We start from the raw sequence: 115343 nt of genomic DNA, 5'->3' as shown, positions 1-115343 counted from the left end.
TTGTTCAAAAAAAGAGTGTAAGGTTTCTTTGGACTGCTGGTTCTTAATGTAGTGAAAGGCATCAGTAAGTTCTGAATGAATAAATTCTAGTAATTCCTTATTTTTTCCTTTCCATTCACCTAATGGTGCTACTGCACCAGTTAACAGTGAGGTGCGGATTATATTAGAGTATCTCTTTTTCTCTACATCTGACAAAACCTTGGCATCCAAAAGATCATCAATAAAAGGATAAGTAAGACCGTAGGCATAACCTAATCGGATAGCGGTATCAAGTTTTTTTGAGCGATCATCTACTGAGAGGTTTGATTCCATTTCTTCCATTTCATTGATGACAACTCCTGCGATGATTTTAAGTAACTTCCTTCTTGCATGTGTACCATCCATTCCCTCTGGTAAATTCCTTGATACAATTTTCAACTTATCGATTAACCAAATAATGGTCAACTCTATGCCCTCTTTTTGGCCCCACCTGTACAACCCAGTTATACTAAAAAGAGTTAAATCATCATTTTTATCATTAGATGTCGTTTGAATCAATTGATCTTTTAAACTGGTAACGACGTTTTGGATCCTTGCTTGTGTATCTGTGGACGTAAGGTCTTTTCCCAAGTCCCTCATAAAAATATAGGAAATACTTCGATCTAAGTATTGATCTAATTTTCCTGTGTAATTTAGCCATTTTATATAACTTTCATAATCTTGTGTATGAGTCTTTTTCTTCGCCTTCGTCCCAAAAGGAAATAGCGAACGATAAATATGATGCATCTTCCAGGAATTAATGTCTTTTATGAGGGTTGTTAAATAACTCTCTTCCTTGACATCTTTATATAGCACTTGAAAATACTGAGCGGCCTTCTTCTCTACTAGCTGATACCTAATTTCGGCATTCTTTTCCATATTTTAAATACCTCAACTTTTGTTCATTACCAAATATATATGCTATAAATGGGATCCATATCGTTGTTGTTTAAATTAAATTAATATATCTTCTTTGCATCCTTTGGTAAATCTTTCACATGTTTTAAATAGGCAGTCATGTTCCAATCATCCTCACTTGAATATGTAAATGATAAGTTTTCAGCAACTTCTTTTGCAAGTCTTCTAAATAAATCACTAGTGACAAATATTGAATCCCAGAAATTATCATAATGATGATCCGAATAGGTTCTTTCGTACTGCTGCCAATAAGAATTAGGAAGATGTTGTTTAAAATACTTCCCCATCTTTCCTACTGACACTTGGAAATTAGTATCACATCCTATCCACCATGATACCATTTCATCCAAATGCGGCCTAATAACATGTTCAAACATTTGTTTCGCGTATGGTAATTCGTCACGCCAGATTCCTTTTGCTACATTTTGCAAACACCACCAAAAATTATTACAACTGCTTAAGTAAGCTGATTCAGTAGGTTTTTTAACGTGATAGTCAATATCTGTTGGTGCAGAAATTGATGGTAAAATATGATCTTTATCCAATAACGGAACGGTAAGTTTGTCACTACCGTATTCACCAAGCATATTCACTTTCGTTTCAATGTGTAGATCAATTCGATTTCCATCTTTGAAAAGCATTAAATAACCATAGGATGGATAAACATCTACTTGATGACCCCATGATTGATTATTTTTATCCGGTTCTTGTAGCATGATTAATTCACCAAAAATACGTATCCAGCCCTCATCCTTTATAAAGGATTCAGTATCCGTTACCACATATACAATGTCGTAATCTTGAAAAATGTCTTTCGGAACATTTTTGTTTGTTCTGGAACCATTCATATAAACCGCACGAATCCGTTCATCATTCCTAGCAATCCTTAAAATTAAATCCATCATTTCCTGTTCAGTTCTCATAAGTATACTCCTAACGATAAATTTGACTATTACTAACTTCTACTTCTACACTAAATCTACCTGCTTCATACAAATAAAAATGGTCAATCCCCTAAGGAGATTGACCATTATTTTTTTATTGAACTGTTCAGCTCCATCAACAAAAACCAGTAATTTATAACGTTTTGTTTAAATCTGGTCCGCTGGAACCACAGGAACCGTCCCCATGGCTCCGTGCCTCTATTTATCTAGCTTTAGTTTGGCGAGGGCGTCTGCTAAGGCTGTGTTGATTGGTTCTTCTTTTTGTTGTTTTTTCATGTAATTGGATACTTCTCTTTTTGATAGTTTTCCTGCTTGATTCTTTTTGCGACGTTCGTTGAAGGCGGATAGTTTTTCTCGGTGACCACATTTACAAACGAATAATTGTCCTTCCCCTTCTCCACGCAATTCCAACTTTTTATGACAGTTCGGGCATCTAGCGTTTGTCAGTTTGGCGATGTTTTTACGGTGGCCACATTCACGATCCTGACAGACAAGCATTTTTCCTTTTTTTCCATTAACTTCAAGCATCAACTTTCCACATTCTCGACATTTTGCACCTGTAATATTGTCATGCTTGAACTTTGAGTCGCTTGATTTGATATCTGAAACTACTTCTTTTGTGTATTGCTTAATATCCGAGATGAACGCATTCTTTTTCAAACGACCTCTAGCAATTTGTTCAAGCTTTTGCTCCCACTCCGCTGATAACACCGGAGATTTCAAGTCGTCTGGAACTAGCTCTAATAACTGTTTACCCTTATTGGTGATGTGGATATCTTGCCCTCTTTTTTCAATTAAAAAGGTATTAAATAACTTATCAATAATATCCGCACGTGTTGCCACCGTACCTAGTCCACCTGTTTTGCCGATTGTTTCAATTAAATCCTTGCTTTCCCCCGCCATATATTTTGCTGGATTTTCCATAGCAGAAAGTAAGCTACCTTCATTGAATGGCTTTGGTGGCTGAGTTTCTTTTTCAATCTCCTTCAACGCAAGAACATTAAGGGATTTGCCTGGTTGAACGGATGCTGGAATTTGACCATCCTCCTCATTCTCATCAATTGAAGTGATGACCTCTTTCCACCCTAATGATGTGACCGTGATCCCTTTTGCAACGAAAAGTTCCTTCCCTATACGTGCTTGAACGTTTTTTTGTTCATAGGTATATGGTGGAAGAAAAACAGCTAAAAACCGCTTGACGATCAAGTCATAAAGCTTTTCTTCTTTCGCAGAAAACGCTTGTAGATTTGGACGCTCCTCAGTTGGGATAATGGCATGGTGATCTGTCACCTTGCTATTGTCTACAAACGATTTGTTTGTCTTAATTCCATTTTTTAAGATCTTTGAACCAAGCTTAGTATAAAGTTGCACCATGCAGCCTTCAATACGATCCTTTAATGTATCAATAATATCTGTTGAAAGATATTTTGAATCAGTACGTGGATATGTGACCAGCTTATGTTGTTCATATAGCTTTTGGAGAACATTTAAGGTCTCCTTTGCTGAAAAACCGAACCGTTTATTTGCATCACGTTGTAGCTCGGTTAGATCATAAAGCTGCGGCGCATAGCTTTTCTTCTGTGAAATTTGAACATCGATAATTTTCGCATCCTGCCCCTGAAGAGAACGAACAATTGATGACGAAATTTCCTTTTTAAAAATTCGCTGTTCCTTCGTTTTTTCATGTTGCCACTTTAGTGTTAAGCCGTCAGTTGTTGCTATTACTTCATAATAAGGGATTGGTTTAAAATTCTTAATTTCTTCCTCACGTTTTGCGATAATCGCTAAGGTCGGAGTCTGGACTCTTCCACATGAAAGCTGCGCATTAAATTTTGTAGTTAATGCTCTTGTTGCATTAATTCCAACCAACCAATCGGCTTCAGCACGTGCAACAGCGGATGAATATAGATTCTCATATTCTTTCCCGTTTTTTAAAGTAGCAAATCCTTGTTTAATTGCTTTATCCGTAACAGATGAAATCCATAATCGTTTAATTGGCTTTCGGGTGTTTGATTTTTCAATAATCCACCTCGCAACAAGTTCTCCTTCACGACCTGCATCTGTTGCGATAATAATTTCATTAACATCTTTACGATGCATTTGCGTTTTTACGACACTATATTGTTTGCCAGTTTGTTTAATGATAACCAGGCTTATTGGATTGGGAATGATCGGTAGATCCTCTAGTTTCCATGTTTTAAAGTGGTCTCCATATTTTTCAGGGTCTGCTAATGTGACAAGATGGCCAAGGGCCCATGTTACGATATATTTATCCCCTTCAAAAAAGCCGTTGCCCTTCTTATGACAGTTCAATACTCGGGCAATGTCTCTTCCAACAGAAGGTTTTTCTGCAAGTACAAGTGATTTCATTTTAATTCCTCCAATTCACCCTATCTATTATACACGATTCAGTTAGTAAGACATAAAAAAAACCCGGTTAATTGCCGAGTTTACTGTTCATATACGGGTAAAACAATTTTAAATTCAGTCATATTTGAATTGGAGGTACATCCAATCGTGCCACCATGTTTTTCAATAATTTTTTTACATACGAAAAGGCCTATCCCTGTTCCAAATTCCTTTGTTGTATAAAATGGTTCAAAAATGGTAGCCAAAGATTCCTTTGGAATAGCAGGTCCATTATTTATAATCGAGAGAACAATCTGGTTATTGATATGATGTCCATTAATCCAGATGTTGCGGTCGTAATCCCTTTGTTTTAACGCATCAATGGAGTTCATTAAAATATTTAGCAAGACCTGTCTGATTTCATCCTTATTAACTGTAATATGGATGCATGATTCAATATCAGTATGAACTTTTACCTCACTATCTAAAATACTTGCATAAATAAACTCTGTAATTTCGGTAAATAAATCGAGTAATGATACTTCATTATCATTGCTTTCAATTAATTCTTTTTTGGAAACGTGCAAAAACTGCGAAATTTTATAGTTTAATTGATTTAATTCATGACTTATAATATCTAAATATTTGATGTCTGGATTTTCATTCCCTATTAATTTTACAAAGCCAATTACTGCTGTAAGTGGATTCCGGAACTCATGTACAAAGGTCGATGCCATTTGACCTAAAATCGTAAGGCGCTCCTGATGGCTCTGGTCTATGTATTGTATCTTTTCCTGAAGCATCTTTTCTTTCATTTCTGTATATTTGGAAACAGCATGATAGGAAAATAAGTCAAATATCCGATTGACCTCTTCAAAAATAGGGTCCAATTGATCATGATCAATGTTTGATCTATATATGTATTTTAAGATTTCAGTTCTTCCAAGGTTTACATTATAGACAAATTCCCCAATATTAATATTCGCCTCTACCCGCTCTTCAGCTAATTTATAGGCAAATGACTTAAGCTTTTCTTCATCAATTGGATTAAGTAATGAGTTTTTGATCATTTCAAACATAGTTAATCCATTTAATATCAATTTGTCCTTATGAAAATCATTCTCAGACATCACTGTCTTATCTTTCCATGATTTTAAAAAGATTGATAAATTGCTTTCGAGGAAATATACGAGTTCACCAATTACTGGATTCAATTATGTCAAGTCCTTTCAATCTATCTTTTAAAGGTACAAAACCAAAGTTATTTATTATATTCTACAAATTTCACAAATATCCTTTTTGAATTTTTAAAAAATTAAAATAGTAGACAAGTTTTATAGTGGTCCAAGCATACATTATAAAGAGATAAACTTTTAGGAGGGTTGATTGATGAATTTTATCGTGATTAAAAGGAGTTGGATTGTTACAGCTTTTGTTGCTGCTGTGGTCATAATTGGAGGATGGATATGGCTGAAGCCTGAAATCATTCCTACGATCGCTCCACAGGCTGCAAAAAACGATGTTGTGATACATATCACAACTGGAGAACTGAAATCTAAAATGGATGATGGCAAAGAAATTGAGTCCTATTTCTGGAATCCAGGAACGGTCTATGTTCCACAGGGTAAGGATGTAACCTTCAATATTTACGGGGTAAATGGCAATGAGCACTCTTTCTATATCGAAGGTACAGACCTTAAAGGAACTGTAAAAAAAGGCGAAGAAATCGCGCTCAAAGCGAACTTTAAAGATGAAGGCATGTACCGCATTATTTGTTTAAATCACTCTGACAAAAATAGTAACGGTCCAATGATCGGTTATATTGTGGTGGATTAATAGAAATTCGCCCACTGATCTTCAACAAGGACAAGCAAAGTGCGAACAGAAGGTTCCTTTTACCTTCCGAAGCGATCGGGAAGTGCAGTAAAGAAAAACAGGAGAGTTGCCTCTCCTGTTTTTAAATTTTACGAACAGTTATTGCATTTGTTGTCTTTGTCAAAATGCAATCCTCGATATCGGCTTGTCCAAGCAGACCTAGCGTAATCGCCGCTTCAATCTTCTGTTGATCAGGCTGTTTAATTACCTGGATACAATCGTTCAGTTTTAAATCTTCTAATCTTTTAACCATTTTTTCATCATGATAGCTTTCAGACAAACGTATTTGCCGTTGTATCTTGTAATCTCCTACAACTGACTCTCCTTTTTCATGCTTTCCTACGGTTTCATCAAAATAAACATTTAGGACCTTTTTCATCTCTTTTAATTCTTTTTCAATTTTCTTCGCTTTTTCACTTAATGTAAAATATCTTGTAATGAGTTCTTCTGGAATTTGTGTAAAAGGCTTTGATTCTTGCATACTCTTCACCCCATTTACCTTGATACTTCATCATATGATAAGGGAAGGTATATCATTCTATTAAAGAAAAAATCCAGCTAAATTAGCTGGATTCATAGTTTTAAAATAATTTTTCGCTTAAAAATGGGAGCAAAGTCTTGCGAACGGCTTTGCTCCCTTTCATTTTAGATACTCTTATATAACAGCTTTTTCAATAAAGGAAACAGCACATCTGGTAATTGGTCGATGTTAGGGACTAAAATGCTGTACTTTCCGTAAATGTTTTGAATCGTTGTTATCTGACCTTCATCAATCTCTCCATTTGATAAGAAAACATTAATAACCTCGATACCGTGTTTCCGTGCTTTTAGCACAGCTTCATGTGTATCGATAATTCCATTTTGCTCATAATCAAATGCTGCAGGCTCACCGTCAGAAAAAACAAGTAAGAATTTCTGTTTTTCACTACGCTGTAAAAGCTTCTTTGTTTGTAATCGAATGGAAAATCCGTCACGATTGTCTTCCTCTGGTTCTAGTTGCATGATTTCCGCACCATAGCTGCGCTTCAAACTAGAATCAAAATCAATCACTGTTTGCATGTAATTCGGTTGTTTCGTACTATCTGCATCATTGGTATCCTCCCAGAAACCTGTTACATCATGAGGAACCTGAACTGATTTTAAAGCTTCATGAAACAGTGTAATCCCAAGCTTCGTTTGATCCATTTTATCGTACATCGAAGCAGAGCAATCGACTAATAACGAGAATGCTGCATCTATTTGATGGGATGGCTGTTCTTTTTTATAAAATAGTCTTGGATTGTCGTCCGTAAAAATACGAATAAGCTTTTTATTTAATCGGCCAAAATGTAAATCCCCTCTTGGAAGATTTTTTTTATGTTCCAATGTTTTTAAAATCATTTGTTTAAGCTTTTTCTGGTACGGAGCAATGATCGATTTATTTTTTTCGTACTGAATAATCTCATCATCTACTGGTTTTCGTGCTTTTTTGAAGACTGGATAGGCAAATCGATTTTCTTTCCCAAATTCAGATTCTGAGGAACCCTCCTTCTCGGAATGGACCAATTCCATTGCTTCAAGTTTGGAGTAATCAATATTTTTGCTTCGACGAGACGAGCCTTGGGCAATCCCTAACGCTTGGTCACCCTCTTCACCTTCTCTTGCCCCTTCACCCATCAGATTCGTTCTAGACCCTTGTTCCAGATCAAATTGTAAAAAGCTTTTTGTTGGTGTGCTTGTTTCGCGATGCCAAGTTTCGAACTTCTCCTCATGGATATCCTCATCACCTTTTTTAACATCATCGAGCACATCATTGTTTTTTAGCTTATCCTTGCGTTTTAAATCATCAATTGTAAGTCCGTCCTCAAGAATGTCATAATCAAGTTCTGGTAAATGAAAATAAGTGTTTAACATATCTTCATCAAGAACATCCTCTAACACATCGATCATTTCTTTACAACTTTTTATGATATCTTTTGTGGATTTGGCATCAAAGACTTTCGCAACTTGGCTTCGTAGAAATGGCATGACAAGGTCAATTTTATCTTGAATGGACGGAATCTCCTCAAGTGGAGATTCAGCTGTTAATAGTAAAAATAGCGCATTAAACAGCGCATCCGTCGGAACACCCTTGACCATATTCACATGAAGCTGATCCTCATAATACTTTCAATAAATTCTTCGTCTTTCAGTAAAAGACTTCCTTGTTCCGGGCCGTTCTTTAATACAAAGCTCTTCTAATCGAAAATCTTCAAAAAGCATGAACAGCTGTTTTGCGAAGCTTGGAAGTTCACTTTTTTTACAATATTTAAGATACTGATTCGTTTCCTTAAAATCCGTGTAGTTCATGCTTCCAATACTTCGGATAAACACATCACTTAATAAACCATTACGTTTGTCGTTAGTTGGGCGGTTGTCCCAAAAATGACTAATGATGATTTTTTGTTGAATTGGATCGAGGTATGATTTATAACCTAACTCGACTTCAAGTTCAGGATTTTTCGAGATTGTTTTGGCAAGGTCGGATAATTCCATGAACAAAAAGGAGTCCACCTTTTTATCATTAAATTGAATAAATCTCATTGGTAAAACCTCACTCAAACAGAGTTTCTGCTATATTTTTAACCGCTGCTTTCTCTCGATCATCTTCTAGTTTTTCAATAATACCACGTTCGATGGCACGCAATGGTGGCATATACATCGCTAAATCACAAGTGTCAATCAATGCACGAATGGATGCAGCCTCTTCAGACAGCATTCCTCCACGAACCTGGGTGATTAAATCAGAAGATAAGGAAACAAATCGATTGATTAATTGTTCATCCTGTAAGGCAGTTTGTGTTTGAAGTACTTCCTTTAGCGTTTCTCCTTGAATATAAGGAACATCAATGACCACAAAGCGGTTTTTCAACGCTTCATTCAATGGAACCGTTCCAACATAGCCCTCATTAATTGCAGCAATGACACCAAAGCCATTTTCGGCGCGAACGACTTCAGCCGTAAACGGATTGGTAATCATTTTTCGATAATCAAGCACCCCGTTTAAAATCGGCAAGGTTTCTGGCTTTGCCATATTGATTTCATCGATGTAAAGAAGATATCCTTTTTTCATCGCATTGATAACAGGCCCTGCAACAAATTCAATTTTCATTTTTCCATCGTGCTCTTGAATCGTTTTATAGCCAAGTAACGCTTCTGCATCTAGGTCAACAGAGCAGTTGATGCTATACATTGGTTGCTGAAACAAATGAGAAATTGTTTCGGCCAGTTTTGTTTTTCCGGAACCAGTAGGTCCTTTTAAAAGCACATTTTTGCCAATGCTTAAGGCAATGATGGCGTCACGTATAATATTGATATCTGATGGAGTATACCCCCCTTTACCAATTAAAAGCTCAGCCCCGGAAGCAAGGTTCTTTCTATTTGAAATTTCAGTCTGTATATTTGTCGGTAATGTCAAATCCTCTAGTTGAATTGTCATGAAGTATCAAATCCTCTCATACATATCTTTATACCCTGATGTATTTTATCGAAGTTTAGACGTAAGGGCAATGAATTCACCTTGAAATTCAAGTATTTGTGACATTTTTGCTTAAGGTATGGTATTATAATGATAAATACTCGTAAAATACAAATAGACCGCAGATGTTGGGAGCATCTACGGTCTAGCAATAGAATGGTCCCACTAAGAGGATCAGCCTAAAATGAAATAGACCTCACCCGATTTTTAGCGGAAAAAGGGAGGTCTATTTTTTATTGTTGTCAAAAGATAAAATCGCAACAACAAGAGACGCAAACGAAAGCATAATCACAAGGCTCTCATAAATCGTCATATAGGCATCACCCCCTTTCACTTGGGAGCTTAGCCGACCACCCTTATGGACAACCTATTGCCATTTTATTATAGCACATTTTACCATACGAACACACGTTTCATTTAAAATTGGTTCTTTATACTCACTAGTGCACCTTCAAGGTTTGCTTTGATTGCATCTTCTTTCTTATTCAAATGCTCTCCAATGTAAGAAAGAAGTTCATTATCAAAGGCTAGGCCACTTGCAAATTGACGCTTTATAAAACGCTCAGCTTCTTCAAATGATGAAAATTTTACGTCAAGTGTTTTCTTCTCATGATGAACAACCCACTGGTCCTCTTTTTTGAAGATAAAAGATTTTTCTCCTTTTCGATTTACAAGAAGAGTCCCATTCTCGTTCCCTTTGACATTAAGTTCGTTTTCCGGGGCATCATGGCGAATTGCATACAATGGAAATGTATTTTTTACAAAAAGCTCAAATGCCGTGTCACCAAGTGAACAACCAGATGCCTTTGGATGTCCCCCTCCACCATATCGCTTGGCAAATTCTGATACATCGACATCATCGTGGATTGTACGAAGTCCAATCTTTTTCGTTCCAACATTTAAAATAGCAATCAAATCTAAATGTGGATTTAGTTTGCCTAATGCATTACCAAGTTCAGAAATATATTGCTCAGCATGAACCACTCCTACACAATACTCCTCAATAAACGTCTGAACGATTTGTCTATTTTTCGAATGGATATAGCGCTCAATTTTCTTATCTTCAGTATCTAATAGGAACTCTTCACCCTCTGTTAACTGAAAGGAATCTTGATTGTTTTGAAGTCTTTCAAGCATTTTTCCCTCGAATTCTTCAATTCCAATGATAAAAAATAAATCATTAAGTCGCTTTGCTTCAACCCGATTTTCAGATTCCCATTCCCATGTGTCATAGAGTCTTACAAGCTCAATAAATTCTTCTAATCCTTTATGTTTGTTAATGAGATTTTTTTCAAGAAGAAATTCATAGTACAGGGAAGTAGCACAGGTTTTCTTTCCAGACTCATATTCAGCCTGAACAAAACCCCAGTCATACTTATTAAAATGCATTGCCGTTTTGTGATGATCCACCATCTGTATGTAGTGCCCTGCTTTATGACGTTTTTCCAATGCCTTTTCATTTTTTTCATTGACAGCAAGATCAGTTATGTATACTTTTGCCTGATTGTGTTCAGGATTTTCAATATATTTTTCCACACGTTCGTTTAAGTTTCGGTATGAGCAATAGGAGACATCAACCTCATCACCAAATGCAAGCTTGGCAACAAGTCCACATCCTACTCCATCTAAATCACTATCTGAAAATAACTTTATCAAGTTGGATTCCCCCTTCACTCTTAGTTTCGATTACAAAGGTTATTTTCATACCTATTTACTACTTTACACTAAAAAAGAGAAAAGAACGAGTCTTGTATGTTGGTAAGAATAAATTTTCTCTTCAATCATGTCATTTTTGTGATATAATCCATTAATCAATATGGAAGGTAGAAGAACATGTAATGAACCAAACATTTAGTCTAACAGAAAAAAATAAATTATTTTTGCATATCCTCTTTCCAATTCTTATTACACAGGTAGGTCTAAATCTTATCAATTTTGTGGATACGATGATGTCAGGACGCGCTGGGGCAAATGACCTTGCCGGTGTAGCAATTGGATCAAGTCTTTGGGTGCCAGTATATACTGGATTGTCTGGAATTTTAGTAGCCATCACCCCTATAATAGCGCAATATGTCGGTGCCAAACAAAGGGATAAAGTGCCCTATTCAGTGATGCAGGGTGTTTATATCTCAATCGTTATTGCACTAGTTGTTGCCGTTGTTGGCTCTTTTGTGTTAGATCCGATTTTAGACATCATGAAGCTTGAATCCGAGGTTCGTGAAATCGCAAAAGAATATATAATCGGGCTTTCATTCGGGATCGTTCCACTTTTTGTGTATTCTGTGTTGAGATCCTTTATTGATGCACTAGGTCACACGCGTGTAACGATGATTATCACTCTTTCTTCATTACCAATTAACGTGCTGTTTAATTATTTGTTGATTTTTGGAAAATTTGGTTTTCCTGAGTTAGGCGGTGCTGGTGCTGGATATGCAACTGCGATCACGTACTGGATGATTGTCATCATAGCCGTTTGGATTATTTTAACTCGACCGCCATTTGTCGAATATCGTGTATTTCGCAAACTTTATGCTGTTTCACTTCCAAGCTGGGCTGAAATATTGAAGCTTGGTTTGCCAATTGGGTTTGCGATCTTTTTCGAAACGAGTATTTTCTCAGCTGTAACGTTGCTTATGAGCGAATTTAATACGATCACGATTGGGGCACACCAGGTTGCTATCAATTTTTCGAGTTTGCTTTACATGATTCCGTTAAGTATTTCAATGGCTTTAACCATTGTTGTTGGTTTTGAGGTCGGTGCAAACAGATTTAAGGATGCAAAACAATATAGCATTTTAGGCATTTGTATTGCTGTATTGATGGCAATCGTCTGTGCAATGATTATTTTTGTTTTTCAAGTGCCGATTGCAAAACTGTACTCAACAAATGAAGCTGTTATTACGTTAACAACCCAATTTTTAATTTATGCAATCTTCTTCCAGCTTTCTGATGCGATTGCGGCTCCGATACAAGGAGCACTTCGTGGGTACAAAGATGTGAACACAACCTTTGTGATGACACTCATCTCCTATTGGGTAATTGGATTGCCTGTTGGGTATGTATTGGCTAAGTATACTAGCCTTGGTGCGTTCGGATATTGGATCGGCTTGATTGTCGGACTTGCCGCTGGTGCAATTACTTTATCTGGACGTTTACTGATTGTTCAAAAGAAAGTAGCTCGAATCGATTTAAGTGAGGAATAAAGCGAAAACCAGCCTTTTGGGAAGGCTGGTTTTTTGATTTAGCTATTCGTCTATAGTCATGGGCAACTATTCCATCAACTCGTTCAAAAATTCGATCTCATCTTTATGAGAAAAATGACTTTCATGAGGTGTTTCGAGTACGAAGGGAATATCGCCAAATACTGAGCTCGACAAATATTCCTTGATTTGCTTTACCTTTATTTCCCCATACGGAATATTAGCATGACGGTCCTTCATCGACCTCGTTGGGTATACGGAATTATTTAAATGTACAGCTTTAAGATGTTCAAAATAACCTAGCTCAGTCCCTTTAGTCTCGACTTCACGCCAATTATCTCCATCCCAAACACCGCTTGCGTAAAGATGACACGTATCTAAGCAAAAACCGATTCTTTCCGGAAAATCAGTCAGTTGTCTAACTTGTACAAGCTCCTCAATCATTGTCCCAGTTGGTCCACTTTTTCCAGCATTATTTTCTAATAAGATAAGAGTTTCCCCATCCCATCTCGATAACACTTCATTAAGAGTTTCGATCATCCGTTGATATCCTTCAAGTGGATTCGCTGCATTTTTTAATACTCCAAAATGAACAACAACGCCAATCGAACCGCATTCATTGGCAATCTCTAAATCATTTAATAAAGAATCGATAACAATCCCTATTTGATCCTTATCAGCTACTAAATTTGTAGGATATGGTGTGTGAGCAATTGTACGTAAATCATGGGCTTTACAATAACTAGCGCATTCGTTTGCATCATGACGATCAAATTCTTTTACAGTCAGACTTCGAGGGTTTTTCGGAAAGTATTGAAACGCCTTCGCACCAATTTTCGTGGCATGTCGAGCGGCACCTAAATACCCATCGCGGATACTAATATGACTCCCAAATCTCATGGTTTTGTCTCCTTTTACATATACCATTTAGTTTTTCAATCTAGTAAGGAAATATGCAAAGAATGGGCATACTAGCTGTCGAGGTGATTATTTTGGAAAACTTTCCATCAAAAGAAGAGACGGTCGTTGATAAATCAATCGAGGAATTAGAAGAAGAAATGGGATTATATATTGTTTCACCTGAAAAAATTAGTTCAATTTTGGGAGAAGAACAATAAAAAAGAGCGAAATTCCATTCGCTCTTTTGGTTGGTCGTCACTTTAAAATGAATGAAAATATGATAATAGACTTGCTGTTCTCCAAATAATTACCAATGAACATAAACTAATAACCGTTGCACTAATGATTTTGGCTACTCTTTTGTGAGTTCCTTTAAAAATCGAATGTGCGAAGGAAAATGCAAAGATCAAAAATAAGATCACTGATATTTCCATATACATGTTCATCTCCATAAAAATACCCCTTTCAATACTCGATATACTGAGATATTTTGACGAGCCACGCTTGTATATGCACAGATTATAAAGGAAACCCAGTTATTGTACAACTGCTTTTTGAACTATTTGTAAATTTTTTCTTTTTTTATTTACAAATTCTTAACATTTCCCATTTCTTCGAGATACACATGCTGAATGTGAAGTTTATCTTCAATTGGTAAGCTAGAATCAAAAATTCGTTTACTTGCCATGAAAAATTTTTCATACGGCGTTTTTCGTAGCCTTGGATGAGTCAATTCATCGTACAAGTCCCTCTGAATGGTGGCCCGAAGGATAACCTCGCTACTAAGATCTTTTTGCCACAACCTTCTATTCATCCAAAGTGATTGATATGCCTTTAAAAGTCGATCATAATCAACGGGAACATTCTCCATGATTTAAAGAGCTCCTTTAATGTCTAATAGCACAAAGCTCCTAGTCCTACTCATCAAATTTATAGGTCCAATATACTTCAGTACGAAGCCAATCCAATACTTCATTTTCTTTGTTATCGATTTTCTGAAGTAAATTGCCCATAAGCCCCTCTGTTTGGGAACGATGCGCTTTTAATGTTGCAATTTTCTTGTCTAATACTTCACTTACATCGAATTCGACATCATGTTCACCAATCTTTTCAACACGATCGTGGGTGATCGCTTTGCAATATGCCTTTGGTCTGTTTTCTTTCGGAATTCGCTTCACGGCCCGAATGGTAGCTTCACCTGTCGCGTCATGGTCAGGATGAACACCGTGTCCAGGATAGAATGTAATAACAAGTGAAGGGTTTACTTCCTTGATAATTTCTTCAATGGAATCTGCGATTTTTTCAGGATCTAAGAATTCCAATGTTTTATCACGATAGCCTAGCATGCGGAGATCTGTAATGCCACACGCCTTACAAGCTTCTTTAAGCTCTTTTTTACGTATCTCCGGTAATGTCTCTCTCGTTGCAAAAAACGGATTTCCAAGATTTCTACCCATCTCACCTAATGTTAAGCAAGCATATGTTACGGGAACCCCTTTTTGGGTGTTTAAGCTTATAAAACCTGATACTCCAAAAGCTTCATCATCTGGATGAGGTAGTACGATTAAAATATGTCGTTCCATTTTACTACTCCTTTATTCAAAATATGCCTTTTAAAAGTTACCCTAGAATGGGGTAGTACTGATTTGAAGAGCGACCGCTAGCTTTCCTTCTTCATCATGTCCAGCAAGTAATAATCGATCCTTCTCGTCTAATTCCCAATCAGTGAGGCCTTCTGCATAAATCCAGCCTAGGTCCATCTTAAGACCTACACGGTACGGGTCATTTCCGACGATTTTTCCTTCTGTATACGTAACAAGGGCATTTCGAATAAATGCACCTGCTGATGTTTTTCGAGCACCTGAATGAACAGCATATGCACCGTTTGTGGTTTCAAGGTGAATATAAACGTTTTGATTGGCAAAACGGTTTATTAATTCCTGTACGTCTTCTTTCTTTATCGGTTTCAAATGTGAATCCTCCAAACTCTAAATAAATAAATTAATCCTATTTAAATATTACCTTTTATATCAATAAAATTCCAATAATGCGATTTTAAAAATGAAATAAGTTGCAATTCACAGTATATCTGGTATGATTTTCTTTTTATTGGTTATATTACCTATATGGAGAAGGTGGTGATTAAAATTGGCAAGAGAAAACCTTGAACTTGTTAATAATATGGAATTTGGCATAACATCAAAATTCATTCCGAACTTATGCGAAGCAAAAACGTTAAGAGTTGTTGAAATAAATCAATCATCTGTACGAATAGAGCTCGAATCGAAGCAAAAAGGTGTTTTTCCGATCTCTCATTTTCAATACTTAATCCGTCATGGGGCATTGGTATTATCAAAGAACGAAGACGAAGAAACAGCATAATAGAAAACAACCATCCAGACAGATGGTTGTTTTTCTACTTTAGATTATTCACCTAAATTTTCTTCTTTTAATACAGATTCAATTCCTTCTAAGGCAGCATCTGCATCATTTCCTTCAGCTTGTACCACAATATGAGAGCCTTTTGGTACACCTAAAGACATTACACCCATAATGGATTTAAGATTAACTGATTTTCCGTTAAAGGTAAGTGTAATTTCTGATTGAAATTGACTTGCTTTATGTACGAGTTTTGTAGCCGGTCTAGCGTGCAAGCCAGCATCACTTGTAATAGTAAACGTTTTTTCTGCCATATTTTTTAACCCTCTTTCTAATATATATTCTCCTATAGAATAGCCATTAATCGCCTTGATAATCAAGTATATTTTTTAGATTTGGCAATTTGCACAAAAAAAAGTTTTACGAGATGACACATCTTTCTTAACAATTACCGAACCACAACGAACACATGGCTCCCCTTCGCGATTATGGACTTTAAATTTTTTTTCGAAACCGCCGGTTAGTTGATCTCCGTTAAAAAGAGGCAAATCAATGTATCCACCGTAGCGAATTCCCTCCTGTAGAACAGATTGTATCGATGAATGAAGCTTAAGAAGCTGGGAATTTTCAAGTGTATCTAGATTTCTGGTCGGCAATAGTTCAGCAGCAAAACAAATTTCATCAGAATATCGATTTCCAATTCCAGCGATAAATTGTTGATCAACCAGTGTTGATTTTAGTTTTCCCTTTTTATTTGCGGTTAATTGTTGAAAATCCTGGACTGTAAAACTTGGCGCAAGTGGCTCCTGACCTAGGTCTGCAAATTCTTCTTCTACTTCCTTTGACGTTAAAAGATGTAAGTAGCCTAATCGTAAACCAATAAATGTAAGCCTGTGTGAAGCAAAACTCAGTATTACTTGCTTTGTTCTTGAAATGGTGTCGTCATCTGATTCAATGTACATTAAGCCACCCAACATTAGGTGGAGTAGCAGTGTTTTACCGCTAGCAAGATTAAAGACAAGATGTTTTCCCCTACGTTGAATTTGGGTGATCTTATTGCCGATTAGTTCGTTTTTGAAATCAGCAACCGAGCTGTTAATCGATTTTTCACGATTTACCTCGACGTCTTTAATTGTATGTCCTGCTATTTTTAGTTGGAGGAGGTTTTTATACGTTTCCATTTCCGGTAACTCTGGCATTAAGGCACCACCTTTTCAATTAGCTTAAGCTATTTCAAAGGTTTCATGTATGAATATTTTTCTACTGTATTCAAAATTATCGAGGTGATTTTTCTCAATCTTCTTCTATCTCAATTTCTGTGTAGGTTTCTTGTTGAGGATTCTCAGATTCAGAGGATGATTCTTCATGGCTTTGGTCATTGAATTCTTCTTCGCTTTTAGGATTTTGCATTTCCTCTTTTGCAGCTTTTATTTTTTCAAAATCTTTTTTTATTTGTTCGTTTATTTTTTGTGGTGCACTTCCGTAAGTTGCCCCAATATTTAGGGAACCACTCAAACTATTAATGCCGAGTTGTGCAAAATTATTATTCTGTTCGTATTTATCTACATATAGCTTGTCTATATAGACGGTTTGAAAGGGACTTTCTGTTGAGTCATCTACATCCTTTTGATTTTCGGAACATCCATTATTTTGTTGTTGATGTTCCTCTACTTGTTTCACAAGTATCTTTTGCTCTTCGTACACCATTTCAAAATTTTGTTCCAACAAAAGGAGTCTAGATTCTAGGGAATCAAGTAGCAAGCTGTCTCTTTGAGCTATTTCTGTTTTTTGACCTTCACTTTGTGTTGGTGTTTCATTGTCTCGTTTCACTAAAACGGCCATTTGGCTCTCTAACTGCTGAATTTTTGTTTGTAATTTTTTTTCTCGTTGTTGATAAACAGCCATCTTTTCTAAAATCACTTTTTCTATTAAAGGCATTAAATCAAGGACTGTGTCCCTTTTTTTGTCATTTGATGAAAGAGGTTTTTCCTTGAAGTTATATCTGGAAAGCCGCAGCTCCTTCTCAAAATCCAAAAGCTTTTTAAGTTGAACCTCCAGTGCATTCATTCGTAAGTTCAATCTATTCAGTTCGTTATTTTCTGAGTCTTTCGTACCTCTTTGATTAAATATCCCTTTAATTTGCATTTATTATTCCTCACTCTTATTTCATATTATTCAATCGGTACGTACTCTTCATTCTTAAATTGTCTTTTGTAGGTAATAACGAGCAATCCATTTTTAAAAGATGCCCGAATCTGATCAGGGAATGTAGCTTCAGGAAGTTGAATCGTTCGCTCAAAGGGACCGCTATATCTTTCTTGCTGCAACGGCTCTCCAGGATACACGATATTGCTGTTTCCCTTTAATAAAAGGGTTGTCCCAGATACAGATAAGCTAATTTGATCTTTTTGATACCCAGGCAATTCGGCAATGAGTAATACATCACTATCCGTCATGTAAATATCAGTGGATGGAAAATTTTTATTTCGTACAGGGGATTCAAAAGGAGAGGTCGCTCCCTCACTACCTTGAGTCTTCATAAAATCTTCAAAGGAGGATTGGTCAAATATGTCTTTCCAAAAATCAGGGGTTTGATATTTTTGGGCCAAATCCATCCATTGCATTATTTTATTCATATCCATGATGGATCCTCCTTGTTCTCTATTTAAAATCAAAATTTTATCCTCTCTAGTTAATCCTATTACTTCTTTTTCAATTCCATTCGTAAACTGACTAACATAATTTCTGTTTTGTTGCCATACTTATTACTAACTTAGGAGAAAGGGTCATGTCCGTATGCCGTTTTTGCCAATCAATATAAATATTAAAGATATTAAACTGAATAATGTGGATCATTTAGGGTCTGTTTCCTTTAGTTCAACATTAAAACAAAATCGAAATGTCTCAGGAAAGAAAAATCAGGGGTTTGGTCAACAACATGCAGATAGCAGTCTGAAAATCTTCAGTACGAGTGGCGTAATTGACAATGAGCCCAATGATTCTAATGCTCAAAAAATATATCAAAGGAAAATGTAAAGATTAACAAAAAGGAGGTTTCTATGGCTGGACCAGTTCCTTACATCAATATTAATATTCATATTATTAAAGTAAATTCATTTGAAAATGCTTCAGCAATCAATGTGGGGCAAAACCTTTTAGCTGAATGGCATAACTCGGATAAGAAAAATCAAGGTTTTGGTCAAAACATGGGGGATGAAAGTGATTTTTTAGGCACAAGAAGTCTTGTCGATGACCGAGATCATCTCGATTCAAATTCTTCTTTTGAAAGCGCCACTCTGCCAAAACTGTAAGGACGTGATAGGATGCTATTTTCTCCAGTGAATCTAAATATTGTAGGGATTAAGATAAATTCTGTCGATAATGGGGCTGTCGTAAATCTTGGTCCTAGCCAACATGTCGATCAATTTGTATCTTACAAACGAAACCAAGGATTGGGCGAAATTAACGGAGACTTACCCCAAACTTTAATGTCTGTTTCATCGGTATGGGATATGGATACACTTGACAGTTTGGCTAATAAATCAAGTGTTGTTTAATAGTTCTACTTGAACAACTACAATACTTAAAAAAGGAGTGGTTTTATGGTTTTATTCACACCAATGGTTCTAAATGTGCTTGGTTTTAAAATTAATACGATCGATAATGGGTCTGTTGCCAATATGGGATCCATTCAGCTCGTTGATCAATTTGTAACTTATAAGCGAAATCAAGCATTTGGGGAACAAAATGGAGACTTTTCACTGACGAATGTACCAGTGGCTGCTGTTTTCGACCCGGATGCCAGTGACAGCAATGCCGTTAAAAATAGTGTCGTTTGATTATAAAAAGAATCTAGTAAAAAAGCCACGAAGGTAGTTCCTCCGTGGCTTAGTATTTAGTGTAATTTTTCTATTTCATTTTGAAGCTGTTTTGTCCGTTTGGCATTTCCTTCGGCGAAATTGGCGAGTCTTTCTTTAAGTTCATTATCGTCCGAAATTCGCTCAGAGGTAATTAAATAGCGTCTCATCAATTCAGTTTCTGCATTGTAGGCAGTTTCCAAAATCTCCTTTAAAGCTACGTCAGTGAGCGCATCCTCACGGTCATGATCTCGATCATAATCATTCTCATGATTCATGATAAATCACCTCATTACAAGTATTTGCGTTTTTGAGAAGAATAAGGCTGTAAATATTAGTTAAAAGCGCCTGCTCAACATAGAAGCTTTATTCAAAAACGCCAATAATCGGTTGTCCATTTTTAACGTTTGTTAGTACCCCGGTATCATCTTTAGCGATTTGTCCAGATACGATCACATAGTCAACGCCTTTTGATAAAGAAGCTGGTTTTTCAGCTGTTGCTGTATCCATGATTTCATGATAATCAAAAACCGTAATATCAGCCGTGGCACCTTCATGAAGTCTTCCTCGTGTTGCCATCGCTGGAGCAATGTCCTCCAGCTGTCTTGCTGAATGAATCGTTATTTTTTTCATGCCTTCCATAAGTGGTACAACATCAAGGTCACGAATATATCGACCAATAAATCTTGAAAAAGTTCCCGCTCCTCTTGGATGGTTGAACTCATTATCCATTATCGCATCACTGCCAATCATACTATGATCCACCTGAAGGGCTTGAATGAGCTCTTTTTCTTCCATCGCATAGACAATTACTATTCCACCTTTTTTACGATAAATCGGAAATGTTTCAGCCGTAAGTCGTTCGGTTGTTCCAGCAACCTGAATATCAGAATAAGTAATACCAAAACGTGACTGCCAGTCTCCAGCCATACGTTCAAACGAAATATTTGTCGCCCAAGAATCGTATGGGTAAACATCGTATGTGACCTGATACCCTTCTGATCGAGCTTCTTCAATTAGCGCAAGGGCCTTTTCCATCGCACCTGTTCCACCTGTACTATGAAGATGCATGAAATGGACAGGGGCATCCAACTCCCTGGCATAGCCAAGAACTTCTTTTACAGAATCAATACTTGTATGTTCTCCTGTTAGACTTGAATGTCTACCGTGAAAATGAGTAACAAGCCCATATTCCTTTGCAACTTTCATGATCGCTTTGATTTCTTCCGGAGAAGTTCCAGGATAATACTCAGGACTAAACGCAACGGCAAGCGCCCCCTTTTTTATTTCCTCACGGGCACGTTTTACCATATAGTCAATTTGTTCCTGTGTCGGCGTACCGTGATTGCCTAGACCAGCTTCATAACGCAACCTGACCGCATACAACGCACCGCCATAATTTACAGATGTGGGATATTGGCTGTATTGATTAAAAAAACCATCAAAATCAACGGTACATCCATGCATCGATAAGTTCGTAGTAACCCCGTCACCAATTTTATATTTCGCACCCATCTGACTTGGATTGAACGATAGCATATCAATAAAACCAGGGCTCACGATTTTTTGATACGCATCGATTTCAGTCTCCCCTTGAATTGTTGCTTTTGTGACCGTCGCTATTTTGTCATCCTTAATACCAACATGGTAGCCAATTTTAAGAGTCTCTTTATCTGGATCAAGGACAATTCCATTTTTTATGACGATATCATATGCTTCAGATTGTTGCTCATCAGCAGAATCTGAATGCTTGTATTCGTAAACTTTAATCGCAAGCTTGTCCTTTTTTGACTTAAACCCAATAAGTTGTTCACCGTCGAATAAAAACTTATCGCCATTTACTTTTTTTAACTGTGCCGTTTGATTCGTTGTTAGATCATGAACATATGCCGAAACCTTTCCCTGATCCTTAATGGTATAAACAATTTGTTCAAGTTCAGGATTGGCATCGACCCAATCGAGTGTCGCTTTTTTCGATGGTAGCTCCACGGTAAGTAAATCCATATGAGAATTTAATTCTGGCGTATTAAAAATGATATCCGCATTTTGTTTTTCGGAATTCGTTTTTGCGTACAACATCCCTTCCATGTAGCCATTTTTGAATTTAATATTGCTGATTTTTGTTGTATCCTCAAACGGAATTTCAGAAACAGTTTCTTTTGTAGCAATGTTAATGATTTCCATAAAATTACTACCATCTTCCTTTTTCCCATACAAATACATCAGGTGGGAATCAGGATTTACTTCAACTCCTTGGTAGGTTTTGTCGGCCATGTTTGGCAGCTGATAATCCTCCCATGGTTTCACATTTTCAATGAAGGATTGATTGCGGTCTCCGATATAAAGTTTTTTTTCACCCTTTTCTTCAAGAATGGCGAGTACTTGATTCCCATAAAACGTAATCCCATCTATCTTGAACCCGTTTACAATCAATTGACTCTTTACCGCTTCATCGGTATCGGTATAAGACTCGGAAGGAGAAATAAGTTTTGAACCGAAAAAGACGACAAACAGGACGATTGCAAGCATAACGCCATATTTAACAATACGATTTCCCATTATTCATCACCTTAATAAAAGAGGAAAAAATCCCGAAACTCGAAATCTTTTCCCCTACGTTTATTCTTTCAATGCTGCCTCTAAAGCAACCTCGATCATATCATTAAATGTTGTTTGTCGTTCTTCGGCTGTTGTTTCTTCTCCAGTTAATATATGATCGCTAACCGTTAATACGGATAATGCATTTCGACCAAATTTCGCTGCTAAAGTGTATAGTGCAGTTGTTTCCATTTCAATAGCAAGAATGCCATATTGTGCCCATTTTTCTAATTCTGCATTTTCATTGTAAAACACGTCACTTGTGAAGACATTTCCTACTTTTAACTTTAGTCCTTTTTCAGAACCTACATCATACGCTTTTTTTAATAAATCAAATGAAGCTGTTGGCGCATAGTCCACGCTTCCAAAGTTGATGCGGTTCATCTGAGAATTTGTTGATGACGTCATCGCTAAAATAACATCACGTACTTTCACATCTTTCTGAATTGCACCGCAAGTACCAACGCGAATTAGGTTTTGAACACCGTATTCATTCATTAATTCATGTATGTATATGGAGATGGATGGAACACCCATTCCTGTCCCCTGGACAGATACTCGTTTTCCTTTGTAAGTACCGGTAAATCCAAGCATACCTCGCACTTCATTGTAACATGTAACATTTTCAAAAAAAGTTTCTGCAATATATTTTGCACGCAATGGATCCCCTGGAAGCAATACCGTTTCAGCGATATCCCCTTGCTTTGCACCAATATGTGTACTCATTCAAGTTCCTCCTATGTAAAATCTTGCACTTTTCCTATCTTACCACAAATACATTCTACTTAAAAATAGACATGAACGCAAAAATATGGGGAAAGCTATGGTTGTAACAATTCCTAAGGGGGGTTTTCCTACGTGGCTAAAGAAAAAATGAGCAAAAAATTACGACAAGCTGTAGAATATGCAAATGCTACTGACACAACAAAGGGTGTTGGTAATCCACCTAATACATCGAAAAAGGAAAAAGAAGGCTTTATGCAAACTAAGTAAGTGGAGGGATTATGATGGGTAAAAAAAATCGCAACAGAATTAATGCACCTAAGAAAAATAATCATACACCACCTGAAGCTATAGAAGCTGAGCAAATTGCACACGGAAAAGAATTTTCCGCTGCAGGTGGTCGTAAAAACGGACCAGGACATAATCAGTGAAATATATAAAGGCGTCCATATTTATGGGCGCCCTTTTCCATCATTAACTATTACGGCTAATAATTTGATTCATTTGTGATTTTATTGTTGGGAGATCATCTGCTGTTACTGTGAAATTAACAAAAGATTCATCCATGTCCATCGCTTCTGCAATAAGGCTGCCTAGGCCTCGCGCACGTCTATCCACCTGCATGACAACTTCTAGCTTTTGTTCTGATTGTGGAAAGAACACCAATTCCACTTCGTCTAATTTTCCACGGTAAGCGCCACTAGTTGGGACAAATTCAAATTCCTGAACAAAAGGAAGACGTTTTCTTAGTCGATATGGTGCAGCTTCACAATCTACCTTACGAAGACTAAATCCTAGATCATAGATGGCATTCAACACACCTGCTACTAATGGAGATGGTGAAACAGAAATATAATCCTTGTCTGATGGGTCAACGGCATTTTTAATATCTAACCCTGTATGAATCCACACTTTTGTTTTTCCTAATGTTAGAGGCGTATCCAGTGGAAGCACCAACGAAAACGGAATTTCACGTCTTTCATTACTGCCAATCTCGAACGGTTCAACAATCTTTATTTTTTCAATTGTTGCTTGCTTATTTATATTTCTGTCATTGAATTCTTTGATATATGTGGTCATGACAGACAAATATATCTCATCAATTTGTTGCTCCATATTTCCACCCACAATCTCAACGAAACCTGTTACTTTTTCTCCGGCTTTTAGTCGATCCGTTGAAAGTTTCGTATCAACCCTCGCATTACCAATTCCAATACTTGAAAAAATTTTATTTATTAATGACATCGTACTCCCCCTATAACCTTGATATAAGACTATACGAATTGACCTGAAAAAGGTTACTAATAATTTAATACTTTAGGCATAAAAAAACGACGGGGGTTCCCGCCGCTGATATGTACTTAGTCTTCCCTTTCTTCGTCAATTACACATTTATAAAGTAAATATTCAAAAGTGATATCCGCTAGCTCCTCTAGCTCTTCCTCGCCTGGGGCAAATCCCCTTTGGACAAGTTCGTTATAGAAAAACTCTGCAATTTCCTCGGTATCAATAACAACCTCAATTTCCTTCAGCATGATCGCCCCCTTTACTTTAAGGTGTATGTTTTAAAATCATCACCTATGTCAGTTTTGTATGTATTTTATTTTTTAGTCATGATTTCGAATGTTCATACATAGGATGAAATATAAAGATTGGACAAGCCTAATGGAGGGGTTCACATGACAAAGCATACCGTTCTTGTAAAATTCCCAGTAAAAGAAGAAGTCAAAAAGACAAATAAATTCCTTGAATTTATTGACGGAGATGGATTCGATAAAGTGTTAGGAAAAGTAACAAAAGGATTATTTTCAACTATTTTATTTTTAGGGATCCCTTATTTCTTTTATGTTCTAGTCCAAGCTTTTTTCATGAGTTAATCGTTACCTTTCCCAGACTCAAATTTTTGTAGATTTTTCATCGCCAAATCCATAACGTCCTTATATTTCTGATCCTGGAACATTTCGTGCAGGATCTTGTAGTCGTTGTAAACATCGAGTAAGCCATCGATGATTTCTTTTTTCTCTTTTTTGATCCGCATATGATCTTTTTCGGATTTACGATAGATATCCATATTTTCATACATCCCCACATTTTTGTTTTTCTTTTTCACAAAATACTTCAGCGAATATGTTTGAAGGAATGTTTCAGCTTGATCAAAGTCTGCAAGTAGTGTGAGTTCATCTTCTCCCGCTTCGAGCCACTCACCATCTGTCACTCTCGCTAATTCGTAAATCACATCCTCCCATGCACCCTCTTTGTATCTCCAAATTTCTGTGTGTATCCCGACAATTTTAAATACGTCATTTTCATATCCTTGAACAAAGACAAGGTCACCAAAATAATATTTATATTCAATCTCAATTTTTTCGAATTCCATCGACTTTGCTTTGTATTCAGAGAGCAAAGTTAGTGCCGATTCCGAATAGAATGCCTCGCCTTTATTTACTTTATAAAGAAAATTCCCATCGAGCTTACGGATATCTGTTACAGACCCAACTGTTCCATATAACGTAACAACGACAATATCCCCTATTTTATATTTTGGCTTTTTGCTTCTACCATCCATGTCCTCATCCCTTTAGCTATTATGTCGATTTGAAGGGTGTGAGATAGTATATGCAAGTCTTTTACAAAACGGCATTGGAATAGGGCTTGTGGGAAAAGAAAAATGAAGGACTGGCGAGCCTAAAATTTGTGGGTGTTATGCGTTCGATTTAGAGGTATATTTGTTCGTTTTTTTAGTGGCAGTAAAAGTTGGATAGCGGCAGTAAAATTGGTTAGTGACAGTAAATCTTCGATAGTGACAGTATTTTAAGAAATGATAAATTAAACTAAAAAAACCACCAAAACGGTGGTTTAGATTCAATCTTCGTTCTGATAGAGATCCCAAGCTTTATCAAAAATGGACATACTTTTTAAATATTGGCCGTTTAGCTCTAAATAGGAGCTCAGTTCATTGTAATCCTTCGAATAAATTGGAAAGCTATGATCCAAATAAACGTCATTTGCAAATTGACAAATCTCATCTTTCGCTTTCGCCGCACGAAATTTCACAATATAGTGATAAAATGACTTCCCCATGACAACCACATCCTACTCTCTCGAACCATTTTTTTGTCATTTTATCACGTTATGTTGTCCTGTCAACTAAAAACGAAAGTAATTCTGCTTCAAAAATCGTGGAATCTTCATGAGTTCCTTGTATTGAATTGCTTTTGAAAGTTTTTTTGTGTCGATAATCATGAGATGGTCTTCGATTTCATTGATGATGTCTTCTTCTTGATATTCCATTCCGCAAGCTTCACACCTAACATTAGGTGTTTCCGTAATTTCAATTGCACGCGTTCCATCTGGAAGCTCCCAAAACACACTATTTGTTGATTCACGTGCTTTTTCCGATTCACACCACATACATTTCAATTTCAAAGATTTGACCTCCTATCTTTAGCTTGATGCCTCTTCTTCCTTATTTCCCTGCATTTTTTTCAAAGTGGATTGGTATTTTTTCTCTTTTAACTCATCCCGTTTATCACGTTTATCCTTTAATGTGCTGTGCGTTGGATCTTCATTGTATTTATTTCTCCGCGAAATTCGATTGATGCCTTCAGGGACAAGGTTGAATCCATCACCTAGAAGCCCCGCTATACCTGCAGTTGATTTTTTATCTTCGAGAGATCCTACATGCTCTGTAAAATAAGCGTCTGCACGGCCAGGTACATAGTTTTCTGGCTCTGGATAAGTAGTAATGACTCCTTCAAAATTACGTAACACCACTTTTTCCGGACTTTGCGAAAGCAGATAATTCGGCTGAACCGCAATTTTTCCGCCTCCCCCAGGTGCATCGACGACGAAGGTTGGCACAGAATAGCCTGAGGTGTGACCACGAAGACCCTCGATGATCTCCAAGCCCTTTGAAACAGGCGCTCTAAAGTGACCGATGCCTTCAGATAAATCACATTGGTAAATATAATATGGACGAACTCTAATCTTAACTAAATCATGCATCAGCTTTTTCATAATTTCCACGCTGTCATTAATACCTGCTAAAATAACGGATTGGTTACCTACGGGAACACCGGCATTTACCAACATTTCACATGCTTTCTTTGCTTCTTCTGTAATCTCAATGGATGTATTGAAATGGGTATTCAACCATACTGGGTGATATTTCTTTAAGATATTGCACAGGTTTTCAGTAATTCGTTGCGGGAATACGACTGGAGCTCTTGTTCCGATCCGAATGATTTCAACATGTGGAATCTCCCGTAAATTTTTCAAAATATACTCAAGGATGTTGTCATTGATAAGTAGACCATCACCACCGGAAATGAGTACATCTCGCACTTCAGGCGTGTTCGCGATATAGCCGATTGCAGCATCAAGCTGTTTTTTCGGCACTCCCATGCCGATTTGGCCGGAAAATCGTCTTCTCGTACAATAGCGGCAGTACATCGAACATTGGTTTGTTACTAAAAATAGGACGCGGTCTGGGTATCGGTGGGTCAGTCCAGGAACTGGGGAATCCTCGTCTTCTTCTAGCGGATCCTCCAAATCGTATTTTGTCTTGTAGATTTCCTTACCAATTGGCACTGACTGCATACGAATTGGACAGCGTGGGTCATCAGGATTCATTAACGAAGCATAATAAGGCGTAATATTTAAAGGAATGGTCTTTGTCGAAATTAAAACACCCTCTTCTTCCTCTGGAGTCAGGTTAATCACCTTACGTAAATCCTCAATTGTGCGGATGGTATTGGTTAATTGCCAAATCCAATCATTCCATTGCTCCTCTGTTACATCCTTCCATAATTCAATATCCTTCCAATGACGCTGAGGCTTATATAAGTTCATCTGCATAAAAAATCTCCTCCCTACTTTGATTAACATGCAAGTTGCATGCCAACTTATAAAGTAGAAAAGAGATTTCGATTAAAGTTTCTTTTTTTGCAATTTGTACTGCAAGGTTTGACGTGGAATTTCAAGTAGTTTTGCGGCCTTGTTGATATTCCCACCTGATTTTTTCATAGCCGCTTCAATTAAAGTGTTTTCCGTTTCTTGTACTGCTTCACGCAATGGTCTTAACGGTGGTAATGAAGCTTTCTCCTGTGATTCGACAAGATGATTAGGCAGTAATTCTTGGGTTAGGATCTCACCTTCTGCCATGATCATCGTATGCTCGATAATATGCTTTAACTCACGTACATTTCCTGGCCACTTGTAACGCGCGAAAAGTTCTAGAACCCCATCGTCCACTTTTGAAACACTTTTTTGAAAGCTATGATTATAAATTCCGATAAAATGATCCACTAAGTAAGGGATATCTCCAATTCGTTCGCGTAATGGTGGAATCTCAAGTGAAAAAACATTTAATCGGTAATACAAATCAGGTCGTAATTCCCCCGCCATCACACACTCCGAAGGATATTTATTTAATGCAACAATCACCCGGACATCCACTTGAAGGGCTTTCGGACTGCCAATTCTGCGCACCATTCCATCTTCAAGCACACGAAGTAATCGTGATTGGAGTTCGAGTGGCATAGAATTGATTTCGTCTAAAAAGAGTGTTCCACCGTGGGCAATTTCAAATAACCCAGCACGGTCGACCGCACCTGTATAACTGCCTTTTACGGTTCCAAATAAAATGCTTTCTAATAAGCTTTCTGGTAAGGCCGCACAGTTTTGGGCGATAAATGGTGCCTGTCTTCGTGCTGATTCATTGTGAATCGCTTGAACAAGCAGCTCTTTTCCGGTGCCAGTCTCCCCATACACCAAGACTGTTGATGAAGAGTTGGCAACCTTAGTTGCTTGTTGCTTCACATGATTGAAGCGCTCATTTTTCGTCAGGATGTCATGAAAGGTGTATTTAGCACCGTAAATTTCATTCGGCTTTTTTGAGACACCCCGAACCTTTGATTGTAGGTCCATTAATTTATTGGATAAATCTTTGATTTTAGAGTAATCCTTTCCAATCTCAAGAGCCCCAACGAAGGTACCGTTTATTTTAATTGGAAGGGTCGTATTCACTGTATCAATCAGCTTTCCCCATTTATTTTTATAGGTTTGGGGGAGATGAAAAATCGGCTGTTTTGTGCGAATAACCTTTAATAGAGTACTAGAGTCTTCATTTAAGGAGGGAAAAACCTCAAGTAGATGCTTTCCAAGGACCTCCTCGCGGCTTAGCCCATCATGCTCTGCTGCGACCTGATTATAGAAGATGGTGATTCCTTCCTCATTAACAACATGAATAGCTTCATCTATGCTATCTAATATGGCGATGACGAGTTCTTCTCCGATTTGCATGCATCTCCACCTCCTAATCGGATGATGAAATTCCGGCGTTTGGAGCCGAAAATTCGGCTAATCATTTCTCAGTTAAATCTTTCACCCACACATTCATATCTTCAATCTTATCAAAAATATAACAATTGTTTGTGAGTCTGCCAGTATACGTGTATCTTAACTGGTAAAAGCTTTTATTCATACCAAATGAAAGTGCTCTCGCGATCGAGTAGGCACAATAAATTCCATTGTTCATGAGCTCTTTTTCAAGCTGAACTAAGAGCTTTTTCATTAAACCATGTTTTCGATAGGCATTAAGCGTCGCACAGTCGGTGAGTTCTGCATTGTAAAAGGTCGTGTTCATTTCGGCTGAGGCAGCACTTATAATCGTTTCGTTATCTTCGACCACATAGAAAATGGTCGCTTCCTTCATCACTTGCTGAATATAGTCTGGGTTGGTTAATGGAGTTGGATAGATTTGAAACACAGTATTATATAACGCGGCCAGTTGCCCTGCGTCTTTTGGTGTTGCTTTGCGGATTAAAAAATCGGTGTCTGTTTGCTTATTCTCCTGCGGGTTTCGTAAGATGTCAGTTATGATTTTTTCTTCTTCCATCCATTTTTCACTGTTTCTTCTTTCATTTGTAAAGTATTTTGTTACAAAATAGGTATCACTGCCATTAAAATATTTAGGAATCATTGCTTCGATCATGTAACCGCGAGCCATAAAACAATGAAGATCTTCTCGTTTTGCCATGCAAATCATTTTTTCAAAGGAGTGCTGCACGGCAATCTCGTGAACTTCATCTATAAGAGAAAAAAGATTCCCCCGATATTCTAATACTCTTAGCCTGCGATTGAAATAATCTATGACGATGCTTGCTTGATATGTAGCGGCGTTTATTTGTTTTTGTTCACTATACTTCTGACCTGACAACATCAAACCTCCTTTTAATTCGTTTCTATCATCATATCATTATTCTTCTGAAACTTCACACCATGCTAAAATCGTTTGAGCGATAATTTCTGCCGTTTCAAACATTCGCTCAAGTTCAATATATTCATTTGGATAATGGGCAACCTCAGTGGTTCCCGGGCCAAAGACAATCGTTGGGATATTGCCTACCGCTGTTAACAACCCACCGTCTGTACCCCACGGGGAAGCTTCAATAATAGGGTCTTTCCCTTTCACCTGTTTAAAGCTATTTTTTAAAAGATTCATAAGTTCATGATCAGGTTCAATCGTGCCAGGTACCCATCGTGCACCAAACCATTCAAGTTCAACTGGATGTTCCTCGAACCATTTATCAATCTCGGCTAACTTTTTCAGCCATTGTTGCATTTCAGCTTTTGCGTGGTCGATTGTTTCTTCTGGTGCAACGCCCATTCGACCCTCGATTGTAACAACGTCCGGAACAGAGGATGGCCACGTTCCCCCTTGAATTTTTCCAATATTGATTGGAACAGGGATGGGTGTATTTTTATATAAAGGATCGTTGATTGCACCATTGCGAATCATTTCAAGTTTTAACAGATGATTGATCACAGTCATCGCTTTTTCGATCGCACTAACACCCTCATACCTTGTGCCTCCATGTGCAATCCGACCATAAATATCAAGTTTAAACCATAAGGATCCTTGTTGTTTAGGGAAGATCTTCATATTTGTCGGTTCCGGGATAATCGCCCCATCTGCTTTATATCCTCTTAAAATGGTGGCAAGGGTGCCAGCGCCACCACTTTCCTCTTCAATCACACTTTGAAAGATAACATCTCCTTTTAATTGAATACCTGAATCCTTAATGGCTTGGAGTGCTAAAAGGAGTGCCACATTCCCTCCCTTCATATCGGTAGAACCACGCCCATATAATTTTCCATCCTTCACTTCAGCAGAATATGGATCCATCTCCCATTGTGTAATATCACCTTCTGGAACGACATCAATATGACCATTTAAAAGAAGCGATTTCCCACCTCCTGTCCCTTTAAGGACACCGACAACATTGGGGCTATCGAGAAAAGTGGACCTAGGTGATACAAAATATGGATGCTTTAGCAGTTCTGCACCATTTGGTTCCCAAATATCAATTTCCATCCCTAACTGGCGGCATTTTTCTATAATAATCGCCTGCGAGGACCTTTCATTCCCTTGGAGACTCGGTTCTTGAACGAGCTTTTTTAAAAGACGTATCCCCTTGCTTTTGTTTTCTTGTATCCACTCTTTAACTTTTTCGTTATTGTCACTCACACACTTCTCCTCCCTTAGGAAAGTTGCAATTCGGCACTTGTATTTTTGACGACATCTTCGACTGTAAAAGGAGCCATTACTTCAAGCAAATGAAGTCCATCCTCCTTCACCTCAATCACAGCCATATCGGTGATGATGAGATTGACACAGCTTTTCGAGGTGAGTGGAAGACTACATTCCTTGACAATCTTGGAGTTTCCATGCTTGTCGATATGATTCATTAAGACAATGACTTTCTTCGCTTTTTGTGCTAGTTCCATTGCTCCGCCCATACCTGGAACGCGTTTGCCAGGAACAATCCAGTTTGCAAGGTCACCTTTTTCGCTGACCTGGAGCGAGCCTAAAATGGTGATATCGATATACCCGCGACGAATCATGCCAAAGGCGATTGAACTATCAAAATAGGAAGAACCAATTGCTGTTGTTACTGGGTATCCTGCAGCATTGCAAAGGTTCTCGTCTTCACTACCCTTTTCTGGGCTTGGACCAATCCCTAAAATACCGTTTTCTGCATGGATCATGACATTTATTCCATGAGGTAGGTGATTAGGAACGAGGGAAGGAATGCCAATTCCCAGATTTACAATCATTCCATCCTTAATCTCTTGGGCTGCTCTCTTGGCGATTGCGTTGCGAATATCTACTCCCATACCCATTTCCAATTCACCCCTCTGCTTTCGATGATCATATCGACATAAATTCCAGGCGTCACAATTTCCTCTGGGTCAAGTTCAGAAAGTGGAACAATTTCTTCAACCTCGGCTATCGTGAATTTACCTGCCATTGCTACAAGCGGATTCATATTTCGGGCACTTTTGTCATAGACAAGGTTTCCAAATGGATCGGCCTTTTTTGCAAAAATAATGGAAACATCAGCAGTTAGTGGCTTTTCTAAAAGATAATCCGTACCGTCAACATGAATGATTTGTTTCCCATTTGATACAATTTCATTATCAATTCCTACATCTACTAAAATACCACCAAGTCCTACTCCGCCTGCACGAATTCGTTCGGCAAGCGTCCCTTGTGGGGAAAATTCAATTTCCATTTTTCCTTCCGTCATTAATTGTCCTGCAACCGGATTTGAACCAATATGGGATACAATGCATTTTTTGGCATGACCGCGGCTTACGAGTTTTCCAATTCCTATATTAGGAAAACCTGTGTCATTTCCTATCAAAGTCAAATCTCTGACATTTTTCTCAAGTAATCCATCAATAAGAGTTGGGGGGCTTCCAATCCCACCAAAGCCCCCAAACATTACGGTTGTTCCATTATTGATACGTACGAGTGCCTCTTCTAGAGTTGAAATTTTATTGTAGCGATTTTCAATCAATCTATGACACCTCCATATTAGGCTGATATGACACCATTATTCCTTAATTCCATTTCCACATCTTTTAATGTTTGATCAAGGAGTTCGATTAGCTCATCGATTTGTTCTCTTGTGATTGTTAGTGGTGGAGCAACAAGGATGGCATCACCACCAATACCTTCGATCCCAGCAGCCGCTGGATATAATAGAAGACCATTATGCTGCCCTTGAGAAACAACAAGTGATGTTAGATCAATTTCCTTTTTAAAAGGAAATTTCGTGATCATATCTGACACAAACTCGATACCACACATCAGTCCTTTTCCGCGAACATCACCAATAATTGGATGTTTTTTTTGTAATTCTTGTAGTTTTGTATTGAGATATTTTCCCTGTTTCTCAGATTTTTCAACGAGATGATGAGACTCGATGTAATCAACGACAGCTAAAGCAACTGCTGCAGATTGAGGGTTTGCACTATAGGTGTGTCCACTCATGATGAGTTTTGACCCCTTCTGTATGGGTTCCATTACCTTTTCACTAACGAGGGTAGCAGCAACTGGTGTGTAGCCTGCACTCATCCCTTTACCAAGAGCTATGATGTCTGCTTCTGTATCCCAATGCTCAAGGGCAAACATTTTACCGGTGCGCCCCATGCCAGTCATGACCTCATCGGCGATAAATAAAATGTGATGCTTTTCACAGAGTTCTTTTATGACTTGATAATAACCTTCAGGCGGGACAATCGCCCCACCTGCTGCTCCAATAATCGGTTCGGCGATAAAGGCTGCAATATGTTCCGCCCCAATTCGGTTGATTGCTTGTTCCAATTCTGTTGCACACATATGGTTACAAGTTGGAAATGTGGCATTAAATGGACATCGGAAACAATATGGCGGCTGAATGGTTGGATAGTCCTCTAATAAAGGAACGAAGCGGGCTCTTCTTCCGGTATGTCCGGACATAGAAAGTGCGCCAATCGTGATTCCGTGATAACTCATCCAGCGGGATAAAATTTTGTTTTTTCCTTTGATGCCTTTTTCCTGCCAATATTGAATGGCAATTTTCATTGCGGTCTCAGTAGCCTCAGAACCGCTGTTCACAAAAAAAGACCAGTATTCACCGCCTTTTGCCAGGTCACTTAGTTTTTTGGCTAATTGCTCAGCGGGCTCACTTGTGAATTGTGACCTGTAAACAAATGATATTTTGTGAGCCTGTTTTTCAATTTCTTCAATGATTTCCTTGACGCCATGACCGATACTTGCCGTGATGGCCCCTGATGATCCGTCGATGTATCTTTTACCGTTCGTATCATATAAATAGATTCCATCCCCATGGCTGATCATCGGATAATCCTTATCCAATAAAGGTTTTATCAAGCGGGTTTCGTCCATTACGAACCCTCCTCGCCAAAATGGTATTGCCGTGCATCATAAAATGTAAGCGTTTAAATAAATAAAAAGCCTATTATTACATCATATGTATGTATAGAATGATAATTTCGTTATTCGGAGGTTTTTTCATCCAAAAGGCTTTTATGTATCCAAATGGCTGCTTGCATTCCGTCCCCCATGGCGATTGTGGTTTGCTCAGAATGTACCGCGATATCACCAGCAGCCCACACATGTTCAATATTTGTCATTTTGGTTCTTGGATCTACGATGATATGTTTATTTTCTAAACGTTCAATTCCGAGCTGGGATGCAAGTTCTGTTCGAACCTCGTTTCCCCCAAACGCCAAAAATCCACGTTCACCTTCCATAATTTTTCCGCTTTTCAAGCGTACCCCGTTCAAATCAGAGGTTTTTTCATCAAGTAGAATCTCCTCCACTTCATCTTGGATATGAGTAATTTCCCTTTGATCCAACTTCAACATCACATCGTGGTCTAAGTTACTCCAGTCATGATTGATGAAAGTTATATCTCTTGTAAAATAGGATAACGTCAGTGCCATGTTCGCCCCGGTCTTACCAGAACCGATTACAATCACATGCTTATCAACGACTTCATAGCCGTCACAATCAGGACATACATAGATAGTTAGACCAAGGCATTTATTAATGTTTTTAATAGAAGGAATATTATCCTTTACACCAGTTGCAAGTAGTAACCGTTTTGCCAAAAATGCATCGCCACCTCAACACTGGATTTGAAAAGCATCTTGGTTTTTTTCAATGTTTGCTACTTCATTTTGAATAAAAGAAACACCGTAACGTTCAGCATGCATTTTCCCTAGATTTCTTAATGTTTCCCCACTGACGCCATTTGGCCAGCCTAAGATGTTGTGGTAGTTTCTGCAAATTGTGGAACGACCGTCATTTGAATCAATTACAGCAATTTTATGTTTATACCTTCCAAGTTGAATCGCTGCCTGTAAACCCGCAATTCCTCCACCAATAATGATGACATCGTATTGATTATCCATTCTCTCACCTCAATAAAGACATGTACCTTTTATCATTTGTTTTGAGGGTAATCATCTATTCAAAAAACCCACAAGTTTACATAATGTTTTTATGATAAACCTTCGTATACTTTACAATTGCAGTATACATATAATTGTTATCGCAAATAAAAATGGCTCCCTTCACTATTAGTGAAAGGAACCTCTCTATTCATTGCTTTGTATATATTTAACGTACCCAAGAAGCACCAACAATAATTAATAAGATAAATAGTACGACAATTAATACAAAGCCATGGTGATAGCCATAACCACCGTATCCATATCCACCATATCCATATCCGTGCCCATATCCATCGTAGCATCCGCATCCACCGTAGTGCATAGTGTCATCTCCCTTTCTTTTTCGTTACACTTATAAGATATGAGCCTATGGGTTGTACTGTATGTGCTAGTGCCTATTTTTTCCTAACTTTTATTTATTATATAAAAATAGTATAGTAGACAAGAAGTTTGATTGAATTTTTATACATCATGCTTTATAATAATCCGTAGAAACCTATAAAAAGAAAGCAGGGGCATTATGAAAGCAGACATACTAGCGGCTATCGAAGAAAATAAAGAGCGTTTTTACGAAATCAGTGCATATATTGGGGCAAACCCTGAGCTTGGTCATGAAGAATTTAAAGCGTGTAAAATTTTAACTGACGAACTCAAAAAACACAATTTTAATGTAGAAATTGGAACTGCAGGTCTTCCTACTGCGTTTGAAGCGACATTTGACAGTGGTAAACCAGGTGCAACAATTGGGATCATGTCAGAATATGATGCCTTACCTGAATTAGGCCATGCTTGCGGACACAACTTAATCGGAACAATGGGAATTGCGGCTGGAATTGGCTTGTCAAAGGTTATTCATGAAACTGGCGGAAAAGTGATTGTGTACGGTACGCCAGCTGAAGAGACAAAAGGTGGAAAAGTAACCATGGCAGAGCAAGGTATTTTCGACCAACTCGATGTAGCCATGATGGTCCACCCGCTGAGCCACTACGAAAAAAGCGGTGCATCCCTAGCTATGGATGCCATCCAATTTGAGTTTTTCGGAAAAGCGGCACATGCAGCAGCAGCCCCATACGAAGGAATCAATGCCCTTGATGCGGTGCTCCAAACATTTAGCAGCATCAATGCGTTAAGACAGCATATTACATCAGACGCACGTATTCATGGCATTATTTCTGAAGGTGGAAAAGCTGCAAATATCGTACCGGATTATGCAGTGGCACAATTCTATGTCCGTGCTGCTTCTCGTACTTATGTAAACGAGCTTGTGGAAAAAGTAAAAAAATGTGCCCAAGGTGCTGCCCTTCAAACAGGAGCAACAATGGAATGGTCATTTTATGAATTTTCCTACGATGACATGGTGACAAATGAAACATTTTCAGACGCTTTTACTGATACATTAATTGAATTAGGAGTTAATCCGGAGGAAATTCACGAACGCGCAGAAGGTGGTTCACTTGATATGGGGAATGTAAGCCATGTCGTTCCTTCCATCCATCCGTATATAAAAATATGTGATGAACCATTTGCATGTCACACACACGGATTCCGAGAGGCTGCCTTAAGCAACCAAGGAAGAGAAGCCATGATCCTCGGTGCCAAAACCATGGCCCTAACAGGTTATAAAATATTAACTGAGCCACAATTACTAGAAAAGATAAAAAAAGAATTTGCGAATAAATAACCATAACCACAGGGACGGTTCTCTTGGCACCCTAGCCAAGGAATCGCCCCTTTTATTTTCTAAATTGTGTCGGTGTCATACCGGTTTCCTTTTTAAATACTCTCGTAAAATAAGAGGGATCGTCGTATCCCACCATCCAGGAAATTTCCTCAATCGTGAGGTTCTCTGTTTCAAGTAAAAATTTAGCCTGGTTGATTCGAAGCATTTGCTGAAATCCGGTAATTGTATATCCTGTCTCCTGCTTAAATTTCCGTGAAAGATGACTAACATTTACATCATTTTGCTCGGCCAAGTTTTCAATATTTAGTTGCTGATCGTAGTAGCTTGTAACATATTCAATGACTTTTTGAATAATAATTGAGTACTGTTTTAAAGAGTGAGACTGTACTAAATCACAATAATCTCCAATCATCTGGTCTTCGATTTGATAAAGTTTTCCCAATTGATCAACCTGTTCAATCTTAAGAGCATAGTCCTCAGAAATTCGATGGACCAATATAGATGCCACTTGTCCTCTTCTTGCAGCTGTTCGTAGTAGTGTATTCAAGACAATTAAATTATTTTTTACCCTTCTAATCGGTTGATTTGGAAATCTCTCTGCAAACGAAAATAACAGATTATTTGAATTGATTAATTGTAATGCTTGCTTCTTGTTCCCCATTTCCACCGCTCGCATAAAATCCTTTTCGATATTATAACGTAATTCAACCAATTCAAGTTGGTTGATTTCCTCATTTCTTGTTTGGCTGACATTCCGATCATGTTTAAAAGTATAATCAATGACTACAGGAGCCGTCTTGTCCATCAGACTTCGAAATTGCTGTAAAACACTTGTAAAGCTATTAATTTTCTCTCCTGTAAGAATCGAGATTTTTTTAGCAACATTCCGCAATTCTTCACTTGCCGATCGATTTAAATGATATTCTCTCGAGATCTTAAAAAAGTCAGGTGCTTTTTCATAAAAGGGACCTAATAGAATACAAAATTTTACTCCATTATCATGAAGAACATAACCAAAAAACTGCAAATCCCACTCGTTATGTAAAATATAGACCTGGTTCTCCCTCAATGTGGATAATGTTCCAAAAGCTGCATCCCGCGTTTCTTGCATAAACAGGGGTAGTTGCACCAGTTCTTGACGGTACAAATACGAACCGTCCTCATCCAAGACATAACAATTTAAATCTGTAATATAGTGTAATTTTATAGTTGTTGAAATAATAGTAGAATTTTCCAAAACAGCAATCCTCACATATGTCCTAGTTTTATCAAAATAATCCTACATTGTATCAGGATGTATTCATTATACTAATATCATAATAAAAGAAGCAATTCTTTTGAAAACGTTTGATAATCTTAGAAAATTGTGAGGTACTACTATGAATCATACAACGAAAAATAAAGAACAATCAAAATTATCGATGGTTTTAGATGTGATTTCCGGAAGCTTTGCTCCTATCATAGGAATTCTTGCAGGTGCCGGTCTTTTGAAAGCGATGTTATCCGTACTTGTCATGTTTGATTGGCTATCAATTGAAAACGGTTCATATATCGTTCTATCTGCAGCAGGTGATGCAGTGTTCCACTTTCTCCCTGTTTTTCTCGGGATCTCAATTGCAATAAAGTTAGGTGCAAACGGATATGTGGGTGGAGTTATTGGTGTTTCAATTTTAAGTCCTGAAATTGTTCATCTTGTTGAAAACGGTGTCGACTCACTTGAATTTTTTGGACTACCTGTTTTACTTTCTGATTATTCGTCAACTGTTTTCCCTATTTTCATGGCTATTTTTGCATATGCAGGGCTAGAAAGAATCTTGAAAAAGTTCATCTATAAAGATATCCAATTATTTATGAATCCATTGATATCTCTTGTGATAATTGTTCCATTAACCCTTATTGTTTTTGGACCTATCGGCACATTATTAGGAGAAGGTTTAGGTTCATTGATCACGTTCCTAAGTGAAAAAAGCGGTTTATTAGCAGGAGCTGTGCTCGGAGGAGCTTGGACATTCTTAACGATTGCCGGTTTACATTGGACAATCATTCCACTAGCAATCGCAAACCTTGCAACAGGACCAGACCCAATTATCGGGATGGCTGCAGCAGCTCCATTTGCACAAATTGGGATTGGAATAGCAGTCTTTTTGAAAACGAATGACAAAGATTTAAAAGCGCTTGCTGCAAGTGGAATAGTTCCAGGTTCCTTAGCTGGAACAACAGAAGCGATCAATTATGGAATTATCTTACGTTATAAAAAAACGATGGTTTATGTCTTAATCGCAGCAGCCGTTGGTGGAGCAATAAATGGAAGCCTAGGTGTTGCTATGAATTCATTTGTTCTTCCAAGTGTTCTTTCAATTCCTGCTTTCACCCCTATCTTGCCATTTTTAATTGGTATTGCTGTTGCGTTTGCATTAGGTTTCATTTTAACCTTTATACTTGGATTTGAAGGAAAAACAGAAAAAGCGAAAGATAATTATGATTTAATCATTGTAAGACCGGAGAAGATTAGCAGCCCTTTACACGGGAAGGTAGTACCATTAACTACTATCAAAGAGCCTCTATTTGCTACAGAATCTGTTGGAAAAGGAATCGCGATTGAACCTGAAGATGGAAAAGTCGTGTCTCCAGTAGATGGAGTTGTCACTACTGTCTTTCCAACTGGTCATGCCATTGGGGTTACATCAAAAGATGGAGCTGAAATATTAATTTGTATCGGGATTGATACTGTAAAGTTGAAAGGTCAGTATTACCAAGCACATGTAAAACAAGGTGACCATGTGAAACGTGGAGATCTGCTGATTACCTTTGACTTACAGCAAATTAAGGCAGCTGGTTTTGAAACGACTACTCCAATTGTCATTACGAACTCAGAAAAATATGTAGATGTAAAAGCTCCTGAATTGGGCAATATTAATACATTAGAAGATTTACTACAATTGAGTATTTAAAATCGTATCGGGATGGTTCTCTTAATCATATGAGGATCATCTTTTTTTATAGTTATTGGAAGATAGACAAGATGTAATCTACCTGTAACGAAACTGTAATACTAATCTACTTTTCTAGTTCATAGAAATGAGTCATAGAGAGTTACCCAGTAATACTATGACTAGGAGGACTATAACTATGAAAAAAATAATATTTGGACTAGCTATCTTTATCGCTTCTCTATTTTTTGCGGATCAAGCATTTGCCTATACAGTTCAAAAAGGTGACACGATGTCTGAAATTGCACGAAAGCATGGTATGACATTAAATGAATTAGCAGAAATAAACCCTCAAGTGGAAAATTTAGACCTGATTGTTGTCGGGGAGAATATAAATACGGAAGTAACGAGTGATCATGGACCAACTTTATTTGAAGGAATGAATATTGAGAAATTAGAAGAAGTTGTTGTAGCACCGCAAGAAACGGTTAAAACAGAGGAAGTTGTGACAGAGGTTAAGAGTGTTTCAAGTATCTATAATTTTTCTACTGAAGAGTTAGACTTATTAGCGAGAATTGTACGAGCTGAGGCTCAAGCAGAGCCATTTGAAGGAAAAGTTGCAGTTGCGGCAGTTGTATTAAATCGTTTAGAAAGCCCGAAATTCCCTGACACAATAAGAGGTGTCATTTATCAACGTGGTCAGTTCCAACCCGTACGAAATGGAGCGATCAATAAACCTGCAGATGATGAATCGAAACGAGCTGTGCAAGCAGCACTAACTGAAATGAGACATATTGCAAAAGAAGCGTTGTTCTTCTACAACCCTACCATTGCCACAAGTCGATGGTTAGACTCGAGAACAACAGCCGTGAAGATTGGACGACATGTGTTTAAGTATTAAGTTGTGTTTCACTGACTTTCGAAAATAAGCTAGGAAGCCTAGTTGGATTGATTAGGTTGCCTGTTACATAATAGATTAAATGCCTGATCCCTTTCACTTTGACTAGGGTCAGGCATTTTTGGTCTTATATTTTTTCTATCTCATCTTCAAGAACTGCATGCGTTGGTTGAACAGTGTTGGATAGGATAAAAATCCGAGCATGGTGCTTGTTACTGCTGCTGTTGTTAAGAGTAAAAAGAGAACGAGCAATTGAAATTGAACAGCTTGAATTGGACTTGCACCCGCAATAATTTGACCACTCATCATCCCTGGAAGCTGAACAAGTCCGATTGTTTTTTGGCTCTCGATGGTTGGAATCATACTCGCCTTAATTGACGTAATGAGTTGTGTATGAATCGCCTGTTTTGGCGTCCCACCTAATGATAGTATGAGCTCAGTCTGTTCTTGATGCGCATCTACCTCCGCTGTGAACCTGTTTAAAAAGAGGATCGCTAGCACCATTGAATTTCCGACAACCATACCACTGATTGGAATGATATATTGTGCGGTTGCTGGTGTAATCTTAAATCCTAATAGAATAGCCTGGGTGAGAACCTCCATAAAAACCAAGGTTGCGGCAATTTTCCAAGTGATACCCTTGATTGCCTTACCTTTTTTCCTTGCGTTTTGTGTAGCCGCTACGATCATGACAACTACCATCAGAAAAATATAAATAAGACTTTCCGTCTCGAAGACAAATTTTAAAATATAGCCAACTGCAAAAAGCTGAACTATGGAACGAACAACCGCAATTGTAGTATCTTTCTCCAAGCCTAGGTTAAAAGTTTTCGATAAAAAAATCGGGATGAGAACAAAAATGAGAGCGATAGCTAATGCAAGTGTACTCATGCCATCTCCCCCTTTACAAATTGTCGTACTTTTTCATGTGTAGGAGATTTCAGTAAGGTGCTCTCCCCCGTTTCAATAACTTCCCCTTCCATTAAGACCCAAACATAGTTCCCTATATCGATGGCTTGCTGGAGATTATGGGTAATCCAGATCATGGTTACCTTGTACTTCTGATTAATTTTTACGATCAGTTCCTCGATTTCGGTTTTAGAGACTCGATCAAGTGCCGATGTGATTTCATCCAACAACATGATTTTCGGATGATTCACAAGCGTGCGAGCAATAGATACCTTTTGACGCTGTCCGCCAGATAAATCTCGAACATCTCGATGTAAAAATTCCTCTTCTAATCCAACATCCTCTAATAGATCCTTCGCTGTTTGTTCTTCCAGTTTTGCACCTTGGAGTGTCTGTGGTAACGCTAAATTCTGAAAAACTGTCCCGTTTACCATAGGGGCATTTTGCAGAGCAATTCCAACAATTCTCCGCAATGCCACCGGATCATATGTATCGATGTTTTTTTCCTTCACGTAAATTTCACCAGAACTTGGAGTCAAAAGACCGTTACAAAGCTTTAGCAACGTTGTTTTCCCCGCTCCAGATGGTCCAACCAAGGTCGTAATGGTTCCTTCATAAAAGGAACCTGTTATATTTTTTAAAATATGTTTATTGTCCGCGTGAAAATCCACACGGTTAAAATGAATGGCTGGTTTTAATGTTTGCACTTGTTCACTTCCTTTAACTCGATATCTATAAGATATCATATAGGTCACTTTACTGGAAAAATTTTAATTTATTTTGTATAGTATGTACCTTTTTTGTCACACACAATTTAAAATGATTACATATGAAATTCATTAGGAGTGTTTTTTCAATTGAAGCAAAATAACAAAACAATCATAATCGGCGGAGGAATTGCGGGGAAATTAGCAGCGCGTGTTCTTTCTGAAGTTTATAAAGAAGTCATTATTCTCGAGCAAGATTCGGATGCTACATCACCTACCCCTAGAAAAGGTGCGCCACAAGGTAACCATATCCATGCATTGCTTCACGCTGGTGAACATGGTCTCGAGGAGCTCTTCCCTGGAATCGCTGAATGCTTTTACTCAACCGGTGCTGTAAAAATCAATTCAACAAAAGACCTTGCTTGGCATCACCATGGAGTGTGGAAACTTCGCTATGATGGTGGTTACACAACTACGCTCCAAACCAGACCTCATTTGGAATGGCATATTAATAAATACATAAAACAAGTTGAAAATATCACCACACAATATAATCAAACTGTTAAAAATTATGTTTATAATGAGGGAGAAAATCGAATTACCGGGGTTGAACTGAAGAATGGCTCTGTTATTCATGCCGATCTTATTATAGATGCGAGTGGGGCAACTAGTTTCTCCTATCGTTGGCTGACTGAAAAAGGCATACAAATTCCGGTTAAAAAAGTGAAAATTGGCTTAACTTACGTCAGTCAGATTGTAGAGTTACCAGAAAATAAAAACAGAGATTGGACAATCAAACTACTTTATCCAAATCCACCTCACGAAAAAATGGCAGGGTCGATTTCAAAAATTGAGGGAAATCGATATTTAGTTACATTCATTGGGTATCATGACATCATTAATACAAAAGAAAAAATAACCAATTTGGTAGATTTATCCAATAAGCTACCACAATCAGATATTTATCTTGAATTAAAAAATGCTAAACCTTTAACTAATATTTCCATTTATCGGGTGCCACATATTACATGGAGAAAAATCGAGAAGGTAAAGAATTTCCCTGATGGTCTTCTAATGATTGGCGATACAATATGTAGAATTGATCCCTTTTTCGGTCAAGGAATGAGTATTGCTGTGTTAGAAGCACTTGCATTAAAAGAATTATTTAAGAATGAAATTAAGATTCGTGATTTTCATAAGAAGTCCGCAAAAATTATTGCACCGATTTGGAATATGGTGCTAACAGAGGATTTTCGCTATCCAGAAACGACAGGTCAAAAACCGCTTGGTCTCGCCTTTTTACAATGGTACGCCAAACAAGTATTCCTTTTATCAGGAGAAAACGAGAAAGTCTATGATTCGTTTATTAAAGTTATGAACCTGAAACGCCCAATGACCATCTTAATGCAGCCGAGGATCTTATTTGCTGTTTTTAAAAATGGGCTAACTAAAAAACGGAGACTGTGATGATACACAGTCTCCTTGATTATTGGTATGAAATAGTTGGGAACTGGGCAATAGATATATTAATAGTTTTACCATAAATGCCCAAAAGCTATTATATATGAGCCATATAACATAGCCTTTTTACTAACAATTTCCAAAAGTCATATGATAAACCTCTTTTATAATAGGAGTTTTACCAGGAATAACCAAAAGTCATTTAAAATACACCATATTTATAAGGATTATTTCCAAACATATCCAAAAGTCTTATCATAAACCAGTTTTATGCTGTGTTTTTTTCCAGGTAAATCCAAAAGTCCTTATAAAACACCTGTTTTTATGTAAGATTTTCAAGGTCACCATTTACTTTCCCACACCAACATCTACTGTAAGTTCTTCATGATAAATCCACTCATTCTGTTCAGGCGTTGTCGCACCAATCCATACAAACAATGGATCCGGTCCATGAGAACCATTGAAGGTGACGACGAGATGTTTGTAGATTTTGAGATTAAACTCATCCTCATCCCGGAAAAAGGAAAGTTGTGGATTGTATAAGCGATTTCCTTCAGTGTACTCGTTGCGGTATTCACTGTATTCTGGTAAATCTTCCGCTCGCTTCACTTGGCTGAAGGTGACGACTATTTTTCGGGTTTCAAAAAATAGCGATACATATTCATAGGATAAACCTGCTGTTCGAATTTCGGGTGTTACATTCAATTCTGGGTGTTGATTCGCGATGTGGTAGATGGAGTCGAACACATAAGAGGCGCGTTGTCTAGAGATGAAGTTTCTTTCGGTGACGAGGGCGGATTTCCCCTCTCTATCTTTATAAAAACGCTCTAATCCATTTGTAATCCCGTTAATAATTAATTGCTTTTCTGCACTGTTTAAATAGAATTCATGACTAGAATCTAGCAAGAATTGAACCTCCCTATTGATTCATTTTTCTCATTATACCTTTATAGGGATGTCGAAAAGTGTTAGATTCTGGGAAACTTAAGCAACTTATAGTTAGTAGAACGTAAAACAAGTAAAAAGGAGCAACTTTACTTTTTAGAAAGTTACTCCTTTACATTAAATATCAGTATATTACCCTAGTAGCTCTTTTGTTGCTTTTATCCATGTTTTAGCCATGAGCATATTCCCTGCCGTGTTCATATGAACACCATCTATAGTAAGCGGAAATGCCTTCTTATATTTCAAAAATGAAAGGAATGCCTGATGGGTTGGAACGACGACTGCATGATGTTTTTTTGCAAGTTCATGGATGATTTCTATATATGGCTTTAACATCATATTTCCTTTTCCCTGAATATCTTCTGATATAACAGTGGGTTCCATTAGAATAATGGATGCATTGGTTTTTTGCTTGGTATTTTTAAGAAGATGCTCAAGCACTTCTTCAAACTGATTTGGTAAAACTTGTTGTATTTCAGGAGAATCCACTTGCCTCCATACATCATTGATCCCTATGGAAATCGATACAAAGTCCGGTTGATAAGAAATTACATCATTGTCCCACCGCTCGGCTAGGTCTGTTATCCGATTACCACTAATCCCTTTGTTTATAATGTCCATATCCCTATTTGGGTAGGTAACCTTTAAATAATCATGTAGCAATCTTACATAGCCAGTTCCTATCGAATCACTCTCACTCATCCCCCACCACGTAATACTATCACCAATAAAAACAATTCGCTGTTTCATACTTTCCCCCGTACTATTGTAGTTTATCTGACACTTGCTCTTCCTTTTCCATCCATTCACCTAAGTAATATTCTAGCATTTCACACACATAATAAATATAAAAAGTTATCATACTGGTTGGGTCTTTAATTTCTGATATGAAATCGACTTTAAATGGTTCAAGTTCATTTTTCCATTTATTAAGGTCAGAGATAACAAGATCTAAATCATCACATTCTTTTACTTTTTCAGGATCTATTACCCGACTTGGAAATAAAGGGAAGTTCCATTTCGATACCTCTGATAGTACCGATTCCATTTTCTTAAGGACTTTCTTGGCCATTATTTGTTGTTCATTAAAGATCGAGTAAAAGTCCCCTTCGATTTCGTCAAAGCCATCGCCCCAAGTTAATCGTGCAAAATAATAGCTGTTCATTAGCTGTATTGGTTCCCATGGATACTTATTATCTAGTTCATTGGCATTTTCTTTAGGAATGTATGGAACGATTAGATTGACTATTTGGTTGATTCCCAACTTCAAATACAGATTAATATCTTCATGAATCCTTTGAAATAAAGGTGGAAAAAGATTACCTAACATAAAATGGTCACTATAGTATTCAAAAATTGTTATATCTTTTTGAGTAGCTTTCGTTGCTTGACACCATTTATGTAAAGCCTCAAATGCTCTATCCTCATTTTTAAAAGATTGCTGATAGTTCCTACCCCAGAATGCAAATAACGTATCCACCTTTTTCGAACTATCGAAACCATCTGGTAGTTCTAACATATCCCATGATAATCCGGCATTGTAAGCTATATGTTCTACTTCAATACGAGGAATTTGTTTTTTAAATTGTTCAGTAAATCGTATGTATTTTGCTAAGAAGTCTTGGTCATCCTTTATCCCTATATCCGCTGGCCATAGGGATACTCTTTTAATAGAAGATGTTTTGTCGATTTTGTTTTTTATTTTATCAATCAGTAAACTTTGCCAACTATCATCTGAGTAATTAATCTGCTTTTTATCCGAAATTGAGATATCACTTAATAAGTAATGCATGCTATGGCCACCGATTGTAATTGCGAGCCCACGCTTTTCTAGCTCCTTTTCAATTACTGGTTTTACCTTATCCCATAACATAAATGTAAAAAATAATTCATTAATATAGTGTTTTGTTGCCCAATCGATCATCTGTAAAAGAAATGAAGTGTCTTCATAATTTTCTATAACTAATCCTCTTCTAACCATCCTTCCACGGTGACTTGAAGATTTTATAAAACTAACATCTTTGTATTCAATTTTTTCTTCAGATAAAAAATGAACCCATTTATATCCAAATAGTTTTTTACAAGTATGATAAACACCATATAGCACGGACCTAGGATTTGAACTGATGATATAAATTTCGTTTTCCTTTTGTACAATTTGAAAAGAGTCAATTGTTGGATCTTCCTTTAAAGTTGCTTGTTCTACTAAGCCCTCTTCAATAAATTCTTGTTCCAACCCTAACACAAATGAATAAGGAATGGGCTGCTCGACTTGTTGAATGTACTTGAGTAACTCTTCTTTAGCAAATACTACAGATATGTTATCAGAAAGAATGCTGCATGTAACCGACATTGTGCACCTCCTCACACTAATCCAGTAATGATTGATCTATTTCTCTTAATATAAGGCCTGAAAGGATGATTGCATTTGTCCATCCACTTTCTATCACATATGCTCCCCAGCCAGTGTCACCATTATTGCCAAAGTACTCGCCACGCTCAAGATGAAAAGAACGCATCCAGCCACCATCAAATTCTATTTTTGGAGAAGTAATTTGAATGCCAGATAAAAAACGACTAAGCTTTTCATAAAACTCTTTCACTGTTGGGTCGCCCGTAGTTTTCCAAGCCTCCCATGCATTCATGAGCAAGAAGTTATTCGTATACAATTGATCCGCAATCCCTTCCCCGTTCATTCGGAACACTCCTGTGTCCTCTGTACCATAGCGGTCAGGATCTGGATTATCACGTTCCTCGATACCACCTAATTCATGTTGATTTTTAGCTAAGTAATCAATTACTTCATGTAGCCCTTTTAGAATGGTTTCATCCTTTGTAACGGCATAGATTTGTGCTAAGGATAGTAAGAATCTACTATATCCAGCCGTCTTACTATACATAAACTTTAAATCTCTTTTATTTTCAAGCAATGTTAACGTACCTTGATATGCAGTTTGTAAAAAAGCATCATCCTTTGAGACAAGATAGGCTTGGATAAATGCCGAATGAACGATTGCTTCAAAATGAGGATTCATACTGGTCATGGTTGAATTTTTGAAATATGTGGTGCCTTGGTCATGTAATTCTTTTTCCCGAATACATTCCGGTCGAAGTCCGTTTTTATTTTGCGTGTGTAAAAGAGCATAAGCTGTTAATAAGCCTCTCTCTTTGTATTCCGTTTTACCGGTTTTACGGTATAGAAATAATAGAACAAGTGCTACCCAACTATTATCATCGGAAAAGATTTGATCCGGTTTTTCCTTCGGGCTTTGAAACCATTTCCAGAAACCATACGTAGCTGAATCAGGATCTGTATCCTGATAGCCACCTTCAAATAAATAGTTTAGTAAATTATGAGACCTCTCTATCCATGTAGGTTCATGCGAATATTCTCCATATAGGTAAAATAAAAGCGCAGTATGTGCATGACAATCCGGTCGAAAATCCTTACTAATATCGCTTCGAATAGAATGGATATTTTCATAAATTCCAAGGCTTCCATCTTCCTTTGGTAAAATTCCAGAGGTTAAAAACCAATTCATACCCTTTTCGATTGTTTTTTCAAGATTGTTTTCCTTTGAGGTCTGAATAACCAAATGTTTGCTTTTAAGAGGCAAGTGATACTCCATTTGCAACCATTTGATAACTTGATTCCATACCCAATTAGGTCGTAACGTCCAATTCTGGTCATTGCCCAAAAAAGAAAAAGTCGAAAAAACGGCTTTTCCTTCCCCATGATTTTTCACAACAATACCAGGATATTTCCCTTCATCTTCAGTACAATGAGTCTCTTTAAAATGACCGATATTTAGCAGTCTTTCGGTGTCGAAGGTAAAGCCTGTTAAAAAAGGACCATGCCATTCGAGCAGCTGCCCTTTTTTACAAAAGGAATTATCACGTGAAATCACCAGTTTTTCTAAACGGTGATTGGTCACCGAAAAGTCTTGCTTGAACCCAAAAAGACGAGAGGATGGGAAGTCATCACAATTGATGAGCTCCCCATATAAAATCCCACCTTGTTCTACAAAGGTCCATAACTTTTCAAGTATCTCATATGACAATTTCATTGGTTTTCCATTGGTAAGACCATTAATAAAAATATATGTATATTGATGGAGATCTTCATGTAAAAGTTCATTGATATTTGAAAAATAATGATTGAAAAAAACCTGACTCTTCATTTCCATACTTTTGTCAACTAGTGCGATCATTCCGTATCACTCACTCTTATTCTTAATCATATTTTATGAATTTTTGGCCAATCCAGTTCAATTCCTGCTTTCACTAAACGTGACTGAAAATCCTTTAACTTTTCTTCGTTATGTCTCACTTCATGTGGGATGATTTCATGATCAATACAATATGCTGCTAGATGACCGGCTGCTTCCCCGATATTCCATTCCACCGGATGAAGTCGATAACAACCATTCGTAATATGAGTAGTCCCAATATTTTTGCTGGCGGGCAACAAATTTTTAACTCGAATAGGCAATAAACTTCCGAGTGGAATTTGGAATGGATGAGATGAAAAATCAATATATGTATTCATTCCTGTACTCGGATGCAAGTCTAAGCGATAACTTCCAATTCCAACACTATCAGGAAAATACGTTGCACTTTCTTTTCCTTCCAATTCACCACTGACATGTTGTTCCTTCACTGTAAATTGGGCTTTTATTCTCCTCGATTCACGGATATATGGAAACATAGCCAGGCCATCTTCTGTTCCTAAAATATCCTTTCTTAACCGAATTCCAGGATACCCTTTTCCACCATCAGGACGTGGCGCCTCCGTTTGCATCCAATATAGTAAGGACAAGCTTAATTGTTTGGCATTATATAGATGTTTTCCTTTTTCTTCTTCAGTTACGTCAATGATAGGACCTAACCAATAATCATTTTGTGGCCAATTCACGATTGTAATATCACTTTGAAACGTACCTTGTTCAAAATTATTTTTATCGATAATTCTGCGGTAATTCCATAGTGAAAAGCGATTAGGCTCGTAAAATAAAGAATACTCAATCGGTTCCAATGTATGAGGGACAACCCCCCACCAGCTTAATTGCTTGGCTGGCCAGAATTCAGCTTGATAGTTTTTCCAAAACTCATATTGAGCAGGTTTTTCAATTGTATAATTTTCTCCATCTATATGATCAATGGCAAAGCAGTATGTAAACGCCTGCATATTAAATGGTTCTGCAACCTTTGGTGCATGAGCTTCACCGGTTTCTGCCTGAGATTCAGCACCGATTACATACTCTACACCAGCTAGTGGTAATACATCCCCACTTTCTGTTGCATCCAAGAAATACATTCCCTTTAAATGGTAGGTATTTCCTGAACTAGAATGCTGAACGGTAACAGCTCGAACGTAATCTTGTTCTGTTTCAGCTGTTATTATTTTATATTCTGATAATAAGGTTAATTTCCCATTGCTTATATAGGGTGCTAGCATATCGTAAAACACCCGTAAAGCAACTTTAGGCTCATGACTTATTTTACTTACAATGGCAGATCCAGGATTAAATTGATCATGTATTCGTTCCGTGTTCTTAACTGGAAAATTCGTAAGATAGTATTCTCTAATTTTTCTTCGAAATGTACGATAGCTTCTTGTGGCTCCAAAGCTTTCGATCCATGGATGCTCATCTGGTGGCACTCCTTGGTTTGTTATTTGGCCACCAATCCATTTTGTCTCCTCGGTTAAAAGGACCGTTTTTCCAGATTGTAAGGCGGATAATGCAGCTGCACATCCTCCTAAGCCCCCACCTATAATCACTATATCAGCTTGTAGTTCATGAGAAACTGCCATTTTTTCACCTCTCTTTATTCATTTAAATCAATTTTACAGGTGTTTTTTTCTCGAAAGATTGATAAGCTGCTAATGCTACTTCTACCGCTTTCATTCCTGAATGCCCGGTTGCTAGTGGGGCTCTACCTTCTCTTACACTCGCAACAAAATCCTCCATCAAACCGGCGTCCATATCATCTCCCCAGCCAATCCAATTGACACCTTCCTGATTGGAATAGAAATCGAATTTTTGGGAGAACGCGTCAATTTTCAAAGTGCCATTTGTCCCAATAATTTCCATTGTCACATCTCCCCACGTAGGATAGGCGCTATTTCTTGACCAACTACAATCTAGAGTTGCAAACATTCCGTTGGTAAATTCCATTGTAAGTATCCCACAATCATCAATCTGATGATCGATATAGGCATTTCCAATTTCTGCGTAAACTTCCTTCACTTCTGCCCCTGTAAACCATCTCATGATATCGACAACATGGACTGTATGATCAAGTACCGCTCCACCGCCTGATTTCGCTTTATCAATAAACCAGCCACCTGGATTCGTTCCCCGATTTGTTCCCTTAATCGCTAAAATATCTCCTAATACACCTTCTTCAATCACTTTTTTAGCATGTTGAATAGGTGTATTAAATCGGACAGGAAAAGCTGTTCCTAACAGAACTCCATAATGTTCACAAATACGAATCATTTCTTCGATATCTTTTAAGTTGGTAGCTAATGGCTTTTCACAAAGAATATGTTTACCTGCTTTAGCAGCAGCAATTACATGCTGATGGTGCAAACTATTTTCTGATGTCACAATTACCGCATCGATATCAGAGTCAAGTAAATCTTGATAATTTTTATAATAAACTGTATCAAAAAGCTGTGAACTTTTCGACCCTCTTTCCTCATTGTCATCGGCTATTCCAGCTAATGTGACACCTTCCATTTCCTTTAAGGCTGCTGCATAACTATTTGCATGCATATGAGCGAAGCTAATGATTCCAATTTTCATGTCAGTTTTCCCCCTTTAGTATGACAGGTAAACCTGTTTTTATAGATTGAAGGGCAGCTACTGATATTTCCATTGCTTTATACGCATCTTCTGCTGTCACAATTGGCGTTTCATTGGTTTTCATACATTTCAAGAAATGTTTGAGTTCAATAAAATATGGTGATTTTTTTAAAGGACTTTTAGGTACTTCAACTCCACTTTTTTTATCAACTGATTGTTTAATTGAAAGTAAAACCGGTTCTTCTTTTAAACTATCATATTCGATAATCCCACTTTTACCAGCAAATTCAAACTGAGTGGAAAACGTTTGATGCCTCCATGAACCTTCAACATGTGCGATGACTCCTGATTTAAAAACCAAAGTAACAATGGCATAGTCGTGATCAAGATGTTCTTTCGCAAATACTCGCTCCACTTCACCAAAGTTCCAACGTAGAAAATCAAAATCATGGATGATCAAATCTAATATCACTCCACCACTTTTGGTATGGTCCGAATACCAATCGCTCCAGCCCGCCGGAAAATGTCCACCACGCCTTGTTCGAACGACGCCAATATCACCAATTGAGCCCTTTGCAACAAGTTCCTTTGCTTTTGCATACTGTGGGAAGAAACGAACAACATGCCCAACGAATAACTTCACATTTTTCTTTTCACAGTAATCTATCATTTCACGAGCATCTTCAAGTGTATAAGCTAATGGTTTTTCGCATATTACATCAATTCCATAATCCGCAGCTTTCAGAACATACTCTTTATGTAGGAAAGTTGGAACACAAACATCAATCACATCAATTTGTTCGAGAATATTTACCGCTTCTTCTAAAGTTTGAAAATTTTTTGCATCATGCTCACCGATAATTTGCTGGGCTTGATCGATTCGAGTGTCAACGATTCCTACAACACGAACATCTTCCATATCGTAATATGAACTAGCATGCTCCTTCCCCATTGTTCCTGCACCAATCAATAAAACGTTTTGCATACAATCCACCTCTATCCTTTTATTCTCGAAGTTGCGTATTAAGATGTTTTATATTTCCATCCACCCATTGGCAATTACTTTTTTATACCAGCTGTAACTTTCTTTCTGAATGCGTTCCAAAGTTTGGAAGTCTACATAAACAAGACCAAATCGTTTTCCGTAACCGTCTGCCCACTCAAAGTTATCTAATAATGACCATGCTAGATAACCAAGAATAGGAATCCCTGAATCTATAGCTCTACTCACAGCAGTTAGATGTTGCTTGTAATAGTTTATTCGATCTTGATCATCTACTATCCCGTTTACAAGTTCATCCACACAACAAGCCCCATTTTCCGTAATAAATAATGGAATATTTCCATACCGCTCTGCGAGATATTGAAACACTTTATATAAGCCGTCTGCATAAATCGGCCAGCCAATATGTGTATGGGTATAATCAATTTCAATATTCTCAATATCTAGTAATCCAGTATTCTCTTTAAATCGTGCGACATTACCGGAATAATAGTTGACACCAATAAAATCAATCGGCTGTTGAATGATTTCCATGTCCCCATCTTCAACATGCAGTTCTGCACCCTTCTTCTTAAACCAATCCACTAAATATTGTGGGTACTCACCTTTAAAAATAGGATCAAGAAACCAATCAATATTATGGCCAATTTCTCTCCTACAAGCTTCGATATCTTCTACTCGATTACTAAAAGGTTCTCTCCATGTAGTATTCGTTGCTGTGCCAATTTGACCTTCGATTCCTAGTTCTCGAAAAGCCTTGACCGCTTTTCCATGTGCCAAAACCAAGTGGTGGGAAACATCCACAGCAAGTTGTAGATCCTGATATCCTGGCCGTGTACACCACGATAATTTGATAAAAAAGCTGCACATAAAGGTTCATTAATGGTTTGCCAATATTTTACTTTTCCATTAAACTCTCTAAAAATAGTTTCAGCATAATGGCTAAAGGCATCAACTGTATCTCGACTCGCCCAACCACCTTGATCCTGTAGGGCTTGCGGAAGGTCCCAGTGGTAAAGGGTAAGCATTGGTTCAATCCCTTTTTCCACTAACCTGTCTGCCAAATTATGATAATATAGCAAGCCTTTTGGGTTGAGTTTTCCTGTTCCATTTGGATAAATCCTCGGCCAAGAAACAGAAAAGCGATACACATTTGCACCTAATTGGTCCAATAATTCTATATCCTCATGGTAACGATGATAGCTATCACATGCGATATCACCATTATCCCCATTCTTCACTTTTCCAGGGGTGTGGGAAAAGGTATCCCATATGGATAACCCTCTTCCATCCTTAAATGCTGCACCTTCTACTTGATACGCTGCAGTCGCTGTACCCCATTTCATGTCTTTCGGAAAACGAATAATAGGCATACCTATTACCTCCTAACGTGCATTCTATTTACCAATTAAAATTACCCGCTGTTGCAATTCGGTGGTAAAAGTGGTTTCCTAAGGAACCTTCTGGAATCCCATTTGGGCCATCATGTATTAATCTTGTTTCTTCTAATTCTTCAATTCGATCGATTGTCCCTTCCAGCCATTGCTGAATCCGTATTTGTGTGGTTGCTAGACGGGCTGATAGTCCCCCATACCGGAACTCGATAATTTCCCAACCAAATGGTTTATATAATGAAAACCAAACTTCTCGATGTTTTTGGTGAAGTTTATGAACCTCGTTTGTCAATAAGTTAATCTTTCTTAAAAGAGTTGTCATAGAATCCTTATCTCCCTGGTCATAAGCTGCTTTCAAATGGATTCCCATCTCTGCCTTTACACTTAATACGTTTGCTAGTTGCGCATAGAACTCAAAAATTTGGACTGCGTTAGGATTTCTTTCCTTCGCCGCAGTAATTTTAGGAATTAGTTTCTGATAATGTACATTCATATCAAGGCCACGGATATTTTCATCAAATAATCCGAAAAGAAGATCCTGCCACAATAGGAACTTTGATGCATTGGATGAGTTTACATTATTTTTCATCACACCTGGCGTTTCATCCAATTGATTTAGAACGAGAAAATCCTCAAGATGATTTCCAGTACAGAAATAGAAACGTTGGGCTAACTGTTCCATTGTCACTGTTTCGTGATAAGTATGTTCAGCATAAAGTTGAATAACAGGTAGCGCAGTTGTGAGCGGCGTTTCCGCTCCATTATCGCCCCATAATGTCGTAAAGACTTCTTGGAGACCGTCTTTTTTACACGCTGCTAGTGCAGCTTCTGTTGTCACAAACGCTCTTCCATAGTTTGGCGAAATTCCATTCCATGTCCATGCTCCACCCGCAAAAAGTGTATCTCTCCCTAATTCTTTATGTTTCTGAATATAAGATCGATAAAACTCTTCATCTGCGTGGTAATAATCCCAATAAACAAGTTGCACATTTTCTGGTATGGAGTCAATTGCTTCTTTCGGAATATGAACGTCTTTATCATAATATTCACCGTGTTTTGAACCCAAACGAAAATACATGTCACTCCAAATCATTGGTGACAGACCATGTCGTTTAGCGATTGAAACTACTTTATCTAGGTGCTTGTTCATAATATCAAAGCGATTCTCATATCCATTTAAATCTAAATACCGTCCTAACCCAAGCTGATGTGCTTCATCCATACCAATATGAATTCGTTTGGATTTAAAAGGTTTAGAAGCAGTCTCAATCATACTTTCAATAAATTGGTATGTCTTCGATTCACCTACTAATAAAATATCAGCTGTATCTCTAATTTCTTTTGCATATCCCCACTTTAATGCCATTGTCAAATGGGCAAGAGTTTGGATACAAGGAATCATTTCAATTCCAAAATGATCTGCATATTCATCACAAGTCCTCAGTTCTTCCTCCGTGTATCTACCACGCATATACCCAAAATACGGGTAATCTGGAACTTCATAAGTATCCTCTGTATAAAGCATGACGACATTTAAGCCCATGATCGCCAATTTCCTAAGTAGCCCTTGTACTTCATCCACCTTTAACACGGCATTCCTAGAAACATCGAGCATAACTCCACTCGTTTGGAAATTAGGCTGTTCAGTCAGCTCAAAGTCACCAGTCTTTCTATAATTCTCTAACCACACCCCCATCGCGCGGTAGAAATGGATTTTTTCCTGATAAAAGATGTTACCTTTCCCATCCTTATTGCTAACATGGATCGGACCTACCCTTTGTGTAATCGTAATCGGGTACCCTTTTTCATGTAATTCAATACTGAGCTCATCCGTTAATAGCTCTAATCCTTTTAAAATTGAACTTTTCTCACCTACTAAATTAATTTGCATATTCGATACCTCTTTTCGTTTTTACTAAACGATCATGGTTGTTCTCTCTATTCATTACGCTCGAACACAAAATATCCATTTATTATCGTACGTTCTACTTCTAGATCATTTGATAAGATGACAAGGTCCGCATCATACCCAACCGCAATTCTTCCTTTCTGTTCACTCATCCCGCATACAATTGCCGGGTTATAAGTTGCCATTTGCACAGCCTCTTCAAGGGGAATGTTACAATTAAAAACACTAAATTGAATCGCCTTGTCTAGAGTCAATGAGCTACCTGCAAGGCTACCATTTGCCAATGTTACCTTTCCATTCTGTTTGTAGACTGTTTTGCCACCGATTTGATGACATCCATCCGGTAATCGATTGGTTCCGGTGCAATCGGAAATGAATGTAATGTGATCAACACCTTTCATTTTGTATAGCATCTCTATCATTTTTGAATGCACATGAAAGCCATCTGCAATAATTTCACAATGTAATTCTTGTAAATCAAGTGCTGCAAATGAAATAGTTAAATTGCGATGTGTGATCGGACCCATTCCATTGAAACAATGTGTAACTCTCGATAAACCATACTTAATCGCTTGTTCGACTTCCCCATAGGTCGCAGCTGTATGTCCTGCTGAAATCGAAATATTTTGTTCGTGCAATAACATAATCACATCTACTGCATTAGGTAGTTCCGGAGCCAAAGTTACAATTCGAATCAAACCTTCGGATAAATGAAGGATTGATCGTACTTCCTCTAAAACGGGATCTACAATATACTCTGCTTTTTGGGCACCTTTATATTTTTGATTAATCCAGGGTCCTTCTAAATGAACACCCAATAGATGGGCACCATTACGTTCTTCAGCGACTACTTGTTTACTTAATAAAAGGAAGGTTTTAATATCCTCTAATGTAGCTGCCCTTGATGTAGACAAGAAACTTGTCACACCAAAGGATGGGAGCCCATCTTGAATGCGATAAAAACCTTCCTTTGTACGGTCCATAAAATCGTACCCATTAAGACCGTGGATATGAGTATCGATAAAACCTGGACAGATCCACCCATCCACTTGGTAGATGTGCAGATCCGTTTTGTTTATTGTGTCTTTCTTACCAACGAAAATGATTTTTCCATCTTTAATTTCTATGGCCATATTGTTATTTATTCTTTTATCGGAAACAATATTTCCTTGTAAGTAATAGTGGTTGTGCAACATTTGATTACGAAATCCTCCATATTCAACCATTTCCTCAAATTACGTAAAGTGAATTAATTTGGTTAGTGTGGTAGATTCCTTGTTTAATAGTTTTTCAAATTCTTGTGGTGCATCACCAAATTCGACTACTTCTGAAATAAAGGGTCCGACATCAATCCGTTTTTCCTTAATCAGTCGGATATATTCCTCCAGGTTCCTTCCTTCTGTCCAGCGAACATATTCATAAGGATAGTCGATGGCATCTCTTTCATATATACTGTCATATCTTCCAGGACCGCCTGCTCGTGAAATGAGTAGCTGAGCTTCTTTACCAAACATTAAGTCTCTAGGAAAGTCTGGCTCAATATCACCGACAATGACTGCCTTTCCTTTAGTGCGTATCCACTTTAGACATTCATGAGTAAGTGGTGAGCGCTTTCCACCCGCACACAATAGTACCGCATCTGCTCCACGAGATTTCGTTTCCACCTGAATGGCTTCTTCCATCTCTTTAACGGTTGCAAATGATTTAATTTTTTCTTTCTTTAACATTTCTACTCGACTTTCGTGAAGATCATACGCTATCACATTATAAGCAGCTGCATTAGCAATTTTGGCAATTAATTGTCCTAAAACGCCTAGTCCCACGATCACAACTGTTTCACCAAATTGAAGGTTGGCAATACGCAGAGCATGAATCGCAATCGCACCAAGTCCACCTAGAGCAGCTTCCTTTGGATCGAGATGTTCGGGAAGCTTAGCATACAATGTTTTCGGCACTCGTAAATATTCATCATGGTGAACAAATGGTGCACCGTAACAAGCAACAAGATCCCCTTTTTTCACATCGCTAATGTCATTACCACATTCAACGACTTCTCCCATTGCACTGTAGCCAAGATGAACCTGCTTATTTTCACTAATTGATAATAATGATAGCTCAGTGCCTGGTGAAATAACTGAATATAATGTTTTAACTAATATATAGGAAGGTTTCCCTTCTATACTTGGAATTTCATCCTCAATGATTTCAACTTTCTTGTTGTGGGCGACTATTCTTTTCATTCGATATCCTTCTTCCGTCAATTATTCAGACAACCACTTGGATAAATTCTCTTTTACAAATTCATCATCATGCAAATGTGGGTAGCTAGTATAAATACGGTCTAACTCTTCTGCCTGACCCGGACTTAACACTTCACGATCCACTAAACACCAATTTCCTTGAAGCAATCCTTGTCTAGCTAAGATTTCATTAATTCCGGCGATGCTGCCTTTAAAGCTATTTCGCGAATCAAATATCGCAGCATTAGCATCCGTGATCTGTTGTCCGAGAGTGAGTAGCTTCTTTGGAATTGAATCCTCATCTCTGACCTTTTTTATCTCCTCAAATGTTTCAACGACTCGCTTTGTCCAAACCGACCAGTGTCCAAGAAGCCCGCCAACGATTTTCTTTTCCACCACTTTATTTCCAACAGGAAATTCAAATGTTGTGAGTAAATCATTTATGATGTTATCATCATTTCCAGTGTATAAGGCAATCTCCTCATTACGAGGTGAATGACAAACGGCACGAACAACGTCTATTGAACAATATCGATCAAATGGTGCAATTTTTATCGCATACACGTTTGGGATGGAGGCAAAGCGCTCCCAAAATTCATAGGAGAAGATTCGTCCCCCCACTGCAGGCTGTAGATAAAATCCAAATAACGGGATAATGTCCGCTACCTTTTCGGCACGTTCGAGTAATTCTTCTTCAGATAGATGATTTAAACCACCCATACTTAACAGTCCTAAATCATAGCCAATCTCTCTACTGAAGGTTGCTTCACTTATGGCTTGTTCTGTCGGTCCGCAAATACCAGCTATCTTAATAAAGCCTTCGGGAATATCGGCATTCTTCGTTTCCTCAATCGCAAGCGATAAAACCTGTTGATACAAATTGAATTCAGGTTCACGAATTTCAAACTGTGTGGTATGTACGCCCACTGCAATACCACCAACACCAGCATCAATATAGTAGCGTGTTAATGCTCGCTGACCTGCTACATCAAGCTTTCTTTCTTTTGTCAATGCAAGCGGATGAGCTGGAATCACCGTGCCCTCATGAAGCCTTTTCTTAACAGCCTCTTTTAACATTAAAATGCACCTTCTCTTTCTTGGAAATGGGTTGGCTTATTAATGGTTTGCCCATCACTGATAACCCATTCAGAAATCATATCCATCATCTGTTGAACTGTTACCTTCGGATAACCAAATAATTTATGCGCATGAGATGCATTATTGAGTAATGCTGTAGGACTCTCGCTATTCACAAATAATGGGTCCTTCTTCATTCGTTTTCCGAATTCATAGGCCAACCATCTTACAGATAGTGTTTCAGGACCAGTGACATTAATGATTTGTGGTGGGTGATTTGTATGTAATAAGGAGCGAATTGCATATTCATTCGCATCACCTTGCCAAATGACATTAACATTTCCCATTGTTAAATCGATAGGGGTACCTTGGAACACTGATTTTGCAATTTCGAGTAAAACTCCATATCGAAGATCAATTGCATAATTTAGTCTAAATAGAACAACCGGTGTTTTGTATTTATGAGAAAAATATGTAAGCACTCGTTCTCTTCCTAAACAGGATTGTGCGTATTCACCTACAGGGTTTGGTGAAATGTCCTCCGTGCAACCATTGCTTAATACAGAGGTTAAAGGATAGACATTTCCTGTTGAAAACGCAACAATTCGTGAATCCTTAAACTTTTCAGCGATACGTCCTGGAAGATAGGCATTCATTGCCCATGTATGATACTCATTCCCGACTGTTCCAAATTTAGTTCCTGCCATTAGAATAATGTTTTTCACATTTGGAAGGTTTTGGAGGTCTTCTTCCTTCAAAAGATCTGCTTTGATTGTTTCAATTCCAGATACCTCTAATTCTTCTATTAAACTCTCATCTGAGAATCTCGCAACTCCAATTACTTTTTTTGGTAAACCTGACTGATCAACAGCTCGCTTCACTAGTTTGGCTAAAGTCGGTCCCATTTTCCCACTTACACCTAAAATCATGATATCTCCATCAAGTTGTTGGATGTCCTTTATTAACGCCTCGCTAGGCGTTGACATAAAATCCTCTAATTCCGCAATCGTTTTCATTTAGATCCTCCTAAGATATGTTTTTTGAGTTTTTATTAGGAAAAACTTGGTTACTTACTAATTACCTACATTGTATAGTTGGGTTTATTAAAAGACAAGTCACTTAAAAGTCTTTAAATAAATCCTCTTTTTCATTGACAATTGAATAAGTTCCTCTTAATCTAGTAGTATGATTATTTAAAGACATTTCTTTAATATGTCTTTTACTGGAGATGACATAATGAAAACGAATCAATTATCAACTAATGGTACTGAAATTATTATCGGTATTGTGAGTCCCGTAGAACTTGTGAACGAAATTATGAAAGCGCTTGAATCTTTTCCTAATTTTCAACCTTTCTTTTTACATTCAACACCTTCTACGATCGAACCTAAGGATATAGAAAACTTGGTTAATAAGGTTGAAGTTCTCCTTTTCATGGAATTTCCTACTTACTTGAAGGCCAAACAACTTTTCAATTTTTCTATTCCAGCACATTATGTTCCATTAATGGGTACTGGCCTGTATCGTTCCTTATTTTTGATTAAAAATCAATATGACCTTAGGCACATTTCTATTGATACTGTTGAAGAGAAATACATTCAACAAATCCTATATGAATTAGGCGAAACCAATTACGAATTTACATCCTTTCCACATTACAGTCAGACTACTACTTTTGAGGAAATTGTTGAATTTCACCAACAAAGTTATCAAAATTTTAGTTCCATAGTTATTACTGGTACCCAGGAGGTTTCACTGAAACTATCTGATTTGGGAATACCGAATGAATGGGTAACCCCAACCTATCAGGACTTAATTGTTTCACTCGAGCGCGCATTGCTAGCGACGGAAGCCCGAAAAAATAAAGAATCACAAATTGTGTTTGGTATTATCGATATTGATCAATTTGATAAGGCTACTGAAAAATATAAAACAGAACATGAAGTACAAGTATTTAAGCTAAAATTTCAACAAATGATGCTAAATTATACAAAGCTAATTGATGGTCATTTGATCAATTCTGGTGGGGATGAATTTTCATTTATTACTACCCGCGGCATTTTCGAAAGAGAAACCCGTGGTTATAAATTCATCCCCATTTTAAACTCAGCCAAAACAGAGTTAGGTGTATCCATAAGTATTGGTGTCGGCTTCGGTCTCTCTGCAGCGGAAGCAGGTAACCATGCTAGAATTGCCCTTCGTCAATCAAAAGAATTAGGCGGTAATGTCTGCTATATCGTTCGTGAAGATCAAAGCGTGATCGGTCCAGTTGACATTATCACGGATACTCAATATGAAAAATATGATTTATCCATCACTGATGCTGAACTCCTTAATAAAGCCGAACAGGCTGGAATGTCAGCAGCGTATATGACAAAGCTAATGGCACGAGTAGCGCGTCATAAAAAATATGATTATACAGCCCAAGAGTTAGCCACCACATTAAACATTACAACAAGAAGCGCACATCGAATCCTATTGAAATGGATGGACGCCAATCTAGTGGATATTGTAGGAGAAGAAAAGATCACCTACAAAGGTAGACCAAGACGTATTTATCGACTTAGCTTTATCCTCGATGACCATGAAATAAAAAAAGAATGAAATGGCGGGAACTACTTTACCCGCTATTTTCACTTAAAGGGTTTCCTTTTATATATACACCTTTTTCCCCGTTTCCCTGCTTTCATTTGCTGCCTCAATGAAACGAATAATTTCTAATGTTTCATTCATAGGCACCCTTGTTTTACCATCTTTTAAAAAATCGATAATATTCTCTAATAAACTAGCATAAAAGGGTTTTGAGGAAGATTGGATTGATACATATTCACTACCTTTTTCAAAATGAATAACGGCGCCGAAATCGCCATTTCCTTTTCTATTCCCTCTCACGCTAAAAAGTCGACCATCTTTCCATTCTGAAACAATTACATCAAAATCCTCGTTGGATTCTGAACGAACATGCTTTGCACCACTCCCAACAATCGTATAGAGCATTTCAATCGCATGAATCCCATACCAAAAATACCCTGGTTGGGTGGCAACATTCTCCATCGGTCCAAAACAGTCTGCTCCAATTATCTTCCCTTTATCCTTTATGGCAAGCGCCATGTTTAAACTTTCCGCATATCGCAAGGCTGAAGAGCTCATAATAGGTGTCTCGTATTGATCAGCTAGCTCCACGATTCTTCCTGCATCGGAGGTAGTTAAGCAAAATGGTTTATCAATGAATAAAGGTTTCTTAAACTTACATAATTTGCTTACTTGATTAAGATGAACCCTTCCATCCACGGACTCTATTAAAATGGCATCGCAATGCTCAGCCACCTCTTCCATCGTATGGACGATTTGAACACCCAATTGCTCAACTTCTTTCGTAATGGGACCAACACGGGAATAACTTAATTTAAAATCTGATGAGCTCACTGGATGCGCCATGACTACTTTCCCACCCCCTACATAAAAAGGGTGGGACGGATCATTTAATAACTTTGTAAAAGCAGTTGCATGTGAGGTATCGAGACCAATCATCCCTATTTTTAAATCCCCCATAAATTCACTCCTTTACTTACGATAACTTACTTAAGACCTGATAACTGTATGCCTTCTGTGAAATACTTCTGGAAGAATAAGAAGATTAAGAAGGTCGGGATAAATGAAATTGTTGAACCTGCCATCTCAATTCCAAAGTTTCCTTCTTTGTTTAATGTAGAAGCTAACCCTACAGTAATTGGGTACATCTTTTCATTTGTCATATAAATTAATGGCTGAAATAAATCATTCCAGTTACTTACAAACGCAAATGTCCCAACGGTAGCGATAGATGGAAATGCTAGTGGCATATAAATTTTACGAAACACATGAAAATCATTAGCTCCATCAATACGAGCAGCTTCATCTAATTCCATAGGAATCCCTTGCATGAACTGGCGAACTAAAAATACACCCATTATCGCCCAAAGTTCTGGGACAATCAATGCTTGGTATTCATTAATCCAACCAAATTTTGAAAACATGATAAATTTCGGAATGATCAACAGTTGGGGTGGAATCATAATGACGGCCATAAAGGTCCAGAAAATGAATTCTCTTCCAAAGAATTGCTTTCTTGCAAAAATGTATCCAAGTAACCCTGCAAAAAACATTTGTGAAAAAACAGGGATCACTGTAACAACAATAGAGTTAAAAATCCATCGTAAAAAATTGTCATTTCTAAATAAGTACATAAAGTTATTAATTGACACATCATCTGGAATCCAAAATAAAGGATCCATTGCTGCATAGGTCGTTTCCTTAAGTGAGCTTAACACCATGATTAAAAATGGGAGGAGAAAACAAAATCCCAAGAAGAACATGACAAGATATTTTAATATTTTCTTAAACAAGTTAGTTCATCTCCCTTACATTCACGATCATCTTTTAATAAATACCTTGATCTTTTCCAAAATATTTTTTTTGAACGAGCGAAATGATTAAGATTATCGCGAATAATACATAAGATAATACCGCTGCATAGCTAAAGTTCAAATTCGTAAATCCTAATTGATATAAGTAAAATACAATAGTACTTGTCGAAAAATTTGGTCCCCCATTTGTTAAAAGATATGCAGAATCAAAGATTTGGAAGGAACCAATTGTTGTAATGATTAAAACGTAGAAATGAATCGGTTTTAATAATGGGAAAGTAATCATCCAAAAGGATTTTAACGGTGAAGCTCCATCGATTTTTGCAGCTTCATACATATCTTTTGGAATCGACTGTAGCCCTGCAAAATAATAAATCATTGTACTCCCTGAGACTTTGAAAATACTCAAACCAGCCAATACAATTAGTGCTTGTGAGGAATCAGATAAAAATAATTGAGAATCCACACCTAAAAAGCTTAGTAAGTAGTTGATAAATCCTGATTCTGTTCCAGAAAATAGCCATTCCCAGATACCTGCTACAACAACAAATGATGTAACAACAGGAAGAAAAAAGATCCCTTTAAAAAATTTTGTGAATCGAATCCCTGATTTTATGACGAGCGCTAAAATCAAACCAAGTGCCATTGTAGGAAGTATATAATAGAAGGAAAATAATACTGTGTTCCAAATTGATTTCAAGGCAATTTCATCTTGAAACAATTGCTTCCAGTTTCGCAACCCAACGAACTCAGAAGTACCGATAATTCGATAATTAAGAAATGTTAATATGAAACTATAAACAAATGGAATGACTTGAAATATTAGAAAATGGATTAATACAGGAGTAAGTACGAGATAAACAAGACCATTTTTTCTCCATTCATCTTTGATCCTTTTCTTTAAAGGAGGCTTGACCTTTTTTATATAATTCAGAGGTACTTTGTTATGAGTTTCTATGACCTTTTCCAAGCTATCACCTTATTTCTTTTATTAATAAAACAAAGTAATTTTAATAAATAGAGAGTTTTATTCTCGTAAGGAATAAAACTCTCTTTACTTTAAGAAGCTATTATTTTACGGCTTAGCTAACTCAGCTTCGATTGCTTTAGCTGCTGCATCTGCTGCTTCTTTAGGAGTTTTTTCTCCAGCCATCATAGATTGAATCTCGGCTTGAATGAATGGCATGATTGCACGACCTTTTGGATGAATAACACCAGGTAATGCATATTGGGTATATGTTGCTAGTTGACTCAAATGTTCATTAGAATCAAAGATATCCTTTGCTTCTTCTTGTGTCGGGATATACTGGGTTACAGTATTAAAGACACGTTGATTTTCAGCATTTGTAACAGCCTTAACAAATTCTGCTGCTGCATCAGGATTGTCACTATTGGATGGTACGACAAACATTCCAGATGTACCGTATGTTAATTGCTTTTCACCAGTTAATGGTGGTGCGATTGCAAAATCAAATGTACCGTCTTTTTCTAACTGTGTAATGCTAATTCCAGAACCAAGTTGTGCTAACATTTTTCCAGCGAACCATAATTCATCTTGGGTGGTTGCTGTAATAGAATCTTCTGGAATGTATCCTTTTTTATAAAAATTGTTAATCATCTCGAACGCTTCAACACTCTCTGGCTTATTGATTAACACTTCATTGTCCGCTGTAACAACATCTCCACCAGCTTGCCAAATCCATGGATAGATGGTTCCGTTCATCGATCCTCCACCAAGATAATTCAATGCATAGAAACCTTTTTCTTTCGCTTTAGCTGCCCAATCCTCAAATTCATCCCATGTGGTTGGAAGCTTTGCTGGATCTTCACCTATAGCTTTAACAACGTCAAGATTATAGAAGAAAGTATAAGCTTCTTGTAGAACTGGTAATCCGTATATCTTATCTTTCCAAGTTGTAGCTGCTATAGCTGTGTCAACGAAACCTTCAAGATCTGATTCTTCTAAATAAGGATCTAATTCTAATAACATTCCTACATCTGCATATTGTGGCATTTGGTCAGGAATCGCATAGAACACATCTGGTCCATTGTTAGCTGCTAGTGCAGTTAGGACTTTTTGGTCTCGATTTGACCATGGGATTGTCTCAATGTTTACCTCTACGTCAGGAAACTCTTTATTGTAATTTGCAGTGATTTCTTTCCACATATCCTCTTCTTTCTTAGCATCACCTGTATAAGGATGAACCCAAACAGTTATTTCACCATCCACTTTTCCATCTTCTTTTGGTGTTGTACTGGAATCATCATTACAAGCTGAAAGAAGTAAGCTACCTGAAAGCAAAAGTGCCATGAACGAAAAACGTTTCTTTTTCATCTACGAAATTCCCCCTATTTAGTTAAGTTCAATAAAAAATCTTAATGACTAACAACCTATTAATGGTTTGTTGTTTTTCCATCCCCTCCTTTAAACTGTTACCCACTTTGACTGAAAATACACATAATTGAAAACGGTAACATCTCATTTTAAAAAAATTAGCGACATATTCTTGCTTGAATACTTATATTCTATTTTGTTTGGTTTATTGTGACAAGTCTATTAATTGTCTTTAATAGGAAATGAAATTTAATTTAGTTCCCAAACAATTATGGTTGCATAAAATGCGCTTTACCATATTAACGAGTCGTACTACACATAATTCAAACCTTGTGGAAATGGAAAAGGGATCGGAAAAATATCAGAATACCAATCTCCATTTTTGCTTCCTTTTAAGATCAGCTCTTCTACGTCAAGATTACTCAAGATAGTTGAATTTTCATTACTAAAAAGGCGTTTCTGTTTATCATCCACAGTTGAAATGGTAAGTTTGTCTGTAAAGTATGGAACAAGCTGGTTCAGCAATAGATCCATATTCATGATTTTTATTGTTCCTGGATATGACTGATCCACCTTTTCCTGAAATGAGTCTAGATCTTGAATAAGCTCTTTTTCATAGCTTGGGACGTTCCATAACAGAGAATCTGGGCCGTATGTAAATGCTTCTGCAAGCAAGGTACGAATTGCAGTTGGATCTCCACCCCATTCAATGACGCGAGAGTCCACTCCTTCTTGTTCTTGGTATGGAACCCCAAATATTAAAAATGCATTTAATTCATTATTTTTCTCGGCTACAAGGACCTTATGTTTCATCTTAAAAATACTTGCAAACCCAGCACCCTTATTAAGCTGCGCTATTTCATAAATGGTTTGTTCATACCTAATTTTTCGATTTTGGCTTAGTTTTCTAAGTTGAAACCAATCATAAGGGCCAAGTTCTCTAACTTTATAAGATGTATCAGCTGTTATGTCACCCCTATGAAGCTTATATTGATTCATCTTTCCATAGAAAGTACAACCTTGCTTAATATAGATTGGCAAATCCCCTGAAATAAACAGGAGGGATGAACCAGACTTGTTGACATGCTCAAAAATTTTTTCTAATAGTGTGTTGGCCAATCCTTTTCTACGATAGTCAGGGTCTGTACAGACAGCACCGATTGAATAAGCCTGGATTTCAGCACCTTCAAGATGAAGAACGGATGGAACCAAACCAATAAATGAAACTAGTTTATCATCGACAAAGGCGCCATAAGATTGGTTCAACGCAGCAGAAAATACTTGTGGGAATGCAATTCCCATCGACACATGCCCTTCTTTACGAAAAACCTTATCTGCTAAATCAATGGCTTGTTGGAATTCATCTTCTTCAACTAATCGAAATTCTAGCATAAGTTCACCCCTTTTTATCATTAATTACAAAACATGAGAATGGAATCCAATAAGTGTTTAAAAAATGGAATCGCTACCATTAAATCCATGTTATAATACAACTAAACTTACAATACTTACTTTCTATTTTATGCTAATTTTATCAAGTGACAAGTCTATTAATTGTCTTTAAATATTTCGTAATTATTTTTTTCAACAATTGGATTGAGGTGGTTGATTTGGGCGGATGGGAGAAATTTAATCATTTTGCAATTATGATGTTGAAGATTGCTTATGTAAATATACTATGGATTTTTTTTACAGTTTTGGGATTAGGAGTGCTAGGGCTATTCCCTTCGACAGGTGCGATGTTTACGATTGTCCACAAATGGCTTAGTAAAGAACCTGTTGAGAAAATCTTTCAAACGTTCTGGAACACCTATAAGAAGGAATTTATTTCTCTGAATAAATTTGGCTTATTTTTCACTTTAATTGGCTATATCTTAATTTATGATTTTATGTTTTTACAAAAGAATGCAGATAAATTGCAATTCCTGTTTCCAATCCTACTATTTCTGTCCATTTCGTATATTGTCACTTTATCTTATTTCTTTCCTGTATATATACAATTCGAAATGAAATTCTTTCAATATATCAAACAATCCTTTTTGATTGCAGCTAGTTCTCTTTTAGAGACGATTCTTATCTTGACAGCAAGTATGATTCTGGGAATTTTTGTAAATTTAATACCTGGAATTATTCCGTTTTTTACTGGAAGTGTGTTAGCAGTAGCAATTACGTGGTGTAGTAACCGCGCCTTCTTGAAAATTAATAGTAAGAAAAAGATCATTATACAGGAATAAATCAGCAAAGCTATTAAGAGTGTCCGTATTTCGGGACACTCTTTTTCACGGCATGATTTTACGACTGACTTAAAGTCCGTTAAAAGTCTTGATTATTCCAATTATTCTTTTAAACTTTTAAGTAAGTTTGAAAGGGTTATCATGTTACCCCATTTAAGGAGGATATCAATGGATTTCAGTCAATTACATTATTATGTTCCTACTTCAAAAGTAAGAGAACCAGCTGTTATACAAAGAGATTTGATCATCTATGGTGCTACACCCGCGGGAATAACAGCGGCCATTCAAGCGAAGCGAATGGGTCTATCTGTCGTCATTGCTGAATTCGGAAAAAATATTGGAGGTATCACGGCAAGTGGGTTAGGTGCTTCTGATATAGGTGCTAAGGAGGCAATAGGTGGTTTATCGAAAGAATTCTTTCGGGAATTAGGAAACTACTACAAGACGAACGAACAGTGGACATTTGAACCAAAGGCAGCCAAATATGTATTTGAGAAATGGTTAAAGGACTTTGACATTGAGGTTGTTTATAATCAGCATGTCATCGAAGTAATAAAAGAGAATACCAGGTTAACTAAAATAATCATGGAAGATGGAATTACATATATAGGCGACGTATTTATTGATGCTAGCTATGAGGGTGACGTAATGGCTAAAGCAGGTGTTACTTACATAGTAGGTAGAGAATCGAATGCAACCTATAAAGAGACCTATAATGGGATTCAATTTGGACATCCCCACCATCAATTTAAAAATTGGATTGATCCCTATGTAATCGAAGGCGACCCTTCAAGTGGAGTTTTACCAGGTATTACTGAAACGACTAATGATACTCTTGGCTATCAGGGACAAGGTGACCATCGAATACAGGCATATAATTTCCGCATTTGCTTAACAAATCGGGCGGATAATCGTGTTCCTTTTCCGAAACCACCTTCCTATAATCGGGACCGCTACTCATTATTGTTACGTTATATCAATGCAGGTGTATGGGATGCGATGAATCTTCATACGATATTACCAAATGGAAAGACTGATTTGAATAACTATGGAGGATTTTCAACTGATAATATCGGGATGAATTATGAATGGCCCGATGGGGATTTCGAGACACGTGAAAAGATTTTCCAAGAACATTTTACCTATAATCTTGGCTTGCTCTACTTTTTAGCAAATGATGAACAAGTTCCTAAAGTGATTCGTGACGAGGTTTCACAGTGGGGATTAGCCCATGATGAATTTGAAGAAACTGGGCATTGGCCACATCAGCTATATATTCGAGAGGCAAGAAGAATGATAGCTGACTATGTGATGACCGATCACAATTGTTTAGGTGACATGACTGTTAATGATTCAATCGGATTAGCATCCTATCAAATGGACTCCCATCATGTTAGAAGATTGATTATTGATGGTCGTGTATACAATGAAGGCGACGTAGAAATCCCGATTTCACCTTACCCAATCTCGTATCGTTCGATTCGTCCAAAAGCTGAAGAATGTAAAAATTTACTTGTTCCCGTTTGTTTGTCTAGTTCTCATATTGCCTACGGTTCTATCCGAATGGAACCCGTGTTCATGATTTTAGGTCAATCATCAGGAGCTGCGGCTGCATTAGCCCATAAAAATAAAACAACAGTACAGGACGTTTCTTATGATCAGTTAAAAATGGAATTACTCTCCTACGGACAAGTACTACAATGGGATGAATCAATTGAGGATGACCCTGTATTACGGATGAAAGAGACATTTGGGAAGAAATAACGTAGTAGGATTACATTTGAATTGTTTCAGATGTAGTCCTTTTTCTTTTTTTGTAAACCCCCTGCCCTTTAATTAAATACTTCAAGTAATTCCCCCGACTTTTGTTCGAGTTTCAAGATGTTAGACTACTACTACTTTTTACCTAAAAACATTAACGACATTTTAAAGACTAAACTCTTTCATTATCCTTTAAATAAAATCAGAAAATTTTTAATAGTTTAGAAGTTAAAAGATTTGATGGTAGAAGATTGGAGGCGTTTTTTATGTGAAACGTTTGAAAAGAATTTATGAAGAGATAACTCAACACATTTTCACAACAAAATAACTACACCCATTACATAAAAGGAGGAAAAACATTTGAACAAATATCTAAAAAAAGTCGCTATTGCTTTATTAACAATGAGTCTAGTACTATCAACCTTCCCAATCTTCCTACAACCAACAAAAGTTGATGCTTCCAATGAAAAAACCAACGAAAACGAAAGGGCTGTTGAAATGGAATCTAACAAACTGGATTTTCCGGTTGAATATGGTAAACCTATTAATCATGGTCCTGCCGCGTTGGCTGCTAAATCTCAAGGGGTAGCAATTGGAGATGGTGAAGTCTACTATGCTACGAACGGTTCACCAGCAACATTTTATGCAGCTGATGCAAAAACAGGTGAAAAAATATTTTCCGCAGGCTTACCTGGAAGTGATGTCGTCTGGGCAATGGTTGTAGGTGCGGATGGAAATGTTTATTTTGCAGGCACCTATGATGGAATTTTATACAGATATGTAGTGAAGGAAAAACGATTAGAGCAACTCGGGAAAAACCCATCTGATAATTGGGTTTGGCAATTAGAGGCGTCCTATGATGGAAAAATTTACGGGGCAACCTATCCAAATGCAAAAGTGTTTGAATATGATATTAAATCTGCTCACTTTAAAGATCTAGGTACTTTCTATGAAGGTCAGCAATATGCACGAGGACTTGGAATTACTGAAGAAAGTCTATATGTTGGAACGGGAACCACTGCCTATTTAATGAAAATGGATCTTGCTACTGGTGAAAGAATCGAAATAAAATTACCAATCAGTGGTGAATCAACTCAAATATCAAATATTTGGGAATATGGAAATTATCTTTTTGTTGCCTATGGAACATCACTGGTTACCATCGATAAGACAACAGGTGAAGAAATGAGCACGATGAATTGGCAAGATGAGATCACATTTGATGGGCTTATCTCTTCCCCTTCCCCTTACGATGAGAACATTCTTTATTTCATTAATAAAAACACACAACAGTTATGGACATATGATTTGACAACACATCAAAAAGCAAAGGTGGAACCAACCGTACAGTTACCTGCTACCCCTGCGAAAGCGATGCGTTGGATAAAAGATGATAGTGGTAAAGACCTATTAGCCATTTTACATCATCAAATTGAATATTCAATCTATGACCCTACAACCAATACCGTACAGGTTAGTTACCCTGAAGTTGATATGCAGGGATTATTAATGCAAAGCTTAGAAATTGGAGAAGATCAAAAAATCTATATGGGTGGATATCAAGGTTCCTTTGGCGTATTTGATACGTCGACTGATCAGTATGTCCTTCATGAACGTGATCCTCATTAAATCGAAGGAATTGGCTTTTTAAATGGTGAAGTCTATCTAGGGACCTATGGAGGAGCAAAAATTTATAAATATGATCCAACTCAGCCCTTTACCTTCTCAGGTGGTAAAAACGGTGAAAATCCAGAGTTAGTACAAGACATCGAGGATGATCAAAGTCGGCCTTTCACGTTTACATCTGGAGATAATAAGCTCTTTGTAGGAACTATTTCTGATTATGGAAAATTAGGTGGAGCACTCACCATTTACGACGCAAAAACGAATCAGTGGAATACCATGCGAAATATCATAAAAAATCAAAGTATCATCGGACTGGCTTATCTTGACGGAACAGTATTCGGAGGTTCCACGATATCGGGTGGTCTAGGTATTAACCCAACCGAACTTATAGCCAAAATGTTTGAATATGATGTTGCAACGGGTAAACATAATGTATTCGACCTCAAAGTGGACGGTTTGGAAAAACCTGAAATGATTGGTGAATTGTCCGTCGGTCCAGATGGAAACGTCTGGGGTGTAGCATGGGGATTAGATAAGGCTGGTGCTTACAACACTGTTATCTTCGCCATGAACCCAGATAATCGAGAAATTGTTAAAAGCACGCAACTTTATCAAGGTGTAAACCGAGGAAGCCAATGGCGACCATTTTTTATCCGCTGGGATAACCAAGGATTGCTTTATACAACAGCAGGTCGTACGTTAACTGTTATTAATCCAGAAACGATGAAAAGTAAACAATTGATTACGGGTAATGTTCAACTAATGGATGTAGATAATGAAGGAAATATTTATTACACAGCTGATCATAACTTGTATCAGCTACCCGTTTTACTAGAAAATGGGACAGTGACTGTAGAAAATGAATCAATGTTACAAGGTACTGAGCAAAAAATTGATTTAACTGTGACACTTGTCAATGGAAATACAATTGACTTAGCAGGAGCTCAAATCGAGTGGATTAATTCAAATCCTAATGTTGCGAGCATTGAAAATGGGAAAATTATCGGAAAAAATGCAGGAACAACCGAGATTTATGCAACCGTTTCATATAATGGCGGTGAGGTTAAAACAAACACCATCGTTGTTACCGTTGAGGTCACAACCGACACATTAGCAAAACAAATCAGTGAGCTCGAAAAAGCAGAAATCATCCCACATTCAGTGGCTCAACAGCTTAGAAATCGATTAAAACAAGCTGAACAGCATTACCAAAAAGGTAAAAAAGATCAAGCACTAAAACATCTTGACGATTTCCATAAACATCTAAACAACAGCAGCATTGATGGCAAAATCAAACTTACCTTACAAAATAATGTAACTGCTATTGAAGAGGTGTTCAAAAAATAATGAGTGAGAAAAAGGTCCTCTGCGGTTGCAGAAGACCTTTTTCTAATTAAACCTTAAACATAACTTGAAAGATTACCTTTGGCTCCCTGGTTTACCTGATTTATCAGGTTTGCCTGGTTTGTCCGGCTTACCCGACTTATCGGGTTTCCCGGGCTTATCTGGCTTTTCTGGCTTATCGGGTTTCCCGGGCTTATCTGGCTTTCCTGGCTTATCCGGTTTTCCTGGTTTATCAGGCTTTCCTGGCTTACCCGGTTCTTCGGGTTCGGATGGTTCATCCGTCCAAATGATTTTATATATTAGAGTTGATTTTCCATCTTTACCGGTAACTATAATTTCTGCTTTATCAGTTAAATGTACGATATCTACAGTTGCCCCCACTTGAGTAGCCTCTGCCACGATATTTTCAGTTTGTTCACCATTTAACGCATAAATAGTAGTACCAGGTTGAAAACCTTCAAGCTCCTCACCATCAATCGTGATGGATGTTAAGGTTGCATCCGTTTCAGGAACAGCAATTTTATGTAACTCACTGCCTAACGCATAATAGATGCTTCCATCAATGCCTACAGTCATGCTGTTCATAAAATCTTCTACAAGAACTTTGTAATCTAATGTTTCAGGGTCAATCGCAATTAGTTTACGAGACAAGGTTGTATATAGCATGCCGTCTGGTCCCCACTCCAGTTGATATGGGTACCATTTACTACTATTATATAAACTTGGTCGAATCACTTTACTATCAACAACTTCATAGGTTTCTGGATCCATTTTAAAAATAGTACCTTCAACAGCACCCCATAGGTATCCATCAGGACCAAATGATAAGTCACCAATCATACGAGGTGTAACGTCTATTCCCGGTATCTCTGGTGTGAATTCTGCAATCTTCTCACCTTTTTCAACATCCCATACAAAAATCTTCGCTTCAGTTGCTTTCGGGTTAATTCCTAAACCACCCCATACTGAAGTACCTCCAAATAACTTACCATTATGATAAGCTAAACCAATAATACTTTGATCCTGAACAACATTTCGTTGTTGGAACCATTCACCTGTATCCTCATCATAGATGGCTAAAGCCCCACCTAATACACCATAATCAGGGACTGTTCCAACAAATAGTTTGTTATCACCTGATGTAATCACAAAAGGACGATCTTGTTCATCTTTAATGTCATATTCAAGATGTGGATTACTATTTAAGTCAACAGGCTGGTTGGGGGCATAACTGTACATAATCGCACCCACATATGTTCCAAAATAAGCTTTACCATTCAAGAATCCAATCCCCTCTGGTTGAGCAAAGGAAGAAATATTTACTTCAATTTCATTTTTAAAAGGATTATACACACTCATACCACGCTGATAGCCGCCCATATATAGTTTTCCATCTGGGCCCGTTTCAAGAGACTGAATGGCTACAGCTGTTGCTGCAAGATCTAATGCGACAAAGTTCAGTTCATTTGTTTTTGTATTGTATAACATGTATTCACCATATTGTGTAACAAACGCCAAGACTGTATCCCCAGTAGATAACGTAATCCATGCCATATCCTTTACTCGTGGAGTATCTGGAAGAATTGGAAGGTCTTCGATTAATGTTTCTACATTTGTATTCAGGTCATATTTGTATAATTGTGTTCCATTTTTATAATAAATCATGTTAGGCTCTGAAGGGTCTGGTTCGGAAATCATATTACTAAATCCGAATGAACCTTCAACTTCCATTGTTTCAGGGTTTATAACAAGCATATTAACGGTCGAAACAGCAACAAGAAGCTTCCCATTTACAACCCAAACATCCTGGATGAATCCATTCTCACCTGAATGCCCTTCAAGAATAAGCTCCTCTTTCTCACCTGTATGTCGATTGATTTTATACAGATGCTTCATTGTGCCTATTCCTACGTAGATATAATCCCCATCTACAGCTAGTCCACGTGCATAATCCTGATCTGTGACACTACCCAAATCTTTAAATTTACCTGTATTAATGTCATATTCAAATACACCTGCACCTGGATAGGTGGCACCGTAAATTTTACCATCCTCTGTCGCTTCTAAATCCCATACCCAAGCTGCAGAAGGATTGGCTCCCAGGGCTTGGACTTCTTTTAAGTCTGGTACATAACGGTATAATTTCCCGTCAGAAGTACTAGCGAAATACACATTTTTATCAGGGCCGATCGTAATTGCCCACACAGCTTCTGTATTGTCAATGACTTTAGAAAACTTGAGTTCCCCTGTCTCAGCATCAAGGACAGAAAACGTTCCTGGGGCACCATTTGAATGATAATATACTTCATTTTCACCTAAACTATTTTCCTGAATTGCTCCTGCTTGTCCTAATTGAACATGAACCATCTCTCCTAGATTAATAGGTGCTACATATTCACGATCAAATTGACCATCTTCCGTCACTTTTTCAAAGGTAACATCGTCAAAATAAGCCTCTGTAAAACTAATCCCGCCAGAATAAAAAGCGAGTCTTGCGTATGCTGCATTATCAGGAGCTACACTAAAAACTTTTAAATCTTTCCATTCATTTTTTGGTAAGTTTCCATTCAATTCCCGATGCTGAGTTATACTATTATTATTTGCATCAAAATAACGGATTTCGGTCACAACGTTATGCGTCTGACTTACAACGTTTGAATAGACCGTCAATAGATAGGATGCACCGGCCTCAACTGCTATTTTATCACTCAAAACACTTACACCTGCTTTATCAGTAGTATCATGTAAATGTACACTTTGCACTCCTGTACGAGTTCTATCTGTACTTACTTGAATACCAGGACCTTCAAATTCTGATGTCCACCCAGGAATGTTTCCATCAACGACTGCTTCTTCAAAGCTAGGGTTAACCACTTCTGTATGTATATCGTCAACTGGAGGTTCTTCAGTGGATAGATTTTCAAGCGTTACATCATCAAAATAAGCTTCCGTGATTGAAGGATGACCTGAATTGAAACGTAGTTCAACCTGTGTCGCACCTTCTGGAACGTCAAATGGAACTTGAATTTCGGTCCATTTATCAGTTCCTAAAACAGCAGCACTAAAGTTAATAAAAGTAGCATTGTCGACCCTTTGTCCTTCATCGTTAAAAAAATGAACCTCATAACCAATACTATGGGATTGACTGACAACATTCACATATGCTTTCGCAATATATGACCCTCCTAAGGTAACAGGAATCTTATCACTCGTTACCTGCAAATTACCACCTGGATTATTGTTATTTTCATCTTTAAAATATAAACTTTTATTTCCTGTATGAGCTTTCTCTGAACTAAATGCAAAACTCGTGGATGGGTTATTTGTTACGCGGCTCCATCCAGGATATTCAACATCTTCTTCAAACGACTCGTTTACTGGTAAAATTTCTGTTGAATCAGAATCCTTCACAATTTTTACATCATCAAAGTAAGCTTCTGTATTAGATGGATGACCTGAATTGAATCGAAGCTCAACTTGGGTGGCACCTTCTGGAACGGTAAAAGGCACCTTGATTTCAGTCCATTGATTCGTTCCTAAAGCAGTTGATTGAAAATTAATGAACGTTGCACTTCCAACCTTTTGATTTTCAGTATTAAAATAATGAACCTCGTACCCGATACTATGGGATTGTTTAACAACATTCACATAGGCTCTTGCAGTATAGGACTCGCCAGGAGTAACGGCTATCTTCTCACTTGTCACTTGCAAGTTCCCACCTGGATTATTTGAATTTGAATCTATAAAATGCAAGCTATGTGTACCGGTATTCACACGATCATTACTGATAGAGATACTTGTTGAAGGGTTGTTCGTAACTAGACTCCACCCAGGGATCACAACTTCTTCAAAACCTCCATTTCGTACCACGCTTGGTCCTTTATCTGCAGAAACTCTGAGTGTTCCAGAACTAATATAAGGAGCGATTAAACTGAATAAAAGAGTAAAACAAAATGTGCGCATGATTGTTTTTTTCATCTTTCTATTGGTCAAACAACAAACCTCCCTTAAATTGTGTAGATATGAAACTTTATTTAACCTCCTTTCTCACTTTTAGGAAGCGTTTACATAATTTTCGTTACAATAAAAAACTAACATTCTGATAACCCTTCCTTAGTTTGATTCTACTTAACTATATTCATCATACATATAGGTCTTTCTTACGATACTCTGTCGTAAATTGGACTTTAAGTGAGTACAGGAAGAAAATGATAGATTAGAAGTGCCAATTAGTAGAAAATGCTCAAAAATCTAATTGTAGTGTATATTGTTTCTTGCCATAATTTTAAAAAAGGTTTCCAGCACGTTGGCAGAAAACCTTTTTTGGTGTAAATTTGTATGAGGTTGTACTCATATTCCCTATACTTTAACGTGACGCTTTTGGAGGTTGACACACATCACACTTACGTTGGTGATTATTTTTAAATTTCGTAAATGTTTTTTCAAAATTACTGCCACATGCGCATTTAAATAATAACTTTTGTGAAAAACCATGAAATTCCGTTGAAAGCAATTTACTATCGGAATTGTTCTCAACAAATTCATTAATTTTACCAATTGTCCATCGTTTATTCATTCTTTGTCACCCCCAGATGTTTGCTAGTCGTAGGCATTTCGTTGTTTTCCGTTGCATTTAAACTAAAAAATTTAACACAAGGTGTTATATATCTAGTCCTTGTTAAACCAGAGTTCATCTTTATTATCCACATCGCCATTGTAGTTAATTAGGATTTCCTCTCCTGCTTTTATGTCCTTGTAAGCATAGAAGTCAAAGGTGTGATTATTAAAGTTAATTTCATAAATGCTGTTGGGTTCATAGGAATGGTTGAATAACATTCCATAACCTAGAAGAATTGCCGTATGATTAATCCCATATTCAAATGCATAATCAGCGAGCAATGTTTTCTCAATGTGCTCATGTTGGTCATTCGGATAAGAAATTACGGGTGCTTCATGGATTAGTTGCCCTTTTTTGATATCAACTGTAGCAAATACGCCTCTATTAAATTCGCCATCACTTACTGAAGAAGTTTTTATCTCAATCATGTTGTTATACCTACCAATTTTTTTGATTTTCTTTCTAACTTTAACATGAATCCAATAAAATAAAAACCTTATATCACAAAAGTTAAAGAGGCTGCAAAAATGCAACCTCTTTTTCAGGAGTGTACTTGGGACAATGTACCTGTCCCTCTGTCCCAATTATTCAATTATAACGGTTTGTTCTTTTGTTATTTCGTTTGCTTCCACCTTTAGGGTTATTTCGCCTGCTTTTAAGGCTTTTAAATCTCCTGTTTGGTAATTGAAGAGCGCCGTATATTTACCAGAGGTTTCTGCACGGGTAAGCTCTTCTCCACTTCCGATAAAGACATTGTCACTAGCTTCCCACTGTACGGTTGCAGGGTAACGAAGTGGAAAGTTAAGATTATCTTTTTGATGACCAGTCGCCTCGACCTTAATGGTCTCACCCACCTTTAACCATTCTGGTGTTTGAAGGGTAATGTCCAACAATAATGGATTCACTTCTGCTTGAATCCACTCCGTACCGGAAACTACACTTTGACCGTTTGATTGTTCAGGTCCCTTAGCCTGAGCAGGTATTGGAGTTTGATCTACACCAAACATCGTCCATTCGTAAAAACCACCTGCATCAGCTGAACCGTATGGCGCTTTTCCAGAAGGACCAACCACCATGTACGGAACACCTTCGACACGTTCTACACTAACAGTATGAGCATGTCCACCGATAAAGAGCGCACCCTTACCTCCTGATGTTTGACGGAATTCCGTTAAAAATTGTTCGAGAAGATTGGATTCTTTCCGGTCACTAAGCTGACTATTATTAGTTGGCAGTGGATCACGTGTTGGATGATGTGCCATTACAACAACATTTTTCACATTTGAATCCGTTGCAGCTTCGGTTAACGCCTTTTTAAGATCAAGTAGCTGTTGGAAATCACTTGTCCGGAAACTTCCAGTCGAAGAATCTAGTAAAATAAATCTTGTACCTTTATGGTCAAACGTATAGCGATTATTTTCATAGACTTCCAGGAAGTTATCTAATGTACCTGGTCCCATGATTTCGTGGTTTCCTGGAATGTAATAGATTGGTAGTTTATCTCCTACTTCTTCTTGCAAAATTTGCTCTGCTAGTTCAAAGTCTTCTTCCCATGCTGTATCAACTAGGTCCCCATTGATAACAAGGAACTCTGGATTAGCAGCTACAATTTGCCTAAGAGATTCTCTAACCATTTGTACTTGTGAACTGTTTGGAGACTTGGCTACAAACTGACTGTCTGCAAGTACTGCAAATGTCCAACGACCTTTTTCTATCTCCCCATTTTGGATAATAAGAGGATCTGGATCTTTCATTTGTTCAGGAACATATATTGATGTTGGGACTTTAACAGTTACATCATCAAATACCAATTGTCCTGTGTACTGATCATTTTTATTTGTTTCAACTGGATAAATTCTCCAAATCTTTACTGGATATCGTACTCCTTCAGGTACTGTTGCTTCAACAAACTTCCATCCCGTCCAATTCACCTGATCCGCTAGTGTAAGTGTATATCTTGTGTTTCCGGAATCCTCTATGACTGTTCGAAGCCAAGCACCATTTCCATCACCTTTTACCCATAGTCCAATTTTCTGAACGTCGCCAGGTAACTCAATCGTTGGTGATGCTTGTAAATAAGCTGCACGGGTAGCCGTTGATGTTGAAAAATCATATGCTAACTCGATACCTTTTCCATTCCTACCATCGACATGCCTCATACTAGCTCCAACTTCACTTGGATATTTTGTTAATGACCAACCTCCAATATCTTCAAAATCAGCAACGTTCTTTGTTGCAAGACCAATTGTAACTGGAAGATATGCAACCTCATCTTTTGCTGTAATTGTGATTAGCGCTGAATCCCCATCTTTTTTAGGAACAACAGTAAAGCCACCATCAACATTTTCCATGATGGATATGACCTTTTCATCATAATTTAAGCTCACATCCCTAGCTTCGATTGGTGCGCTATACCCGTCTTTGTCAAAGCCGGTAACGAAAAAACGAGATTGTTGTCCCATTTCAAGGCTTAATCGCGCGTTCGTAGCTTCTATTCGATTTAATTCACCAAGAACGGTGATCTCCATGGAACCTTTAGAAGATTTCACTTTCGCCTGCGCAATCGCATTTCCTGACATTATCGCGCGGAACACTCCATCTCCCTCAAATGCTCCAACATCTGCCGGAAGTGCCTGCCATTTCAATTCACCAACTGAAACTGGAGAATAATTTTCATTAAGACCTAACCCGATGAATGTTCTAGTTAATCCTGGGAATACACGATTGCTCTTGTCTGAATCAAATACCGTATCAACTGCAAAGCTCTTTAATTCTCCGCTTCCAGCCTTTGCAAAAATTCCTATTCCATTCGGCACAGAACGTTCAATGCCATCTGATGGCTGATTAACAGCCTTCACATTATCTGTGCCAGTTTTTCGTGCAACCATTGTTGTGGAACCTCCTTCATCAAGATTTAATGCATAATGTGCACCATGTTCCTTCATCAACTCTGCTAATTCTTTGAAGGTCCGATTTACCTTTCCATCTAATAGAATGTTAGAAATATGACCAAGTCCATTTTTATCTACACTAGCCGTTAATGTGTGGCTACCTTGAGGACCCTTTACAAGTTTCCCTTCACTAATGACAGTACCTAAAGGTGCTTTCGTATTGTTTATATCGAAGAAATCACCATTTACTCCCGCGATTGCACCAGCTTCCTTTGCTATTTCGGACAATGGTTTGGCTGAGGAAACACGACCAGGAAAAAGTAAGTCTGTTGAAATATTTTCATTTCCGAGGTTTATGGTCATCATCTCCCCATATAACAATCCTCGAGTGTCAAATCGTTCAAAACTAGTAAGTTCTACCTCTGGTCCAATCGGTGTTGTCGATTAATTGGAAACAAGCGTTTTGCCAGCTGGACCCAACAAAAATTACGGGTTCAGTTCTGTCTGATGAGGTTGACCGAGCTTGTGCGACATCTGATAGTTGATTTTGTACATGGACTGTAGGTGCCAATGGTACCGTAATCGCTGACGCCATTACTACATTTCGCCACCATATTACATTCATTAATTAATCTCCCCTCTACTAAAATTAAATTTTAAAATTTAACGAATATTTTTGAAGTGTATTTTCATTATATCAAGAATCTCTTAATAGAATAACTACAGAATATAAAGTTCTTTTAAAATCAGGTCTAAGGTTTTAAGTTTCGCATGAGAAAGTTATATTTAATTTGTAAGGTATCATTAAAAAAACAGTAATAAAGACCTGAACTTTTTTAGGATTCAGGCCTTTTAAAACAAAAGTAACAGCAATTGCTATTACAGTAAAAAATAAGCTACTAAAGTTCCGATTATCCACATACCTATTGCAAATGGCATATTTTGTACGGTTATACGATAAGGGCTTTGCCCTGTGCCCATCGCTGTTAAGGTGACGAGTAACCCATACGTACCTACTGTAAAAGTGGCAACTGAGCCTGTGATTAACACGAGAGCAATACTAACAGGATTCATTATATCTAATAATGGTGTAATGATTCCTGTTAAAATTCCAACCGTTGCGATTGGGTGGATACCGAACATACTTATGAAAACAAAGATAACTTGAATTAGGAACAAGATGACTATCGGATATTCAGACATATACGACAGTGGTTTTTGAATCGCTTCCAAAAACGCTGTATCTCCTAAACTAGTAGAAAATAAAGAAAGTGAAATAAATAATACGATAAAATTCTGCATCGTATTGGTCTTTTCTTTCCAATTATTCCAACCTATTGCCCAAAAGCTTCTTCGCCTTTTCATCAGCAGAGACCAAACGAAGGCAAATGGGAAAATAAGGATCGTTACGGTTAAAATAAAACTTAAATCAAATAGATTTACAATCATTATAACCAGTGATAGGAATAAGATAAGTGCAATAATGAATTGCATCATTTTTTTAGCTATTACTTTTTTATCGATCATTGATTGCTTAGTCAGACTTGATTGTTCGAATTTGTACTTTTTATAATAGATGCGTCCAAAAATCGAGTCTAATAGGTAAGCAGTAACTGCCATCAAAATGAGCCATGGCAAGAGTGTGACATAATCAACACCTGTAGTAAATATAGAAACGGCCACCATGATCTCCAACGGGCTCCAAAGCAGCGCCAATGAGTAACCTCTTAGGGATGCTGTTGTAATAAATGAATTACGAATCTCTTTACTAAAAGAAGCCAAGGTGCTTTTGAGTACGTCTTGTGAGATCGTCGCAGCTGATAAATTTAGAAAAGCTGCAAGGATATGCGTCGTTAATGAACTCCGTGGATATAATTTACCAAGATCAGATACATTCACTTTCATAAGAAGATTCAAGTTCCTGTCAAATCTTCCACTTCTCACAATGCTATTCATCCAAGGAAGCATCGCTAAAAGGGTTAGTAATGATAGATTTGAAGTTAATAAACTAGGAATGACATGTAGAGACTGACCCGTCGCGAAAAATAAATATCCCCCTATCGCCAAAAATGTACCACCTAAAATCTTAAAAAGCCCAGATGCCAAAGGAAATGACACAATCAGCATAATAATCGCAAGAACTCCAAGTATGTAATTGATTTTCTCGCTATCTATAAAAACATTCATCGTATGGAGCAAAAATATGAATGCGTAAAATAGATAAAGATAGCGGACCAATGGGTGTTGTTTCATTTCTTCCTCCTACTAAGATGTTTAAATCAAACAATCAAATTATAGCATAGCAGGAAAAAACAACAAGTTTACTCACCCATTGTCCAAGTGGATTTCTGAGTCTATACCTACAGCCTCCAAAATTTATGATGCTAAACAATTTTCTGTACCTTGCTAATTGTAAAAAGTCCCCTCACAGTTATTAATTTGTAAGCGCTATCAAAATATAAGTCTATATTTCCTTTTCAACGCGATTTACTCCGTTACGACGAACCATCATTTCATTCTTTTTTAACCGATGTAATCGAAACATCGATATAAATCCCAGAATGGGACCAGGTAAAAGGATCAAGAATGTATATTTCCAGCCTATAATTGATTCAACAAATGGCACCAGAAAAATCACAATGATTGTAAGCACATAGCCGATGGCCAACTGAATGGTTAATGTTGATCCAACATAACGCTGGTCTGTATGCTCTGTTAGTAACGCAGAAAACTGGGCTGAATCAGCAATAATACTTACTCCCCAAATCACCCCGAAGATAGCAACAATCCATGGTGAACTCCCAAAGAGAAATCCGATGAAGAGTGCAATTGTTCCTGAAATGCCTAAAGACCATAGCGTGACTTGTTCTCGCCCAATACGATCGGCAAAAACACCACCAAACCAAGCACCAAATAATCCAGAGCCAATCACAATAAATGTGACGAGCGAAGCGGCAGATGAAGAATTATTCATCGCACTTGTTCGAAAGCTATCAGCTACAAACAATCCAAACCAAGACCACATCGCATAAAGCTCCCACATATGACCGAAATATCCGAAGTTTGCAAGTCTGACTTTCTGATTTTTAAAAGCACGTGGAATTGCATTTGGATCAAAGGTTCCTACAGGTAATGGATAAGGTCCCACTTTCACAAAAAGCATGAAGATTCCAGATAAAATCGAACAAACACCCGTAATCATTAACACTAGCTCCCAGGAGGTTATCCCAAATCCTTTGAACAAATGGGGACCGGCTGAGCCAATTGTGAGTGCGCCTACAACCACCCCCATTGCCAAACCACGCCTAAGTTGAAACCAAGTAGAAACAAGTTTCAAACCTGGTCCGTACACCCCAGACAAGGCAACACCCGTAAAGAAGCGGAAAATCAATGCAACAACCAAGCTGTCTGCAAGTATAGCTATTAGAATGGTTGAGATTCCCGCTAGCATTGCAGACCAAAAGCATAAAATATGAGGTTGAATGCGATCTGGTAGATTCATAAATGCCGAAACCAATGAACCTACAATAAATCCAAAATTGACCATGATTGTAATATAGCTGACCTCACTGCTGCTTAAGTCCCACAATTCTATTAAAGTTGGTAACACAGCTGTCATGGAAAACCAAGTTGTCATCGCACCAAGCATGGCAAGTGATATAAATAATAACTTATTGGTATGCGTTTTTCCGAATTCGACAGAATTGGTTTTATTCATATAATGTAGCAGTATACGGAACCGCCATACCCTTTAAACATAGTCCATCAACTTTAGTTAGAATCGCCGTTTTGATTTTATAAAATTTTACTTTCCAAGGAATCGTTGACCTAAGTTTCACCTCTTCAAAAAACATCATGTCCCCCCTTACTTCGTTCCTATTCAGAGCAGGTCTCATATTAGATGTATACTTGTGTATCCGTTCATTTCATTGAATAGTTACATTATACATTATTTGGTAAAGTAAAGTTTAATGATTAAGTAAAAAAATTAAATTCGCAAAATTTTGCGAGTATTAAGTTCTTTTATTTGATTAAGTGCATAATATGTAAGTTTGTAATTGTTTAAGCTTCTTCATCCAGTAAATTATGAAATTACAATTTGAAGGTAATGTAGAAAGTAAAGTATCTTTCCACTGATGTTTGAGGACATGGTAGAAATGCGGATAATAACGAAACCTAAATATGCTCCAAAATTCCAATAAGAAAAAAGCTTTCCTTATTTTCCTTTGTGTTTTTCAAGCATTTCCTTTAAGTATTCTTCGGATTCTCCTTTTGGGATGCTGAGGCTCTTCCAAGTACTATCCTTCAATTGCTTGCCAATATAAACAATTTGGCCGACATGATAAGCATAATGTGCCATTTGCCTTTCGATGGCCTCTAAAACCAAATGACGCTCTCCTCGAATGTATATATGTTTTAATAAATCTTCTTCACTTAAACTGGTTAGTGTATCGATTAAGACTTTCCACCCTTTTTCCCAGACAGTAACTAATTCTGTTTTCGAAGATATATCATCTAGAAATTCTTCATCACGTTTTCTATATTGCTTTTCCCCGTCAGATGTTAAAAAGTCAGTCCATCTTGAAACCATATTACCGCTTAAATGCTTTACTATGATTGCAACACTATTGGACTCGTTATTATAGGTCCAATGGATTTCCTCTTCCGATAACTGAGTCATTGTTTTCTCTCCAAGGCTTTTTACATCTTTAAATCTCTCAATGACAATTCTCAAATATTGGCTTCCAAGATTCACCGTTATCCCCTCCAGATTTTCAAAAAACGGTTTCCTTTATATATATTACAAACTTGAACCCAATCATGAAAAATTTTCCAACTTATATAAACTATGACCCAAAGTTACCAAACAACATCATACTAATAACAATAATAAATAACATGAGTAATCCGAACATGCCAAGAGTTGAAATGGATAATGTAAAAAAAAGCAACCCTCAAATTTCGCTATAAGTACAGGCGAATTAACTATTATTGATACTCTTTCGCCGTTCAATAAGATTAGCCACAGAATAAGAGATTATTAAAACCATCCCTACTAGGAAAGCAATTAAAAACCCAAGCATGCCTACCGCCCCAACCCATCCAATCGTGAAAGTAAGAAAAAATAATATATAACAAAAACCAACCAGTATGATCGCAATCGGAACGTTTAATGGAAATAAGCGTTTCCACCCTATTGCTAAAAAAGCCGAAATGATCAGTATGGCAATCGAGATGAAAATATGCAATGATCCCCATCTGAATCCCGCACGAGATTGCGCATCTTCACCAAAGGCAGGTGGATGATTAAGATCATAGAGTGTGATGTAAGCTGTAATAACCGCCGTAAATACAACCAGTATGAAAATAGTCCAGTTTATTGCTTTCATAAATTCTTTTTTATGCATTTGATCCCTCCTCTTGTAACTTATTCAACAAAAGGTTGCATTTTTCCTTTATTATCCATACTCAGTATCTTTTTCTAGAAATCTTGTTATGATAGTTCAAAAGGTTATGGTAAAATGAACCATAATCTATTGGAGGGATAAACGTGGATTACCTTTCTGTTATTTCTTTTTTGGGTGCAGCCATCGTTCTTACGATTATGCCAGGGCCTGATAACTTATTCACTTTGGCACAGAGTATCGCTAAAGGAAAAAATGCAGGGATCTTCACTACACTTGGGCTTTGCACCGGATTATTGTTACATATTGCAGCTGCAACAATTGGAATTTCTGCTGTGATTTACAAGTCTGCTTTTGCATTCACCATCGTAAAATACGCAGGAGCAGCATACTTATTATTTTTAGCTTTTAAGTCTTTTAGAGAAAAAACATCGAGTTTAAACCTTCACAATGAGGACACCTTAGACTACAAATCTTTGTACAAAAAAGGGGTTATTATGAATCTATTAAACCCAAAAGTTTCTTTGTTTTTCCTAGCATTCTTTCCACAGTTCATTAACTATGAGAATGGGCATGTTTCCATTCAAATGCTTGTTTATGGAATCCTCTTTCTAGTGCAAACGTTAGTTATTTTTTCTTTAATTAGTCTATTTGCTGGAAAAGTTGGTTATTTCCTACGTAAAAATCCTACCTTCTCTAAAAAGATTAACTATATTCAAGGGTCTCTGTTCACCCTGATCGGCTTAAAAATTGCCTTTAGCCAAAAATGAACCTTCATTAAGCGAAGAAAAAACCCTGTTCTAGTATTAGGACGGGGTTTACTTAAAGAGAAAATTTGTTTAACCACATTAACTTTCTATCACAAAGCCTTACCCATAATCACATATGGAGAATCATTTTTACTCGGTATAAATGGTTCCTTAACCACCAGCCATCCCAATCTTTGATACAAACTTTGGGCAGACCTATTATTTACTTGAGTAGTTAGAACAGTGGTCTTATTCGTTACTTCCTTTAGTAATTCATGAATAAGAATTGTACCATAACCCTGGTTTCTATGATTTGGATGCACAGCTAATTCAACAAACTCAAAACAATCTTGTAGCCATTTTTCATACTCAATTGGACCAATTTCATTTGCAAGTAAATCGTGATAATATTGACCTGATCGTGATATATAACCATAAGAAAACCCTATAATTTCCTCATCATCTGACTTGATGATATATCCCCTAAATCCGTCGTAATTTATATGTTTTTTCAATCTTTCTTTTATGGATTGATTCCATACTTCTCTATATAGAGCATCAATGGCTTCCAGAGAGTGTTCCTCCCTTTTTATTTTTACTACTCTTGCCACCTTATTCCCTCCATTTATATTCCAAGTAAAAATTTAATTCCCGTATTTATCGTCTTTTGTTGAGATTTCAAATTCTTCAGGATGATTAAAAATATCCTCATATGGTATAGAACCAACTACCTCAAACTGTTTTGTTTCTGGATTATAATCAAAAACCACAAGTTGTTCCCAACCACTACGATTACCAGTATCCACAATCCCAATTCGATTTGGTGCAATTTGAACAACTCTACCACCCTGATTTTCAACGTCTACATTAGGAATTGAGGTTTGGACGTTGTCATCAATATCAGTATTAAATGCAATTACGATCAAAGATACTAAGATTCCACTTAAAAGAAATTTAATAAATATATCAGTTTTCATTTCATTAACTCCCACTATTGGTTTTAATTTTTAATTATTCCTAAAAATGAATACATACTTGAATCAATTTCATACCTTTTATAGTTTGTAATTCTTGCATAGTAATAACCTTCATCAGCAGTGCACCGAAACATCTCGTTTGTTACCGGTTCAACTTTTATTAAATTCACAGGATACATTTTGTTAAGTAGTTCAAGTATTTCTTGTACCAAAATAATTCTTCCTCTCTCTACTAAAATTTTTAATGCCATGAGTAATTGACCAGCCCTATTGAAAAATTACTTCTGTTTTAAGTAGAAATTAAGTTAATAAAGTCTTCAACATCTTGGACACATATTTTTATTCCTTTTTCCCAGAAATCTACAGAAGTAATATCCTCTTCTAAATGCTTCATCACTAAATCTTCCATAGACATACTACCTGAATCACGTAACAATTCTATATAATTCTTTTCAAAATCCCTCCCATTTTCTTTTGATTTTGCATAGAGATTAAGAGAAAGTAAGTACCCGAAAGTATATTGAAAGTTATAAAATGGCGATTTTGTCAGATAATAATGTGGTGTCCAAACCCAAGAGTAAAAAGATGCCTGATCAAGCGATCCGCCGTAAGCCACATCTAAGACCTCTTTCATAATCTCATTTAACCGCGATGAAGAAACGATGCCCATTTTACGTTCTTCATAGAATTTCTTTTCAAATAGAAACCTAGAATGTATATTCATAAAGTTCATAACACTACGTTTTAATTTCTCATCTAGTAAAAACAATTTTTCTTCAGCAGATTCTGCTTTTTCAATTGCTGCATCTAATATGATTAGTTCAGAAAATGTTGAAGCAGTTTCAGCTATACTTAATGGATATTGTCTATTCAATCCTTCAACTGGTTTCATCGCATAATTATGAAAAGCATAACCTAATTCGTGTGCTAAGGTTAAAACACTTGTAATTCTGTCTCCATATGTCATAAAAATTCTTGATTCGCCAGATAGTGGAAAACCTGCACAAAAGGCAACAGCAGATTTATTTGGTCGATCTTCAGCCTCTACCCAACCGTTATCAAATGCTTGCTGAGCAAAATTAGCCATTTCATTTCCAAATTGATTAAAATGTTCCAAAATAAAGACTACAGCATCTTCATATTCGATCTTTTGATTCTTATCTCCAATAGGTGCCCAAAAATTATAAGACTGCATTTTTTGATCGCCATACATTTTTGCTTTTTCATTTAAATAATTTATAAAGGGTTTTTTATACTTAGATACTGCCGTCCACATTGCATTTAGTGTTTCCTCTTTTAAACGATTTTCCATTAGAGGCTCAACTAAGACATTATCTTGTCCTCTCTTTTTGTACATATGCAAACGAAAACCCGCAATATGATTTAATATTTATGAGAATAGTTCCTCTTTTTCTTTCCAGATATCTTCTAAAACATGATGAGCCGTTTTACGAATATTCTTGTTTGGGTAAGAACGCAAATTAATGGCTTGGCCAACAGATAAATCTTTATGTTCTTCTTCAATCTGAATTCCAACCTTAATACTACCTATTACTGATTGATAAAATTGCCCCCATGCATGGTAACCATCTACCATCAGAGCTGAAATTAACCCTTCTTCCTCCTCTGAAAGAGAAATTTTAGCTTTTTTACGCCATTCATTAAGTATAAACTTATAATTTTTTAAAGCCTTAGTTTCTACTATGACTTCCCACAACTTTTGATCAATGCTTAACAAAACACTCTGAAATGTATTAATTGCTGACTCAAAGCGAGCATTATTTGAAGATGTAAACCCTCTTACAGTCATTGCATTTTGATCTTTTGGGTTTTGTGCAAGAAGACAACTTGTATAAGAATTGACTTGAGATAGGTGAAAACGAATGTCTGCCATGTGTTTTACTATTGATTCGATTCTAAGCGATGAATTTACTTCCGACAGGTTACCAAGTGAATTTAATTTTTCTTCTAATTCAGCCATCCTAATCTCTATTTGTTTTATATGATTATTTAGTTGAATTGACCCATCTTGATACAAATTATCAAGGTTCCATATTTTAGAATATCTTGTTTTATTCAAATTTTACCCCCTGATGTTAATAAAATTAGGCTTTATCCGAGCAATTCACATTAATTTGTTATATCCACCATTTTTCCTGTGAAATAAAGACATCCTTTTAAGGATGCCCGTTCATTTTTAGAAACTCATTTATATCAGAAATTACACATTTTAATAGGTCAATAGATTTTATTGGCTCCTTATCAAGCTCTAAGCCATGATTTCCACCCTCTAGTACTTTTAACGTAAAATTGTGATTATTTTTCAACCTTTCAAAGCGTTCCTCAATGAAACAAGGATCTTTATCTCCAATAATACAAAGTCCCTTATTATCACAATTGACCATAGTCTTAAAAACCTCATCATTTTGTAATATTGGAGTCAACCATACTACTTTTGCATCGTTGAACCTTGTACTATTTAGCAGATCACTTAAAGCTTTTGTTCCTATTGATTTAGCCACTATAAAATAATGACTATAATTTTTACTCTTTATTGCTTTGTCAATTGCAAGTTGTACATCTCTTTTGAAATCCTCATTACTGAGTTCAGATAACTCTTGCCTATTGTAAGAATAATTAATATGTAAAACATCAAAGCCTTTCGTAAAGAATAGCCCTGTGGTAAAGTGCAACAACGGGGCCTGAGTTGTGTAGCCAGACCCTGGTAAGACAATAACTAAATTATTTACTTCTTGTTTTTGTTCAATCAATCTAAAAGGGATATAATTAGAACCAAGCACCTCATTATTCGTCGCCATTTTCTCACTCCCTATGGTTTTGTAGTTTTCTATTCTCCACTATAAGCAAAAAGTCCTTCTTCAAAATGACTGATTACACCAATAACTAGGCTTTTTATTGTCTTAGATGTTAAATGGACAAAAATTGAAGCCACTCATGTTCTGGTTCATTTAATTGTAAAGCATTTTGAAGCCATTTTTTCTTCTCATTCCAACACGTTCCTGTAACGACTTCTAAACCAACTGACCCCATGAGCAATGGAATAATTTCAATATCATTTAGTTTATTTGCAATTTCAATAAACTTATTAAACTTGTTAGTACCCATTTGTTCTCTCACTTTCCCAGATTACTCCCTTTTTCCACCCACAAGCCAGCATTGTTCGTAAAATACCGCTTAAAATAGCTAAACATCTATACTATGAATTTTGTAAACCAAGCTATATATCTTGCTCCCCAAATGAACAAAAATTGAGCAAGTATTGTACCAAGTAATCTTGAAGTTACCATCATTAACGACATACTCTTTAATTTATTGTAACTCCCACGTTGATTAACAACATCGTCTGCTATTACAGATAATTTAGGATCTATAAAGATAACCAAAAGGATTGTTGCGATCCCATTTATTAAACCTGAGGCCATAATGGCAGTAGATGCTCTTTCTGGAGCCAATAAAGCTGCATACAGTGCAGATAAAACGCCGATTGTATAGATAGCTGTAATTATCATATTTATAAAAAATAATCTAATGGGCATATCTTTTATTCTTGCATCCTGCAAGTATGTAAACTTAGGAAGACTAAAATGTGTTATGCCACGCTTTATGTACTGTAGAGAAAATATCCTTTTCATTAAAGAAGGTACAGAACCTCTTTCCTCTGATAAATGTATGATTGCTCTTGAAAATAAAGCAATAAAAGTTGGAAGGAGAATGATTCCAAATACTGTTCCAGCTGTTGATGCACTAATTAGAATTCGAAATTGGGCTTCAACATACTGTAATGCGTTCTCTTTAGGAGCATTATCAATTAAACTCCCGGTGAAAGGTTGTTGCATCATGTTTGCCATTCTTGAAACGATCACCATTATGTTAAAAAGTGATAAAGCTGAGGCAATCATCTTAACCCTTGCACCTGATAACCTCACAGCATAAGCTAGTGTTTCAATCGAATGGATGATAAAAATAAACAATGCTATAAATAATAATTTTTCATTTATGAACTCCATCCTGTTACCTTCTTTTTCATATTAAACTAGTATCCTTATTTTACCATAAAAAGCACTTACTTTTGTGCTAACCTACAGCAATCATTATTTTAATAAAAATAATAGTGAAGTGAAAAACTTATGGTTTATCTCTTTAAATAAGATAACTTAATAATCTATCAAAAGATTGGATCTCGGCATAAGGTTTTATTTCGGTTTCATTCTTGTTCTTATGAGGATTGAACCATATGCCCTTCATATTTGCATTTTGGCAACCACCAATATCCTTTACTATGTCATCTCCTACGAATAATGCTTCTTCCGGACGCACGTTAAGCTTATGTAAGGCTAATTCAAATATGCGTTCATCAGGTTTACTAAATCCCACTTCTTCAGAAATAATGATTGTATCAAAACAACGATTTAAATGAGTGTTCATTATTTTTGCTTTTTGTCTCAGTGTTGAACCGTTTGTTATAATTCCAACCTTAACATGCATCTTTATAGTATTTACGATATGTATAGTATTTTGATCTATAGAAAAACATTGCGGAAAGTTCTCGTTCCAAAAATCTTGACTATATCTGTGAGGCAATCTAACTTTTGGCGGGTATTCATCAAAAAAAGATTCAAACACTTGTGTTTTATCACTAATGCCGTAGCTTCTTTTATCATAGTCTTTGAATGATTGTTGCATGTCGTTTTTTGTTGATTCTTTAATATCTTCCTCATAACACTTTTCTAAAATCATTAGAAACATTTTTTCTACTGCCTTATCCCTATTAAGTAAGGTATCATCTAAATCAAATAGCATTGCCTTATAACCTCTCAAATAATTTCACAACCTTTCTTATATGGAATATTATCATAACATTCCACATATTTTCCAAAAAAACAAAGACCATCTTTGATGATCTTTGCAGAATCGAAGTTATTGAAAGTTACTGTTTTTTTATGTACAACATAGAATTGGGCTACTTGATTCAATTCATTTAATTAATAGTAATACGCTTAGTTTTCCCAGTCACTCCTCACCATTTTGTGTTCGCTTTTTCACGGATTCTCCTGCAATCCCCCAATGTTCTGGAGGCATTTCATTAATTAAAGTGTGCAAAAAAAAACGGATAAAATCCCGCTGTTCATATTTTTAATTGACAAACACATATAGAATAGCAGCAATCCATACCACTGCTTATTAAACTGATGTCATTTTCGTTTATTTAATACCTCTTCTGACTTTTTTTACAGGTAAATGCAGGATATAATTCGAATCTACACCTTTATATGGGTTATACACTTCAAAACCAATGAGATCCGCTTCTTCATATCCTTTGCTCGTAAACCATTGGTATAAAAACTGATAGGGATTAATATCATCAGTCTTTGGATTAAATTCTAGTACAGCATATTGATGGGCGGAAATGGTAATAGACATCATATCTATTGGAATATCTTCATCATTTGATACTTCTACGCCAGCAATCCAAGTAAACTCATCTTTTTCGGGGTTAAAGTTTGGCGGGTCAACAAAAATACCATAAGAGATTGTTTCATCAATTCTATTTTTGACCTCGCCAATTCTAGAAGAATGGAATTCCTCAACAATATTAGGGACTTTAATGTCTTTATCCATCATTGTTGTATTACACGATATTCCAACAACTCTAAATTCCCTTTTATCTACAATTTTCGGCTTATGCTTTTCCACCAATTCCTGAAAAACATGATTCATTTCTTCATCCCCTGTAAATACTTCATATTTCTAGTAATAAACTAGTATCTTACCTTCCAATACTATATATCTGCTCCTAGTATAAAATCTGTTACCACCATACTAACATAATATTCCAAATTTAATATAAAAATTTTAAATAAGAAAAAGCGACCATTATGATCGCCTTGTTTAAGTATTGCTACCCGATAGTAAAAAAAATTTATTTTCTGACTCTTTCGCTCATAAAATAACATATTAATCTCTCGAACTATAGCTTTTTATCCTCCCGATATCCACAGGAGCATTTAACACATTGTAATGATCCTCCCCTATTATCCAAATATGGTTCTCCCCAATTTTTATCATCACCATAGCTGGTCCATTAAGACCTTTTTCATTCTTCCACATTATTTCATAGGTGGATTCGGAAATTTGATATTCACGCTCTTTTCTCGTTTTCTTCACCTTATATTGGGATAAAAACTCCATTAATTCACTAATAGTTTGGGAATCCCTGATTTTCCAAGAATCCATATTTGTATTTATAGATATTTTTTTCAGATAACTATAAGTGTCTATTGATATTTCTTTTGGATAACTATACCTGTCTAATACATCTTTCAACGATTTTTCTTGATAACTATTCCAGTATTGAAAACCAAATATAGAAATTGCTACAAACACTAAGGAGAAAAAGACTGTTGCTTGTCTTTTAGGTGGTAAATACCTTTTTTCCTGTCGTTCTAACCAATTATAGATAAACTTGCATACTAATAAAGAAACCAGTCCAATCACTGGCCAAACTACGTACCATACATAAAATAAAAACGGAAATAACCAGGATACAAGCGTATGAAGAACCAGAAAGAGTACAAAAAACAGAGTCGTACAAATTATTTGTTTCATAGACACCCCCTGAATTAATTATGAATTAGTTATTTTAAAGAAAAATTCTTTTGCTTCGTTAGTTTCTTTCTCAAAATTTCATCAACTATCCAGAATATTAATGAGGCTACTATTGTTATTACAACAAGAAAGAAATGCTCAAAAAAGAAACAAAGAACTAATCCAATGATTAGGCCAAAGATAATATAAATCAAAAATGCCTTTTTAAATCTTTGTTTGCCGTTTAAATTCTTTGTTAGATAATCGGAGAAGATAGATACTGGTAAGCCAATGAGAAGCATAAATGGTGCTGTACCTACAAGAAGAATACCAAATGCAGCAAATAAATTATCAAAGCCATCCATTATTGCAAAAAAAAGAGTGAGAAATAATCCAGTTAAGAGAGTGGTTAAAACAAATCCTAAAAATTTTCTTAGTATCATCTAAGCCCCCCATTTAATTAAAACAATTTCAATATTGCCTTATAAAGCATAACTGCTTCGTTTGTTTAATTATTTTTTCATATACTAATATAATTCAATATTAGTGACACTTTCTACATACCCTTTTTCATCTTTAACTTTAATAGCCAAAGTAAATTTACCTATCTTATTTGGAAGTAGTAGATACTCATTATGAATCTCAAGTTCTTCGTTCTTTTTTGTATTCTCCCATAGAAATGCCGTTAGAATAGCATTATCTAGCTTATTTTCATGATCGATAACAATAATTTTCACTTTACTTTCACGGGGCAACTTTTTATTATTGGAATATTCCTCAGCCGCTACAACAGGATTTTTTTCTAATTTGCTTTGTGATCTATCCGGTCTAGTCCAGTTCACATTTGAGTGCATCATTATTATTTGCTCTTCCTCAAAAACTAGCTTTATATCAGGTGGTTCTCCTGTCCATTCATCCTTCATAAAATTTGGATTACTAAAAAACTTGTTAATAGGAATGGCAATTAATACAAGGACAAGTAGCGTTACCCCAAAAATCATCAATTATTTTTAACCATAATTCCCTCCAAAGTATTCCTCATTTTAATTAAAAATCCTATTTTACGATGTAAAATAAAGAGTACTAATAAAATAAATCTGCTCACCCATTCGCAACCTAATATTAACATAATATTCCATTGATATTTGAATTATTTTACAGAAAAAGACGACCAATTTAATGATCGCCTTATTTAAGTATTCTGCCTCTTTACCCTAATTACTTTAACAAAATAGGCGATAATCCTCCTCGGAATCGCACACGTTGTAACTAAGGAATAGCTTTTTAATGTAATGAAACCATACAAACCTTTGTTTCAAATATATTCAAGATTTGGATGATCAGTCCATCACTTTTTTACCTCTATTTTCTCTGGTATGGTCGTCCAGTACGCTGGGTCTTCTAAACCAAGTCGCCAAATCCCGATTCCTTTTAAATCATATTTTTCTACAAGGTCTAACTTAAACCGAAGACTCTTGCTATCCTCAAACCATACCTGGTGGCTATGTTGTTCATTATCTACGTAACTGAAATGAGGTGTTTGAGAATCGGAATCCCAAATCACTTTCGCTTTATACTTTTCTTTTTGATCCATTAACTGTGCATAAGAGCTATATTCACCTTTGTCTGCTGTTGTATCCCAGTCCCATCCATAACCTGCGATCCCGAGTAAAATCTTTGATGGTGGTACTCTCTGTTTCAAGGCATAACGAATCGTTGCTTCCGTCCAATCAACTGATGCTGTTGGACCAGGTTTTGTTCTTGGGTTGTGTTCATCGTAGGTCATAATCATTAACCCATCCGAATATTGGCCAAGTTTTTCGTAATCAAACCACGGAGACCAGGGATTGGCGCGGGAATCGCCAGTGTTTGCCGGGACTGAAACCGTCAATACTTTTCCATCACGATGCAGAGAATCGGACAATTCTTTTATCATCAGACTAAAGGAATCTTTGTCAGTCAAATTCAAATTTTCCATGTCGATATTGATACCATCATATTTAAACTGAGCTATTTCATTGTGTAGGTTCTGAATGAAAATATACCGGTTTTTATTGTTATTAAGTACATTACTCGCTACTTGTTTTCCTTTCTCCACGGTTTCATAGAAGAGATTATGTACAACCATATATACCTTCAGGTTTTTATTATGAGCACTCTGAATAACCTTTCGTTTATGATCTGATGAAACGGAAGCGATAAGATTGCCTGGACGATTATCATCAAGCTTATACCAAAAAGGCGCAATGCTGCTTAAACTGGTGAATTGCGAGTTAACTTTAGGTTGAGAGCCTGGATACGTTCCTTCCTGTTCTGTGTAGAAACCTAACACTTCACGGGGAGTTCTTTCATTTTTGGGTTCCTCTTCATTTTTTACCTGATTACACGATGACAATAGCAATAAGAACATGCTTAACGAAATGATGGTGAATGTTCGAAAATAATTTCTCTCCATACTACACCTACTTCTAATTTTGTTATTACTAAGTTGATTAGAAAAGGTGTTTCTTATTCACGAATTGACTCCCCCTCTTAAAGGATTTCAAGAATAAGAGCATCACAAGTTAATTTGAGAATTTCGGTTTTTGTAGCGCATTAAGTATTTATGGCTGAAGGAGTCGGTCTATCATAGTCGAATATTCGTCTGCTACAAGTGCTGCACCAGTACTATTTAAGTGTATACCATCTAACGTGAAATGAAGTCCTCGTTTTTGTGATAACCGGTCAATACTAGTTGGATTTTTATATAGGAGAACATCAAACATCACTCTCATCACTTTGATATTTACGTAATCTGAACTAGTTACTCTAGAGAGGTGTTTCTCAAATACGGAATGCATATCCAGAAAACTTACATTTACATGATTTTTAGAGAGGGATTCGATGATGGAGGATAATTTTTTTATTTCTTTATTTGATTCATTCTGTGAAGTTTCACCCACTAAGGCTGGCGAAACTGTAACCACCTGTTTAGATGACGCTGCAACCATTTCTAATACTTTGTTGTAGTACTCCTTAAATTCTTCAGGATCGTTTGCAACAGGCTGCGCTTGGACTCTCAACAATTTTGAATAAACATCATTGACTCCAATCCAAAGGAAAATAAGATCATAATCTAATTTTGTTTTTATTAAACGTGTATGCAAACTTTTTACTGTTTCCCCTGGTTTGCCGAGATTATCAAATGAAATAGTTGGATAGTTTTCTTTTAAAATGTTCACAAAAGACACTCCCGGACGACCTTCCGTTAAACTATCACCTACTAGTCCGATCTTCAATGTTAAATTCCTCCCTTTTATTGGACTTAACAAATTTGTAATTACTTGTTTAAAAGAGGCTCATGTCAACAAAAAGTGCTTTAATCTTACTTGGATTATTGCACCCTTATTTCTGTTTTAAATCTTCTTCTAATTGTTTCTCAATCTCATCATTACTTACCTTTTCCATCTGTTCTTCTTTAACATGTAGATGTTTTGAAATTAATCCTAATTGATATTTAATAGATGAAAGACTATATATTACATAGATAACAAATATAATAGTTGCTATATACCAAAACATTGAGAATCCCCCTGATTTTTCCAATACTACTAAACATTCGACACATTAGCTAATTTCACCTTCTTCAACAAAAACAAGCGATAATCCATTTTTAGATTATCGCAACATATTTGGGTTATCCTCTAATGATTTCTTTTACCCAACTAATTCCCTCATTGACAAATGCTTCTGTAGGATTTGTATGTGGTGTATGTTCGAAGATAAAAAACACACCGGAACTTTTCGACAGCTGATAAATTAAATCCTTTACCTTAAAATGTGAATTGCCTTTTTCATGAGATGGGTGAACAGGTACCCATATGTATTTATTATTATGAAACTCTACATTGTGTAAATGAACTACTTTTATATGCCTTTTCCACTTCGTTACATAATCTAACGCTTTGTCACCAGTCGCTAACAAGTAATCCCCTATATCTATGCAAAGTTTGATGCCATACTTGTCCCAAATCTCAATTGGAAATTGATCAAGAGCTTTTATCCCAAACGCTGATCTGTTAAGTCCCAGTTTCGGTTCACAAACAATAGATATCGAATACCTTTCTTGAAGCTCATGTAATCTTTTTAAGCCAATTTCGATCATTTCAGATGTATCTATGTCATTTTCTACTTTAAAATAAGGAAAGTGAACTAAGATATATTCAGCCCCTAATTGGGACATAAATTTAACTTCTGATTGAAACTGTTCCCAAGCCTGTTCAGGTTCAAATTGTACTTTTTCTAGCAAATCATATTTACTTTGATTTCTATACAAAGGGGAGTGTAGACCAAATGTAAGATTTTTCTTATGTAACAATTCTAAGAAATTTTTTAAAGACCCTTCGCTTGGAAACTCACCAATCTCTATATGACTCACATTCTCATTACTAAATAATAAAGGAAATTTATCTGGATCTGTCATAATTACACTTCCAGAAAGTCCTATACAACTATGCATTTTTGTTACTCACACCTTTCAAATAATAAATACCTTTTGTATATTTTGCCATCATTATAACGTGAACTTTATCTTAAGGCATTTTTATTAACGAAAAGGTTCTTCTAAGTGCTAAAAAAAGAAAGAGTAGTACCGAATATATTATTACACTTACGATGTAGTATATTCCTAAAAATTTTGGTTCTGTAGACACTTCCCCTACACCATGAGCAAGATTATACCATTCAAGTTGTGAGTAATAAGACCAGATAAAAACTAAAGTAATGATCAACATTAGTAGAGCAAGAATCGCTTTTTTATGCATCACAATTTTAGTTAAACTTTCTTTAAAAACATTTTTAAATGCTATATCACTGTCTTTGTGAGATTCAAAAGTTACCAAACTTTTACATGGTGTTAAGAAGTACATAAATAATACGCCCCAGACAATCCAGAAAATCACTATATTAGTAACCAATAAACTTCCTCCTCTCGACGAATGTAACTGCTCAATAAACCTTACCGTTTGAAGAGGTGGAATTACGTTAAGGATCACCAATAGTACTAAAGTAAATAAAAAAGCTAACAGTATACTTTTATATTGTTGATTCTTAACCAAGTTAAAACCTCCTCAAAACACCATTAACTAAAGTTCGATAAGAAATTACGAGGGTCATTTATCTCGTAATACGGCTGCTAAAAATATATACAAATAGATAGAAAACCCAACAGTTACGAAAAAAATAGTCCTTACAATTAGGGGAGAAATACCAAGAGACTCAGCTTTTCCTCCACATACTCCAAATAGGGCCCTATCAGTGATTGATTTAGAAAACTTTTGTAACATTTCAATTCCCCCTCTAAGTATTGTTATGTTACTTAATTGGTTCATAAACTTGTTTGACACTACAACTTTTCTATTTTTTTATACTTTGCTAAAGCTGTTAATAAAAATAAAACCAGCAATGATAGTTCCCAAACTAAATATAGAGTTTGTGAAGGTTAGAACATTGGGAATTGGGAATGAAAGGGGAATGTACCAGTAAAAAGATAGATACATCATAGGTAGCCCTACCAATAAAATCTTATAAAAATTAAGTGTCCATTTTCCCTTCTTTTTCATTTTTACTAAAAAGTCAGGAAGTCCCAGATAAACCCCAATTGGGAAATAAATTAAAACTTTTAGTATCTGCCAAGGATATATTCTAAACTGTTCATTCGACATGTAGTGAAAATAGGCATTTACATTGCTGACAAAAACGAACAAAATAAAGAAACCCCAAAAATATAGTAAGTAACCTAACACCTTTTTGTAATTTACTTTCAAACGATAGTTCCTCCCCACTTCATTTTGATTAACACAACTTTTTATTACATTCAAATGCATGCACATTTACATTTATAACTTCAATGCTCAAAGGGATAATCCTTCTTTCGCTATTGCTATCTTTTAGTTTTTAGCCCGCAAAAAATTGGCATTTTCTAAATGCTAGACTAGTAAAAAGGACCTTGATAGGTCCCTATTACAGAATAACTTTATTAATGGTTATCTCCTGTTAACTTAACGGCTCCTTAGGTATAGTCAAATGTTCCTTTAAAAATAAAAGTTTCTACAATGATACTTAATACCCATTAGTTAGAAACTTACTTTTTCAACCTACAAATCTAGAGCTAATCTCACCATATCCCTGCACTGTATTCCATTTTCGAAAATTGCATCTGAATAGTGCCTAATGAAGAAATCTATATCAATACCCGCTATTCTAAAACCACATTTTTGATAGAGTGCTATTTGTCCAATGCTTGAATTTCCAGTACCGACTTCGATGGTTCTGTATACCATCGACTTAGCTACTTCAATTGCATTCATTACCAATTGTTTACCCACTCCTTTGCCTTGGTGGGTTTCTTTTACTGCTATATTTACCAGCTCCACCGTTTTAGGTCTTGTCGGGAGTAGTACATATACTCCAATGATTTGACCGTCGCTTTCAGCTACAAAGCATTCTCCCCTTTGCATATATTCCTCAACGAGTATCCTCGAAGGGTCAGCTAATAACAACAAATCCATTGGGGGCTGTTCATTGAGATTTAGTTTGCGAATGACCATATTTCTCTCCCCTATTATCTGGATTTTCTTTTCATATTTTATTTCTTTTTGAAAAGACCTGTTACTGTACGAAGAACCTACCTTTCCAATTCAATATATTCTCTTAATAATTTCCACGCATTATCTTCTTTTCTCCATACAAACATACATTGAGCAGAGTAAGGTTCACCATTTATTGTGTTCGTTTCTCTACCTAAAATTAAATATTCTTCTCCATTTTTACGCTCAGTGATTGAAGCAATTTCAAAAATTTTTTCAGCATTGTCCATTTGTCTTAATACACTATCGAGGTCATAGTCATAATAATACGGTTCCGGATTATCTATATTCGAATGAGCCCAATATCCTATAAAACTCTTTGACATATAAGCTTTAATTCCATCACCATTCTTGCTAATGAATCCTTTATTCCATGCGATAAAATAGGCATTTAATACTTCCTCTATAGTGTTCAATTTTCATTCCTCCCTATGATTTAATGGTATCTGTAACAATTCCTTTTCTAGGGGACCTAAGTTAAAGTAAAACTGCACGACTAACTTACTATTTTCAACAAAATAGGCGATAATCCTTCTTGGAATATCGCTGCTTTAGTTCAAGTATATGTCTTCACGTACTTATAATTTATGCTAGTTTCAGAGCATCAATAATTAAAGAAGGAAAAACGAGTTTTTCGCCTTGGTTTCTTGGGTCAAACTTCTTAGAACGAAAAATTACACCATCGGCACCGTCCCAAGTATTCTGATGAAAACTCCCTTCCTCATCACAATATTCAAGCAATTTAACTTTATATCCCGCACTTTCAAACATTTTTGTTAAAGTTTTATAATTGTGAACTATTTTATGACTTGCTGCTGCGTGGTCTTTTGGTCCAGGTCCCCCTACTTGGACAGTATTTTGGTAAGATTCATCCGGAAAATAACCATCAGGTACCGCACAACGAATGTAGCCAGAAGGTTTTAGGTATTTAATACACATTTTCGCTGCCTCAATACCTTCTTCGTAAGTAAGATGTTCCCAGACGTGTTCAGCCAAAATAGCTTTTATTGAACTCTCACTGAATCTGTTTTCCCACATTTCTTCGTTTAATAGATTTAATTCTTCTTCCTGTGTATGTATCCAACCAGGATTATTAACATATTCTCCCGCTCCGATAACAACCTTTATTTCATCTTGAAGTTTGTTCATATAGTACCCCGATCTTTAGTGATTAATATAGTTATATTATCCCAATTAAAAACATATAGAAAAGAATGGTAATTACGTTATTTTATTGTCTTTTTCAAGATTTATAAATTTCTGTTTCTCTGTCACACTCTAGCACGATTTTATTTTATCAATGGTTCCCCAGAGACTATATGCCAATGGAGATGTTTTGAATCCTGATAATCTCCTAGGTTGGTAATTACTCTACATGCACCGTTTTCTTCAGTAACCATAGTTGCAACCTTTTTAATTACTCCTAGTAATTCTATTAATAATTCGTTGTCACTTTCTTCTAATGTAATTAAAGAAGGTATATGCTTCTTTGGTATAGCAACAATATGGACTGGATAAAAAGGTCTTGTATGATAATAGGCTAATACATTTTCTGTCTCTATCACTGTATTTACTTGGGTTTTACCACTTAAAACTTCATCACAATAAAAGTCTTCAGTCATAATGCCCTCCCTAAAAAAATACTATTTTTTTCTTCTAATTTATTCTATTCCATAGTTCAACTAAGCTGTTTGGTGATTTGTTAATATATGTAATCTAATAATTAATCACTCAGATTGCGCCTAAAATACTTGACGCAATTCAATCTGACCTTCCCCATGTCCTTGCGGGTCCGGCATCCTCATGGCCCACTCGATAGCTTCTTCTTTTGATTTCACATCAATCAAAATGAACCCGGCAATCAGTTCTTTCGATTCCGTAAAAGGACCTTCCGTAACCACAGGCTTTTCCTCTGGTATCGGATACGAAATGCGAATCCCATTTGAACTTGGATGAAGTCCTTTAGCCATAACCCGTACGCCAGCCTTAACTAATTCCTCATTGTACTTATCCATTGCTCCCATAAGCTCAGAGCTCGGAAGTTTTCCTGCTTCCGAATTTTTCGAGGCTTTGACAATCAGCATAAACAGCATAAAAATTTCCTCCTTCTTTTTTAGAAGAATATCCTCTAATTGACCATCTAATAGTAATAATCTATTTTTCTTTTTTCGCTTCATTCTTCTTTATAGTTATTAATTTCCACATAACAAAATGAACAACTGCAAAAGTAAGTAATAGATCGATACTATTCATCTTCTCTTATTGAATGAACGGTAGTAAGAAATAAAGTTTATTAGTCCCACCACAAGTAAAATTTTTTCGTTTCCTTGATTTCTTCAATTAGTTCTTCAATACTTCCAGTTCCTTGTTCGACGATATCTGGACAAAATTCATACATTTCTTTAGCAAATGATTGTATGTGTTGGTCTGAGGGCAGCACTAAGAATTCTGCTTCAATCCAATCAAAATCAGCGCCGATAATAGAAAAAGGATAACGTTTATTCCATTGCTTTAGTTTTGAAATAACATCATCATTACTAATATCATAATTGTCTCCATTTGTTTGTAAAATTTTCAGAAGTTCAAACTGGTCAGTTCCTTTTAAAACTCCTATTCTACATTTACTATTGTTACCCTTAATAAAATTCCGTTCATTAATAAAAGCATAATAGCCTAGATGTTTAATTTTAGATTGAAGTTCAACAACCAGCTTTTCGGCTTTCTCTTCCAAGGTCATAAAAGATATTCCTACTGTTGTAATTCCATCTTCGTTATATAAATCATTTATCTTTAATGGTTGTAAATTGTTATTAGAAACTTGCTTTATGATATTTAATACTTCTTGAGTAAATCCCGGTTCTTTAACAATTTCATCATTTATTTCGTTTTTGTGTTTTTTCCCTAATCCGAAAAAAATCTTCAAATTCATTTGGCGCCACCTACTTATGAAAGTATCTTTTTTACATTTATTTGCTCTTTATTTGTAAAATCGCACCCTTTACTAGTTTTATATACTAATTTCCTCAATAATTGAATTTCCCTCAGTTACTTCAGCGTCAAGCCATTCCCAATTTTCATATAACCTAATTCGCCCATCTGATAAGATTTTAGGAGTTGATACGCATTTTCCGCCTCTAATTTCATTTTTGTTGTTAACGTGGTTATATCTAAACTCTAAGCAACCGTCTTCTTTTATTACTCCAACCAATGTTCCTTTTATAATTTCGCCTCCACTATATGTTGCTGAGATGATATGCCTCTCTTGTTTGTATTCAAAAATAGTCTTTGAAGAAACTTCACCATTAGCTGTATTTTCAATTGGAACAAATCTACGACCATTATAATTTATCATTTTTTCTCCTTCCCTTTGTTAAGCGCATTTCTCAATCTGCGAAAATTAAATTTATAAAATCGGATCACATAGATATACAATATCTTCTGTTTCAGTCCATTTAGAGTAAATTTCTAGTGTCCACTCTTCAGGTAAACGCTTATACCCATTCTCATTAATCCATTCATGTAAATGAGTATATACATGATAAATTTGAGATGCATGTCCTTTAAAATGGAGGACTGCATACTTTTGTGTAGGGACCATAAAACATACCATTCCTTCAGGGATCATCTCAAATTCATTAACCTCGTAACAAACCCAGTAACCATCATCTTCATCAGATAACTCCGTTACTTTAAATGCTCCGATGAGATGAACTGGTTCGACTAAATGCATGATTTCACCTTTGCGTTGCTCCAATAACAAAGATGCCTTCGGAATTTCTTGACCATACCCTGTTATATCACTGCAAACGACACGATAACCGACTAATTTCTTTTCCGTAATTTCTTTTAGTCCATTGAACGTTAACGAGATTCCCATTTTTACTTCTTTTTTTTTAAACATAGTACTAATTACATTGTTATAAGACTTATTATTCCGTTTATCTCTTAGCGTAATTCCCACTTGTACTGACTTGCTTCGTTTGTTAAAGATGGTTTTTGATTTGTTAAGCTTGAATTGGTAAATAAACCTGTACTTCTTCAAAACCTTCCCCCATAGGGTGATATGTCTCGATAATATAAGAATCGAGATCTCTTTGATAACCTTGTTCTTCTGCCCAATCCAATAAATTCAAATGAAGTTCTCCCAAGTTTAATATATTCCCTCTTGTAGTTATGTACCTTTTATTTATCTCAATATAATACATTCCAGTTGGTACTTCATTTAATTTCTCGCTTACAATTAACCCTATATAATAATCACCTATCCTATGCTCCTCATCCTTTTTAGGCTCAAATAAGGCTATTTCGGTCTCTGTTGAATTTTGGATTTCCCTTGAGCGACTTAATAGTTGCTTTGCAAGTAAGGGTACTTCATCCCCATAGTTAACAAACTCCCCACTACCTTTTAACCCAACAAGCTTAAATTCTTTCTCAACCATCATAAACGACATATTAACTTCTCCCATCTACATGAAATCCATAATATTCTAATTTTATTAATTCAATAAAAAATCCTTACTTCCTGCATTGAAGTAAGGATTTCTGGTACGCAACTGTAATTCGACATTTGTTCAATATGGAATTCTTAAAAGGTGGTTAATATCACTCTTAAATTAACGCACCCTTAGTTCAATTATCATTTTTTTAAATCCCTTAGATAAATCCTAAAAAACAAAAAATGGTTCCTAGTCTGGAAACCATTTTTGCAGTTGACCATATGGTGTTACAATTCGTTTTTCTCTTTTACTTAAAGATATAAACAATTTCTATTCTCTGTCTCAGCGATGTGGAAAATTCTTAAAGATAGTGGTGAAATTGCTTGTTTTTTCTTATAGAAATAATGACTTATTTATTATTGTATACCTAAAACAATGAAAGCCCTACCTCTCTTTCATCCTTACGGCTCCTTGGCCGTGCCAGTGTGAATCAGGATTGCAAAAATCAAATGACTATTTTATCGTTTTATAAAAGAAATTCAAAGAATAAAATGGATTAAATGGTAGAAATAACAAATGAGGTTAATGCCCTAAAGGTGAGTTGAAGAAGTTGAATGTCTTTGAAAAGATTTTAAACATATTCCCCAAAAATATTGATATTTTCGGGAGATGTATACACTATCTTAAATTAACCTTAACAGAAACTTTTTATTTGATTTTCGGTAATTCCATTGATCAATTCCAGTTCACTAATCAAAAATTCATGTGCGTTATCTAACATTTTCTTTTCGCTTGTATTAAGAGCCTTCTCTTTATTCAAACGCATTAAATCACGAACAACTTCAGCACATTCTTGGATTTTACCCGTTTTTATTTTGTTAGTGTTCACTTTATACCTTTGTTTCCACAGCAGTAATCGATCTGATTCTCCATGCTGAAAAATGTGGATGATGTCCTTTAATGCATTTATGTCAGTAATGGGGCGTATATTTGAACTCAATATTTTACCCGTAGGAATCATGACTTGCATATTACCCATCAACATTTTTATGACGTAATACTGTTGTCTTTCACCTGATATTTCCTTTTCTTCTATGGCTTTAATGATACCTGTGCCGTGCATAGGATAAACAATGTTATCACCAATTTGAAACACATAATCCACCTCCATATATGTTAACCTTTCTTAACCTTAACACACATATTCTTTTTAATCAAATTTTTAATAATATCATAAATTTATTTTTCTTGTCAATACTTTTTTATTAAAAAAGCAAAACATTAGAATCGTGTCTGATTACCACTAAGGCGAAGATTAATTTTCTAGCGTATATTTCGAAACCACTACATCCGTATATTCTTAATCCACATAAAACCTTACTATGCTTAAACACAAAAAGCGACTGCCCATTTCAGCAATCGCGCATTACTTAAGTACCTTTGTTCATGAAGATGCTTTCGATATTTTATAATTTTTATGATTGACTATCGTTGTAATAGGTTCATCTTTTGCCTCATTGTATCCGTACTCAACAATAACAGAATTTTCTCTTACAACCGTAACAGTTCCTTTATAGCTTTCCCCATCTCGTTTAAATACAATATTGTCCCCGATTTTAGCAGTTGCCATTTTTTCACCTCCGAACTTATTATTTTCAGCAAAGATAAAAAAATGCAGGAACAATTAAATACAAGATGTAATTATTGTTGAATCCCAGTATTAAATACTACTTGAGCAATTTGTTTTTCACCATTTTTCTCAAATATCTTATATTCCTGCATCCCAATTTTCTCTGCAACCTTTTGAGACGGAATATTTTTTTCCGTGGTATACGAAAATACCTTGGGATAATTTAAAACGCTAAACGCATAATCCTTACAGGCAATGGCGGCTTCTGTTGCGTACCCTTTATTCCAATAATCTTTTATTATGTGAAATCCGATCTCTGGTACAGTTTCATTTTCGATTATTTGCATGGTGATTCCACAATTTCCAATGAACTTTTCGCCATCTTTTAAAATAACAGCCCATAACCCGTGTTTATACCTTTTATAATTTTCAATATTCCATTGAATCCACTTCTTCACTTTGTCCTTGCTAAATGGTTCAGGATAGTATTGCATAGAGTGTGGGTCAGAAAGAACCTTGGATAACTCTTCTGCATCTTCCAAAACCATTTTCCTTAAATACAGCCTTTCTGTTTCAATTAATTTCAAGATCATCATCCCCCTCTCTTTTATAAGTCCTGTTTATACACAATTCCATGTTCCAAGTATATTTTTAATAGGATTAATGCTTCTCCCCATCCCACAGCACAATCAATACAGGCTTTAATGTCTTTTTCAGAATTTGTGTAGCCTGTCTCATGAAGAACGACTAATGTTCCGTCTTTATAAGGTTCAAGCGCAAAAGAAACTGTAGAATTTTGTTCTCCTGGTGACCATTGAAAAACAAATCTTTTGTTAAGGGTTGCCTCAATGATCTTGCCCCCATCTTCAATATCTACATTGTTACTACCTAAATTTTTCCATCTTAATCTAATTTCACCGGTTCCATCTTGGTTTATATCTATAGATGTATCATCTGTAAACCAAGCATTCCACCCTTGTGATGTTGAAATTGTTTTATATACCACTTCTAACGGTACATTAATATATGTTTTATGGTAGATTTCTGGCATTATCACAATCCTCCATTCTATGGATTTAAGGTGTGTGTGCATCAGACTTGCTTTATATTCATCCCTTTCATTATAATGGTAATATACAAAATATTATAATTTTTTATCTTACATCCGAATCAAGTATACTTCTAAGTCCCTTACATCATTTTTGCTTCTATGATTTACTTCTTTTGTTAGGATCTATATATCTATCATAATTGGCTACACTTCAAAATATAATAGTCCTGATGCTCTAGAACTTTCAAAGTCTATTTTTCTTTCAACTCTGCCCTTCTTCTATTGTAATAATCACACGAAAATTATGATCATCCTAGTTTCTTAAAACTAGATGTATAAATTACTAAATTATCACAGAAGGAGAGATTTAAAAATGGATACTAAAGGCAATGAAAACATTGGAGGATGCCCGTTTCATGGGGGTGTTACTAGTAACAAAGCAAGTGGGAATACAAATCGAGACTGGTGGCCAAATGCGCTAAACTTGAATATTCTCCATCAACATGACCGAAAATCCAACCCTATGGATGAAGACTTTGATTACGTTGAAGAATTTAAGAAGTTAGATTACGATGCTTTAAAGCAAGATCTTCGTAATCTCATGACAGACAGTCAAGACTGGTACCCTGCCGACTATGGACATTATGGTCCTATGTTTATTCGTATGTCTTGGCATGCTGCTGGTACATACCGAATTGGTGATGGTCGAGGTGGCGGTGGAACAGGTAACCAACGTTTCGCACCACTTAACAGTTGGCCTGACAACGTTCTCCTTGACAGAGCACGACGAATCCTTTGGCCGATTAAGCAAAAATATGGGAATAAAATTTCATGGGCAGATTTACTTGTTTTAGCAGGTAATGTTGCCATTGAAGATATGGGTGGACCAACAATTGGATTTGGAGCCGGACGCCCAGACATTTGGCATCCAGAAGAAGATGTCTATTGGGGAGCTGAAACCGAATGGCTTGGTGATAACCGTTACACTGGTGAACGTGACCTTGAAAATCCGCTTGCAGCCGTGCAAATGGGGCTTATTTATGTGAATCCAGAAGGTCCAAATGGGAAACCTGATCCGATTGCAAGCGCAAAGGATATTCGTGAAACCTTTGCACGGATGGGGATGAACGATGAAGAGACAGTTGCACTAATCGCTGGAGGACATACTTTCGGTAAAGCACATGGTGCAGGAGATGCTTCACAAGTTGGACCAGAGCCAGAGGCTGCTCCTATTGAAGCACAGGGCTTAGGTTGGCAAAGTTCTTACGGTAAAGGGTATGGCCGCGACACTATCGGTAGTGGTATTGAAGGTGCTTGGACTGCTAACCCAACCCAGTGGGACAATGGGTACTTTGATCTTTTATTTGGATATGAGTGGTGGCTGACAAAGAGTCCTGCGGGTGCATGGCAATGGCTTGTGGTAGATCCAGCCGAAGAGCATCTTGCTCCAGATGTAGAGGATCCATCCATTAAAGTTCCTACGATGATGACGACTGCGGATATGGCACTGCGTCATGACCCAGAATACGAAAAAATTTCTCGTCGTTTCCACCAGAATCCAGATGAATTTGCAGACGTATTTGCTCGTGCGTGGTTCAAGCTGCTCCACCGCGACATGGGTCCTAAGGCAAGATATCTTGGTCCAGAAGTTCCTGAAGATGATTTCATCTGGCAAGACCCTGTTCCAGCTGGTAATTATAATTTAACAGATGCTGAAATCGCTGAGATTAAGGCTAAAATTCTTGACTCGGGTCTTACAGTCAGTACGCTTGTAACAACCGCTTGGGCTTCTGCAAGTACGTACCGAGGCTCTGACCATCGAGGTGGTGCAAATGGGGCACGCATCCGCCTAGCTCCACAGAAAGATTGGGAAGTGAATCAACCGGAACAACTAGCACAGGTTCTTCAAGTTTTAGAAGGCATACAAAAGGATTTGGATATCGAAATCAGCTTGGCTGACTTAATTGTATTAGGAGGAAGTGCAGCAATTGAAAAAGCCGCACAAGATGCAGGTTTTGATGTTACGGTTCCATTTGCACCAGGACGTGGCGATGCGACACTTGAGCAAACGGAGGTTGAAAGCTTTGAAGTCTTAGAACCTATCGCTGATGGCTTCCGCAACTATCAAAAGGAACAGTATAGTGTGAGTCCAGAAGAACTCCTCATTGATAAGGCGCAACTTCTTGGTCTTACTGCACCGGAAATGACTGTCCTGATTGGTGGTATGCGAGTTCTAGGTACAAATTATGATGACACACAGCACGGCGTATTCACGGATCGTGTTGGCCAACTTACAAATGACTTCTTTGTGAACCTGCTCGATATGGGAGTACAGTGGAAGCCTGTAGGAGCAAACGTATACGAAGGTCGTGATCGCAAAACAGGTGAAGTGGTACATACAGCCACTAGAGTAGACCTAGTTTTCGGTTCAAACTCTGTCCTCCGTTCCCTCGCAGAAGTTTACGCTCAAGAGGATAACAAAGAGAAGTTTGTGCGTGATTTCATTGCAGCCTGGGTAAAGGTGATGAATGCAGATCGCTTTGATCTTAAATCGGTTGAAAACAAGAAGGCTCAACTAGCAAGTAATTAAGTCTAGAAAGAATCGTCAGACTGCATAGGTACCATTCTGTGTAATACAGCAATTAAGAATAAAACATCTTCCGACTTGGAAGATGTTTTATTTCTGTTCTATTTCACTTTTTTCCTTCTCATCCATTGTGTAGCAGCCCACTTATCGCCTACTATTACGGGGGCACCACCATGTATGGTCAGGTCATTTAAAGTTTGGTCATTATAAAAGTATTCAAAATACACAGCCATGCCCTTATGTGGAGATACTGAAAAATGAAGCTTTGGAAAATACGTTTCCCCACCCTGCTCTACATCGCTTAAGTACATGACAAGTGTGCTAATTCTAGGGTTGTTGTTTGCCTTACTGGAAGAATTGAAAAAGTCAAAATGAGCTTTATATTCTTGTCCAATTTTATAATTTAGAATTTGAAGACCTTCTCCATATTCTGTTGGTATACTCATAATCTGCGAGATTCTCTTTTCAATTCTTGTAACAATGACATTTTCACTGTTGTCTAAAAATGTACTACTGCTCGTTCTCATGTTATCTACATGGGCATTCGCAATTTTTGAACGATGCATTCGATCCTTAGACACTTTAATTAATTCATCACATTCCTCATCACTTAACACATTTCCTAAAAGGACGATTATTGGCTCTTCCAATCTAGCAATAATGTTTATTTCTCGATCATCTGTTATGATTTTATTGCCAATATGACTAAAAATAGTTGGCTCTTTAATTGGTAAATCTGTAGCATCCATTGTCAACTTTCATCAACCTCTTTAATCGTTTAAATTTTAAAAACAAATGGATTGATATAAAACAGAAAGCAATGGTTTATTCCTTTTCTATGGTCCCTCCTGTTTTTCAAAATGGATGCAAACTCTTACAATCTTCTTCTGAATGAATTTGCTTTTTTATTTTATACCCTGAAAGACTATTTTTCTATTATTTTTTTGAAAAAAATTACAAATAATGAAAGACAATTAGGAAAAAGCCTAGAGACAAGTAAAAACTTGCATCTAGGCTTCCTCATTTGGGACAGTGAACCTGTCCCTCTGTCCCACTTAATTTGTAACATTCATACTTGAAGGTAAAATGATATCATGTAATTTTTCAATTAGGTCTAGCTGGAGGAATCCATTTCCTTCAGCGCTTTTCCTGTTACCCAGTGGTACAGTTCGTCTAATGAGTTGAGCATAGACCTCTGCTTCACTAAGGGTTCGATCAAACTCTTTTTCACTTACATTGATCAGTAAACCGATTGCACCAGCTACATGCGGAGCTGCCATCGAAGTTCCTGTTAGTTGTGCATATTTATTATCTGGGTAGGTTGAAACCACATCAACACCAGGAGCAACAAGATCAATTTCCGTATTAGTGTTGGTAAATGGTGCAAGTTCTAAATCCATGTTCACAGCTCCAACCGAAATCACTTCGTTATATGCTCCAGGGTAGGCATACTCAAATGTATCCTCCTGGGAATCCCCTTCATTCCCCGCCGCAACGACTACGGATACTTTTTGATTAACCGCCTGTTTAATCGCCTTATGCAACTCAGGTACATCTTCGGGACCCCCTAGTGACATCGAAATCACACGAACTCTTTCGTTGTTCGGACCACGCCATTCCACTGCATAGTGAATGGCATCAATGATCCAGTCATAATTTCCGGCCCCTTGCCCAGTTAACGCTTTTAAACTCAATAATTGAGCCTTCGGTGCAACTCCGACAACTCCTTCATTATTTAGACTAGCCGCGATGGTACCAGATACGTGGGTACCATGTCCGTTATTGTCTTCAAATATGTCTGGGTCTCCCTTATAATCCGTTGTAAAATTCCGGCCCGCTATAATTCGATCTTTTAAATCTGGATGAGACGTGTCAATCCCGGTGTCAATGACTGCAATGACAATGCCTTCACCTTGACTGCTTTCATTCCATATTGAAGGCGCCTGTACCAATTGAACTCCCTCTGGTGTTTCATTTGTTTGATCCACAACTGACTGAATGGTAAACGGTAATAATTTGACTTGATTTTTCACGATGGTTTTCCTCCTTCAAATCAATTTTCAAAACTAATTACCTTTATTCCCTTCTGTCCAATCTAGGTGTGGTTGGCAACTTTCATCAGTTGGGGAAGGTTTGTTTCATTTTATCAAGGTGGAACAATTTTAACAAGTTAATAAACTGAAAATTAAAAAAATGAACACTTTGTCCCAATTATGAAACGCAGACTATTTTCTTATTAATCGGCTTACATTTTGGGGATAGTAAGAAAATGGAGGGTGAATGACATGGAGACTTTTACTCATTATAAAATCAATGAAACAGAACAAGGAATTGAAGTAGTCTTATATCTAAATGAAAACACAACAGAATTCTCTGCAGAATTAGGGACGATCTCCAAAGTTCAGGGGTCAAGTATAAAGAATGAAGCAATTAGCTTTGTCAAAAGAAAGCTACCTTCTTTAAAAATTAAAACCGTGAAAGTGATGGCTGGAGGAATCTTGTTATCCATTCTAGGCATTGGTGCACTACCTGCAGAAAAAGCTGCTGCAGCCAAAAAAACAAGTACACCTTCACATACTGCCTCTTTATCTTATACGGTTTCTGCTGGTGATACATTATTCAGCATTGCACAACTGTATGGCACAACAGTGAATGCCATTAAAGAGTCAAATCATCTAACTTCGGATCTTTTACAGGTTGGACAGACGTTAACGATTCCTTCTGGTGGTACGTCAATAGCAATCCCAACTCACAATACATATCAAGTTGTTTCAGGGGATACGTTATATAGTATTGCGCAGCGTCATGGTACTTCAGTGGATGGTATAAAGAAGGCCAATCAACTGTCTTCCGATGTATTAAGTATTGGACAGACTTTGAAGATACCTTCTGGTAATACATCATCTCCTACTCAAACGACTACAACCTATCAAGTTGTTTCGGGAGATACGTTATACAGCATTGCGCAGCGTCATGGTACTTCAGTGAATGGTATCAAAAAGGTCAATCAACTGTCTTCCGATGTATTAAGTATTGGACAGACTTTGACGATTCCTTCTGGTAAAACATATTCTCCTACTCAAACGATTACAACCTATCAAGTTGCTCCAGGGGATACGTTATATAGTATTGCCACGCTTTATGGTACAACAGTGGACGCTATCATGACGGCAAATAATTTATCTTCGGATTTTTTACAGATTGGACAAACATTAACAATTTCTAATGGCGGTACACCGCCCCAAACTCAAACTGATGATAATACTCATCAAGTGATGCCTGGAGATACGCTATACACAATTGCCAAGCGCAATGGAACCACAGTGGATGCTATCAAGAGAGCAAACAATTTATCATCAAATTTATTAGAGGTCGGTCAGGAATTAGCGATTCCTTCTGGTAGTTCGAAGGCTCCGGCTAATAATTCTATTTCGTCAGAACAACGCTCAGCATATAATCAAGAGGATGTCGAGTGGTTGGCAAAAATGATCTATAGTGAAGCAAGAGGTGAATCACTTGAAGGTCAAATCGCCGTTGGTGCAGTTATCATGAACCGGGTAAAAAGCCCTCTATTTCCTAATACCGTAAAAGATGTTTTGTTTGAAAAAAGCAATGGATATTATCAATTTACACCAGCAGAAACCGGTGTGATAAATACCGCCACTCCACATTCACAACATATAGAAGCAGCCAAACGAGCTATTAGTGGAGAAGATCCAACAAATGGAGCCTTATTTTTTTACAATCCTGATAAAACATCAAGCTCCTATCTTAGAAGCCGTACAGTTTCAAAAACGATCGGGAACCATGTGTTTGCTTTTTAAATATTAGATGAAAGGATAAAAAATATGTCTAAAAACAAAAACAACTCACAAAATAAGATTACGTATAGTATCTGGGACACAAATACTAAAAAAAGTCATACAATACCAACTTCTAAGTCTTCTGAAACAGCAAAAGAAATAAGAAAAATTGAAGAGTAGATATGATAGAAGAGAACGATTAAAAGAAGGGATGAACTACATTGAACTTTAAAAGCAAATTACAGGAAGCCCAAGATATTATTCATAATGCACACCATCATTTAAAACAAGTTAATTCCAATAGTATTGAATCTGAGGCATGTCATTTTGCCCAAAGTGAACTAGAAAAAGCGCAACAAATTTTACAACAGGTTCAACAACAAATACATAACTAGATTATTACTATCAAAATGGCTGATATATCCAGCCATTTTTTTAATTTTGTTAATATGTTCACTTTTCCACAACTAACTTCTGGAAAATTTTAGTATAAATAGCCTTTCTCATTAAAAAAAGGTATATCTTACATGAATCAAATGCATTTTACGAAATACGAAAATTGCGTTATAGTTAAAATGTCATATTAATGTCATATATATATCGTTTAAGGGAAAAACTTGTAAAATTCCCGTTACCACCGGAAAACAAGGAAATTGGAATACACTTTCATGTCTTCCCCTTCAAATGTGAATATGTGAACATTTTTCTAGATCTAACAGCATT

General features: G+C 36.7%; 121 protein-coding genes and 3 pseudogenes (1 of these 124 running past the window's edge). 24 read left to right on the top strand and 100 right to left on the bottom strand.

Annotated features, from left to right (window positions below; translation table 11 throughout):
- The 4 genes from ABC371_RS17130 to ABC371_RS17115 all read right to left on the bottom strand — a co-directional run.
- On the bottom strand, positions 1-897 hold the start of the coding sequence (locus tag ABC371_RS17130) for a polyprenyl synthetase family protein (RefSeq protein ID WP_412897890.1). Its footprint begins 1458 nt before the window's first position; 897 of the gene's 2355 nt are visible here — the first part of the coding sequence; its start codon is at positions 895-897; its stop codon lies beyond the left edge, outside the window.
- 80 nt (positions 898-977) lie between these two features.
- Positions 978-1859 (bottom strand): aminoglycoside 6-adenylyltransferase, encoded by an 882-nt coding sequence (locus ABC371_RS17125; protein WP_412897889.1) that lies wholly within the window; start codon positions 1857-1859, stop codon positions 978-980.
- A gap of 219 nt (positions 1860-2078) precedes the next feature.
- Positions 2079-4250 (bottom strand): DNA topoisomerase III, encoded by a 2172-nt coding sequence (locus ABC371_RS17120; protein ID WP_412897888.1) that lies wholly within the window; start codon positions 4248-4250, stop codon positions 2079-2081.
- Positions 4251-4330: 80 nt separating this feature from the next.
- Positions 4331-5443, bottom strand: a complete 1113-nt coding sequence (locus ABC371_RS17115) for a histidine kinase N-terminal domain-containing protein (protein ID WP_412897887.1) — start codon at positions 5441-5443, stop codon at positions 4331-4333.
- A gap of 175 nt (positions 5444-5618) precedes the next feature.
- Here ABC371_RS17115 and ABC371_RS17110 point away from each other — a divergent pair, with 175 nt between their 5' ends.
- Positions 5619-6065: a cupredoxin domain-containing protein gene (locus tag ABC371_RS17110; RefSeq protein WP_412897886.1), complete on the top strand. Its 447-nt coding sequence runs from the start codon at positions 5619-5621 to the stop codon at positions 6063-6065.
- A gap of 121 nt (positions 6066-6186) precedes the next feature.
- Here ABC371_RS17110 and ABC371_RS17105 read toward each other — a convergent pair whose 3' ends face one another.
- The 5 genes and pseudogenes from ABC371_RS17105 to ABC371_RS17085 all read right to left on the bottom strand — a co-directional run bounded on the left by ABC371_RS17105 (position 6187) and on the right by ABC371_RS17085 (position 11256).
- Entirely contained in the window at positions 6187-6585 is a 399-nt protein-coding gene (locus tag ABC371_RS17105; RefSeq protein WP_412897885.1) for a hypothetical protein, read from the bottom strand.
- 164 nt (positions 6586-6749) lie between these two features.
- Positions 6750-8666: pseudogene (locus ABC371_RS17100) on the bottom strand (vWA domain-containing protein).
- A 10-nt stretch (positions 8667-8676) separates the two neighbouring features.
- Positions 8677-9561, bottom strand: a complete 885-nt coding sequence (locus ABC371_RS17095) for an ATP-binding protein (protein ID WP_412897884.1) — start codon at positions 9559-9561, stop codon at positions 8677-8679.
- Between the two features lie 265 nt (positions 9562-9826).
- Positions 9827-9913 (bottom strand): putative holin-like toxin, encoded by an 87-nt coding sequence (locus ABC371_RS17090; RefSeq protein WP_223254366.1) that lies wholly within the window; start codon positions 9911-9913, stop codon positions 9827-9829.
- Between the two features lie 104 nt (positions 9914-10017).
- Positions 10018-11256 (bottom strand): DHH family phosphoesterase, encoded by a 1239-nt coding sequence (locus ABC371_RS17085; protein ID WP_412897883.1) that lies wholly within the window; start codon positions 11254-11256, stop codon positions 10018-10020.
- A 182-nt stretch (positions 11257-11438) separates the two neighbouring features.
- On the opposite strand from ABC371_RS17085, the gene ABC371_RS17080 reads away from it, so the two are divergent.
- Positions 11439-12803, top strand: a complete 1365-nt coding sequence (locus tag ABC371_RS17080; RefSeq protein WP_412897882.1) for an MATE family efflux transporter — start codon at positions 11439-11441, stop codon at positions 12801-12803.
- A gap of 66 nt (positions 12804-12869) precedes the next feature.
- Here the strand turns inward: ABC371_RS17080 and ABC371_RS17075 are convergent, their stop codons facing one another.
- Entirely contained in the window at positions 12870-13700 is an 831-nt protein-coding gene (locus ABC371_RS17075; RefSeq protein ID WP_412897881.1) for a deoxyribonuclease IV, read from the bottom strand.
- Positions 13701-13762: 62 nt separating this feature from the next.
- Here ABC371_RS17075 and ABC371_RS17070 point away from each other — a divergent pair, with 62 nt between their 5' ends.
- Entirely contained in the window at positions 13763-13918 is a 156-nt protein-coding gene (locus tag ABC371_RS17070) for a hypothetical protein (RefSeq protein WP_412897880.1), read from the top strand.
- Between the two features lie 368 nt (positions 13919-14286).
- Here the strand turns inward: ABC371_RS17070 and ABC371_RS17065 are convergent, their stop codons facing one another.
- The 3 genes from ABC371_RS17065 to ABC371_RS17055 are packed head-to-tail and all read right to left on the bottom strand — an operon-like array spanning position 14287 to position 15670.
- Positions 14287-14571: a hypothetical protein gene (locus tag ABC371_RS17065; protein WP_412897879.1), complete on the bottom strand. Its 285-nt coding sequence runs from the start codon at positions 14569-14571 to the stop codon at positions 14287-14289.
- A gap of 46 nt (positions 14572-14617) precedes the next feature.
- Positions 14618-15283 (bottom strand): bacillithiol biosynthesis deacetylase BshB2, encoded by a 666-nt coding sequence (gene bshB2 / locus ABC371_RS17060; protein WP_412897878.1) that lies wholly within the window; start codon positions 15281-15283, stop codon positions 14618-14620.
- A 42-nt stretch (positions 15284-15325) separates the two neighbouring features.
- The gene (locus ABC371_RS17055) at positions 15326-15670 is read right to left on the bottom strand and encodes a YojF family protein (RefSeq protein ID WP_412897877.1); all 345 of its coding nucleotides are present in this window, start codon (positions 15668-15670) and stop codon (positions 15326-15328) included.
- 178 nt (positions 15671-15848) lie between these two features.
- Between ABC371_RS17055 and ABC371_RS17050 the strand changes: the two genes are divergently transcribed.
- The gene (locus ABC371_RS17050; RefSeq protein ID WP_412897876.1) at positions 15849-16082 is read left to right on the top strand and encodes a hypothetical protein; all 234 of its coding nucleotides are present in this window, start codon (positions 15849-15851) and stop codon (positions 16080-16082) included.
- 44 nt (positions 16083-16126) lie between these two features.
- On the opposite strand, the gene ABC371_RS17045 is transcribed toward ABC371_RS17050, so the two are convergent.
- The 4 genes from ABC371_RS17045 to ABC371_RS17030 form a co-directional block, all read right to left on the bottom strand.
- Positions 16127-16393 carry a phosphocarrier protein HPr gene (locus ABC371_RS17045; protein ID WP_412897875.1) on the bottom strand — a complete coding sequence of 89 codons (267 nt, stop codon included), beginning with the start codon at positions 16391-16393 and terminating at the stop codon, positions 16127-16129.
- Positions 16394-16468: 75 nt separating this feature from the next.
- Positions 16469-17278: a bifunctional DNA-formamidopyrimidine glycosylase/DNA-(apurinic or apyrimidinic site) lyase gene (gene mutM, locus ABC371_RS17040; RefSeq protein ID WP_412897874.1), complete on the bottom strand. Its 810-nt coding sequence runs from the start codon at positions 17276-17278 to the stop codon at positions 16469-16471.
- A gap of 94 nt (positions 17279-17372) precedes the next feature.
- Entirely contained in the window at positions 17373-18224 is an 852-nt protein-coding gene (locus tag ABC371_RS17035) for a hypothetical protein (RefSeq protein ID WP_412897873.1), read from the bottom strand.
- A gap of 26 nt (positions 18225-18250) precedes the next feature.
- Positions 18251-18721 (bottom strand): Hsp20/alpha crystallin family protein, encoded by a 471-nt coding sequence (locus tag ABC371_RS17030; protein ID WP_412897872.1) that lies wholly within the window; start codon positions 18719-18721, stop codon positions 18251-18253.
- Positions 18722-18875: 154 nt separating this feature from the next.
- Between ABC371_RS17030 and ABC371_RS17025 the strand changes: the two genes are divergently transcribed.
- From ABC371_RS17025 to ABC371_RS17010, 4 genes are read left to right on the top strand one after another with little or no spacing between them, the layout of a single operon-like run.
- On the top strand, positions 18876-19115 hold the full coding sequence (locus ABC371_RS17025) for a hypothetical protein (RefSeq protein ID WP_412897871.1): 240 nt from the start codon (positions 18876-18878) through the stop codon (positions 19113-19115).
- Between the two features lie 23 nt (positions 19116-19138).
- On the top strand, positions 19139-19390 hold the full coding sequence (locus ABC371_RS17020) for a hypothetical protein (RefSeq protein ID WP_412897870.1): 252 nt from the start codon (positions 19139-19141) through the stop codon (positions 19388-19390).
- 12 nt (positions 19391-19402) lie between these two features.
- The gene (locus tag ABC371_RS17015) at positions 19403-19636 is read left to right on the top strand and encodes a hypothetical protein (RefSeq protein WP_412897869.1); all 234 of its coding nucleotides are present in this window, start codon (positions 19403-19405) and stop codon (positions 19634-19636) included.
- Between the two features lie 45 nt (positions 19637-19681).
- The gene (locus ABC371_RS17010) at positions 19682-19918 is read left to right on the top strand and encodes a hypothetical protein (RefSeq protein ID WP_412897868.1); all 237 of its coding nucleotides are present in this window, start codon (positions 19682-19684) and stop codon (positions 19916-19918) included.
- Between the two features lie 56 nt (positions 19919-19974).
- Here the strand turns inward: ABC371_RS17010 and ABC371_RS17005 are convergent, their stop codons facing one another.
- From ABC371_RS17005 to deoD, 3 genes are all read right to left on the bottom strand, one after another.
- On the bottom strand, positions 19975-20214 hold the full coding sequence (locus tag ABC371_RS17005; protein WP_412897867.1) for a hypothetical protein: 240 nt from the start codon (positions 20212-20214) through the stop codon (positions 19975-19977).
- Positions 20215-20302: 88 nt separating this feature from the next.
- Positions 20303-22495: an amidohydrolase family protein gene (locus tag ABC371_RS17000; RefSeq protein ID WP_412897866.1), complete on the bottom strand. Its 2193-nt coding sequence runs from the start codon at positions 22493-22495 to the stop codon at positions 20303-20305.
- 60 nt (positions 22496-22555) lie between these two features.
- On the bottom strand, positions 22556-23260 hold the full coding sequence (gene deoD, locus ABC371_RS16995; protein ID WP_412897865.1) for a purine-nucleoside phosphorylase: 705 nt from the start codon (positions 23258-23260) through the stop codon (positions 22556-22558).
- A 132-nt stretch (positions 23261-23392) separates the two neighbouring features.
- Here deoD and ABC371_RS16990 point away from each other — a divergent pair, with 132 nt between their 5' ends.
- Together ABC371_RS16990 and ABC371_RS16985 are read left to right on the top strand one after the other, a co-directional pair.
- Complete coding sequence (locus ABC371_RS16990; RefSeq protein WP_412897864.1) at positions 23393-23527, top strand: hypothetical protein; 135 nt, start codon at positions 23393-23395, stop codon at positions 23525-23527.
- 14 nt (positions 23528-23541) lie between these two features.
- Positions 23542-23688 carry a hypothetical protein gene (locus tag ABC371_RS16985; protein WP_488192751.1) on the top strand — a complete coding sequence of 49 codons (147 nt, stop codon included), beginning with the start codon at positions 23542-23544 and terminating at the stop codon, positions 23686-23688.
- Positions 23689-23731: 43 nt separating this feature from the next.
- Here ABC371_RS16985 and ABC371_RS16980 read toward each other — a convergent pair whose 3' ends face one another.
- Together ABC371_RS16980 and ABC371_RS16975 are read right to left on the bottom strand one after the other, a co-directional pair.
- Positions 23732-24502 (bottom strand): sporulation protein, encoded by a 771-nt coding sequence (locus ABC371_RS16980; RefSeq protein ID WP_412897863.1) that lies wholly within the window; start codon positions 24500-24502, stop codon positions 23732-23734.
- A gap of 116 nt (positions 24503-24618) precedes the next feature.
- A complete protein-coding gene (locus ABC371_RS16975; RefSeq protein WP_116350842.1) occupies positions 24619-24789 on the bottom strand; it encodes a YozD family protein in 171 nt (56 codons plus the stop codon).
- 147 nt (positions 24790-24936) lie between these two features.
- On the opposite strand from ABC371_RS16975, the gene ABC371_RS16970 reads away from it, so the two are divergent.
- The gene (locus ABC371_RS16970; RefSeq protein ID WP_412897862.1) at positions 24937-25134 is read left to right on the top strand and encodes a hypothetical protein; all 198 of its coding nucleotides are present in this window, start codon (positions 24937-24939) and stop codon (positions 25132-25134) included.
- Here ABC371_RS16970 and ABC371_RS16965 read toward each other — a convergent pair.
- The 12 genes and pseudogenes from ABC371_RS16965 to ABC371_RS16910 form a co-directional block, all read right to left on the bottom strand.
- Complete coding sequence (locus ABC371_RS16965) at positions 25131-25823, bottom strand: hypothetical protein (RefSeq protein WP_412897861.1); 693 nt, start codon at positions 25821-25823, stop codon at positions 25131-25133. The two genes, ABC371_RS16970 and ABC371_RS16965, sit on opposite strands and share 4 nt — an antisense overlap.
- A 296-nt stretch (positions 25824-26119) precedes the next feature.
- Positions 26120-26338 carry a YozE family protein gene (locus tag ABC371_RS16960; protein WP_412897860.1) on the bottom strand — a complete coding sequence of 73 codons (219 nt, stop codon included), beginning with the start codon at positions 26336-26338 and terminating at the stop codon, positions 26120-26122.
- 66 nt (positions 26339-26404) lie between these two features.
- The gene (locus ABC371_RS16955) at positions 26405-26677 is read right to left on the bottom strand and encodes a YokU family protein (protein WP_412899381.1); all 273 of its coding nucleotides are present in this window, start codon (positions 26675-26677) and stop codon (positions 26405-26407) included.
- 24 nt (positions 26678-26701) lie between these two features.
- Entirely contained in the window at positions 26702-28114 is a 1413-nt protein-coding gene (gene kamA, locus ABC371_RS16950) for a lysine 2,3-aminomutase (RefSeq protein WP_412897859.1), read from the bottom strand.
- A 72-nt stretch (positions 28115-28186) separates the two neighbouring features.
- The gene (locus tag ABC371_RS16945; protein WP_412897858.1) at positions 28187-29560 is read right to left on the bottom strand and encodes a sigma-54 interaction domain-containing protein; all 1374 of its coding nucleotides are present in this window, start codon (positions 29558-29560) and stop codon (positions 28187-28189) included.
- A gap of 61 nt (positions 29561-29621) precedes the next feature.
- A complete protein-coding gene (gene ablB, locus ABC371_RS16940; protein WP_412897857.1) occupies positions 29622-30479 on the bottom strand; it encodes a putative beta-lysine N-acetyltransferase in 858 nt (285 codons plus the stop codon).
- Between the two features lie 36 nt (positions 30480-30515).
- Positions 30516-31787, bottom strand: coding sequence for a peptidase (locus ABC371_RS16935; RefSeq protein WP_412897856.1), 1272 nt, complete (start codon positions 31785-31787; stop codon positions 30516-30518).
- Between the two features lie 14 nt (positions 31788-31801).
- Complete coding sequence (locus ABC371_RS16930; RefSeq protein ID WP_412897855.1) at positions 31802-32443, bottom strand: 3-oxoacid CoA-transferase subunit B; 642 nt, start codon at positions 32441-32443, stop codon at positions 31802-31804.
- Positions 32428-33120 (bottom strand): CoA transferase subunit A, encoded by a 693-nt coding sequence (locus ABC371_RS16925; RefSeq protein WP_412899380.1) that lies wholly within the window; start codon positions 33118-33120, stop codon positions 32428-32430. Before ABC371_RS16925 ends, ABC371_RS16930 begins: the two co-directional genes overlap by 16 nt.
- Before the next feature lie 20 nt (positions 33121-33140).
- Positions 33141-34496 carry an aspartate aminotransferase family protein gene (locus ABC371_RS16920; protein ID WP_412897854.1) on the bottom strand — a complete coding sequence of 452 codons (1356 nt, stop codon included), beginning with the start codon at positions 34494-34496 and terminating at the stop codon, positions 33141-33143.
- Positions 34497-34606: 110 nt separating this feature from the next.
- Positions 34607-35527: pseudogene (locus ABC371_RS16915) on the bottom strand (NAD(P)/FAD-dependent oxidoreductase).
- Between the two features lie 208 nt (positions 35528-35735).
- A complete protein-coding gene (locus ABC371_RS16910; RefSeq protein WP_412897853.1) occupies positions 35736-35891 on the bottom strand; it encodes a YjcZ family sporulation protein in 156 nt (51 codons plus the stop codon).
- Between the two features lie 198 nt (positions 35892-36089).
- Between ABC371_RS16910 and ABC371_RS16905 the strand changes: the two genes are divergently transcribed.
- Entirely contained in the window at positions 36090-37250 is a 1161-nt protein-coding gene (locus tag ABC371_RS16905) for a M20 family metallopeptidase (protein ID WP_412897852.1), read from the top strand.
- A gap of 52 nt (positions 37251-37302) precedes the next feature.
- Here the strand turns inward: ABC371_RS16905 and ABC371_RS16900 are convergent, their stop codons facing one another.
- Positions 37303-38487, bottom strand: coding sequence for an AraC family transcriptional regulator (locus ABC371_RS16900; protein WP_412897851.1), 1185 nt, complete (start codon positions 38485-38487; stop codon positions 37303-37305).
- Positions 38488-38629: 142 nt separating this feature from the next.
- Here ABC371_RS16900 and ABC371_RS16895 point away from each other — a divergent pair, with 142 nt between their 5' ends.
- Positions 38630-40201: a glucose PTS transporter subunit IIA gene (locus ABC371_RS16895; RefSeq protein ID WP_412897850.1), complete on the top strand. Its 1572-nt coding sequence runs from the start codon at positions 38630-38632 to the stop codon at positions 40199-40201.
- 178 nt (positions 40202-40379) lie between these two features.
- The gene (locus ABC371_RS16890) at positions 40380-41081 is read left to right on the top strand and encodes a cell wall hydrolase (RefSeq protein WP_412897849.1); all 702 of its coding nucleotides are present in this window, start codon (positions 40380-40382) and stop codon (positions 41079-41081) included.
- Between the two features lie 135 nt (positions 41082-41216).
- Here ABC371_RS16890 and ABC371_RS16885 read toward each other — a convergent pair whose 3' ends face one another.
- Together ABC371_RS16885 and ABC371_RS16880 are read right to left on the bottom strand one after the other, a co-directional pair.
- Positions 41217-41969 (bottom strand): ABC transporter permease, encoded by a 753-nt coding sequence (locus tag ABC371_RS16885; protein ID WP_412897848.1) that lies wholly within the window; start codon positions 41967-41969, stop codon positions 41217-41219.
- Positions 41966-42694 (bottom strand): ABC transporter ATP-binding protein, encoded by a 729-nt coding sequence (locus ABC371_RS16880; protein ID WP_412897847.1) that lies wholly within the window; start codon positions 42692-42694, stop codon positions 41966-41968. Before ABC371_RS16880 ends, ABC371_RS16885 begins: the two co-directional genes overlap by 4 nt.
- 150 nt (positions 42695-42844) lie before the next feature.
- Between ABC371_RS16880 and ABC371_RS16875 the strand changes: the two genes are divergently transcribed.
- Positions 42845-44161, top strand: coding sequence for an NAD(P)/FAD-dependent oxidoreductase (locus ABC371_RS16875; protein ID WP_412897846.1), 1317 nt, complete (start codon positions 42845-42847; stop codon positions 44159-44161).
- A 342-nt stretch (positions 44162-44503) separates the two neighbouring features.
- Here the strand turns inward: ABC371_RS16875 and ABC371_RS16870 are convergent, their stop codons facing one another.
- The 13 genes and pseudogenes from ABC371_RS16870 to ABC371_RS16810 form a co-directional block, all read right to left on the bottom strand.
- Positions 44504-45061 (bottom strand): hypothetical protein, encoded by a 558-nt coding sequence (locus tag ABC371_RS16870; RefSeq protein WP_412897845.1) that lies wholly within the window; start codon positions 45059-45061, stop codon positions 44504-44506.
- A gap of 171 nt (positions 45062-45232) precedes the next feature.
- Positions 45233-45850 carry an SGNH/GDSL hydrolase family protein gene (locus tag ABC371_RS16865; RefSeq protein ID WP_412897844.1) on the bottom strand — a complete coding sequence of 206 codons (618 nt, stop codon included), beginning with the start codon at positions 45848-45850 and terminating at the stop codon, positions 45233-45235.
- A 13-nt stretch (positions 45851-45863) separates the two neighbouring features.
- Positions 45864-47453: a hypothetical protein gene (locus tag ABC371_RS16860; protein WP_412897843.1), complete on the bottom strand. Its 1590-nt coding sequence runs from the start codon at positions 47451-47453 to the stop codon at positions 45864-45866.
- Between the two features lie 16 nt (positions 47454-47469).
- A complete protein-coding gene (locus ABC371_RS16855) occupies positions 47470-49311 on the bottom strand; it encodes a hypothetical protein (RefSeq protein ID WP_412897842.1) in 1842 nt (613 codons plus the stop codon).
- Between the two features lie 26 nt (positions 49312-49337).
- Complete coding sequence (locus tag ABC371_RS16850) at positions 49338-50915, bottom strand: FAD-dependent oxidoreductase (RefSeq protein WP_412897841.1); 1578 nt, start codon at positions 50913-50915, stop codon at positions 49338-49340.
- Positions 50916-50937: 22 nt separating this feature from the next.
- Positions 50938-51912 carry a Gfo/Idh/MocA family protein gene (locus ABC371_RS16845; RefSeq protein WP_412897840.1) on the bottom strand — a complete coding sequence of 325 codons (975 nt, stop codon included), beginning with the start codon at positions 51910-51912 and terminating at the stop codon, positions 50938-50940.
- Between the two features lies 1 nt (position 51913).
- Positions 51914-52897, bottom strand: a complete 984-nt coding sequence (locus tag ABC371_RS16840) for a Gfo/Idh/MocA family protein (RefSeq protein WP_412897839.1) — start codon at positions 52895-52897, stop codon at positions 51914-51916.
- A 48-nt stretch (positions 52898-52945) separates the two neighbouring features.
- Positions 52946-54261, bottom strand: a pseudogene (locus ABC371_RS16835) (GH1 family beta-glucosidase).
- Positions 54262-54316: 55 nt separating this feature from the next.
- On the bottom strand, positions 54317-56200 hold the full coding sequence (locus ABC371_RS16830) for a beta-N-acetylhexosaminidase (protein ID WP_412897838.1): 1884 nt from the start codon (positions 56198-56200) through the stop codon (positions 54317-54319).
- Between the two features lie 47 nt (positions 56201-56247).
- Positions 56248-57414: an N-acetylglucosamine-6-phosphate deacetylase gene (nagA, locus tag ABC371_RS16825; RefSeq protein WP_412897837.1), complete on the bottom strand. Its 1167-nt coding sequence runs from the start codon at positions 57412-57414 to the stop codon at positions 56248-56250.
- A 39-nt stretch (positions 57415-57453) separates the two neighbouring features.
- Entirely contained in the window at positions 57454-58458 is a 1005-nt protein-coding gene (locus ABC371_RS16820) for a zinc-dependent alcohol dehydrogenase (RefSeq protein WP_412897836.1), read from the bottom strand.
- A 21-nt stretch (positions 58459-58479) separates the two neighbouring features.
- Entirely contained in the window at positions 58480-59535 is a 1056-nt protein-coding gene (locus tag ABC371_RS16815; protein WP_412897835.1) for a dihydrodipicolinate synthase family protein, read from the bottom strand.
- Entirely contained in the window at positions 59535-60551 is a 1017-nt protein-coding gene (locus ABC371_RS16810) for an NAD-dependent epimerase/dehydratase family protein (protein ID WP_412897834.1), read from the bottom strand. The genes ABC371_RS16815 and ABC371_RS16810 overlap by 1 nt, the downstream gene beginning before the upstream one ends.
- Before the next feature lie 220 nt (positions 60552-60771).
- Here ABC371_RS16810 and ABC371_RS16805 point away from each other — a divergent pair, with 220 nt between their 5' ends.
- A complete protein-coding gene (locus ABC371_RS16805; protein WP_412897833.1) occupies positions 60772-62139 on the top strand; it encodes a hypothetical protein in 1368 nt (455 codons plus the stop codon).
- Between the two features lie 48 nt (positions 62140-62187).
- On the opposite strand, the gene ABC371_RS16800 is transcribed toward ABC371_RS16805, so the two are convergent.
- From ABC371_RS16800 to ABC371_RS16780, 5 genes are all read right to left on the bottom strand, one after another.
- Positions 62188-63087: a Gfo/Idh/MocA family protein gene (locus ABC371_RS16800; RefSeq protein WP_412897832.1), complete on the bottom strand. Its 900-nt coding sequence runs from the start codon at positions 63085-63087 to the stop codon at positions 62188-62190.
- A 26-nt stretch (positions 63088-63113) separates the two neighbouring features.
- Complete coding sequence (locus tag ABC371_RS16795; RefSeq protein WP_412899379.1) at positions 63114-63890, bottom strand: carbohydrate ABC transporter permease; 777 nt, start codon at positions 63888-63890, stop codon at positions 63114-63116.
- A gap of 64 nt (positions 63891-63954) precedes the next feature.
- Positions 63955-64911, bottom strand: a complete 957-nt coding sequence (locus tag ABC371_RS16790; protein ID WP_412897831.1) for a carbohydrate ABC transporter permease — start codon at positions 64909-64911, stop codon at positions 63955-63957.
- A gap of 105 nt (positions 64912-65016) precedes the next feature.
- Positions 65017-66276 carry a sugar ABC transporter substrate-binding protein gene (locus ABC371_RS16785; RefSeq protein WP_412897830.1) on the bottom strand — a complete coding sequence of 420 codons (1260 nt, stop codon included), beginning with the start codon at positions 66274-66276 and terminating at the stop codon, positions 65017-65019.
- Between the two features lie 312 nt (positions 66277-66588).
- Complete coding sequence (locus tag ABC371_RS16780) at positions 66589-67668, bottom strand: GNAT family N-acetyltransferase (protein ID WP_412897829.1); 1080 nt, start codon at positions 67666-67668, stop codon at positions 66589-66591.
- 218 nt (positions 67669-67886) lie between these two features.
- Between ABC371_RS16780 and ABC371_RS16775 the strand changes: the two genes are divergently transcribed.
- From ABC371_RS16775 to ABC371_RS16760, 4 genes are all read left to right on the top strand, one after another.
- Positions 67887-68510 carry a YesL family protein gene (locus ABC371_RS16775; protein WP_412897828.1) on the top strand — a complete coding sequence of 208 codons (624 nt, stop codon included), beginning with the start codon at positions 67887-67889 and terminating at the stop codon, positions 68508-68510.
- A gap of 168 nt (positions 68511-68678) precedes the next feature.
- Positions 68679-70274: an FAD-dependent oxidoreductase gene (locus tag ABC371_RS16770; protein ID WP_412897827.1), complete on the top strand. Its 1596-nt coding sequence runs from the start codon at positions 68679-68681 to the stop codon at positions 70272-70274.
- A gap of 357 nt (positions 70275-70631) precedes the next feature.
- The gene (locus ABC371_RS16765) at positions 70632-71900 is read left to right on the top strand and encodes an NHL repeat-containing protein (RefSeq protein WP_412897826.1); all 1269 of its coding nucleotides are present in this window, start codon (positions 70632-70634) and stop codon (positions 71898-71900) included.
- Between the two features lie 273 nt (positions 71901-72173).
- The gene (locus tag ABC371_RS16760; RefSeq protein WP_412897825.1) at positions 72174-73244 is read left to right on the top strand and encodes an FIMAH domain-containing protein; all 1071 of its coding nucleotides are present in this window, start codon (positions 72174-72176) and stop codon (positions 73242-73244) included.
- 72 nt (positions 73245-73316) lie between these two features.
- Here the strand turns inward: ABC371_RS16760 and ABC371_RS16755 are convergent, their stop codons facing one another.
- From ABC371_RS16755 to ABC371_RS16710, 10 genes are all read right to left on the bottom strand, one after another.
- Positions 73317-77234, bottom strand: coding sequence for a carbohydrate binding domain-containing protein (locus ABC371_RS16755; protein WP_412897824.1), 3918 nt, complete (start codon positions 77232-77234; stop codon positions 73317-73319).
- 373 nt (positions 77235-77607) lie between these two features.
- On the bottom strand, positions 77608-77817 hold the full coding sequence (locus tag ABC371_RS16750; protein ID WP_412897823.1) for a hypothetical protein: 210 nt from the start codon (positions 77815-77817) through the stop codon (positions 77608-77610).
- A 92-nt stretch (positions 77818-77909) separates the two neighbouring features.
- Positions 77910-78287, bottom strand: coding sequence for an SET domain-containing protein (locus tag ABC371_RS16745; RefSeq protein WP_412897822.1), 378 nt, complete (start codon positions 78285-78287; stop codon positions 77910-77912).
- 156 nt (positions 78288-78443) lie between these two features.
- Positions 78444-81116 (bottom strand): phosphodiester glycosidase family protein, encoded by a 2673-nt coding sequence (locus tag ABC371_RS16740; RefSeq protein ID WP_412897821.1) that lies wholly within the window; start codon positions 81114-81116, stop codon positions 78444-78446.
- Between the two features lie 40 nt (positions 81117-81156).
- A complete protein-coding gene (locus ABC371_RS16735; RefSeq protein ID WP_412897820.1) occupies positions 81157-81375 on the bottom strand; it encodes a hypothetical protein in 219 nt (72 codons plus the stop codon).
- Between the two features lie 254 nt (positions 81376-81629).
- Positions 81630-83003 carry a hypothetical protein gene (locus ABC371_RS16730; protein ID WP_412897819.1) on the bottom strand — a complete coding sequence of 458 codons (1374 nt, stop codon included), beginning with the start codon at positions 83001-83003 and terminating at the stop codon, positions 81630-81632.
- A gap of 211 nt (positions 83004-83214) precedes the next feature.
- Positions 83215-84468, bottom strand: a complete 1254-nt coding sequence (locus tag ABC371_RS16725; RefSeq protein ID WP_412897818.1) for an MFS transporter — start codon at positions 84466-84468, stop codon at positions 83215-83217.
- Complete coding sequence (locus tag ABC371_RS16720) at positions 84461-84607, bottom strand: hypothetical protein (protein WP_412897817.1); 147 nt, start codon at positions 84605-84607, stop codon at positions 84461-84463. The genes ABC371_RS16725 and ABC371_RS16720 overlap by 8 nt, the downstream gene beginning before the upstream one ends.
- A gap of 359 nt (positions 84608-84966) precedes the next feature.
- Complete coding sequence (locus tag ABC371_RS16715) at positions 84967-85506, bottom strand: DUF1572 family protein (protein ID WP_412897816.1); 540 nt, start codon at positions 85504-85506, stop codon at positions 84967-84969.
- Positions 85507-85732: 226 nt separating this feature from the next.
- A complete protein-coding gene (locus ABC371_RS16710) occupies positions 85733-86158 on the bottom strand; it encodes an RND transporter (protein ID WP_412897815.1) in 426 nt (141 codons plus the stop codon).
- 143 nt (positions 86159-86301) lie between these two features.
- On the opposite strand from ABC371_RS16710, the gene ABC371_RS16705 reads away from it, so the two are divergent.
- A complete protein-coding gene (locus tag ABC371_RS16705; RefSeq protein WP_412897814.1) occupies positions 86302-86925 on the top strand; it encodes a LysE family translocator in 624 nt (207 codons plus the stop codon).
- Positions 86926-87014: 89 nt separating this feature from the next.
- Here ABC371_RS16705 and ABC371_RS16700 read toward each other — a convergent pair whose 3' ends face one another.
- The 33 genes from ABC371_RS16700 to ABC371_RS16540 all read right to left on the bottom strand — a co-directional run bounded on the left by ABC371_RS16700 (position 87015) and on the right by ABC371_RS16540 (position 108230).
- Entirely contained in the window at positions 87015-87515 is a 501-nt protein-coding gene (locus tag ABC371_RS16700; protein ID WP_412897813.1) for a GNAT family N-acetyltransferase, read from the bottom strand.
- Between the two features lie 33 nt (positions 87516-87548).
- The gene (locus tag ABC371_RS16695) at positions 87549-87881 is read right to left on the bottom strand and encodes a hypothetical protein (RefSeq protein ID WP_412897812.1); all 333 of its coding nucleotides are present in this window, start codon (positions 87879-87881) and stop codon (positions 87549-87551) included.
- Between the two features lie 23 nt (positions 87882-87904).
- Positions 87905-88132, bottom strand: coding sequence for a hypothetical protein (locus ABC371_RS16690; RefSeq protein ID WP_412897811.1), 228 nt, complete (start codon positions 88130-88132; stop codon positions 87905-87907).
- 38 nt (positions 88133-88170) lie between these two features.
- Positions 88171-89193 carry a M3 family metallopeptidase gene (locus ABC371_RS16685; RefSeq protein WP_412897810.1) on the bottom strand — a complete coding sequence of 341 codons (1023 nt, stop codon included), beginning with the start codon at positions 89191-89193 and terminating at the stop codon, positions 88171-88173.
- Positions 89194-89271: 78 nt separating this feature from the next.
- On the bottom strand, positions 89272-89961 hold the full coding sequence (locus ABC371_RS16680) for a gluzincin family metallopeptidase (RefSeq protein ID WP_412897809.1): 690 nt from the start codon (positions 89959-89961) through the stop codon (positions 89272-89274).
- 97 nt (positions 89962-90058) lie between these two features.
- Positions 90059-90700, bottom strand: coding sequence for an alpha/beta family hydrolase (locus tag ABC371_RS16675; protein ID WP_412897808.1), 642 nt, complete (start codon positions 90698-90700; stop codon positions 90059-90061).
- 109 nt (positions 90701-90809) lie between these two features.
- Positions 90810-91019 (bottom strand): hypothetical protein, encoded by a 210-nt coding sequence (locus tag ABC371_RS16670; protein WP_412897807.1) that lies wholly within the window; start codon positions 91017-91019, stop codon positions 90810-90812.
- Positions 91020-91093: 74 nt separating this feature from the next.
- Positions 91094-91909 (bottom strand): lipid II flippase Amj family protein, encoded by an 816-nt coding sequence (locus tag ABC371_RS16665; RefSeq protein WP_412897806.1) that lies wholly within the window; start codon positions 91907-91909, stop codon positions 91094-91096.
- A gap of 133 nt (positions 91910-92042) precedes the next feature.
- The gene (locus ABC371_RS16660) at positions 92043-92702 is read right to left on the bottom strand and encodes an HAD family hydrolase (protein ID WP_412897805.1); all 660 of its coding nucleotides are present in this window, start codon (positions 92700-92702) and stop codon (positions 92043-92045) included.
- A gap of 210 nt (positions 92703-92912) precedes the next feature.
- Positions 92913-93002 (bottom strand): tautomerase family protein, encoded by a 90-nt coding sequence (locus ABC371_RS16655; protein ID WP_412897804.1) that lies wholly within the window; start codon positions 93000-93002, stop codon positions 92913-92915.
- A 102-nt stretch (positions 93003-93104) separates the two neighbouring features.
- A complete protein-coding gene (locus ABC371_RS16650) occupies positions 93105-93620 on the bottom strand; it encodes a GyrI-like domain-containing protein (protein ID WP_412897803.1) in 516 nt (171 codons plus the stop codon).
- Between the two features lie 237 nt (positions 93621-93857).
- Positions 93858-94508 (bottom strand): hypothetical protein, encoded by a 651-nt coding sequence (locus ABC371_RS16645; RefSeq protein WP_412897802.1) that lies wholly within the window; start codon positions 94506-94508, stop codon positions 93858-93860.
- Between the two features lie 29 nt (positions 94509-94537).
- A complete protein-coding gene (locus tag ABC371_RS16640; RefSeq protein WP_412897801.1) occupies positions 94538-94930 on the bottom strand; it encodes a hypothetical protein in 393 nt (130 codons plus the stop codon).
- An 84-nt stretch (positions 94931-95014) separates the two neighbouring features.
- Positions 95015-95491: a hypothetical protein gene (locus tag ABC371_RS16635; RefSeq protein ID WP_412897800.1), complete on the bottom strand. Its 477-nt coding sequence runs from the start codon at positions 95489-95491 to the stop codon at positions 95015-95017.
- Positions 95492-95835: 344 nt separating this feature from the next.
- Complete coding sequence (locus tag ABC371_RS16630; RefSeq protein ID WP_412897799.1) at positions 95836-96942, bottom strand: glycosyl hydrolase family 18 protein; 1107 nt, start codon at positions 96940-96942, stop codon at positions 95836-95838.
- Between the two features lie 148 nt (positions 96943-97090).
- On the bottom strand, positions 97091-97765 hold the full coding sequence (locus tag ABC371_RS16625; protein ID WP_412897798.1) for an SGNH/GDSL hydrolase family protein: 675 nt from the start codon (positions 97763-97765) through the stop codon (positions 97091-97093).
- Between the two features lie 106 nt (positions 97766-97871).
- Positions 97872-98048 carry a hypothetical protein gene (locus ABC371_RS16620; protein WP_412897797.1) on the bottom strand — a complete coding sequence of 59 codons (177 nt, stop codon included), beginning with the start codon at positions 98046-98048 and terminating at the stop codon, positions 97872-97874.
- 115 nt (positions 98049-98163) lie between these two features.
- On the bottom strand, positions 98164-98949 hold the full coding sequence (locus ABC371_RS16615) for a TIM barrel protein (RefSeq protein ID WP_412897796.1): 786 nt from the start codon (positions 98947-98949) through the stop codon (positions 98164-98166).
- Positions 98950-99058: 109 nt separating this feature from the next.
- The gene (locus ABC371_RS16610; protein ID WP_412897795.1) at positions 99059-99583 is read right to left on the bottom strand and encodes a hypothetical protein; all 525 of its coding nucleotides are present in this window, start codon (positions 99581-99583) and stop codon (positions 99059-99061) included.
- A gap of 54 nt (positions 99584-99637) precedes the next feature.
- Positions 99638-99811, bottom strand: a complete 174-nt coding sequence (locus ABC371_RS16605) for a PspC domain-containing protein (protein WP_412897794.1) — start codon at positions 99809-99811, stop codon at positions 99638-99640.
- Positions 99812-100621: 810 nt separating this feature from the next.
- On the bottom strand, positions 100622-101074 hold the full coding sequence (locus tag ABC371_RS16600; protein ID WP_412897793.1) for a GNAT family N-acetyltransferase: 453 nt from the start codon (positions 101072-101074) through the stop codon (positions 100622-100624).
- Between the two features lie 77 nt (positions 101075-101151).
- On the bottom strand, positions 101152-101529 hold the full coding sequence (locus tag ABC371_RS16595) for a nuclear transport factor 2 family protein (protein WP_412897792.1): 378 nt from the start codon (positions 101527-101529) through the stop codon (positions 101152-101154).
- Positions 101530-101698: 169 nt separating this feature from the next.
- Complete coding sequence (locus ABC371_RS16590; protein WP_412897791.1) at positions 101699-102262, bottom strand: class I SAM-dependent methyltransferase; 564 nt, start codon at positions 102260-102262, stop codon at positions 101699-101701.
- A 140-nt stretch (positions 102263-102402) separates the two neighbouring features.
- Positions 102403-102735: an HIT domain-containing protein gene (locus ABC371_RS16585; protein ID WP_412897790.1), complete on the bottom strand. Its 333-nt coding sequence runs from the start codon at positions 102733-102735 to the stop codon at positions 102403-102405.
- 120 nt (positions 102736-102855) lie between these two features.
- On the bottom strand, positions 102856-103206 hold the full coding sequence (locus ABC371_RS16580) for a YciI family protein (RefSeq protein WP_412899378.1): 351 nt from the start codon (positions 103204-103206) through the stop codon (positions 102856-102858).
- Positions 103207-103406: 200 nt separating this feature from the next.
- Positions 103407-104042, bottom strand: a complete 636-nt coding sequence (locus ABC371_RS16575) for a DUF4253 domain-containing protein (RefSeq protein ID WP_412897789.1) — start codon at positions 104040-104042, stop codon at positions 103407-103409.
- Positions 104043-104120: 78 nt separating this feature from the next.
- Positions 104121-104465 (bottom strand): avidin-fold protein, encoded by a 345-nt coding sequence (locus ABC371_RS16570; protein ID WP_412897788.1) that lies wholly within the window; start codon positions 104463-104465, stop codon positions 104121-104123.
- A gap of 51 nt (positions 104466-104516) precedes the next feature.
- Positions 104517-105155: a GyrI-like domain-containing protein gene (locus tag ABC371_RS16565; RefSeq protein WP_412897787.1), complete on the bottom strand. Its 639-nt coding sequence runs from the start codon at positions 105153-105155 to the stop codon at positions 104517-104519.
- Entirely contained in the window at positions 105118-105564 is a 447-nt protein-coding gene (locus tag ABC371_RS16560; protein WP_412897786.1) for a GyrI-like domain-containing protein, read from the bottom strand. The genes ABC371_RS16565 and ABC371_RS16560 overlap by 38 nt, the downstream gene beginning before the upstream one ends.
- 679 nt (positions 105565-106243) lie before the next feature.
- Positions 106244-106705 carry a CarD family transcriptional regulator gene (locus ABC371_RS16555; RefSeq protein WP_412897785.1) on the bottom strand — a complete coding sequence of 154 codons (462 nt, stop codon included), beginning with the start codon at positions 106703-106705 and terminating at the stop codon, positions 106244-106246.
- 288 nt (positions 106706-106993) lie between these two features.
- The gene (locus tag ABC371_RS16550; RefSeq protein ID WP_412897784.1) at positions 106994-107179 is read right to left on the bottom strand and encodes a DUF2187 family protein; all 186 of its coding nucleotides are present in this window, start codon (positions 107177-107179) and stop codon (positions 106994-106996) included.
- A 71-nt stretch (positions 107180-107250) separates the two neighbouring features.
- Positions 107251-107772 (bottom strand): GNAT family N-acetyltransferase, encoded by a 522-nt coding sequence (locus ABC371_RS16545; protein ID WP_412899377.1) that lies wholly within the window; start codon positions 107770-107772, stop codon positions 107251-107253.
- A 14-nt stretch (positions 107773-107786) separates the two neighbouring features.
- Complete coding sequence (locus ABC371_RS16540; RefSeq protein ID WP_412897783.1) at positions 107787-108230, bottom strand: SRPBCC family protein; 444 nt, start codon at positions 108228-108230, stop codon at positions 107787-107789.
- A gap of 373 nt (positions 108231-108603) precedes the next feature.
- Here ABC371_RS16540 and katG point away from each other — a divergent pair, with 373 nt between their 5' ends.
- A complete protein-coding gene (gene katG / locus ABC371_RS16535) occupies positions 108604-110820 on the top strand; it encodes a catalase/peroxidase HPI (protein ID WP_412897782.1) in 2217 nt (738 codons plus the stop codon).
- Positions 110821-110918: 98 nt separating this feature from the next.
- On the opposite strand, the gene ABC371_RS16530 is transcribed toward katG, so the two are convergent.
- The gene (locus ABC371_RS16530; RefSeq protein ID WP_412899376.1) at positions 110919-111566 is read right to left on the bottom strand and encodes a 2OG-Fe(II) oxygenase; all 648 of its coding nucleotides are present in this window, start codon (positions 111564-111566) and stop codon (positions 110919-110921) included.
- A gap of 306 nt (positions 111567-111872) precedes the next feature.
- A complete protein-coding gene (locus ABC371_RS16525) occupies positions 111873-112850 on the bottom strand; it encodes a S8 family peptidase (protein ID WP_412897781.1) in 978 nt (325 codons plus the stop codon).
- A gap of 252 nt (positions 112851-113102) precedes the next feature.
- On the opposite strand from ABC371_RS16525, the gene ABC371_RS16520 reads away from it, so the two are divergent.
- Both ABC371_RS16520 and ABC371_RS16515 read left to right on the top strand, forming a co-directional pair.
- Positions 113103-114641 carry a LysM peptidoglycan-binding domain-containing protein gene (locus ABC371_RS16520; RefSeq protein WP_412897780.1) on the top strand — a complete coding sequence of 513 codons (1539 nt, stop codon included), beginning with the start codon at positions 113103-113105 and terminating at the stop codon, positions 114639-114641.
- A gap of 200 nt (positions 114642-114841) precedes the next feature.
- Positions 114842-115015: a hypothetical protein gene (locus tag ABC371_RS16515; protein ID WP_412897779.1), complete on the top strand. Its 174-nt coding sequence runs from the start codon at positions 114842-114844 to the stop codon at positions 115013-115015.
- Positions 115016-115343: the final 328 nt, after the last annotated feature.

This window comes from Bacillus jepli, assembly GCF_047238305.1.
GTDB lineage: Bacteria > Bacillota > Bacilli > Bacillales > Bacillaceae_L > Ferdinandcohnia.
The sequence above is the reverse complement of the archived record's forward strand: the minus strand, read 5'-3'. Positions and strand labels throughout refer to the sequence as shown.

What these genes read in the sequence shown, in the direction of transcription:
- ABC371_RS16675 (WP_412897808.1), bottom strand. Translation starts at nt 90,700, where the DNA reads ATGGCGACGAATAATGAGGTGCTTGGTTCTAATTATATCCCTTTTAGA.
- ABC371_RS16815 (WP_412897835.1), bottom strand. Translation starts at nt 59,535, where the DNA reads ATGTTAAAAGAGGCTGTTAAGAAAAGGCTTCATGAGGGCACGGTGATT.
- ABC371_RS16615 (WP_412897796.1), bottom strand. Translation starts at nt 98,949, where the DNA reads ATGACAGATCCAGATAAATTTCCTTTATTATTTAGTAATGAGAATGTG.
- kamA (WP_412897859.1), bottom strand. Translation starts at nt 28,114, where the DNA reads ATGCAGATGAACTTATATAAGCCTCAGCGTCATTGGAAGGATATTGAA.
- ABC371_RS17010 (WP_412897868.1), top strand. Translation starts at nt 19,682, where the DNA reads ATGGTTTTATTCACACCAATGGTTCTAAATGTGCTTGGTTTTAAAATT.
- ABC371_RS16760 (WP_412897825.1), top strand. Translation starts at nt 72,174, where the DNA reads ATGCGAAATATCATAAAAAATCAAAGTATCATCGGACTGGCTTATCTT.
- ABC371_RS16630 (WP_412897799.1), bottom strand. Translation starts at nt 96,942, where the DNA reads ATGGAGAGAAATTATTTTCGAACATTCACCATCATTTCGTTAAGCATG.
- ABC371_RS17030 (WP_412897872.1), bottom strand. Translation starts at nt 18,721, where the DNA reads ATGGATATGAATAAAATAATGCAATGGATGGATTTGGCCCAAAAATAT.
- ABC371_RS16905 (WP_412897852.1), top strand. Translation starts at nt 36,090, where the DNA reads ATGAAAGCAGACATACTAGCGGCTATCGAAGAAAATAAAGAGCGTTTT.
- ABC371_RS16720 (WP_412897817.1), bottom strand. Translation starts at nt 84,607, where the DNA reads ATGATGTTTTTTGAAGAGGTGAAACTTAGGTCAACGATTCCTTGGAAA.
- ABC371_RS16845 (WP_412897840.1), bottom strand. Translation starts at nt 51,912, where the DNA reads ATGAAAATTGGAATCATTAGCTTCGCTCATATGCATGCAAATAGTTAT.
- ABC371_RS16735 (WP_412897820.1), bottom strand. Translation starts at nt 81,375, where the DNA reads ATGAATGTAATATGGTGGCGAAATGTAGTAATGGCGTCAGCGATTACG.
- ABC371_RS16660 (WP_412897805.1), bottom strand. Translation starts at nt 92,702, where the DNA reads ATGCTATTTGATTTAGATGATACCTTACTTAATAGGGATAAGGCAGTA.
- ABC371_RS16650 (WP_412897803.1), bottom strand. Translation starts at nt 93,620, where the DNA reads ATGAATCATGTTTTTCAGGAATTGGTGGAAAAGCATAAGCCGAAAATT.
- ABC371_RS16920 (WP_412897854.1), bottom strand. Translation starts at nt 34,496, where the DNA reads ATGGACGAAACCCGCTTGATAAAACCTTTATTGGATAAGGATTATCCG.
- ABC371_RS17000 (WP_412897866.1), bottom strand. Translation starts at nt 22,495, where the DNA reads ATGGGAAATCGTATTGTTAAATATGGCGTTATGCTTGCAATCGTCCTG.
- ABC371_RS16810 (WP_412897834.1), bottom strand. Translation starts at nt 60,551, where the DNA reads ATGAAAACGATTGCGGAATTAGAGGATTTTATGTCAACGCCTAGCGAG.
- ABC371_RS17015 (WP_412897869.1), top strand. Translation starts at nt 19,403, where the DNA reads ATGCTATTTTCTCCAGTGAATCTAAATATTGTAGGGATTAAGATAAAT.
- ABC371_RS16740 (WP_412897821.1), bottom strand. Translation starts at nt 81,116, where the DNA reads ATGATGACCATAAACCTCGGAAATGAAAATATTTCAACAGACTTACTT.
- ABC371_RS16645 (WP_412897802.1), bottom strand. Translation starts at nt 94,508, where the DNA reads ATGAAACAAATAATTTGTACGACTCTGTTTTTTGTACTCTTTCTGGTT.
- ABC371_RS17125 (WP_412897889.1), bottom strand. Translation starts at nt 1,859, where the DNA reads ATGAGAACTGAACAGGAAATGATGGATTTAATTTTAAGGATTGCTAGG.
- ABC371_RS16800 (WP_412897832.1), bottom strand. Translation starts at nt 63,087, where the DNA reads ATGGGGGATTTAAAAATAGGGATGATTGGTCTCGATACCTCACATGCA.
- ABC371_RS16590 (WP_412897791.1), bottom strand. Translation starts at nt 102,262, where the DNA reads ATGAACAAACTTCAAGATGAAATAAAGGTTGTTATCGGAGCGGGAGAA.
- ABC371_RS16980 (WP_412897863.1), bottom strand. Translation starts at nt 24,502, where the DNA reads ATGTCATTAATAAATAAAATTTTTTCAAGTATTGGAATTGGTAATGCG.
- ABC371_RS16665 (WP_412897806.1), bottom strand. Translation starts at nt 91,909, where the DNA reads ATGGAGTTCATAAATGAAAAATTATTATTTATAGCATTGTTTATTTTT.
- ABC371_RS17110 (WP_412897886.1), top strand. Translation starts at nt 5,619, where the DNA reads ATGAATTTTATCGTGATTAAAAGGAGTTGGATTGTTACAGCTTTTGTT.
- ABC371_RS16685 (WP_412897810.1), bottom strand. Translation starts at nt 89,193, where the DNA reads ATGGAAAATCGTTTAAAAGAGGAAACACTAAATGCAATGTGGACGGCA.
- ABC371_RS16750 (WP_412897823.1), bottom strand. Translation starts at nt 77,817, where the DNA reads ATGAATAAACGATGGACAATTGGTAAAATTAATGAATTTGTTGAGAAC.
- ABC371_RS16585 (WP_412897790.1), bottom strand. Translation starts at nt 102,735, where the DNA reads ATGACTGAAGACTTTTATTGTGATGAAGTTTTAAGTGGTAAAACCCAA.
- ABC371_RS16890 (WP_412897849.1), top strand. Translation starts at nt 40,380, where the DNA reads ATGAAAAAAATAATATTTGGACTAGCTATCTTTATCGCTTCTCTATTT.
- ABC371_RS16860 (WP_412897843.1), bottom strand. Translation starts at nt 47,453, where the DNA reads ATGTCGGTTACATGCAGCATTCTTTCTGATAACATATCTGTAGTATTT.
- ABC371_RS16820 (WP_412897836.1), bottom strand. Translation starts at nt 58,458, where the DNA reads ATGAAAAGAATAGTCGCCCACAACAAGAAAGTTGAAATCATTGAGGAT.
- ABC371_RS16560 (WP_412897786.1), bottom strand. Translation starts at nt 105,564, where the DNA reads ATGTCGTTTATGATGGTTGAGAAAGAATTTAAGCTTGTTGGGTTAAAA.
- ABC371_RS16850 (WP_412897841.1), bottom strand. Translation starts at nt 50,915, where the DNA reads ATGGCAGTTTCTCATGAACTACAAGCTGATATAGTGATTATAGGTGGG.
- ABC371_RS17005 (WP_412897867.1), bottom strand. Translation starts at nt 20,214, where the DNA reads ATGAATCATGAGAATGATTATGATCGAGATCATGACCGTGAGGATGCG.
- ABC371_RS16545 (WP_412899377.1), bottom strand. Translation starts at nt 107,772, where the DNA reads ATGATCTTGAAATTAATTGAAACAGAAAGGCTGTATTTAAGGAAAATG.
- ABC371_RS16770 (WP_412897827.1), top strand. Translation starts at nt 68,679, where the DNA reads ATGGATTTCAGTCAATTACATTATTATGTTCCTACTTCAAAAGTAAGA.
- ABC371_RS16640 (WP_412897801.1), bottom strand. Translation starts at nt 94,930, where the DNA reads ATGATACTAAGAAAATTTTTAGGATTTGTTTTAACCACTCTCTTAACT.
- katG (WP_412897782.1), top strand. Translation starts at nt 108,604, where the DNA reads ATGGATACTAAAGGCAATGAAAACATTGGAGGATGCCCGTTTCATGGG.
- ABC371_RS16865 (WP_412897844.1), bottom strand. Translation starts at nt 45,850, where the DNA reads ATGAAACAGCGAATTGTTTTTATTGGTGATAGTATTACGTGGTGGGGG.
- ABC371_RS17070 (WP_412897880.1), top strand. Translation starts at nt 13,763, where the DNA reads ATGGGCATACTAGCTGTCGAGGTGATTATTTTGGAAAACTTTCCATCA.
- mutM (WP_412897874.1), bottom strand. Translation starts at nt 17,278, where the DNA reads ATGCCAGAGTTACCGGAAATGGAAACGTATAAAAACCTCCTCCAACTA.
- ABC371_RS16780 (WP_412897829.1), bottom strand. Translation starts at nt 67,668, where the DNA reads ATGCTAGAATTTCGATTAGTTGAAGAAGATGAATTCCAACAAGCCATT.
- ABC371_RS16840 (WP_412897839.1), bottom strand. Translation starts at nt 52,897, where the DNA reads ATGCAAAACGTTTTATTGATTGGTGCAGGAACAATGGGGAAGGAGCAT.
- bshB2 (WP_412897878.1), bottom strand. Translation starts at nt 15,283, where the DNA reads ATGGAACGACATATTTTAATCGTACTACCTCATCCAGATGATGAAGCT.
- ABC371_RS17025 (WP_412897871.1), top strand. Translation starts at nt 18,876, where the DNA reads ATGCCGTTTTTGCCAATCAATATAAATATTAAAGATATTAAACTGAAT.
- ABC371_RS16785 (WP_412897830.1), bottom strand. Translation starts at nt 66,276, where the DNA reads ATGAAAAAGAAACGTTTTTCGTTCATGGCACTTTTGCTTTCAGGTAGC.
- ABC371_RS17090 (WP_223254366.1), bottom strand. Translation starts at nt 9,913, where the DNA reads ATGACGATTTATGAGAGCCTTGTGATTATGCTTTCGTTTGCGTCTCTT.
- ABC371_RS16600 (WP_412897793.1), bottom strand. Translation starts at nt 101,074, where the DNA reads ATGGTCATTCGCAAACTAAATCTCAATGAACAGCCCCCAATGGATTTG.
- ABC371_RS16570 (WP_412897788.1), bottom strand. Translation starts at nt 104,465, where the DNA reads ATGATAAATTATAATGGTCGTAGATTTGTTCCAATTGAAAATACAGCT.
- ABC371_RS16725 (WP_412897818.1), bottom strand. Translation starts at nt 84,468, where the DNA reads ATGAATAAAACCAATTCTGTCGAATTCGGAAAAACGCATACCAATAAG.
- ABC371_RS16930 (WP_412897855.1), bottom strand. Translation starts at nt 32,443, where the DNA reads ATGGGTATGGGAGTAGATATTCGCAACGCAATCGCCAAGAGAGCAGCC.
- ABC371_RS16805 (WP_412897833.1), top strand. Translation starts at nt 60,772, where the DNA reads ATGAAAACGAATCAATTATCAACTAATGGTACTGAAATTATTATCGGT.
- ABC371_RS16605 (WP_412897794.1), bottom strand. Translation starts at nt 99,811, where the DNA reads ATGTTACAAAAGTTTTCTAAATCAATCACTGATAGGGCCCTATTTGGA.
- ablB (WP_412897857.1), bottom strand. Translation starts at nt 30,479, where the DNA reads ATGTTGTCAGGTCAGAAGTATAGTGAACAAAAACAAATAAACGCCGCT.
- ABC371_RS17035 (WP_412897873.1), bottom strand. Translation starts at nt 18,224, where the DNA reads ATGCAAATTAAAGGGATATTTAATCAAAGAGGTACGAAAGACTCAGAA.
- ABC371_RS16580 (WP_412899378.1), bottom strand. Translation starts at nt 103,206, where the DNA reads ATGCTGTTTATGCTGATTGTCAAAGCCTCGAAAAATTCGGAAGCAGGA.
- ABC371_RS17045 (WP_412897875.1), bottom strand. Translation starts at nt 16,393, where the DNA reads ATGGCAGAAAAAACGTTTACTATTACAAGTGATGCTGGCTTGCACGCT.
- ABC371_RS17095 (WP_412897884.1), bottom strand. Translation starts at nt 9,561, where the DNA reads ATGACAATTCAACTAGAGGATTTGACATTACCGACAAATATACAGACT.
- ABC371_RS16620 (WP_412897797.1), bottom strand. Translation starts at nt 98,048, where the DNA reads ATGTTTTGGTATATAGCAACTATTATATTTGTTATCTATGTAATATAT.
- ABC371_RS16695 (WP_412897812.1), bottom strand. Translation starts at nt 87,881, where the DNA reads ATGAAAACTGATATATTTATTAAATTTCTTTTAAGTGGAATCTTAGTA.
- ABC371_RS16530 (WP_412899376.1), bottom strand. Translation starts at nt 111,566, where the DNA reads ATGGATGCTACAGATTTACCAATTAAAGAGCCAACTATTTTTAGTCAT.
- ABC371_RS16945 (WP_412897858.1), bottom strand. Translation starts at nt 29,560, where the DNA reads ATGCAAATCGGAGAAGAACTCGTCATCGCCATATTAGATAGCATAGAT.
- ABC371_RS16690 (WP_412897811.1), bottom strand. Translation starts at nt 88,132, where the DNA reads ATGGCATTAAAAATTTTAGTAGAGAGAGGAAGAATTATTTTGGTACAA.
- nagA (WP_412897837.1), bottom strand. Translation starts at nt 57,414, where the DNA reads ATGTTGCACAACCACTATTACTTACAAGGAAATATTGTTTCCGATAAA.
- ABC371_RS16985 (WP_488192751.1), top strand. Translation starts at nt 23,542, where the DNA reads ATGGGTAAAAAAAATCGCAACAGAATTAATGCACCTAAGAAAAATAAT.
- ABC371_RS17105 (WP_412897885.1), bottom strand. Translation starts at nt 6,585, where the DNA reads ATGCAAGAATCAAAGCCTTTTACACAAATTCCAGAAGAACTCATTACA.
- deoD (WP_412897865.1), bottom strand. Translation starts at nt 23,260, where the DNA reads ATGAGTACACATATTGGTGCAAAGCAAGGGGATATCGCTGAAACGGTA.
- ABC371_RS16830 (WP_412897838.1), bottom strand. Translation starts at nt 56,200, where the DNA reads ATGCAAATTAATTTAGTAGGTGAGAAAAGTTCAATTTTAAAAGGATTA.
- ABC371_RS16745 (WP_412897822.1), bottom strand. Translation starts at nt 78,287, where the DNA reads ATGATTGAGATAAAAACTTCTTCAGTAAGTGATGGCGAATTTAATAGA.
- ABC371_RS16960 (WP_412897860.1), bottom strand. Translation starts at nt 26,338, where the DNA reads ATGGGGAAGTCATTTTATCACTATATTGTGAAATTTCGTGCGGCGAAA.
- ABC371_RS17075 (WP_412897881.1), bottom strand. Translation starts at nt 13,700, where the DNA reads ATGAGATTTGGGAGTCATATTAGTATCCGCGATGGGTATTTAGGTGCC.
- ABC371_RS16520 (WP_412897780.1), top strand. Translation starts at nt 113,103, where the DNA reads ATGGAGACTTTTACTCATTATAAAATCAATGAAACAGAACAAGGAATT.
- ABC371_RS17080 (WP_412897882.1), top strand. Translation starts at nt 11,439, where the DNA reads ATGAACCAAACATTTAGTCTAACAGAAAAAAATAAATTATTTTTGCAT.
- ABC371_RS16710 (WP_412897815.1), bottom strand. Translation starts at nt 86,158, where the DNA reads ATGCATAAAAAAGAATTTATGAAAGCAATAAACTGGACTATTTTCATA.
- ABC371_RS16910 (WP_412897853.1), bottom strand. Translation starts at nt 35,891, where the DNA reads ATGCACTACGGTGGATGCGGATGCTACGATGGATATGGGCACGGATAT.
- ABC371_RS17020 (WP_412897870.1), top strand. Translation starts at nt 19,139, where the DNA reads ATGGCTGGACCAGTTCCTTACATCAATATTAATATTCATATTATTAAA.
- ABC371_RS16970 (WP_412897862.1), top strand. Translation starts at nt 24,937, where the DNA reads ATGACAAAGCATACCGTTCTTGTAAAATTCCCAGTAAAAGAAGAAGTC.
- ABC371_RS16965 (WP_412897861.1), bottom strand. Translation starts at nt 25,823, where the DNA reads ATGGATGGTAGAAGCAAAAAGCCAAAATATAAAATAGGGGATATTGTC.
- ABC371_RS16575 (WP_412897789.1), bottom strand. Translation starts at nt 104,042, where the DNA reads ATGAATTTGAAGATTTTTTTCGGATTAGGGAAAAAACACAAAAACGAA.
- ABC371_RS16795 (WP_412899379.1), bottom strand. Translation starts at nt 63,890, where the DNA reads ATGTTCTTCTTGGGATTTTGTTTTCTCCTCCCATTTTTAATCATGGTG.
- ABC371_RS16855 (WP_412897842.1), bottom strand. Translation starts at nt 49,311, where the DNA reads ATGATCGCACTAGTTGACAAAAGTATGGAAATGAAGAGTCAGGTTTTT.
- ABC371_RS17065 (WP_412897879.1), bottom strand. Translation starts at nt 14,571, where the DNA reads ATGGAGAATGTTCCCGTTGATTATGATCGACTTTTAAAGGCATATCAA.
- ABC371_RS16550 (WP_412897784.1), bottom strand. Translation starts at nt 107,179, where the DNA reads ATGGCAACTGCTAAAATCGGGGACAATATTGTATTTAAACGAGATGGG.
- ABC371_RS16540 (WP_412897783.1), bottom strand. Translation starts at nt 108,230, where the DNA reads ATGCCAGAAATCTACCATAAAACATATATTAATGTACCGTTAGAAGTG.
- ABC371_RS17120 (WP_412897888.1), bottom strand. Translation starts at nt 4,250, where the DNA reads ATGAAATCACTTGTACTTGCAGAAAAACCTTCTGTTGGAAGAGACATT.
- ABC371_RS16895 (WP_412897850.1), top strand. Translation starts at nt 38,630, where the DNA reads ATGAATCATACAACGAAAAATAAAGAACAATCAAAATTATCGATGGTT.
- ABC371_RS16730 (WP_412897819.1), bottom strand. Translation starts at nt 83,003, where the DNA reads ATGAAACAACACCCATTGGTCCGCTATCTTTATCTATTTTACGCATTC.
- ABC371_RS16885 (WP_412897848.1), bottom strand. Translation starts at nt 41,969, where the DNA reads ATGAGTACACTTGCATTAGCTATCGCTCTCATTTTTGTTCTCATCCCG.